Below are 115,343 nucleotides of genomic sequence, written 5' to 3'. Positions count from 1 at the left end.
CCGAAGCTGTGTCGCCACCGGCCACACTAAACGCCAGCGGGAAATTACTGGCAGCAAAAACGGCAACCGGGCCAAGCGGCAGTTGTGTCAGCTCAAGTTGCGGTCTTGGTGGCTGGCGCTCCGGCAAGGCTTTATCCAGTACCACCAAACCTTCAGGCTGGTTTTCCAGCGCCTGGGCAAACATCAACAGCTGATTACAGGTCCGGGTCAGCTCGCCTTGTAAACGCAGCTCTGTCAGCGCTGTTTCTTGTCTGGCAATAGCAATAATGTCGCTGGCGGCAATACGTAGCTCCTGCGCCATTTGCCTGAGCAAGGCTGCACGCTCAAGCGCTGTTTTTTCGCGGTAGCTTAAAAATGCCTGATGCGCCGCTTCACAGGCGTTATCAAGTTCCGTTGCCTGACATTCGGCAAAAAGCCAGGGCAAAGGCTCAAAAGTGACGGCATTGATGGCGCTAAAACTATTGAGTTTTTCGGCTTGCCATTGCCCCTGAATATAATGACGGCCGCTGATGTTCAGTGGCTGTTTTGCTGTGGCAGCACCCTGGGAGGTCGCAGGGGCTTTAGCAGTAAAAAGAGTCTGAGTCATGGTTAAATCACCTGAAAACCGTAAGCATAAGGGTCGTTGTCGTCCACAGTGATTTGGTTGGCGCCAAATACCTGTGCCCAGCCCTGAATGCCTGGAATAATGGCGGCTTTGCCGGCCACTTCAGTCACAGCTTCAATGGTGCCAACAAACTGACTGCCAATAAAACTCTCGTGCACAAAGGTATCGCCTGGCTTTAACAAACCTTTGGCAAAAAGCTGGGCCATGCGCGCTGAGGTACCGGTGCCACAGGGCGATCTGTCTATGGCTTTATCGCCATAAAACACCGCGTTGGCGGCGCTGGAGTCAGGGTGTTTGGGTGTACCTGTCCAGAGTAAATGGGATAAGCCCCGTACTTTGTCATCGAGCGGATGCACACAATCAATGACCTTTCTTGCGGCCTCGCGTACCACCGGACTCCAGCGCAAAAGCTCGGCGGCACTGTGATGTTCAATGCCTTTAAATTTGCCCTGGGGTTCAATAATGCCGTAGAAGTTGCCGCCATAAGCCACATCCATCGTCATTTCACCCAGTTCCGGCACTTCAAAAGACACCTTTTCAGCGTATAAAAACGACGGAATATTGGTAATTTTTACCGCTGTGACTTTGTCCCCCTGCTGCTGGTAACTGACTTTAAGCTGACCGGCCGGCACATCAATGATGAGCTGCCCCGGCGTTTTGGCTTTGACCAGACCTGCTTCAAGCGCTGCTGTGACTGTGCCGATAGTGCCGTGGCCACACATCGGCAGACAGCCGGAGGTTTCAATAAACAAAATAGAAAAATCGGCATTGGCGGAGCAGGGCGGATACAAAAATGAACCTGACATCATGTCGTGACCGCGGGGTTCAAACATTAACGCCTTTCGGATCCAGTCATATCTTTCGATAAAATCCAGCCGTTTTTCACCCATGGTATTGCCGTGAAGTTGCGGATGACCAGAGGTAACCAGCCGCACCGGATTGCCGCAGGTGTGGGCGTCGATGCAAAAAAAAGTTCCTTGTTTCATGCACTGCTCCTTTGTTATTACAGAGTAAATTTACGAAGGTCAGGGCGGGTGGCCATCGCTTGTTCAAACAGGCTGATAACACGCTGACGTTCTGCTCCACTGAGCGCTAAACGTGGCGCCCGTACAGTTTCAGCACCACGGCCGGCAAGCTGTTCAGCTAATTTAATACATTGCACCAAAGTTGGGATGGTGTCTAAGCGCAGCAGGGGCAGGAACCAGCGCCAGATCTCCAGCGCTTCGGCGTAACGACCCTGCGCAGCCAGTTTATAAATAGCCACTGACTCTTGCGGGAACACGTTGGTAAGGCCCGAGATCCAACCGGTGGCTCCCAGCATCAGGCTTTCCAGCGCAATATCGTCCACACCGCTGAATACGGTAAAACGGTTGCCAAATCTGTTGTAAAGCTCACTGATACGGCGGGTATCTTCAGTGGATTCTTTTACCGCAACTATGTTTGGTTGCTCTGAGAGAACTTCCATACTGTCGAGTGAAATATCCACACTGTAAGAAATTGGGTTGTTGTACACCATCACAGGTAAAGCGGTATTTTTGGCAACCTGCAATAAATGATGAATAGCTTCGTGTGGTGCTGAGCGGTACACCATGCCTGGCAATACCATTAAGCCGTCGATACCAATGGCTTCAGCGTCTTTGGCATATTGTGCGGCCAGCGCTGTGGTGGTTTCGGCCACACCCGAAATCAAAGGCACCCGGCCGTTCACAGCTTCTTTTGCAGCAGCGAGCACCTGGCGTTTTTCAGCGGCAGACATAGAGCAGTTTTCACCGACAGTGCCACAAACGATGATGCCGTTGACACCTTCGTTGATCAGGCGGTCCAGCATTTGTTGGCTAGCGCTTAAGTTCAGTGACTCATCTTTATTAAATTGGGTACTGACAGCCGGATATACACCTTTCCAGTTAACTTGCATTTTTTTACTCCTGAGAATTCGAATGGGCATTGTGCTCTTGGCAACAGAATGGCATGCTAAGCGAAATGAAGATTGTATACAATATGCAAAGAGGTTTTTTTATGCAGGCGGTAAATCTGAGTGCCGATCCATTTGAAACAAACAAGGCGGTGGCCGCGCGTGCTATCAGCAGTCAACGACAGATGGTGGTGATAGGTGCCGGTGTCATTGGTCTGGTCACCGCATGTTGTTTGCAGCAACAAGGTCATCAGGTGTTATTACTGGACGGTAACGGTGTGGGTCAGGGCTGCTCTTTTGGCAACGCCGGTCATTTGGCAACAGAACAAGTTTTTCCGCTGGCCGATCCGGCTTTATTGCCAAAATTACCCGGGTTTTTGCTGGATCCTTTGGGGCCGCTGGCAATACGCCCTCGTTATTTTTTTAAAGCCTTGCCGTTTTTTTTACGTTTTATCAATCAGATGAGAGCAAAAAAGCGCAGTGCCAATATGCAGGCGCTCAAACAGCTGTTGCAAAGTGCAATACCGGCCTGGCAGCAACTGCTTGCTGATGCCGGTTGTGCTCATCTGATCAAAACTGATGGCAGTTTGCTGGTGTTTGAGCAAACTGAGCTGGCGCAGGTAGAGCAGGTGGCGCAAAGTTATGCCGGGCAAGGGGTTGCCGTTGAAGTTCTGAATAGTGCTCAGTTGCAAAACCGTTTCCCGGGCCTTGCTGACAGCATCCGTTATGCCATCTGGTTTAAGGACGTTGGGCAAACCATTTCACCAAATCTTTTGAATCAAGCGTTGTTTCAATGGTTTATCAGTATGGGCGGTCAATTTTTGCAGCAGAAGGTGGCAAAAATCAGCAGCCGCTCTGGTCTGGCAGTGCATCTTGAGCCGAATCAAATATCTGCAGCTGTGCAGCAATCAGAGGCCGCGCCGCAGATCATTGCCACTGAGCAACTGGTGGTGTGCGCCGGTGTGCACAGTAAAAGCCTGTTGGCTCAGCTGGGCTATAAACTGCCGATTGAAGCCGAGCGGGGTTACCATCTGATGACATCCCCTGTGGTGCAACCACAGCTGCCGGTTGCTTCTTTTGAACGCAAAATGATTATGACTCCGATGCTGGAAGGCTTACGCCTGGCAGGCACAGTTGAGTTTGCCGGTACGGAGCTTGCTGACAACTGGCAGCGTGCTGAGCGGCTCAGGCTTCATGGTGAGGCGTTATGGCCGGCTTTATTTAGCGAACAACACATAAAAAATGCCAGAAGCGGCAAAGCTGTGGCGACAGCTACTGGTGCTGATACTTCTTCCGATGGAATCAAAGCACGGCCTGCCAACTGTTGGTCCGGGATGAGGCCTACGTTGCCGGATTCTCTGCCGGTGATCAGTGGTTGTGATATTCCGGGTTTATGGTTTCATCTGGGACATCAGCATCTGGGCTTAACTATGGCGGCAAGCTCCACCCTGTTGTTGTTAAAACTGATGGCAAAAGAACCGGGTTCTGTGCAGTTGGCGGCGCCTTTTAGTTTAAAACGCTTTAATTAATCAATGAGATTGTGACCTGCAACAGCGCTGGCAACGCAGCGCGATTTATGGTCTGCTCCCTGCGTGGCGTTATTTTCCGTTAACTGTCAGTAGTTTTAACAACTGTAACCGTAGCTCATGTATTTACGTCCAGGCATAACCGCAAGGTTCAGACGCCAGCTGAGCGCTGATAAGCGTTGGCACAGATCAGGCCAGTTTTTATGCAAACAGGCACTGAATTTGCTTAACATCTGCTGCAGCTTCAGAAGCAACAACAAAAGGCAAATCGTTGATTCTGAATAACTAAAAGAATGCCAGCAAGTGTCGTTAAGCTCAGCTGGCCGGATCAGTGTCAGACTGTGCAGAGAGCCCTGACCATGCAGATGCGAGCAATATTTTTTCTGGTTGTGATGTTATTTAGTGGGGCTGGTGCCTGGCGGCTGTCCAGCATGGCTGACTTTCAGTTATTCGGCGCTTTGGTGCACCGAGTGGACACAGAAGTGCCGCTGATTGCCCTGACCTTTGACGATGGCCCTGTACCGGGCAAAACCGAACAAATTTTGCAAATTCTGGCCACGGAGAATGTGCCTGCGACATTTTTCCTGACAGGCAAAGAGCTGGAGCTACATCCGGAATTATTGCCAAAAATTCTAAACGCCGGCCATCAGGTGGGCAATCACAGTTATAGCCATCAGCGGATGGTGTTTAAAACACCGGGTTATATCGCCAGGGAAATCGAACAAACCGACGCTTTGCTGAAACAGGGTGGTGCGCCTGAACCTTATTTTTTCCGTCCGCCTTATGGCAAAAAGCTGGTGTTGTTGCCCTGGTATTTGTCGGAGCAAAAACGCCTGACTGTGACCTGGGATTTAGCTCCGGAGAATTATCCGCAGCTCACCAAAGATCCGGCCAAACTCAGTGCTTTTACTGTGCAGCAGGCCAAAGCCGGCTCTATTATTTTGCTGCATGTGATGTACGACAGCCGCAGCAATACCATGACAGCCGTGCCTGAAATTATCCGCGGCCTCAAAGCACGCGGTTTTCGTTTTGTTACAGTGCAGGAATTATTGCGCCACCGGCCAGTCGGTTATTAAGGCGCTGGTTTTCCCATGCTGCTAATCCAGGGTGCCTTCTGCCAATAAAATATCCGGCTGTTGCAGCAGGCTCAGCTGCATCACCTGTTTTAACGCCTTGACCACCAATTCTGTTGTCATACTGGCTGGGCCGCCAAGCCTGGCCGCCTGCGCCGGTAAATACGGAATGTGAATAAAACCGGCTCTGACTTTCGGGCTTGTGGCCACCGTATGCATCAGGCCATAAAACACATGGTTACACACAAAGGTGCCGGCGCTATAGGAAATTTCTGCCGGAATACCTTGTTGTCGCAGGTCTTGCACTATGGCTTTGAGCGGCAGGCTGGAAAAGTAGGCGGTCGGCGCACCGGCAATCACCGGCTCGCCCAGCGGCTGATTGCCGGCATTGTCGGCAATACGTGCATCCTGATAATTAATGGCTACTTTTTCCAGGCTGATGGCAGTGCGGCCACCGGCCTGACCCACAGCAATCACTAATACCGGGTTAAACTGTTGCAGCGCCTGCTGCAGCTTCTCAAGGCTTTGGCCAAAAATACAAGGCAGCTCAATGGCTTGTACCTCTGTTTCGTCGTCAGCTTGCCAGCCCTGTAATTGTTGCACCGCCTGCCAGGACGGATTGATCTGTTCACCGCCAAAAGGGGCAAAACCCGTTAATAAAATAGTTTTTTTCATCTGCATTCCTATTGATTGGGGCTGTTGTTATTGCCGGGAAGAAGGCGGTTTTGCGCCTTTTACTAAAACGCCAGCAGATACAGCAGCACTATATTGGCAGCCAATAACAAGAGTGCGGTTGGCAACTGCATTTTAATCACCAGATGGGGATCTTTAAGCTCCAGCAGCGCCGCTGGCACAATATTAAAATTAGCCGCCATCGGCGTCATCAGGGTGCCACAATAACCGCTGAACATGCCAATAGCGGCCATCACGGCTGGATTAGCGCCTTGTTGCATCACCAAAAGCGGAATACCAATACCTGCGGTGATCACCGGAAAGGCAGCAAAAGCATTGCCCATAATGACGGTAAAAAGTGCCATGCCAAGACAATAAGCAGCAACGGCAACCCAGCGTTCATTCACTGCCAGATATGTTTCACTCAATGCTGCTACTGCAGTGCCTACACCGGCTTCATTAAATAACAACCCTAAAGTGGCCAACAGCTGCGGCAATAACACGGCCCAGCCCATGGCTTCCATCAATCTTTTCGCTTCGATACCGGCCTGCTGCGGTTTTTCCCGGGTTAACACACAGACTACAGGCAGGCTGACAAGGCACGCCAAACCAAGACTCACCAGCGTCAGGTTTTTTGGGTCCAAAAGCGCCCAGTCGGCGCCTTTGATTTCACCCAGCACCAGCACCCCAAATACGGTCAGCAGGGGAATGAGCAGCGGTGGCAGAAACACCCGGTTCCCCAGCCTTTGCACAGATTGCTCGAGTCGCTTTGGTGATAAGGCGTTGTGAGCACTGGCTTTAAGTGCGCCAGAGCCTGCCAGCAGCGCCATCAGTACTACCATTATTCCAACAAGCATATGGGGTAAATAATCGCCAATTAAAAACACCAGCGCATAACAACCCCAAAAAGCGGCGGCGGCAAAACGATTGGGCAAAGTGCGGTCAAATGCACTTAACAGTGCTATCCACAACAGCAACAAACCAAGCAACAGATATAAAAAACTCAGTGAAATCATCAGTTCACTCCGGTGCTGGAGTTGGTGTTGATCACGGCATCGTCCTTTGCTGTGTTGCCGGCAGCATCGGCCTGCAGTTTTTTGAGCTGACGGTCAAACTGGTGCAGCCGAAGAGCATGAATGGCAAAAGCACAAAGGGCAGTGGGAATGCCCCAAAGTGCAATATGCAGAGGGTCGGTTTCAATGCCGGATCCCCGCAAAAAAGTGTGCATCAGCACTATGGCGCCAAAAGCGACAAAAATATCTTCACCAAAAAACAGGCCAATATTGTCGGTGGCTGCTGCCATAGCCCGTACTTTTTGCCGCATCAGATCCGGTATGTTCTGCCAGCGCTGCTCAGCTATAGCTTCGCTCATAGGCGCCACTAAAGGCCGCACCATTTGGGGATGGCCGCCGAGACTGGTCAGCCCAAGCGCAGCAGTGCCTTCACGCACCGCAAGATATAAAGTTAAAAACTTCGCCACAGAGGACGTTTGACGTCTGGCAATAAAAGCCTGTGCCTGTTGTTTCAGGCCATGGCGCTCGGCCAGGCCAATAATGGCCAGCGGTAATAATAAAATCAGCGGCAAGGTGCGGGTTTTTAAAAAGCCTTCACCAAGTTCTGACAAGATTTGTGACAGCGGCATCAGCGCCGCAAGGCCGGTGCCAATGCCGGCCACCAGCACCACCAGCACCGGATTAAACCTGAGCACAAAACCCAGGATCACCAAAGCTACACCACAAAGTGGCCAGTAGTTCACCGCTACCGTTTGCGTGACTTCAGTCAGCATGCTGAGCTCCACCCGCCTGAGCGCCAGAGGCTAAAGGGCCAGAGTCGGCAGCGCCTGCTGCGGCACAGATACGGATACCTGCCGCAACAAGCGCCTGATTGAGCCTTTTGGCAAGTGCCACAGCGTCTTTGCTGTCACCATGCAAACACAGGCTTTGTGCTTTAAGTAACAGCGGCCCTTCAGAAAGCTGAAGTGGCAGTTGCTGGCAGATACACAGGCTTTGCGCTACAGCAGCGTCCGGCGTAAGCAAAGCGCCGGCTTCAGTGCGCGGCACTAAGGAGCCATCAACGCGGTAACCACGGTCGGCAAAAGCTTCGCTCACCACATGAATGTCATAGTCCGGGGCCAGCTTTGCCAGCATTGAATCCGGCAAAGTCACCAGCAAAAGGTCAGGACAAAGCTGCTGCATCAGCGCAAGCAAAACTCTGGCTGTGGCTTCATCTTTGGCGGCATGGTTATACAAGGCTCCATGGGGTTTAACATGGCGGACCACAGCATGCTCTTGTAAACATAAAGCAAAAAAATATTGCAGCTGCGCACTCAGGCTGTCGCTGAGTTGCTGTGCTGATAAATCCATCAACCTTCGGCCAAAGTTGGTTTTATCCGGATAAGAAGGGTGAGCGCCAATGGCTACACCCGCATTTTTACAATGCCTGATAGCGGCGCGGATTTGCGTTTCAGTGCCGGCATGAGCGCCGCAACTGATATTGGCCGAAGAAATCCAGGGAATGATGGCCGCATCGTCAAAACCTTCACCAATATCGGCGTTTAAATCAATCTGCATACAAAATACCGGCAACAGCGGGGAGCTCCCACCTTAGCAGCTTGGCTTTTTTTATGTAAATAGGTGTCTGTTGCTTTAGCGATGTGATGCGTTAAAAGCACAGCGCCGCTTTGTTATTGTGTACTGAAGGTTCTTTGGCAGTCTGTGCATCGGTTTACAATATCTGCACAATATCAGTTATTTACCTGATGAAATCTGCGCTCAGTCACTTTAAACTGGCGGTTTTAGCTTGAGTGAGTTTGGGCTGTGCTGGTTGTAACGGCTGCATATTCTCTATTTCACTTCATTCGCAATCTCACTTCATTTGCGATGTCACATTGAGGTTTATATGGCAATCACTGCTGAACACCCGTTGCAAATCCGCCCGGCGACAGTGGCCGATCTGACAAAACTGGCGGCGCTTGAGGCCGAACTTTTTGCCGATGTGGTGTACCCGGCGTTTTTTTTCCGCCAGGCGCACGATTTATGGCCGGATTTATTGCGTCTTGCCTGTCGTGGTCATGAACTCCTTGGTTATATTCTGGCGGCACCGGCGCAGCAAGGACCCGGCGAAGTTGGCATCTTGTCGCTGGCGGTGGCAGAAGCTGCCCAGGGGCAGGGCATTGGCGGAATGTTATTGGCTGACTTGCTGCAAGTGCTTCCTGCCGATGGCAAAAAACTCTGGCTCACTGTGGCACCTGACAACAAAGCCGCGCATGCGCTTTATCAGAAATTTGGTTTTCACAGTGTCAAAACCGAAGCCGATTATTATGGCAAAGGTGAAGACCGTATGGTGCTGGTGAAGCAACATGGCGGCTGAAATTCGCCGTCGTTTTTGCCGTGAAAAAGGCAAAAAATTACGCCCTAAGCCGCGTCGTTATTGACTTTTCATCAAATGCTCGACGACTTCGAAAAGCCTCGCTATAATGCCGCGTCCTATTAAACAATGGATCTGGTTGACTAGTGCTGAGTAAGCGAAACATGCCAGATTTAAGCATGATGGCGTAAACCCCACGCCCGTTTTTGATTTTGAGGTAACAAGATGCAAGTTTCTGTTGAAACCACCCAGGGTTTAGAGCGCCGTGTCAATATCACGGTTCCAGCCGCGGCAATCAGCACTGAAGTAGAAAAAGAACTCCGCCAAATCGCTAAACACCGCCGTATTGATGGTTTCCGTCCAGGCAAAGCGCCAGTCGCTATTATCAAAAAAATGTTTGGTCTGTCTGTGCTGCAGGACGTTGCTTCACGTCAGATGCAAAACCATTTTTATCAGGCCATTGTTGCCAACAAACTGAACCCGGCAGGCGTACCAACTTTTGCTCCTGGTCAGCTGGCTGAAGGCAAAGATTTAGAATTCACTGCCACTTTCGAAGTGTATCCGGAAGTGAAGTTAGACGGTTTAAGCAAAATTGAAGTGACCAAGCCAACAGTAGAAATCTCTGCTGATGACATGGCAAAAATGATTGAAACTCTGCGTAAACAACACGCAACCTGGGCTGCCAAAGATGGCGCAGCTGCCAATGGCGACCGCGTAAAAATGGACTTCGTTGGTTCAATCGACGGCGTTGAATTTGAAGGTGGCAAAGCTGAAGGTTTCAGCCTGGATTTAGGTTTAGGCCGTATGATCCCAGGTTTTGAAGATGGCATTATCGGCAAAAAAGCCGGTGAGCAATTCACTATTGACGTGACTTTCCCTGCTGAATACCACGCTGAAGCCTTAAAAGGCAAAGCAGCTCAGTTTGCTATTACACTGCAGTCAGTAGAAGCTCAGGTGTTGCCTGAAGTGAACGAAGAGTTCGTGAAGCTGTTTGGCTTAGCTGAAACTACAGTTGAAGCCCTGCACGCTGAAGTGCGTAAAAACATGGAACGCGAGCTGAACCAGGCCATTAAAGGCAAGGTAAAAGAGCAGGTCATCAAAGGTTTATTAGCTTCTCATGAAGTTGAAGTACCACAAGCCCTGATCGATGCTGAAGTTGACGTATTACGTCGTCAGGCTCTGCAGCGTTTTGGCAACAACGTCAACGCGAAAAACCTGCCAGAGCTGCCAGCCGCTCTGTTTGCAGACCAGGCCCGTGACCGCGTGAAAGTAGGTCTGTTATTAGGTGAAGTGATCAAAACCAACAACCTGCAGGTTGATGACAGCCGCGTTCAGGCATTAATTGCCAATATCGCTTCTGCATACGAAGATCCGGCTGAAGTGGTGCAGTACTACAACAGCAACAAAGAGCTGTTACAGGGCATGCGCAATGTTGCTTTAGAAGAGCAGGCAATTGACTTAGTACTGGCTCAGGCAAAAGTAACTGAACAAGCTGCTAAGTTTGACGAGATCATGAATCCGCAAGCTGCCAACTAACATTGACATTGTTTAGTTAGACGGTTTTAATGGCTCGGGCAGCAGTGTTCGGGCCATTTTATTTTCTGCCGTTTATTTTTTTCCTAGGGAATCCAGCTTATGGTGCTTGAGCGTAATATGAATGATTTAGTCAATGCCTTAGTCCCCATCGTCATCGAACAAACCGCCAAGGGTGAACGTTCTTTTGATATTTATTCACGCTTACTCAAAGAGCGGGTTATTTTTCTGACTGGCCAGGTCGAGGACCATATGGCCAACCTGATAGTGGCGCAGTTGTTGTTTCTGGAATCTGAGAATCCGGAAAAAGACATCTACATCTATATCAACTCACCTGGTGGCTCTGTCACTGCAGGCCTCGCCATTTATGACACCATGCGCTATATCAAATGTGATATCGCAACTGTGTGTGTCGGTCAGGCTGCCAGTATGGGCGCATTTTTGTTATCCGGTGGTACCAAAGGCAAAAGATATTGTCTGCCAAATGCCCGGGTGATGATCCACCAGCCATTGGGTGGTTTCCAGGGCCAGGCGACAGATTTTGAAATTCATGCCCGTGAAATTCTGACCATCAAAGAAAAATTAAACCGTCTGATGGCTGAACACACCGGCAAAACCTACGAAGAAATTATTGCCGGCACTGAACGTGATAATTTCTTAAGTGCCCAACAGGCGCTGGATTATGGTCTGGTTGATAACATCTTAACCAAACGCGAAGCAAAATAATTGATTGGCGCCTTTTGCAGGAAGTGAAAGGCGCATTGTGAAAGAGGTAGTTCCATGTCTGATCACCGCACTGACGGCGACAAAAGCAGCAAGCTGTTGTATTGCTCCTTTTGCGGCAAATCACAACACGAAGTGCGTAAGTTGATCGCAGGTCCACAGGTATATATCTGTGATGAATGCGTTGACCTATGCAACGACATTATCCGTGAAGAAATTAAAGATATTTCGCCCAAGCGTGATGGCAATAAATTACCAACACCGCGCGAGATCCGTGCTCATCTGGATGATTATGTGATTGGTCAGGACCATGCTAAAAAGGTACTGGCTGTTGCTGTATATAACCACTACAAAAGGCTGCGTAACAGCAGTTCTAAGCAGGATGTCGAGCTTGGCAAAAGTAACATTCTGCTGATTGGCCCGACCGGCAGTGGCAAAACCTTATTAGCAGAAACTTTAGCCCGTTTACTGGATGTGCCTTTTACCATGGCCGACGCCACGACGTTAACCGAAGCCGGTTATGTCGGCGAAGACGTGGAAAACATTATTCAGAAACTGCTGCAAAAATGCGATTACGATGTGGAAAAAGCCCAGCGTGGCATTGTGTACATCGATGAAATTGACAAAATTTCCCGTAAGTCAGAAAACCCGTCCATTACCCGTGATGTGTCTGGTGAAGGTGTGCAGCAGGCGCTGCTGAAGCTGATTGAAGGCACAGTGGCCTCGGTGCCGCCGCAAGGTGGCCGTAAACATCCGCAGCAGGAATTTCTGCAGGTGGATACCTCTAAAATTCTGTTTATCTGTGGTGGTGCTTTTGCAGGCCTGGATAAAATTATTGAGCAGCGCAGTGCCAAAGGCTCCAGTATTGGTTTTGGTGCTGAAGTAAAAGCCAAAGAAGGCACCCGTTCACTGACCGAAAGTTTCCGCGATGTCGAGCCGGAGGACCTGGTTAAATTTGGTTTAATTCCGGAATTTATTGGCCGTCTGCCGGTACTGGCTACCTTAACCGAACTGGATTTAGCTGCTTTAATGCAAATTTTAAGTCAGCCAAAAAATGCGCTGGTTAAACAATTTGCCGCTTTATTCCAGATGGAAAATGTCGAGCTGGAATTCCGCGAAGACGCGCTTAAAGCCATAGCGCAAAAAGCGATGGAGCGTAAAACCGGCGCCCGTGGTCTGCGTTCTATTGTTGAAGGTGTGTTGCTCGATACCATGTATGACTTACCTTCTATGCAGGATGTCAGCAAAGTAGTGATTGACGAAACGGTGATCCGCGGTGAGTCGCAGCCTATTCTGATTTACGAAAATCCGGAAAAAGCCGTGGCTGAATCCCACTAAAAAGCAATTTGCTGTGTAAAGTTTAAAAAGGAGCTTCGGCTCCTTTTTTTCTGCCGTTTAACAACGAGCCCAATGCCGTGATGTTGATTTTTGCTGTTGTTGTCAGAACCTGTAGAGCCGGCTTTTTTGGCGCAGCAGTGACCCTATGCTGGCTTTGCTGCGTAAAAAAGCTCAGTAGCTGGGCAGTTGGCTGAAAACACAGATGTTTTCCATGCTTTTTTTAAACTGTGCATTGAAGTCACAATGAGCGCCCCCATATACTTTGTTAATCACGCCTGCAGTAATTAATTCGAGAGAGACTAAATGACAGAAGCAACAGTCGAACGTTTGCACATGCCGGTTTTGGCGTTACGTGACGTTGTCGTCTATCCCCACATGGTGATCCCATTGTTTGTCGGGCGGGCGAAATCTATTAAATGTCTTGATGCCGCCATGGACAATGAAAAACAAATTTTCCTGGTCGCGCAAAAAGACGCAACGCTGGATGACCCGGCCGAAGCTGATTTGTTCCGCGTTGGTACAGTCGCCACTATTTTACAGTTATTAAAGTTGCCGGATGGCACAGTCAAAGTGCTGGTTGAGGGCGGCCGTCGCGCTCGTCTGGTCGATTTTACCGAAACCGACAATCTGTTTATGGCGAATGTGGAAGTGATTCCAACGCCTGAAATGGACAGCCGTGAACAGGAAGTGTTCCTGCGCTCTGCCGTGAATCAGTTTGAAGGTTATATCAAGCTGAATAAAAAAATCCCGCCTGAAGTTTTAACGGCATTATCTGGTATTGACGATGCAGCGCGTCTGGCCGATACCATGGCGGCGCATATGCCGCTCAAAGTTGAAGACAAACAAAAAGTGCTGGAAATCATCGACGTGACCGAGCGTCTTGAATTTCTGATGGCGATGATGGAAAGCGAAATTGACATTCTGCAGGTCGAGCGTCGCATCCGTGGTCGTGTCAAAAAGCAGATGGAAAAAAGCCAGCGTGAGTATTATCTGAACGAGCAGATGAAAGCCATCCAGCGTGAATTGGGAGAGCTTGACGACACGCCGGACGAGTTTGAAGCCATCAGCCGTAAGATTGAAGCGGCGCAGATGCCGGAAGAAGCTAAAAACAAAGCGACAGCAGAACTCAGTAAACTGAAAATGATGTCGCCAATGTCGGCAGAAGCCACAGTGGTGCGCTCTTATATCGATTGGTTAACTCAGGTGCCATGGAAGCAACGCTCCAAAGTGAAAAAGAACCTGGCGCTGGCCGAAGAAATTCTGAACGCCGACCATTACGGCCTGGATAAAGTCAAAGAACGCATTCTGGAATATCTGGCGGTACAACAGCGGGTCAATAAACTCAAAGGGCCAATTTTGTGTCTGGTTGGCCCACCGGGTGTGGGTAAAACCTCACTGGGTCAGTCTGTCGCCAAAGCAACAGGCCGCAAATATGTGCGGATGGCCTTGGGCGGTGTGCGGGATGAAGCGGAAATCCGTGGTCATCGCCGCACCTATATAGGGTCTATGCCAGGTAAAATCATCCAGAAAATGGCAAAGGTTGGTGTTCGCAACCCGCTGTTTTTACTCGATGAAATTGACAAAATGGCATCAGACTTCCGTGGTGACCCTGCGGCAGCCTTATTGGAAGTGCTGGATCCTGAGCAAAACTCAGCTTTTAGCGACCATTACCTGGAAGTCGATTATGACTTATCAGACGTGATGTTTTTTGCCACCAGTAACAGTCTGAATATTCCGGAAGCTTTATTGGATCGGATGGAAGTGATTCGTTTGTCGGGTTACACCGAAGATGAAAAACTGAATATCGCCAAACAGCATTTGATCAATAAACAAATTGAACGCAACGGCCTGAAAAAAGGCGAGCTGACCATTGAAGATAGCGCCATTATCGGCATTATCCGTTATTACACCCGCGAAGCCGGGGTGCGTAGCTTAGAGCGTGAAATTTCGAAGTTATGCCGCAAAGCCGTCAAACAAATTCTGCTTGGTAAGAGTGGTAAAAAAGTGGTGGTCAATCAGGCTAATCTCGAGGAATTCCTCGGTGTGCAGCGGTTTGATTACGGCAAAGCGGAAGATAGCAACCGTATTGGTCAGGTGACAGGCCTGGCCTGGACTTCAGTGGGCGGCGATTTACTGACCATTGAAGCTGCTGCTGTGGTGGGTAAAGGTAAACTGACTCACACTGGTTCGCTCGGTGATGTGATGAAAGAGTCGATTCAGGCCGCCATGACTGTGGTCAGAAGCCGTGCTGAAACTTTACGCATCAACGAAGACTTTTACGAAAAACGCGATATTCACATCCATGTGCCGGAAGGTGCCACGCCAAAAGATGGTCCAAGTGCAGGTATTGCCATGGTCACAGCATTGGTGTCGGCATTAACAGGCAATCCGGTGCGCGCTGATGTGGCCATGACAGGTGAAATTACCTTGCGGGGTGAAGTGTTACCAATAGGTGGCTTAAAAGAGAAATTATTGGCAGCACATCGGGGTGGTATTAAACGCGTTTTAATCCCTCACGATAACGTTCGGGATTTAAAAGATATTCCGGATAACGTCAAAGGTGATATCGAAATTTGTCCGGTGAAGTGGATTGATGAAGTGCTGGAGTTGGCATTACAGGAACCACCAACGGGTATGTCCGTGTTAAATGTGGAAAAAACCAGCGTAAAAGCTAAAAAAAGCCAAAAAAATGTGGTTTAGGGGCTTTTCAAACGCTCAGGCTGTGCTAATTTAGGGGCAGTTTCGTTGCAGCCCTTGTGTGACAAGGGCTGGCGGGACACCAAGAAATTTTCAAGTCCATTGTATTTGTGCTTGCAAGCGTTTCCGATGCTTGATATAACAAAGCCGACATTACAAGAATGTATTTACAATCTGGTTGTAGAAAATAATAACAATTGAAGGGGATGATATTGTGAACAAGTCTCAACTTATCGACAAAATTGCTGCTGGTGCAGACATTTCTAAAGCGGCAGCGGGTCGTTCTCTTGACGCGTTCATCGAAGCCGTTACTGAAGCTTTAAAGGAAGGTGACTCAGTTGCGCTGGTTGGTTTTGGTACTTTTGCAGTGCGTGAGCGTGCAGCCCGTACTGGCCGTAACCCACAAACTGGCGAGACGATCCAAATCGCTTCTGCGAAGATCCCTTCTTTCAAGCCAGGCAAAGCGTTAAAAGACAGCGTTAACTAAAACCTGAATGCTGTACCGGCGCGCTGGTACAGTAGCTAAGCTAAAAGAACAGTAAGGCTTGTGTTACAAGCTGAAATGATAAGTGAGTTAAAACCTTAGCGCGCATATCGACAGTTCCGTTACAGCTTCTATAAAAAAGGCGCATCTGTTAAGATGCGCCTTTTTTTTAAGCCCGTCATTGCCGTTAGAAGAGATGAAGCAAGCATGTTAGAAAAGATCAGAGAAGGTTCAAAAGGGATTGTTGCTCAGGTCATTCTGGGCCTGGTGATCCTGACATTCGCCGTTTCAGGCGTGAGCAGCTATTTTGCGAACAACAGCGATCAGTCTGTTGCTGTGGTGAATGGCGAAGAAATCAGCCGCGAGAAGTTTGAACAAAGTTATCAGAACGAACGTGCCAGAATGCAGCAACAGTTTGGCGATATGTTTTCTTCGCTGGCTGCTGATCCTGAGTACATGAATAATTTCCGTAATTCAGTGTTAGAGCGTTTAATTGACGAAACCCTGATGAAACAGCAGGCAAACGCGCTTGGATTAAAAATCAGCGACGCCCTGTTGAAAAAAACCATCACTGAAATGACCGAGTTTCAGGTGGACGGTGTATTTAACAACGAACGTTACAATGCGTTGTTACGCCAGAACAACCTGACGCCAAACCAGTTTGGTGACATTCTGCGTGAACAATTTTCCCGCAATCAGCTGATGGTGGGTCTGGCAGGTTCTGAGTTTGCTCTGCCGGGCGAGTTAAAAACGCTGATGACGTTACAACAACAGAACCGTGATATTGAATATGTGACTATTAAAGCCAGTGATTTTGCCGCCAAGGTAGAAATCACCGATGAAAAGCTGAACGAGTATTATCAGCTGAATCAGGCCGCCTATGCCACACCAGAACAGGTTTCATTGCAATATGTCGAGCTGAAAAGCAGCGACCTGGCAAAAGCCATTGAAGTGTCTGAAGCCGATGTCACTGCTTATTACGAAGCCAATAAAGACAGATATCAGACTGAAGAGCGTCGTCGCGTTTCTCACATTCTGCTTGAAGCTGCCGAAGAAGATGCTGCAGTAAAGACCAAAGCTGAAACACTGTTAAAAGACATTCAGGCCGGAGCTGATTTTGCTGCAGTTGCCAAAGCCAATTCGGCGGATACTGTGTCAGCTGAAAACGGTGGTGATCTGGATTTTATCAGCAAAGGTGTGATGGAAGCTGAATTTGAAGCGGCCGCTTATGCGCTGGCAAAAGTAGGTGATGTGAGTCCTGTTGTTAAAACTTCTTTTGGCTATCACATTATCAAACTGACCGAAATTGAAGCTGCACAAGTGAAGCCTCTGGCCGAAGTTCAGGCTGCAATTAAAGAAACAGTGCAAAAAGAAAAAGCTGCTGAGAAGTTTGCTGAATTACAACAAAAGCTGGCTGAAGTCAGTTTTGAAGTGGCGGACAATCTGGATGAAGCTGCAACTGCAGTGAATGGCAAGGTACAAGAGCTGCCATTGTTCTCTCGTGAAACGGCCAAAGCGCCTTTTGCTGTGCCGGCATTCCTGGATAAAGTCTTTAACGAAGAATTTATTGCTTCAGGCACCAACAGTGATGTCATTACATTGAGTGATGATCATGTGGTGGTGGCTCGTCTGGTAGAACATCAGAGTGCCAAAACCAAATCTTTTGACGAAGTAAAGGCTGAAGTAGTTAAAGCTGTGACGGCCGCTGAGAGCAGCAAGCAGGCTAAAGCGAAAGCAGAATCGCTGCTGGCACTGTTTAACGAAGGCAAAGATTTACGTGCTCAGTTAACTGCGGATGGCTTAAAACTGGAAGTGTCGGCTGCCACACCACGTTTTGGCGGTGCTTTAGATGCACAAATCCGTACCAAAGCCTTTGAGCTGGCAAAACCTGTTGAAGCCAAGCCGATGTCGGTTGGGGTTGCGGAGTTGAGCTCTGGTGATGTAGCACTGGTATTAGTGACTAAAGTGACCGAAGTTGCCACCACAGCTGAACCAGCCACTGCTGAGCTGCAGCAGTTTGCACAGCAAATGGGTCAGTCGCATTTTGGCGCCGTACAACAGTCGTTAAAAGCACAGGCAGAAATTGTGCGTAAACTGCCCGCTATGACCAGCGAAGACTTATAAGCTGAAAAGCCATAAGAAGATAAAAAAACCGCCTTTTGGCGGTTTTTTTATCTGTGAAACTAAAGAAGCTTTTCCTGCACAGTTAATATTGCAGGCTGTTGATCAGTTTGCGGCTGTAGTCATGTTGCGGGTTGGCAAATACCTCGTTGGTCGGGCCATAATCCAGGCTTAGCCCCTGATGTAACACCAGTGTCTGATCCGCTATATGGCGGACCAGTCTCAGCTGATTGGTCACCAGCAAATAGGCAAGGCCGGTATTTTGCTGCAACTCCAACAATAAATTGACGATCTGTGCCCGCAGTGATGGGTCCAGTGCCGTCAGCGCTTCATCGAGGATCAGAATTTTCGGATCCAGAATCAACGCCCTGGCCAGCGCCACTCTTTGCAGCTGTCCGCCAGAAAACATATGGGGATAATAGTTACCGTGCTCGTTGAGCAGACCCAATAACTTCAGGGTGTCTGCAATTTTCTGCTCACGCTGCTCTTCACTCAGCACAGTGCTGTATCTTAAAACATCATGCAGAATGTCAGATATTTTCTGATTGGGGTTCAGAGAGCGAGCCGCATCCTGAAAAATATAACGAATTTGATGGTTGGTTTTATGAAAATCCCGACAGTTCACCACCTTACCTGCCAGCGCAATTTCACCGCTGTCGGGTTGTTCAATACCCACCAGCAGTTTTGCCAGTGTACTTTTGCCTGAGCCGGTTTCACCGACCACGGCCAGAGTTTCACCAGCTTTGAGCGTAAAACTGATATCGCTCAGTGCCTGAATGGTTTTATGCCGGAACAAGCCCTGGGCTTTTTGGTAACTTTTACTCAGATGACTGACTTTGATCAGATCACTGCTTGTTGGCATTTCACTCATTGGCATGCTCCAGCATCGGAAAATGGCAACTGTAATAATGGTTTTGTAACCGCTCCAGCACTGGTGTTTTCACACACTCTTTACGTGCATTTGGGCAACGTGGCCCAAGCCGGCAACCAATAGGCAAATGTTGCAGTGTTGGAATACTGCCGTGTAAGGCATAAAGTTGTTGTTTAAATCCAAGCTCAGGCTGAAATTCAGGCACACTTTTAATCAGGGCGTGGGTATAAGGGTGCAATGGATGTTTCAGCAGTGTGGCGGTGTCACCGGCCTCTACCAGCTGACCACAATAGAGCACGCTTAGCGTGTCGGTATTGCGCGCTACGGTTTCAAGCTCGTGGCTTATCAGCAAAATTGAGGTGCCTTTGAGCTGATTAAAACTTGCAAGCAACCGGAACAGATTCGCCTGAGTGGTACTTTCCAGTGCTGTTGTAGGCTCATCGGCAATCAGCAATTTGGGGCTTTTGGCAATCGCCATCGCAATCATGATTTTCTGGCATACGCCTTCGGACAGCTGATATGGGTAGCTGTGAAGTACTGACGCATGGTCGCGGATCCCAACTTTATGCAACAAAGCAATGGCCCTTTTATTACGGGCATAACCACGTTGCCACCAGGACACGCCTTCCAGCTGATGATCAGGAATGGCTTCGGCCAGCTGCTCACCAATAGGGGAGGTTGGATCCATACTGCGGCTTGGTTCCTGATAAATCATCGCAATATCACGGCTGATAATTCGGCGTTGTTCGTCGTAAGATAAACGGAGTAAATCCTGACCACACCAGTGAAAACGATCGGCCGATATTTTCCAGCGTTGATGCAACACGCCCATAATGGCTTTGGCTATCAGGCTCTTACCTGAACCAGACTCGCCAACTAAACCACGGATCTCGCCTTCGCGCAGCGACAGATTCACCCGGTCAACAGCACGTACCAAACCATCCGGAGTTTCGAGCTCCAGCGTTAAATTGCGGATATCCAATAATTGCATCAGTTTTCCCGCCGTTTTTTCATTGCAACCCGCAGGCCGTCCCCAACCAGATTTACCGCCAGCACAGTGACAAATATCAATAAACCGGGCAGGGCAACTGTCCAGGGCGCCAGATAAATAGAGTCGAGGGAATCGGCGATCATTGCCCCCCATTCGGCTGTCGGTGATTGAGCGCCAATGCCAAGAAAGCCAAGCGCCGCTATATCCAGCACTGCGGTGGACAGCGCCATAGTACCCATCAGCACCAGTTGCTCCCAGGTGTTTGGTAAGATCACGGAAAACAGCAGTTGCCGTTGATTGGCACCATCCAGCCGGTAAGCCGTAACATAATCCTGTTTCAGCTGCTGTGCTATGGCGTTGCGCACACCATGAATAAATTGTGGCAGCAGTGCCAGCATAATGGCCCAGATAGTGTTGAGTAACCCAGGCCCCAGCACTGCAACGATAACGATGGCAAGCAATAACGAAGGAATCGTCAGTGCTAAATCTAATAAGTGGTTAAAAATACTCGATTTAACCCCTTTGCTCATACCGGAAAGGGCGCCAAGTACCAGCCCGACCAACAAAGAGCCAAGCACTGCCAGAATAGCCAGACCAAAAGTGTAACTGGCCCCCAGCATCAGTCTCGACATCAGGTCACGGCCCAGGTCGTCTGTGCCCAATGGATAAGACACCAAACCCGAGTCTTGCCAGGAAGGTGGTACCAACAACAGTTGGGAATTCTGCAGATAGGGATCATGAGGCGTTAAAAAGGGCGTCAGCACCGCAAGGGATAACAGGATAATCAGTAACACCAGCCCAAAAAATGCAAAATGCTGCGGCGCAAAATGCTTCCATAATAACTTCAGCGGACCTTTGTTGTGCTCCTCGTAATAGAGCCGGAGTTTTTTCATCTCAGAACTTCCTGGCCAGAGGGTTAAACAGGGTGTGCATAATTTCGGTCAGCATATTGACCAGGATCACCAAAGAAGACACCAGCAACACTCCCCCCTGAATGGCCGGGAAGTTACGTTGATAAATACTGTCGATAAGCCAGCGGCCAATACCAGGCCAGGAGAAAATCACTTCGGTGATCATCGCCAGGGTGATCAGTGTACTAAATTGCAGGCCCACCTGGCGGGTGACCGGTAGCAGCGCGTTGCGAAGACCATGGGTATACAGTACCTGCAGCCTGGTTAAGCCTTTGGCCCGCGCAGTTTTGATATAGTTTTGCTCCAGCACATCCAGCATCGAATCACGGGTAAAACGGATCATCACTGTGGTTGGATAAGTGGCCAGCACCACGGACGGCAGTAACATATGACGGATGGCATCAATGAAGGCTTGCTGCCGGTAACTCTGCTCAGACAATAAAATATCAGGCAACATAAAACCCGTCACAGTCGGAATTTCATACAACACGCCAAGCCGGCCAGAAGTCGGCAACCAGCCAAGGCTGAGTGAAAACACCATAATCAACAGCAAAGCCCACCAGAAAATAGGCACAGAAAAACCAATCAAGGCTAAAGAGGAAATCAGTTTATCCAGCCATTTGTCTTTGCGAACTGCAGCGACAATGCCAAGCGGGATACCCACCAGCAACGACAAAAACAGCGCATAAGCAGCCAGTTCAAGTGTTGCCGGCATCACCAACAACATTTCGGTTAACACGTTTTGCTGGCTGGAAAAAGATAAAGCCCAGTCTCCCTGCAGCAGACGTTGCACAAATAACAGGTACTGCTGCAGATAATTCTGATCAAGCCCGAGCTGACGCGTCAGCATCACTTCATCCGCCGGACTGATATTGCGAAGGCCGGTGAAATTCGACAGTACATCACCCGGGAACAAATAACTGAGGCTAAAGGCAAAAACGGTCAGTGCCACAAACACAAAAGCAAGTAAAAACAATCGCCTGAACAGGTAATGTAGAATCATCAGTGTTTCCCTGCCATTGCAAAATTGACGCCGCCATAAGGGTTAATGGCAACGCCGCTGATATTGCTGCTGCGCACCTGAAACCTTTTAGAATGAGCAATTGGCATCAGTGGCATCTGCTGCGCCTGATATTGTTGTGCCTGCAGATAAAAAGACCGGCGTTCATTCAAATCTGCAGTATTGACCGCTTGTTGCAACAGCGCATCAAAATGTTCATCACACCAGTTGGCCCTGTTGCTACCCGACACTGCCGCAGCACAGCTTAATAATGGCCGTAAGAAGTTATCCGGGTCGGCATTGTCTGCTGACCAGCCAATCAGCACTGAATCGTGCTCAGCTTGCGTGAGTTTGCGCCTGAAAGTGTTCCACTCATAAGAAACAATCCTGGCTTTTACGCCAATCCGGGCCAGATCGGCCTGCATCAGTTCAGCCATTTTTAATGCATTAGGGTTATACAACCTTTGGACCGGCATGGCCCAGATATCCAGACTAAAACCTTTGGCAAAGCCTGCTTCTGCAAGCAATGCTCTGGCTTTTTGTGGGTCGTAACTCTGGGTTAGTTGTGGTTTTTGGTAAGCCCATGAATTAGGTGGTAATAACGAATCAGCCTGTTCGGCCTGACCAAAATAAACCGCCTGCAGAATATTCTGTTTATTCACAGCCAGTGCCAGTGCCTGGCGCACTTTTACATTATTCAGCGGCGGTTTTTGCGTGTTAAATGCCCAGTAACCGACGTTCATGCTGGTTTGTACATCGACCACAAAATCCTGCCGTTTAGATAGTAACTGCAGCTCAGCCAGACGCGGAATTGGCGCCACATCACACTCGTGTGTTAATAATTTGGCCACTCTTTTGGTACTGTCCGGCACTATATCAATCACCAGTTGTTGCAGATTGGAGCCCTGACGCCAGTGCTGTGGATGGCGGTAATAACGGATCAATACATCTTTCTGATAATGCCGGAACAAAAATGGCCCTGTGCCAACAGGGAGATGATCAAGGTCTGGCAGTTTATTTTCTGCCTGAAGTTTAGCGCCGTATTCAGCTGACAACACAGCGGCAAAATCAGTTGCCAGTGTTGATAAAAATGAACTATCCGGTTTATTCAGGCGAAACTCAACTTCGTATGCAGAAATCGCTTTGACTTCGGCCACCAATTGACGCCATTCCATACTGTCAAAATAAGGATATTCAGTGGCCGTCTGGTGAAATGGATGCTCTGGCAACAAAATGCGGTTAAAGGTAAAAACAACATCCTCAGCGTTCAGTGGACGGCTGGGCTTAAAATAATCGGTGTGATGGAAGGCCACGTTTTCCCTAAGCTGAAACCTATAACTCAGGCCATCGCTGCTGATCTGCCAGCTGCTGGCCAAAGCCGGCAGCAGTTCACCGGTTTGGGCGTTAATATCCAACAATCTGTCATACAGATGCTGGCTAATGGCATCAATAGTGGTGCCCGAGGTGACCAGTTGCGGGTTAAAACTTTCCGGTGAGCCCTCAACACAATACACCAGACCCGTACCGCCCGGATTATTACGATCAGGCTGACAAGCATGGGTCAGCAGGGCCGTCAGGCAGACAAAAGTCAGGCGCTGATAAATGTTCATTGTTGGCTGTCTAACAGTTTGTATTTTTTCATATAACCACGCAGCTGATGATAAGTCAGGTTCAGTGCTTCTGCCGTTTTTTTCTGATTGTACTGACAAGCAGCCAGCGCCTGTTTAATGAGCGTCACTTCAAACTGTTCCGACAGCTGTTTAAAGTCCTGGCTTTGTGAAAAATCAATCATATTTTGCGCTGGTACCTGTTCGCGGTTAGGCGGCGGCGCATTATCCATGGATGCCGGCGTTTTGGCTACTGCCACAGTTTCGCTGGCAGTGCTGACTCTGTCATTGGTTCTGACTCTGCTAAGAGGTCTGAACGGCGATTCGAAAGGGTCAAATAAAATCTGATGTACAGGTACATAAGGGTTGTTGCTGCGATAGACACTGCGTTCTACCACGTTTTTTAACTCACGCACATTACCTGGCCAGTCGTAATCGAGCAGCATACGTTTGGCTTTTTCGGTAAAACCGCTGAAAAGCTCAAAATTAAGTTCCCGCGCCATGTTAATAGCAAAATGTTCAGCTAGAAGCAGTATGTCTTCGCGCCGTTCGCGCATCGGTGGCAGGGTGATCACGTCAAAGGCAAGCCGGTCCAGTAAGTCGGCGCGAAACTCGCCACGTTCAGCCATGCCGGGTAAGTCTTCGTTGGTGGCACAAATCAGCCGTACATCGACCTTAATAGGCCTGCTGCCGCCAACCCGCTCAAATTCACCATATTCAATCACCCGCAGCAGTTTTTCCTGCACCAGACCAGGTGTGTTGGCCAGCTCATCCAAAAACAGCGTGCCAAAGTTGGCTCTTTCGAACCGACCCTCATGCCTTTTACTGGCGCCGGTAAAAGCACCGGCCTCATGACCAAATAACTCACTTTCCAATAAGTTTTCATTCAGAGAAGCACAGTTTAGTGTCAGATAAGATTGATCCCAGCGCTGGGATAAATAGTGTAAACGGGCTGCTATCAGCTCTTTACCTGTGCCGCGCTCGCCAATGATTAACACCGGTTTATTCAGTGGTGCTATTTGTGAAACCTGATCCAACACGTTTAGAAAACTGTTGGCTTGCCCAATAAGGTTGTCCTGTTGAAGTGACCTGGCCATATCCCTGCTACTAATTGGTTAAATTTGCTAATTAGTAGTCTATTTCAAAATGCACTTTTTCAGAAGAACTATTGAAAAATAATTAAAACATAATAAAAACAACAAGATAAAAGTTTTTTGCAAGTTGGCAAGAAACCTGAATAAGTAAAAGCGTAAAACACCGACAATTAATGAGGTAACTATCATGGGTATTTTCTCTCGCTTCTCAGACATCGTGAATTCAAACATCAACGCTTTATTAGATAAAGCGGAAGATCCGGAAAAAATGGTGCGCTTAATTATTCAGGAAATGGAAGACACGCTGGTTGAAGTGCGTTCAACCTCAGCCAAAACTATTGCTGAGAAAAAAGAACTGCAACGTGTGGTGAACCGCCTGGAAGAAGAAGTCGCCGACTGGCAGGCAAAAGCTGAACTGGCTTTGTCAAAAAATCGTGATGATTTAGCCCGCTCTGCGCTGATTGAAAAACAAAAAGCAGCAGACCAGGCAACAGCAGTTACAGCAGACATCGCAAATCTGGATGCACATGTCAGCAAATTACAGGACGAAGTGGCACAGCTGCAGGAAAAACTGGCGGATGCCAAAGCCCGGCAGAAATCGATGCTGATGCGTCAAAAAACAGTAGCTTCAAGATTAGAAGTTAAAAAATCGTTAGACAGCAACCGCTTAAACGATGCAATGTATAAGTTCGAGCGTTATGAGCAAAAAATTGACACGCTGGAAGCTCAGGTCGAATCTTACGACTTAGGTAAAAAAACCTTGCGTGATGAATTTGCCGAGCTGGCCGCTCAGGACAAAATTGACTCAGAACTGGCTGCATTAAAAGCAAAACTGAATAACGATAACAACGCCTGATTATCAGGCGTTTGGGAGTCCCAACATGGAAATTAACGAGTTTATTGGTATACCACTGATCCTGTTCATGATCTTTGTGGCGCCAATCTGGGTCATCATGCATTACCGCAGCAAAAACAAAATGTCTGAAGGTTTGTCAGACAGTGAGTTGGCGCAGCTTAATGACCTGTCTGGCAAAGCGGAAAAAATGGCCGACCGCATTAAAACGCTGGAAGCCATTCTGGATGCAGAGTCGCCAAACTGGAGACGTGAGCATGAGCACAGTTAAAAAAGAATTGTTGCGGGATGACCGCAACGGCAAAATCGCCGGCGTCTGCGCCGGTATAGCCGACTACTTCGGCTGGGAGCTGTGGTTAGTGCGGGTGGTGGCTCTGGCGTCTGTGCTCTTAGGGTTTGGCAGTTTTCTACCAGTGTTATATTTTGTCGGCTGGATAGTGCTAGAGAAAAAATCGGTGGCGGAGGCCCGTAAAGGCACACCTCCAGTGCCAAAAGTGGACAGACCGGTTGAAGTAAAAACCCGGATTTGGCAACGGGGTGAAGCGCCAAAACAAGCGCTGAACCATCTGCAGCAGCAGTTTGAACATATTGAGCAAAGGCTGCGTGCCATGGAGCGTTATGTAACATCCAGCAAATACCAGTTAAACCGCGAGTTTAACCGGCTCTGACAGCCACCTTCGGGTGGCTTCCATCTGGCAGTATTTGGAGGGCAGATGCAAATCTGGCAAGAGTTCCAGCAGCAAAGTCAACAATTTACTAAACGTGTATTTAATCGTCATCTCAGACTTGGTGTAACGGGTTTATCTGGTGCCGGCAAAACGGCTTTTATTACCAGCCTGGTGAATCAGCTGACCGCACCTGTCGCCTCGGTACAACTGCCTTTTTTCTCACCATTTAGCCAGCAACGTTATCTTGGCGGTCGCATTGATAGTTTGCAAAATATGCAAACTCCCCGTTTTCCTTATGAAAGTAATCTGCAGCAGCTGCAACAAGGCCAGTGGCCCGCTTCGACCAGCAGCTGGAGCCAGTTGTCGCTGAACTTACGCTATAGGCCGGCCAGCGGTCTGGCCGCTCAACTGACCGACTATCGTACGTTGCAATTAGATGTGGTGGATTATCCGGGCGAATGGTTGCTCGATTTGCCCATGCTGTCGCAGGATTATCAGAGCTGGTGTCAGTTCAGCTGGCAACTGTTTGAAAAACCACACAGAGCTGCACTTGGTGCTGAGTTTGCCGCCTATTTAGCACAGATTGATCTCAACGATGACTCTGAACAGCAGTTACAGCAACTGACAAATAAATACAGTGAGTTATTGCAGAAATTCCGAAGCGGGTGCCATGCCTGCCTGCTGCAGCCCGGTCGTTTGTTATTGCCTGCTGAGCTTGCAGGTACGCCGCTGTTGCAGTTATTTCCGTTATTACCGTCGCAGTTGCAGCAGCCGTCAAAATTATTAAACCGCTTGCAGCAACATTATGTCAGTTATCAAAAACTGGTGATCACGCCATTTTATCAACAATATTTTGCCGGTATTGATCATCAGGTGGTACTGGTGGATTGTTTGTCGGCGTTAAACGCCGGTTATGATGTATTGCAGGAGCTGCAGCAGGCTTTAATGCTGATTTTGCAAAGTTTTCAGTATGGCCCGACCGGTTGGTGGCGCAGATTGTTTAAACCGCGCATCAGTAAAGTGTTATTTGCGGCTAGTAAGGCCGATCAACTGACGCCGGAGCAACATAAAAATCTCACCTTATTGCTGCAACAGTTGTTGCAGCAACCGTTGCAGGATAGTCGTTATCAATATTGCCAGTCCGAAGCCATGGCGCTGTCGGCCGTGGTGTGCAGTGAATTTGGTCAGGTTCAGACGCCTGAGGGGGCGCAGCCTTGTTTGCGGGGCATTGCCGCCGCAACTGGCGAGGTTGTTACTTTATTCCCCGGTGAAGTGCCCTGGTCTATGCCGTCACCTTTGTTATTTCAGCATCATCAATTTGCTTTTCCGGTATTTTTGCCAAGGCCGATGCCACAACAGGTGCTGCCCCATTTAAGGCTGGATCAGGCGCTGGAGTTTCTGATTGGAGAACATATGACATGACGGACTTAAAAAAAGCCGTGGTATTTGATGAAGCTACATTTAGCGCGCTGCAAGCTAAAACCCAGGAGCAGCAGGCTCTGGCACCGGCACAACAGTTTGACCAGGTCGATTTTGCCACTGAAACCGCAGCGCCGGACAACAGCGAGGCACGGAAAACCTCGAGACAACAGTTGTTTTGGTGGGGCGGCGCCCTTGTCAGTGTCAGCGTGCTGGCGTTATGGCAGTGGGCCTCTTTTGTGGTCGACAGCTGGCAAGCCGGATTATTGCAAGGTGGTTTGGTGTCGGCGCTGACCTTTTTCAGCACTGCACTGCTGGCTCGCTTTGGTTATCAGCAGTGGCGACTTGGCCGCACTTTGCAGCAACGGCAGCAATGGCGTGAGGCAACAGAGCGGCTGGAGCAGTCGCTGCAGTTTGGTGAAGCCATGCCTATGTGTCAGCAAATTCAACACAGTATGCAGCAACAGGAACTTGTTGACCCTTTGTGGCAACAGTTTAAGCAACAGCACAAAGCCGAGTTTAGCGACGCCGAAGTACTGAAGTTGTTTGACAATACAGTGCTGACGCCTTTAGACAAAAGGGTAGAGCAACAAATCCGTCAGGCTGCGATGCAAACCGGTGTTGCGGTGGCGCTCAGTCCCTTTGCGCTTGCCGATATGCTGTTGGTGTTGTGGCGTGGCAGTTTAATGCTCAGAGAAATTTCGTTGTTGTATGGAGCCCCTATGGGCAAGCTGCGCAGTCTGCGCATGATTAAAAAATGTATCAAAACTTTGTTTTTTACCGGCGCCAGTGAGATGGCCATTGATGTTGGCAGCGATTTACTCGGTGCAGAACTGACCGGAAAGTTATCGGCGCGGCTGGGTCAGGGTGTTCTGGCAGCTATCCTGGTGGCGCGGCTTGGTCGTTTTGCCCAGCAAGAGCTCAGACCTTTACCGACTAAAACAGCAGAGCCGATGTTGCTGCGCCAAATTGCCAGCGATTTATTGAAAAAGCTTAAACCAGGGACAACTGCAAACTAATTTTTACATCAGCGCATTTTTTGCCATTGGATTTGCTGTAAATGCAGACAGACAGATGTCCGCATGCCTTGTGCTCTATATAACTAATTTGCTTTGATTAAAAATAAATCATCTAAGGCAGTATTTTTTGTTATGAGCAGTCAACAGCAGTTTAAGCACGCAGAAACCCAATGTATCCATGCCGGTAAAGTGAAAGACGCCCAATATGGTGCACTGGCCACCCCTTTATACCAAACCTCCACTTTTGTGTTCGACAGCGCTGAGCAGGGCGCTGCGCGTTTTGCCGGTGAAGCGCCGGGGTTTATCTACACCCGCCTTGGCAACCCAACCACCCGTGAGCTGGAGCTGAAAGTTGCAGCCCTTGAAGGCATGCAGGACGCAGCAGCAACTGCAACCGGCATGGGCGCGGTTGCCGCTGCCACTATGGCATTTTTACAGCAGGGCGATCACCTGATTGCCAGTAAAGCCATTTATGGTTGCAGTTTTGCCCTTTTTAATCATCAGTTTGCCCGTTATGGCATTGAAGTCAGTTTTGTCGATATGACCGACCATGCAGCTGTGGAAGCAGCGCTTAAGCCAAACACCAAAATGTTATTCGCTGAAACGCCAATCAACCCAAATCTGGTGGTGCTGGATCTGGAGTTTTTAGGCAGTTTCTGTAAAAAACACGGCATTTTATCGGTGATTGATAACACCTTTCTGACACCTTTATTGCAGCAACCTGCGCGTTTTGGCATTGATATTGTGCTGCACAGTGCCACTAAATATCTGAACGGTCATGGTGACTTGGTCGCCGGTATTATTGTGTCTGATGCAGAAAAAATTCAGACCATTAAACTCACTACGCTCAAGGATATGGGGGCAACTATCAGCCCGCATGATGCCTGGTTAATTATCCGCGGTTTAAAAACCTTGTCAGTACGAATGGAGCGCCACTGCGCCAATGCACAGCGTGTGGCGGAATATCTGGCCAGACACCCGGCGATTGACACCGTGTATTACCCGGGCTTGCCGGAGCATCCCGGGCATCGTTTTATCGGTAAACAAATGAAAGCAGCCGGTGGCGTTCTTGCCTTTGAACTGAACGGCAGTCTCGATGATGGCCGTTATTTTATCAATCAATGCAAGCTGCTGAGCCTGGCGGTCAGTCTGGGGGATGCTGAGTCCCTCATTCAACATCCGGCGTCGATGACGCACAGTCCTTACACTGCAGAAGAACGTCAGGCGGCGGGCATCAGCGATGGGCTTATTCGCATTTCGGTGGGCCTGGAACATGTTGAAGACATTATTGCCGACCTGGAACAGGCCTTGGTAAAGATGCAGCAACAGCAAAAATAATCTTTATTAATCAATGGTATATATTTTTGATTTGAGATTGCTGTAAAAAAATAATTACAAAGCTGCAGTGCCGATTTCATCACCAACGATTAACAGCCGGATCCCAATCATCTAGGATCCGGCCATCAAAGCCCGCCATCAGAGTCTCGGGCGAAGCAGAATCAACAGGTCGTAACATGAGCAAATATGTGTCAAAACAATCGGACGCCAATGGTTTTATCGCTTGGTCGGACGAAGAAAATGAAATCTGGAGTGCGCTGATCAACCGTCAGTTGTCCTGCATTAAAGGAAAGGCTTGCGATGAATATATGGCGGGTCTGGAAAAATTAAATTTACCCACAGACCGCATCCCGCAACTGGAAGAAGTGAGCAAGGTATTGCGCGCCACCACTGGCTGGGAATGCGCTGAGGTGCCGGCACTCATCAGCTTCGACCGCTTTTTTGAATTGCTGGCCAACAAAAAATTTCCGGTAGCAACTTTTATCCGCAGCAAGGAAGAATTTGATTATTTGCAGGAGCCGGATATTTTCCACGAAATTTTTGGCCATTGTGCCATGTTAACCCATCCGGATTTTGCTGAATTTACCCATATCTATGGCAAGTTAGGCCTGGCAGCGAGCAAAGAAGACAGGGTCTATCTGGCACGTCTGTACTGGTTCACCATTGAGTTTGGTTTATTACAAACCGACGATGGCCTGCGTATTTATGGCGGTGGTATTTTATCCTCTCCTGGCGAAACCCAATATGCCATGCATTCTGATGTACCAGAGCGTAAAACACTGGATGTCATTGATGTGCTCAGAACGCCATACCGCATCGATATCATGCAACCTATTTATTTTAAAATTAATAAGATCCGCGACTTATTCGACATAGCTCAGTTGGATCTGATGGCGCTGGTGCAACAGGCAAGAGCTCTTGGTATGCATGCGCCTAAATTTGAACCCAAACAGAAAAAAGCCAGCTAAGCGCCGGTAATAGCAAGATCAACAAGGACAACAGAGAACTACCATGACTGAATTAGCTGTAATGAAATGTGAAGCCTGCCGCGCTGATGCGCCAAAAGTGTCTGACGCCGAATTGCCGGAACTGATGCGTCAGTTACCGGACTGGGTGCCGGTCGTGCGTGATGGCATTTTGCAACTGGAGCGCAGCTACAAGTTTAAAAACTTTAAACAGGCCTGGGCATTTCACAATAAAGTGGCGCAAATGGCAGAAGAGGAAGGCCATCACCCGGCATTACTGCTGGAATGGGGTAAACTGACAGTCACCTGGTGGTCGCATTCGATTAAAGGCCTGCACAAGAACGACTTTATCTGCGCCGCTAAAACCGACCAGCTATTGGCTGACTAAAGCCTTTTCACTGATAACTAAAGCTGCTACGGCAGCTTTTTTTATTGTCTAAAGGAAATTGTTCACAATAGTTTACAAAAATACTGGTCTGCCTTGCGTAGGATGCCGTATCATGAAGTAACCCCATCAGCAAAAGGTGTGAGAGGCAATGCGTTTAGAAATCCACTGCCAGGACCGGCTTGGCATAGCGCAGGAAGTCCTGAATATTCTGGTGCATTATCAGATCGATTTACGCGGCATCGAAGTTGACCCTGTTCTCGGGCGGATGTATGTCGCTTTCCCAACCGTTGATTTTGAAAAGTTTCAGGAGCTTATGGCAAAAATTCGCCGTATCCCCGGCGTTGACGATGTAAAAACCACCGCATTTTTACCTTCTGAGCGTGAACACAACGAATTATCTACTTTGCTCAAAACCCTGCCCGACGGCGTGATTGCCATCGACACCAAAGCCAATGTCACCATTATTAACGAAGCCGCGCTACAAGCGTTGTCAGTGAATGAAGCCGACGTAGCCGGGCAGTCGCTGATGAATATGGTCAAAGGCTTTAACTTTTTACGCTGGCTGGAAAGTGACGATGTGCTGGCGCAAACCCGCCGGTTGGAGCTGCACGGTAAAAGATTTATTGCCGATATTCTACCGGTGATGGTGCCGGATGAATCTGGCCATGAAATTCTGGCAGGCGCGGTGATCAACTTAAAATCTGAAAGCCGGCTTGGCGAGCAGATGGTGGTGTTTAAAAAAGGAGATCAGGAAAGTTTTAACAACCTGCAAGCCACCAGCAATGTGATGCGCCGGGTAGTGCGCGAAGCGAAAAAAATGGCCCAGCTTGATGCCCCTATTCTGATTGTTGGTGAAACAGGTACTGGTAAAGAACTGTTGGCCAGAGCCTGCCATGCCGCCAGCAGCAGAGCGGGCAAGCCTTTTCTGGCAGTGAACTGCGCGGCCATGCCCGACAATGTCGCCGAGTCTGAGCTTTTTGGTTATGGCCCGAATGCCTTCCCTGGCACTGTTGAAGGCAAAAAAGGCATTTTTGAACAGGCCAATAAAGGCACAGTGTTTTTAGATGAAGTAGGGGAAATGTCGCGCGAGCTGCAAACCAAGTTATTAAGGTTTTTGCAGGACGGCAGCTTCCGCCGTATTGCCGATGAAAATGAAGTGCGTGTGGACGTACGGGTCATTTGCACCACGCAAAAAGATTTACCTGGTATGGTGCAGGAAGGAACCTTCCGCGAAGACTTGTATTACCGGCTCAATGTGTTAACCCTGGCGTTACCACCGCTTCGGGAGCGCAAACAGGATATTCTGCCGCTTGCTGAATCTTTTATCAGTCGTTTTTCCGCAAGGCTGGGTCGTAAAGCTCCACGGTTAACGGACGATTGTGCGCAGTTTATTCAGCAATATCCGTGGCCTGGTAACGTGCGGCAACTGGAAAATGCGCTGTATCGTGCCGTAACTCTGCTCGAAGGGTATGAGCTGGATAAAGAACAATTGCAGCTGCCAAGCTACACCAATGACTTTGGTTATCTGGAAAAAGATTTTGATGGCACTCTGGACGAAGCGGTGAAACGTTTTGAAGCCAATTTGCTGCGTAAACTATTCCCGGCTTATCCAAGTTCACGGCAATTGGCGAAAAAGCTCGGGCTCAGCCACACTGCTGTGGCCAATAAACTGCGTGAGTACGGTATTAATCGCAAGAGCGTAAAAATATAATTACGCTTTGTGCGTTAATCTATACTCTGATGACGCTGGGATCCCATGATTCCGGCGTTTTTTTTACTGATTTCGGGAAAGTCAGCATTTCGTATAGCAAAGCGTACAAAACGGCTGTTTTAGCCACTTTTGCCCATCTGCAGCCGGCCCCTTCCATTTTTAGCGGATAGCTTCAAGATATAAGGATAAAACAAGACCTTATCTTTGGAGTATGCTGATGTTTGACCCTATTAACCCTTTAGGAACCGATGGTTTTGAGTTTGTTGAATACACTGCTGCAGACGCAGAAGGCATCAACAAGTTAAAACAACTATTTGCCTCACTCGGTTTTACTGAAGTTGCCCAGCATCGTTCGAAACAAGCCTGGTTGTACAAACAGGGTGATATCAATTTTATTATCAATGCGGAGCCAAATTCTCAGGCAGAAGCCTTTGCCCGTGAGCATGGCCCAAGCGTTTGTGCTATGGCATTTCGGGTCAAAGACGCTGCAGCAGCACTGAAACATGCGGTTGCCAATGGTGCCAAAGAATACAAAAACCAGATTGGACCGATGGAGCTGAATATTCCGGCTGTTTATGGCATTGGTTCAAGCCTGTTGTATTTTGTCGACCGTTATGGTCAAAGCTCGGTGTATGACATCGACTTTAAATTTTACGACAACTGGCAGACCGAAATGTCGGCACACGGTGTGGGCCTGGAAGTGCTGGACCACTTAACCCACAACGTGCGTCGTGGCAATATGAATCTGTGGGCTGGTTTTTATGAAAAGATCGGTAACTTCCGCGAAATCCGTTATTTTGATATCGAAGGTAAGCTGACCGGTTTAGTATCACGCGCCATGACTGCGCCTTGTGGCAAAATCCGTATTCCAATTAACGAATCTTCAGACGATAAATCTCAGATCGAAGAATTTATCCGTGAATACAAAGGTGAAGGCATTCAGCACATTGCCTTAACCACTGAAGATATTTACAAAACAGTACGTACTTTACGTGAGCGTGGCATGGACTTTATGCCAACACCTGACACTTATTACAACAAGGTGAACAGTCGTGTTGTAGGTCATGGTGAAGATGTGGACATGCTGCGTGAGCTGCGTATTCTGATTGACGGCGCGCCGGAAAAAGATGGTATTTTGCTGCAGATTTTCACCAAAACTGTGATTGGTCCGGTGTTCTTCGAAATTATCCAGCGTAAAGGCAACGAAGGTTTTGGTGAAGGTAACTTCAAAGCCTTGTTTGAATCTATTGAAGAAGACCAAATCCGTCGTGGAGTACTGGCAGATGCGTAAGTGGGCGTCCTTTCCGATTAAAGAAGGCAATGTGTCGCGTCAGGCGCATGCCGACTTCCCTGAGCAGGCGATTTATGAGCGTGAAACCGGTCGCAGTGGCTTTTTTGGCCCGGCGTCGCATTTGCATCATACCCATGCGCCAACCGGCTGGAGTGACTGGCAGGGCCCGTTGCGGCCACGACTGTTCAACTTTAACCAGATTGGCGAAGATCAGAGCAATTCCCCGTGGTTAGTGCCTGATTTGCTGCACAATGCGCATTGCAAAATGCGCACCTGGCGCATCGACGCGCCGATGGATTATTTGGTGCGTAATGCCGATGGTGACGACCTTCTATTTATTCACGAAGGCAGTGCCGAGTTTTATTGTGACTATGGCCATTTAACTTTGCGTGATGGTGACTATGTGGTGATCCCAAGGTCGACCATGTGGCGCCTGGTGCCAAACGAACCTTTGTTTGTGCTGATGATTGAAGCGACCAATGATTCATACCAGCTGCCGGAAAAAGGCCTGGTGGGCAATCATGCAATTTTTGACGCCGCTATGCTGGACACGCCAAAAATTGACGACGCTTTTAAAGCCCAGTACAGCGAAGTGGAAACCAAAGTTCAGATCAAACGTCACAACAAAATTTCCACAGTAACTTTCCCCTTTAACCCATTGGATGCGATTGGCTGGCATGGCGATTTATCGGTGATGCGCATTAACTGGCGGGATATCCGGCCATTAATGAGCCACAGATACCATTTGCCGCCATCGGCTCATACCACTTTTGTGGCGCAGCGTTTTGTAGTTTGTACCTTTGTGCCAAGACCGATTGAAAGTGACCCTGGTGCGTTAAAAGTGCCGTTTTATCATAACAATGACGATTATGATGAAGTGCTGTTTTATCATGCCGGTGACTTCTTCAGCCGCGACAATATCGAACGCGGTATGGTGACTTTTCACCCGGCCGGTTTTACCCATGGCCCACATCCAAAAGCCTTCCAGGCCGGCCTTGAGTACCGGAAAAAGTTTACCGACGAAGTGGCAGTTATGCTTGACACGCGCGACGCGCTGGAAGTGGGGCCTGCGGCTGAAGCGACGGAAAATCCGGATTATGTGAACAGCTGGAAAGTAAAACCTGCAACCTGATGCACTATGCAGCCTGAACAATACAATTCAGGCTGCAACACAATAGAATTGATAGGAAATGTAAGTTATGAAATTAGCCAGTCTGAAAAATGGCAGTCGTGATGGTCAGTTGGTGGTGGTCAGCCGCGATTTAACAAAAGCGGTGGCGGTGCCGCATCTTGCTGCCACTATGCAATATGCGCTCGACCACTGGTCAAGCCTAGCACCTGCTCTGGCCGAAGTTTATCAGGGCCTGAACCAGGGCTCAGTACAAAACGAGTTTGCTTTTGATGAGGCTGCTTGTGAGTCGCCATTACCCCGTGCTTATCAGTGGGCTGATGGCAGTGCTTATGTCAACCATGTTGAGCTGGTGCGCCGCGCCCGTAACTCTGAAATGCCACCAAGTTTTTGGACAGATCCTCTGATGTATCAGGGCGGTTCAGACGACTTTATTGGTCCACGTGATCAGATTGAAGTGGTATCTGAAGACTATGGCATTGATTTTGAAGGTGAAGTTGCAGTGATCACCGGTGATGTACCTATGGCATGCACACCGGAGCAGGCTGCCAGTCAAATTCGTCTGGTGATGCTGGTCAACGATGTGTCTTTACGTGGCCTTATTCCAAATGAACTGGCCAAAGGTTTTGGTTTTTTCCAGTCTAAACCTGCGTCGGCCTTTAGCCCTGTGGCGGTAACACCGGACGAGCTGGGTCAGCACTGGCACGACGCCAAACTGCATTTACCTCTGGTGTCGCATTTGAACGGCAAACTTTTTGGTAAACCCAATGCCGGTGTGGATATGACCTTTAACTTTGGTCAGTTGGTTGCTCATGCTGCCAAAACCCGTAACCTCGGCGCAGGCGCTATTATTGGTTCTGGTACAGTGTCAAACAAGCAGGGCACTGACTATGGCACTTCGATTGACGAAGGTGGGGTAGGCTACAGCTGTATTGCCGAAGTGCGGATGATTGAAACCATTCGTGATGGTAAACCTGCCACAGCTTTTATGAAATTTGGTGACCGCATCCGCATTGAAGTGCTGGATGAGCAGGGACAGAGTGTTTTTGGTGCTATTGATCAGCAAGTGGTGGCTTATCAGCCAGGTCGCTGAAACGCAAAGATCAATAAGGCAGACAAAAAGCTACTCTGATGGGTAGCTTTTTGTTATGTGCGGTTTTTATTGCAGGAGCATGTTATGGAATTTTACAGTTACTGGCGTTCATCGGCGGCCTACCGGGTGCGTATTGCCCTGGCACTGAAAGGGTTGCAGCCCGATACCCGTTATGTGCATTTGTTAAGAGAAGGCGGCGAGCAGCGTAGTGCCGATTATCAGGCATTGAACCCGGCGCAGCTGGTGCCTGTGCTGGTGGATGGTGATTTAAAACTGAATCAGTCGCTGGCGATTCTGGAATATTTAGAAGCATTACACCCAACACCAGCTTTATTGCCAAAAGATTTAAAGTTGGAGATGCAGGTGAGGGCCGTGGCGCTCGATATCGCCTGTGACATTCATCCTCTGAATAATCTGAGGGTGTTGCAGTATTTGACCGGGCCACTTGGCCTCAGTGAACAACAGAAACTGCACTGGATCCAGCATTGGTTGCAGCAAGGTTTACAAGCGTTGGAGTTGCGTATCCAGAAAACTGCAGGCAGCTGTTGTTTTGGTGATGAAGTCACCTGGGCGGATATTTGCCTGGTACCACAAATTTATAATGCGGTGCGTTTTAGTCTGGATTTGTCTGCTTATCCAACCTTAAAGCGGATTTATCAGCACTGCACCTCGTTGCCGGCTTTTATCATAGCTTCACCTGAGCAACAACCTGACGCGCAGTAAAAGTCAAATTGGCAGCGGCCGATGACAGCTGATGGCCGCTGCATTTGCGCAAAATCCCTAGTGGTAAAACAGGCTGGCATCAGGCCCGGACTCTGTGTTACAACATCAGCAAAGTTGTCGTTGCAGCGAAGACTCTTCCTCCGCATTGTCAGTTCAAGTTGGCTACAATAACAAGAGTCCCGCCTTTGCCGGAGTTTCGCAGTGAATCAAGAACCCACTCAGGCTTTTGTAGCCATTTTGGTTGTGCCGGATCCGCTGGCGCAGGCTTCCCTCAGACATTTGCTGCAACAGTCGCTACCTGAATGGGTTTGTCATTATGTTGCCGACGCTAAAATTGCCAGGCAATTACTGAAAACAGAAACCGTCACTTTATTACTGACCCAATGGCTGCAGCCGGAAGACAGTGGCGATTTGCTGCTGGATTTTTGTTGTCGCCACAGTCCGGCAACAGTACGGGTGCTGTTGTCGGATAAAAACACCGATCCTTTATTGTTGGCGACCAACCATGCCGCGCAAATTTTGCTGTCGTCGCCGGTCAGTGATCAGCAATTTATCCAGCTGTTTTTGCGGGTGCAGCAGCTGTACAGTGGCAATTTTACGGCGCATAGCCGTTATCAGCTTGGCCAGATTTATTCGCTGCCGGTGCAGCAGAATCATTATCAGACCCTGCTCCAGTTGTTAGATGATGCGAATAGCAGCACGCACGCACTGGCTACGGCTATTGCCCGCGAAGCGCCATTGGCAGCGAAGCTGGTGCAAATTGCCAACTCCGCTTATCTGGGATTTAGCCGCCAGACTGTTGATTTAGCCGAAGTGGTGGTGCGTTTAGGTCGCTCCCTCATTAAAGCCGTGGCTTTTGCCGTGCAGTTGCATAGTCAGTATGAAGGCAAGATCCGGCCGGATTTACATCAGCAGTTATTGCATGAATCTTTTGAACTGGCCGGCATGGCAAGTCAACTGGCCAAAACCCAGCAGGGAGGGGCGTCTCTTGCTGACAAAGCGTTTTTAGCCGGCTTATTACAGGTGCTGGGGCCTTTGGTGTTATTGTCGGCCATGCCACTGCAGCTGCAACGTTTAACCGAAGAAGATATGTTTCAGGAGGGGATCCCTGATCATTGCCTGATCAGTGCTTATTTGTTGTTATTGTGGGGATTTGATCAGGATATTTGTGACGCCGTGATGTACCGGCTGAGCTTGAATGAAGTGGCGGAGCCGGGTTTATTACAAACCATTTTGCATCTGAGTTCTTATGTGCTGATGTTTCGCCGTCAGCAACAGGATGAGAGTTTACCAACCCCCTGCTGGCATGCATTGGCGCAGTTTAAACTGACGGACACCTTTTGTCGTTTACAACAGCAGGTGACGGAGCCTGAATTATGAAAGTTGTATTACCCAAAAAATGGCTGAATGCCACGTTGTTTTATGTTGGATGTGTGGGGCTTTTGTTTCAACTTGCCGCCGCCCTGACCATCTGGTGGCATAGTTACGATCATCCAGGCATGCCTTGGTATATCTGGCTGGCGCCTGTGATGCTGATATGCTGGGGGGTATTGCCGGCTTTACAGTTACAAAATGAACATCCCGGTCAAAAAGGCGAAGTCAGACTAAAAGTTTAGTTTTGCGACTTTGTCGGCCTGCCAGGTTTTCAGATATTTTTTACGTTATGTGATAATCGAAGGCTGGTGTTTAAACATAGTGATAAAGCTCTGCTTTAACATCCACTCATTGTTATCAAATTCAGTTTCCGAACTTTTTCCGCCGGGCAAACTTAGCCCGGCAAAAGCAACCGGCTTGGTTGAAGTCAGACACCTGTAACTTTCAGTTTTTGCCCCGGTTGTAAGGTGCTGTGCGCTTGCAGCGCATTCCAGCGTATTAAATCTGCGACTTTCACTTTGTGTTTTCTGGCAATTTTATCCAGCGAATCACCGCTTTTCACTGTATAGCGGGCAGTGCCTTCATTTGAGCCTTTGTTCTTGCTGTTTTTGCCCTGGCTGGTTTTTGCTGTTGCCGGGATCAGAATTTTTTGGCCGGGTTTTAATGCGGCGCTTTTGGTCAACTTATTCAGTCTGGCCAGCTCCATTAAATCCACTTTAAACTCCCGGCTTAAATCCCACAGATTATCCCCGGTTTTTACCTGATATGAGCGCGGCTGCGACGGTTTTTTGCTACCGGCCTTTTCAGTGCGCTGATTGCCTGAGGCTGCAAAAGAACCTGATGAAAATGCAGCGCCGGGCAAAGCCAGTTTTTGGCCTATTTTCAGTTGGTCTGAGCTGAGTTGATTAGCTTTTCGAAGTGCAGCAACAGTGACCTGATAACGTTTGGCAATGCTGCCCAGACTGTCACCTGATTTTACAGTGTAACTGTCTGTTGTTACTGAAGGTTTTTGTAGTTTAAGTTGTTCGCTCTGGCGGTTAAAGGAGTCAACTTTATCCAGCGGTAACACCAGTGAATAAGGACCGCCAGGCGCAGTGGTGCTTTTTCTAAAAGCCGGATTGAGTTTCCGAAGTTCAGTTAATGATAACCCCGCCAGGCTTGCAGCTTGTGCCATATCTACAGGGCCTTTGATGCTGGCAAAGCCTATGCTGGGTTTGTTGGCGATATAACCCCAACGTACGCCATAATGTTCAGGTTTTTGTACCAGATCAATCAGCGCCAGCCATTTGGGCATATAAACGGTGGATTTTCTAGGCAGGTTCAAAGACCAGAAATCAATAGGCCGGCCCGCTTGCTGATTTCGCCGGATGGCTCTTTCGATAGTGCCTTCGCCTGAATTGTATCCCGCGACAGCATTGAGCCAGTCCTGACCTAAAAGTTGATACAGATATTGCAGGTAATCAAGGGTGGCTGCTGTAGATGCAATCGGATCTTTGCGCCCGTCATACCATTCGTTGCGTTTGAGGCCAAAGTTTCGTGCCGTTTGTGGCACCATCTGCCATAAACCGGCTGGCGCACCAGCCTGAGCCAGCGGATTAAATGAGCTTTCCACTATCGGCAATAATGCCAGTTCAACCGGCATCTTGCGTTTTTCCAACTCAAGCACAATATGATACAAAAAGGGTTCGGCTCTTCTGGATACTTCGTCCAGCAGCTTTTGATGTTTTTTGTAAAATGCTCTTTGTGCGCGGATGTCGGCATTGTCCGGCACTGAAATACTGACTTGATGGCCAATACGTTGCCAGACGGAGTCAAACTGAGAAAGTTGATTCTGTGGCGCGCTGGCAGATTGATGGTTTTGAGTCGCAGGCCCGGGTTGCGTTGTGTTATCGGGTGTGACTGTTTCTGATTGCGATGTGTCTTGCATTGGCTGTTGTGATGAGTCAGATACCGGACGTGCGGTACAACTGACCAGTGCCAGTACAACAAAGGTCAATACAAGTTTTTTGAACACAAGCATCCGTTATCTACCATTTTTAATACAATTTAACTGTGGTGCCAGCCACCGCAAATACCGCCTTGTTCCCTGCAACAATGCTGCGGCAAAAAGAGCGGTATGTTACCTGCTCCTGAGGTGAATGCAAGTTTGGCTTAATACCTGTCTTTCCATAACCTTAAAAAACGAAACAAGTCGCTGCCGTTCTGTTGCTGCCAGCGCTGTTGTAATGCCGGCATTTCACAACGTAAATAAGGATTCATTTGCCGCTCTTTATCCAGACTGGATGGCAGTGTTGGCAGATTGACAGCACGCTTTGCTTCACACCAAACCCGGTATTCGACTATGGCGTTGTTATCTGGTTCCACTTCATGTGCAAATTGCAGATTGGCCAGGGTATATTCGTGGGTGCAGTAAATTTGGGTGTTGCTTGGCAGTGTGTTTATTTTTTGCAGCGACTGGTACATTTGCTGATGTGTACCTTCAAATAGACGGCCACAACCGCCACTAAACAGGGTATCACCACAAAATAGCACCGGCTCTTGCTCAGGGAGCTGACAAAAATAAGCAACATGTCCCAGCGTATGGCCGGGCACGGCCAACACGTTAAAAGTTAACTGAAGTTCTTTCATCGCAAACTGCATCGCATCACTGACAATATGGCAGTTTTTTAACTGGTGTTTGGTTTTGTCGCGCTCGCCTGCACTGATATACACTGCTAATTCTGGCCAATGCTGTTGCAAAGCCGGAATGCCGTCTACATGGTCCCAGTGATGATGAGTGACCAGAATGGCGACAGGCTCCAGCTGATGAGCAGTTAAAAAAGCATGGACGACTTCGGCGTCACCCGGGTCAACCAACACAGCTTTGTGCTGATGATGCAGACACCAGATATAGTTATCTTTAAATGCAGCTATGGCGGTGATATGGTACATCTGATTGATCTCTTTAGATTATTTTGTAATTCACCTGTTTTAGTATAAGGGCGCCAGCACAATGAAACCTGCATTAAGCCGACACATTCCTGCCACAGTACCACTGCGCTGGACTGATTTTGCCAGCGGCCAGGCGCTGTCGCAGCAGCTCGAAGCGCAGTTTAACTTATGGTGGCCACGGATCTTTGGTTACCACTTGCTGAAAGTTGGTGATTTGAGCAGTGCCCTTGATACCAGCGCCTGCAGCATTAAGCACCAGATCAGGCTGGCAACTCAAGCTGAACTTGCCACTGTAATGGCCGACCCTGATGATCTGCCTTTTATCGAACATGCAGTGGATGCAGTGTTGCTGGCGCATTGTCTGGAATATACACAGGACCCACACCATGTGATCCGTGAAGCCCACCGCGTGTTGATGCCAGACGGTTATTTGTTGTTAAGCGGTGTTAATCCGGTGAGTCTGTGTGGGCTGTTAAAACTCTGGCCAGGCTTACAACATCGTTTACCCTGGACGGGGCGGTTTTTTAGCATGGCAAGGGTGAAAGACTGGCTGCATTTGCTTGGATTTGAAGTTTTGTACGAACAGCGGCTGTTTTGCAGCAGCATGTTGTCGGAGAAAAACAGTTTGCCTGCCTTTAAACTGTGGGCAGAGCAGCATTTGCATTATTTCGGCGCCGCTTATGTGCTGGTTGCCCGCAAAAGAACCTTGCCGCTGACACCGATTAAACCTAAATGGCAGCTCACCAATAGCTTTAACCCAGCGGTAAAAGGCATCAGCGCCAGGCAGCAGAGTTAACTTTGTCGGTCAATCACCTATGCTGAAGTGGGGCAGGCTGTACTGAAGTGATTAGAACGGACGCGTGGACAGCTTTGTTGCCTGCACTTGGAGTGAAAAGAGCCCGTGTAGCGTAAAGAGCCGGCGTAGAATAGAAAACGCAGCAAATTAGTTGAACTTTAACGCCGGCTGCTCAGGTATTTATCCAGCGCATTACCAAATTTTTGTTTGTCTTTATTGTCCAAAGCCGCCGGGCCACCACTTAGCAGGCCGCTGCCGCGCAGCTCTTCCTGAAAGTTACGCAGTGTCAGACGCTCGCCAATATTGTTTTTATCCAGTAAATCACCCCTTGGTGTGATCACCAAAGCGCCTTTGGCAATTGCAGCAGCGGCCAGCGGAATATCCTGAGTGATCAACAAGTCCCCCTGCATAATGTCGGCGGCGATTTTATTGTCAGCGACATCAAAACCAGAGGGCACATGTACAGCTTTAATCAGCGGACTTTTTGGCAGTGGAATAGGGTGGTTTGACACAAAAATCAGGGATGTTGCGGTTCGTTCGCCGGCGCGACATAACATGTCACGGCATACCTTGGGGCAGGCGTCAGCATCAATCCATATGGGCATGAAAAGGCTCCTGCATTTGTAATTCTTTTACACAATGAACTAAAGGCCCTATGGCTGTTGTTTTTAAATACCAGGGATTGGCATTGAGCAAGGTTTTGGCTTGCTGATTGCTTAATTGCATAAAACGTAAGTCCGGATGACTGCTGCCAGGTTGCGGTTTTTCAACAAAACCCAATTGCTGATAACAATGTGCAGCGAGGTGGTTGTGTTTAAACACAAACAACGAAAAATCAAGTTTGGGGTTTTGTTGTAATGCTCTTGCCATTAACGAAAGCAACAACACATAACTCAGTTGTTTGCCACGATATTGTGGCAACACCAACAAACGCGCCAGATGATGTTTGCCAAAACGGTCACAAATCTGACCAAAGCCAATCGCAGTGCCGTGCAGACTGAGCTGATAACTTTCAGTATCGGGTTTGTGTAACTGATGCAAAAACTGCAGTTTATTCACCGGGTAAACAAAACCCTCGCCACCCCACTGACTAAGCGCTGCAGCACTGTCAAAACAGCGGCTCAGCGCCAGGCAATCGTCAATATTGGCGCTTTGCAGCTGATAATCCGACATGCTTAGAGTCCTCCCCCGGCCCGGAATTGATAAATAACAGCACTGAGCGTGATAAAAAACAGCAGAGTGGTCAGGTACCAGCTCCAGCGATAAAAGGGCTGCTGATAAAAGTTTTTGTCAGACCAAATCCAACTCAGCATTACCCAGGAAATAACGGCTGACAGCGCAAAGACCCACTGAAAGTTGTTATTTATAATGCTGAGCAACGTTGACACAGCACCGGCCAGCGCCAACAACAGCCAGGACAACACAGTGATCTTCTTTTTATGGTGATTCAGAGGTGTATCTCCGCGCTGACTCAAAGCTTTTGTTTACCACATTAAATCATCAGGGATCTTAAAGTCGGCATAAGGGTCGTCTTCCGGCAGCTGTTCATCCTGCTGGTTGAGCACCAACACAGCCTCGGGCAAGCGCTGTTGTACTTTTTCTGCGATCTGGATCGGAATCAGGTGGTACTGTTCGCCGACTTTAGCGATGGCAATCAAACCTTTGACCAGTTGTTGTTGTACTTTTTCACTGACGTAAATACGTTTTACCAGAGTGCCGTCTGTAAAGTTAAAGGCAATCTCACCTTTGTGCGGCAAACTGTTTAACTCAACAATTTGTTTCACCTGAGCGGCCAGTGCTTTTTTGGCTAAGGCTTCAGTTTTTTGCCGGTTCAGCTCCTGATCTTTGGCAATCTGAGCCTGCCTGCTTTGTTCGGCAAGAATAGCTGCTTCATTCACCACTACACCGTTTTTGCCGGCCTGAACCCGCTCTTTGTGTTTTTCTTTTTTAATCGCATTGAGTTTTTTTGCATTACCAAGGCCAGCCTTGAGCAGCTGCTCCTGCAGAGATTTACTCATTTTGGTTTCCCTAAAAATCCGGTTTGGCTTTATTGTTTCATGTTCTTTCCAAGTTGCAAAGTGGCTCAGTGCTGGCACAAATGCTGACGATGTGTTGGCTTTTCGGTTATGCTATGCAGGTTTTTTCTTAATAAAGAGAGTCTGCTTTGCCATTTCGCGATTTAAAACTTGACCCCAGGATCATCCGCTCCATCGACCATCTGGGTTTTACTCAGCCAACGCCTATTCAACAGGAAGCAGTGCCTGCGGTGATGGTCGGTAAAGATTTGATTGTTTCGTCAAAAACCGGGTCAGGTAAAACGCTGGCATATTTGCTGCCGATGATGCAGCGCCTGTTAAAAAGCCGGCCTTTGTCACAAAAAGATGCCAGAGCCTTGATCCTGGCGCCAACCCGCGAACTTGCTTCACAAATTTATGCGCAGTTGCGTTTATTTGTTGCCAATACCAGACTCAGCAGCGCCTTTATTGTCGGTGGTGAAAACTTTAACGATCAGGAAAAACTGTTAAAACGCCAGCCCGATATTATTGTGGCAACACCTGGGCGGCTTGCAGATCATCTGGAGCATAAAAGCTTTTTTATTCAGGGGCTTGAAATGTTGATCCTGGATGAAGCCGATCGGATGCTCGACTTGGGCTTTATGCCACAGTTAACCGCTATTCATAAAGCCGCCAATCACAGGTTGCGCCAGACATTGATGTTTTCGGCCACACTTGATCACGCAGATGTAAACGAACTGGCTTTATCTTTATTAAAAGACCCTTATCGTGTGGCGATAGGTGCTGGCTACGACCCACATAAAGACATTCAGCAGCAGTGTTATTTTGCAGATAACTTAACGCATAAAGAAGCGTTGCTGAAGCACTTCCTGGCCACAGAACAAATCAAACAACTGATCATATTTACCGCCACCCGGGAAGATACTGACAGGTTGGCCTTATTGGTACAGCAAGCCGGTTTTGCTGCTGTTGGTTTGAACGGTAAATTAACTCAGGCACAGCGTAACAGCGTGATGCAGGCATTTGCCAGCAACAAATATCAAATTTTGGTGACCACAGATGTCGCATCCCGTGGTCTGGATTTGCTGCAGGTGTCGCATGTGATCAACTTTGACATGCCTAAACACCCGGAAGAATATGTGCATCGCATTGGCCGTACCGGACGGGCAGGGCAACAAGGCAAGGCTTTTTCTTTGGTCGGGCCAAAAGACTGGGATAGTTTTGTCCGTATCGAACAGTTTTTACGCCGGCCACTAGAGATGGCGGTGGTTGAAGCCTTGCCCGCAAAATTCGATGGCGCCAAAGCTAAACAAGCAAAGGTGATAACTAAAAAAGTTACGCCAACGCAAGCAAAACCGAAAAAAGTGAAGACAAATACAGCTACAGCCACCGATACAATGACAGTTAAAAAGTCGCCGAAGTTTTTCCAGGGTGGAGATGATGGCTCTGCGCCGATAAAGAAAAAACAAAAATAATCAAAGGTGCTTGTTTTTTATTCATTAAATGGTGCTACACTCGAGAAGTTATCAGCTCAAAAAACAGACGAGCATGATAGCAACATATTGTTTGTTAAGCCTGTCTTACAAACAATGGGTGCGGTCAGAACGCAGGGAATTTATTTTCTGCTCGAACAGCAATACCTATTGACCCAATTATGAGGTTCACTGATAATGGGGTTGTAATATGTACTAGCTCGAACGTGGCCGGTAATATTTAAGTCGCCAGTTGTATGGCAAATCTAGTTAAAGTAAGAGAATGTTATGTCACAATTAATTTCCGGTACCGTTAAGTGGTTCAACGAAGATAAAGGTTTTGGTTTCATCGAGCGTGAAGGCGGCAAAGACGTTTTCGTTCACTTCCGCGCTATCAACGGTACTGGTCGTCGTACTCTGGTAGAAGGTCAGAAAGTGACTTTCGAAGTAACTGAAGGCCAGAAAGGTCCTCAGGCTGAGAACGTAACTGTAGTTGCTTAATAGCAATATATAGTCAAAGTTTCTGTAAAGAGCCGGCTCAAGTAGCCGGCTTTTTGTTGCCTGTAATTTACTTAAAATTCAGTCGCTTTTAATTTGTGTAAAATGTGGACTGCCACGGTAAAAATGAATAGTTGTGTGAAGCGTGTCTTTTGGATGATGAGTTTTTTAACGTTAAAGAATAGTGCGGACAAGCAACGGGAATGAAATAAACTATTCCCAGCGTAAATCTAGTTGGGCTTGTTGTGACGGTGATTTCAGACCGACATGGATCCCAACTAATCTGACTGCCTTGCCTTCCCCTCGTTGCCAGGCTTCTGACAGCAGTTGTTCCAGCAGAGGTAAATCAAGTTGATGATGTTGCCTTTCGATGGTGGTCTGGCGAAAATCCTGAAACTTCAGTTTGATGCCAATTTTCTGGATATGATTCTTTGCATCACAACGTAAGACTCTTTTGTGTAGTTTTTCATACAGCCTGTGCAGCCATTGCTGGCCTTGCAGCACTTGCTGCAGATCCTGGCTAAAAGTTTGTTCTACCGCGATTGATTTGCGTTCGCGCTCGGTTTGAACTTCGCGCAAATCATTGCCCTTACTGCGCTCAATCAACACCTCGGCAAAACTGCCAAACTCTTTGATGAGTATGGGTAAACTCACTTGCTGAATATCACGACATAAGTGAAGCCCTAACTTAGCCAGCCTTTCTGCGGTTTTTTGCCCAACACCAGGAATTTTGCGCAGCGGCAGATGTTCAACAAAAGTAGCGACTTTGTCAGGCGGCAGCACAAACAGGCCATCGGGTTTATTTTCATCACTGGCAATTTTGGCCAGAAACTTGTTTGGTGCTACACCGGCTGAGGCAGTTAAACCGGTTTCATAAAAAATAGTACGCCTGATATCTTCAGCAATCAGCGTTGCTGAGCCGGAAAATAATGGGCTGTCAGATACATCCAGATAAGCCTCATCAAGCGACAGCGGCTCCACTTTATCAGTATAACGATGGAAAATTGCCTGCAGCTGCGTGCTGACCGCCTTATATTTTTCCATATTGCCCGGCACAAGCTTAAGTTGTGGGCAAAGTTTGAACGCCTGGCCTGTTGGCATAGCGGACCTGACACCAAAAGCTCGGGCAGGGTAGTTACAGGTGCTGATCACACCACGCTCGGTGCGGCTACCGCCTATTGCCAGCGGAATATCACGCCATGCCGGGTTATCGCGCATTTCAACAGCGGCAAAAAAACAGTCCATGTCGATATGAATGATTTTACGCATTCTGATCCACAACTTTTAAATATCTGTGTTTATATACAGTTATTTTGTGCTGATTTATAAAACTGTCAAGTCAAAAAGATAAGCCGATGAAAGTTAGCCGTTTTCAGCCAGGAGATCTGACCTGATGCTGTAAGGTATTAGTTAATCTAATGCAAATTGGATGGATGGACGGCCACTTTATCAGTGCAAGCCAGCGTAATTCGATGTATGATGGCGCCCAGTTTTTTAGCTCGTTGATCCACAACTTAAAAAGCCTTTGTGCCGCCGCAGGAGTAAGCATGTTAAAGCGTGATATGACCATTGCCGGTTTTGATCCGGAATTAGCCAAAGCCATTTCCGACGAAACGCAACGTCAGGAACAGCATATTGAACTGATCGCCTCTGAAAACTATTGCAGCCCACGGGTGCTGGAAGCGCAGGGTTCGCAACTGACCAACAAATATGCCGAAGGTTACCCGCACAAACGTTATTACGGCGGTTGTGAGTTTGTTGATATTGCCGAAGATTTAGCTATTGCCCGCGCCAAAGAGTTATTTGGTGCTGATTATGCCAACGTGCAGCCGCATTCAGGTTCTCAAGCCAACTCGGCGGTATTCCTTGCTTTATTAAATGCCGGCGACACTATTTTAGGTATGAGCCTGGCCCATGGCGGTCACTTAACACACGGCGCATCGGTCAGTGCTTCAGGTAAATTGTACAAAGCTGTGCAATATGGCCTGCACCCTGAAACTGGTGTGATTGATTATGATCAGGCAGAAGCTTTGGCCCTTGAGCACAAGCCAAAACTTATCATTGCTGGTTTTTCTGCTTATTCAGGCATTGTAGACTGGCAGCGTTTCCGTGATATCGCTGATAAAGTCGGTGCTTATCTGATGGTGGATATGGCGCACGTTGCGGGTTTAGTGGCTGCGGGTTTATATCCAAACCCAATTTCAGTGGCCGACGTTGTTACCACTACCACTCACAAAACGCTGGCAGGCCCGCGCGGTGGTTTAATTCTGGCGCGTAAAAACGAAGAGATTGAGAAAAAACTCAATTCAGCCGTATTCCCAGGTGGTCAGGGCGGCCCGCTGATGCATGTGATCGCCGCCAAAGCTGTGGCTTTTAAAGAAGCACTGCAACCGGAATTTAAACTGTATCAGCAGCAAGTCCTGAAAAACGCCGTGGCTATGTGCGACGAGTTTAAAGCCCGTGGTTACAAAATTGTGTCTGGTGGTACGCAGAACCACCTGTTCCTGCTGGATTTAATTGACAAAAACATCACAGGTAAAGATGCTGACGCGGCCCTGGGCCGTGCTCATATCACTGTGAATAAAAACTCAGTGCCGAATGACCCACGCTCACCCTTTGTGACTTCTGGTTTACGTATCGGTACGCCGGCCATTACCCGTCGTGGTTTTGGTGAAATCGAAAGCCGTTTGGTCGCCAACTACATCTGTGATGTACTGGACAATATGGGTGATGAAGGCGTAGTTGAACGTGTGAAAGGTCAGGTGACTGAACTTTGTGCCCGTTTCCCGGTTTACGGCTGATTTGGCAAGCCGAAGTTAAAAAGTGATAATATGGCCGCAATTGCGGCCATATTTTTAAGGAATGCCCTGTGTTTTGTCCATTCTGCCGTGCAGACGACACCAAAGTGATTGATTCCCGCCTGGTTGCTGATGGCCATCAGGTGAGAAGACGTCGGGAATGTGGCGCCTGTCATGAACGTTTTACCACTTTTGAAACCGCTGAGCTGGTGATGCCCCGCATTATCAAAAGAGATGGCTCACGCGAACCATACAACGAAGATAAATTGCGCAGTGGCCTGCAACGTTCTCTGGAAAAACGCCCGGTACCGACCGAACAGGTTGAGCTTTTGATCAGCAAAATTGAGTCACAACTGCGCGCCACAGGCGAGCGGGAAGTACAGAGTGAACTGATTGGTCAGCTGATCATGGATGGGCTGGTAAAACTGGACAAAGTGGCTTATGTGCGCTTTGCCTCTGTGTATCGCTCCTTTAAGGATATCCGCGAGTTTGGTGAAGAAATTGCCAGACTGGGGGATGATTAACGGATGTTTACTGCAGCTGATGAACAGTTTATGCAAAGGGCGCTTGAGCTTGCAGCGCTTGGTCGTTACACCACATCCCCTAATCCAAATGTAGGGGCAGTGGTGGTGAAAGAAGGGCAGGTGGTTGGCGAAGGTTATCATCGTCAGGCCGGTGGCCCGCATGCCGAAGTATTTGCGCTGCGCGAAGCAGGCGAAAAAGCCAGAGGCGCCACTTGTTATGTCACGCTGGAACCCTGCAGCCATTATGGCCGCACCCCGCCTTGTGCTTTAGCGCTGATAGACGCCGGAGTCAGCCGGGTGGTGGTGGCTATGACTGATCCAAATCCCCAGGTTGCCGGACGTGGTATTGCTCTGTTACAACAGGCAGGCATTGAGGTTCAGACCGGTTTATTCGAAGCTCAAGCCCGTGTGCTCAACCCTGGTTTTTTGCACAAAATGCAATATCAGCGCCCTTATGTGCAGCTCAAACTGGCAGCCAGTATTGATGGCCGCACTGCACTGAAAAATGGTGCCAGCAAATGGCTGACAGGCGCCGGGGCCCGCACCGACGTGCAGCATTTACGGGCACAAAGCTGCGCTATTTTATCAACTGCCGAAACCGTACTTTGTGATGATGCGCTGCTGAATGTGCGTGCCGACACTATCACACCTCTGGAAAGCGGCAGCCTGCGCCAGCCGCTTCGGATTATTCTTGATCAGAAATGCCGTTTAACAGGCCTTGAACCCTTGTTTTTGCAGGGCGGCAACATCATCTTGTTGCATCAGCAGCATCACCACTGGCCAGAGTTACAGTTGCCAGCCGGGGCGAAGGTACAGCGCCATGGCATTATTCTGGGCACTGACGGCCGCCTTGACCTGACAGCAGTGATGGCCTTTATTGCCATTTTGCCGGTCAATCTGTTGTGGGTTGAGGCCGGGGCACAATTAGCCAGCAGTTTGTGGCAACAGCAACTGGTCGATGAGCTGGTGCTTTATCAGGCGCCCCTGTTACTTGGCCCGGATGCGCGGCCTATGTTGCAGTTTGCTGAACTGACAGAAATGTCACAGGCGCCAAGGCTTAATTGGTTTGATATTCAACAGTTTGGCGACGATCTTCGTTTACGCGCCAAAGTGAAAGGACAATAACAATGTTTACCGGAATTATTGAAGCTACCGGCACTTTGCTGCAAATAACGCCCAGGGGCGGGGATGTCTGCGTGAAAATTCAGAGCCAGACGCTGGATTTTTCCGATGTGAAACTGGGCGACAGTATTGCCAGCAATGGTGTTTGCCTGACAGTCACGGCCTTTGGTGCCGATTGGTTCAGTGCTGATGTATCCACTGAAACACTGAAGCGGACTTTGTTTGGCCGCTACAAAACCGGTCAGCGGCTAAATCTGGAAAAAGCACTGTTGCCAACCACCCGTCTCGGTGGTCATCTGGTCAGCGGTCATGTCGACGGTAACAGCAGCGTCAGCCGCATTGAAAAATCTGGTCGTGCCTGGCAAATTTTTATAAAAACGCCGCCAGAGCTTGCCCGTTATATTGCTGAAAAAGGTTCTATCACTGTCGATGGCGTGAGTTTGACGGTCAATGAGCTGTTGGCTGATGAATTTCGTTTAACCATAGTACCGCATACAGCACAACAAACCACTTTAGAACTGCTCGAAGCGGGCAGCAAAGTACATCTGGAAGTAGATTTGCTGGCCCGTTATCTGGAACGATTAATCACCGGCGCTGCAGCACCGGCCAAATCCGGCGTGAGTCTGGAATTGTTACAACAACGCGGCTTCCTCTGAGCCTACAATCTGAGCCAACAACAGGGTGAAAACCCTCTTAGGTGAGTTATGCAATTAAATACGCCTGCTGAAATTATTGAAGATATTCGTAACGGTAAAATGGTCATTCTGATGGATGACGAAGACCGTGAAAACGAAGGTGATTTAGTGATGGCGGCCGATTATGTCACCCCGGACGCTATCAACTTTATGGCCACTTATGGCCGTGGCCTGATTTGTCTGACCTTAACCCGCGACCGTTGTAAGCAGCTGAACCTGAGTCTTATGGTGGACAAAAACAAATCACAGTTTGCCACCGCTTTTACGTTGTCGATTGAAGCAGCGGAAGGCGTGACCACAGGTATTTCGGCGGCTGACCGTGCCCGTACGGTAAAAGCGGCAGTCGCGCGTGACGCCAAAGCCAGCGACATTGTGCAGCCTGGTCATATTTTCCCTTTGATGGCGCAGGATGGCGGTGTACTGGTGCGCGCCGGTCACACTGAAGCAGGCTGCGATTTAGCCAGACTGGCGGGGTTAGAGCCGGCCTCAGTCATTGTCGAAATCCTCAATGACGACGGCACCATGGCACGCCGGCCAGACCTTGAAAAATTTGCCGCCAAACACGGCATTAAAATTGGCACCATCGCCGATTTAATTGAATACCGGAACCTCAACGAAACCACCATTGAAAAAGTTGCCAGCTGTAAATTACCGACAGCCTGTGGTGAATTTGATTTGGTGACCTTTCGTGACACCATCGACAATCAAATCCACTTTGCACTGGTCAAAGGCGAGATCAACCCAGAAAAACCTACCTTAGTTCGGGTGCATTTACACAATACTTTCAGTGACTTATTGCTGGCAGACCGCGCAGCCAACCGCAGTTTTTCACTACACAGTGCAATGAAACGTATTAATGCCGAAGGTGGTGTACTGGTACTTTTGGGCAAACACGAGAGCACCGAAGAGCTGATGGCAACAGTGCAGGCGTTTGAAGCCGAAGACAAAGGTGAAAAACCTGTTAGTGCGCCCTGGAAAGGCACGTCACGTAATGTCGGTGTCGGTTCACAAATTCTGGCTAGTTTGGGCGTGCGGAAAATGCGTTTATTAAGTCAGCCAAAACGTTACCATGCACTGTCTGGTTTTGGCCTGGATGTGGTGGATTACGTTTCGGAATAACAGCGATTTGTGCTGTAGATAAAAAGAAACACTAGTCGGATGAGGCCGTTGTTGTGTTATCATATGCGGCCTTTTTTACCATCCGTATGAAATGATGTTGGCTATCAACGGCCATGCCCTTGTTTTACAGCAAGGTTTAACAATAACGAGGATTACCCATGCAAGTGATTGAAGCTGGTTTAGCTGCCAAAGGTAAAAAGTTTGCCATTGTGGTGGCACGTTTTAATAGCTTTATCGTGGAGAGTCTGCTGGAAGGCGCAGTTGATACCTTAAAACGGGTGGGCGATGTTGCCGATAGCGATATTACCGTGGTGCGGATCCCAGGCGCTTTTGAGCTGCCACTGGCCGTACAAAAAGTTGCGCAAAGCGGCAAATATGATGCCGTAATTGCGTTAGGTGCAGTGATCCGTGGCGGCACGCCGCATTTTGAATATGTCGCCGGTGAATGTGTTAAAGGCATTGCCCAGGTGTCAATGCAACACAACCTGCCGGTTGCTTTTGGTGTACTGACAGTTGAAAGCATTGAGCAGGCGATTGAACGTGCTGGCACCAAAATGGGCAACAAAGGTGGCGAAGCTGCCATGTCTGCCCTCGAAATGGTTAATGTGTTAGCACAAATCTAGGATTTTTTGATGAAACCAAACGCACGTCGCCAGTCCCGTTCGCTGGCAGTCCAGGGGGTTTACAGCTGGCAGGTCAGCAAAAACCCTATTGGCGATATTGAACAGCAATTACTGCTGGAACAGAACACTAAACATCTGGATGTAGGTTATTTTCAGGATATTCTGCGTGGTGTGGCTGTGAACTATGCCGTGCTTGATGAAGCGGTTAAACCTTTTATCGACCGTCCTTTTGAAGAAATTGATCTGGTAGAAAAAGCTATTTTGCGTGTTTCGGCTTATGAACTGAAGTTCCGCCTTGATGTGCCTTACAAGGTTGTCATCAATGAGGCGATTGAGCTCGCCAAAGCCTTCGCCGCCGACGACAGTCACAAGTTCGTCAACGGCATCCTCGATAAAGCAGTGAAACTACTGCGGCCAAATTGATGGAGAGCCGGCGAAAGTCGGCTTTTTTATGGGCGAATTTGAACTCATTTCCGAATGTTTTAGTCAGGCTGGCCGTAGCAGAGCCGACGTTGTCATTGGTGTTGGTGACGACGGCGCTGTAGTGCAAATCCGCGAAGGTTTTGATCTGGTGGTAACCACCGACACTATGGTGCAAGGCGTGCATTTTTTCCCTGACGTAGACCCGCGCGCGCTTGGTCATAAGCTGGTGGCGGTGAATGTCAGCGATTTGGCGGCCATGGGCGCCGAGCCTTGCTGGTTGTCGCTGGCGATTAGTTTGCCGCAAGTCGATAACGTCTGGCTGCAGGCTTTTGCCGAAGGTTTAAGTGAAACCGCCGATTATTACAATTGTCAGCTGATTGGCGGTGATACCACCCGTGGCCCGCTTACCCTGACGGTGATTGCCAAGGGGTTGGTTCCCAAAGGCAAAGCCTTAACACGTGCCGGCGCTAAAGTAGGCGATTACATTTATGTCACCGGCACTCTGGGTGATGCTGCTTTGGGGCTAAAGCTGGTGCAGAATCAGGTGGAAGTCAGCAAAAAACACCGTGCCCATATTCTGCAGCGTTTTCATTATCCAACAGCCAGGGTGGCCTTGGGTCAGGCGCTTCGCACCATTGCCAGTAGTGCTATGGATATTTCTGACGGTTTATGTGGTGATTTGCCGCATATTCTGAAAAGGTCCAAAGTGGGGGCGACAGTGGACGTGAATAAGATCCCAATGTCACAGGCACTGAAAGACAGTTGTGACTGGCAACAAGCGCTTCAGTGTGCCTTATCCGGTGGTGAAGACTACGAACTGTTGTTTACCGTGCCGGAAGACAAAAGAGGATCACTGGAAGTGTTGTTATCGCCTTATGGCGTGCCTGTGACCTGCATTGGCCGTATTACCGGTGTGGCCGGTAAACTGGAACTTCGCCAGGGTGATCAGCCTTTTGCCTATCAGCATCAGGGATACCAGCACTTTTAATGAAAGCACATCCGTTTTTGCTGCATAAATGGCAACATTGGCTGGCACTGGGTTTTGGCAGTGGTCTTGCGCCCAAAGCGCCGGGCACCTTTGGCACTCTGGCTGCCTTGCCGCTGGTGTGGCTGCTGGCGCTGATATCGCCGCTCTGGGCTGGTGTTGCTATTGTTGCCGCTGCGCTGCTCGGTGTGTATCTGTGTGAAGTGGTCAGCCGCGATATTGGCGCTGAAGATCACGGTGCCATTGTGTTTGACGAAATTGTTGGTTTCGCCATCACGCTCTGGGCTGTGCCTTTTAACCTGCAGAATGTGCTGCTGGCTTTTGTGTTATTCCGCCTGTTGGATATCCTCAAACCCTGGCCAATCCGTTGGTTTGACCGCAATTTACACGGCGGTTTAGGTGTGATGATGGATGATATTGTCGCCGGAGTGCTGGCCTGTCTGCTGCTTCATAGTGTATGGTTACCGCTTCAATTGTAAAAACCGGTTAACCTGCTGCAGGTCGTTATGAATTCTGCCTCTTTGTTTTTGTTATTACTGCTTTTTTTCTCCGCAAATCTCAAGGCGCAACAGCCGCAGTCTATCTACGATTACGATATTAAACAGTGGACTGCCGCTGATGGCTTATCCAATAACTCAGTGCGTGCTGTCACTCAGGATCAGCAGGGTTATTTATGGATAGGCACCTTAACCGGCCTGAACCGTTTTGACGGCAATAGTTTTGATGTTTTTACCTCGCAGGCCAACCGCCACCTGGTCAGTAATACCATTACCCGCTTATTAACCGACAGCAACGGTTATATCTGGGTTGGAACCCGCTCAGGATTATCCGGTGTCAACAGCGCCACGCTAAAGTTTGACCGTTATCCGATCCTGGGCGAAGTAACCGCCATTGTAGAAGTTGCCCCGGATGAAATCTGGGTGGCCGCAGACAATCTGTTTCGTGTGAAAGAAGGCAAAATCAGCCGGGTAGAGCAGGTTAAAGAGCAGGTCAATCAGCTGGAAGTGACGCCAACCGATGTCTGGATCAGCAGCAGTAAATTTTTATATAAAATCTCCAGGGCAGGGCAGCTGGATAAACTGACGCTGCCGTCGGACTTAGCCCAACATCCGGTGTATGACCTGTTATGGGAGCATAACAGCCTGCATTTGGCCAGCGAGCAGGGTTATTACCACGTGGCAGCCGATAAGCAGTTTCATCGTTGTCCTTTGCCACAGCGCGATTCCAAAGCGGTGTACAAGTTGTTTCATGATAAACAGCAGGGCGATTGGGTGTCAGGCTACAGCGAGTTGTTTCACCGCCATCAGGGGCAGGACTGGCAGGTGATCAGCCGTGACGAGCTTGGCAGTTCCACTTTGTTTACCGACATTTATCAGGACCGGCAGCAAAACGTCTGGCTTGGCAGTTTTGGCGACGGTATTTACCGTGCATCCAGAGGTAAAATTAACCGTATTGTCGGTAAGAACCAGCCGGATGAAGTGGTGCGCAGTGTGGCTGCAACCGCCGATGGCCGTTTGCTGCTCGCGTTACAACAGGGCCTGGGTTTGCTTGATGCAAGTCAGCAGTTTTCCACCATTGCGCTGAATAACAATATCAGTCTTGGCACAGTGCAGGATATGCAGCAGGACGGCGACAGCTGGCTGCTGGCCAGCGACAGCGGCGTGTACCGGTTGAACGTGCAAAGTGGCGAGCTGAAGCAGCTGGATCCTCAGTTACAAGGGGTGAAGGCAAGGGTAGTCAAACCCAGATTAGCCGGTGGATTCTGGCTTGGCACCAGTGCCGGTATTTATCAGTATCAGGATGGTGAGCTGAAAGTTTTTGCTGCCAATAACGAGCTTGAATCTACCGTTATTACCTATATTGCCGACCAGGGCGATAAACTTTTGATAGGCACCACCAGAGGTGGTTTTCAGTATCAGGGCGGTAAATTGTTGCGCATAGGCCTTGGCAGCCCGCTGTACAACGCTTATGTCAGCAGTTTGTTGTGGCGCAAGGACGGAACCTTGCTCGCCTCGACCATCGACGACGGTTTGTTTATCCGCCAGTTTGACGGAAAATGGTTGCAGTTTGATACCGCCAATGGTCTGCCCTTTGAACCTATTGTCAGTTTGTATGACGATATCCAGTCAGGTTATGTCTGGGCCAGTACCCTCAAAGGTATTTTCCGTTTTCATCCGGCCGATCTGGTACGTAACGATCAGAGCAAATCGTTATTTGAACAGGTGTTAACACCTTACGATCGCCAGCTTGGCACTGCACCTGGCCGTTGTTGTAACGGCACGGGTCATAGCAAAGTGGCGATGCTGGATCAGCAGCTGTATTACCCAACCTTAAAAGGCCTGGTGTCGGTGCCATTGAACTTTAAAGGTGGCCCAAGCAGCACCAGCAGACCAATGCTGCAGCAGGTCGTGTCGCAGCAGCGCAGTTACGAAGTGCAGCCTGCGCAGAGCCGGCAGGTGATGGCCACCGACGAGCGCAATTTAACGTTACGTTACACCGCCGTTGATTTTTTAACACCTACAGCGCTGGAGTTCCGTTATCAGCTCAAAGGTTTTGATGCCGGCTGGCACTATGTCGGCAGCAGACGTGAAGCGATTTATACCAACCTGCCGCCCGGCACTTATCAATTCCAGCTGCAAAGCCGGCAAAGCACCCAAAGCTGGGAGCTGGCGCAAAATACCGAACTTGAGCTGGTGATCCCTAAACGTTTTGACGAAACCATTATTTATCGTGGACTTTGGCTGCTGTTGGCTTTGATCATTCTGTATGGGTTGTTCTGGCTTGGCAGGCGCAATAACCAGCTTAGGGAAGCGTCCTTAACCAAACTGGTTAAGCAACGCACCCAGGAGCTGGAAAACAGCAATACCAAGCTCAACGAGCTCAATGAGCAGTTGTCGCAGTTGACCCATAAAGATCCGTTAACCGGTCTTCGTAACCGCCGTTTTATGTTTGAACAGTTGCCCAAGGACATTGAGCATTATCAGCGCAACCGCGAATCTATGCTGGCGCAAAACAAGTGTATTGCACTTATTCATCTGGATTTGGATAACTTTAAGCATATCAATGACAAATATGGCAACAGTGCCGGCGACAGCGTATTACAGCAAATCAGTGGTTTGCTTATTCGTGAAACCCGGGGATCGGATTATGTGGTGCGTTACGCCGGTGAAGAATTTATGCTGGTGCTCAGAGACGTACCGCAGGATTTAGTCAAAGAGTTTGCACTGCGTTTAAACGAGCTGGTGGCGCTGGAGTCGTTTTTACTGCCGGATGGCAGAGCAGTGCGGCTGAATTGTTCTATAGGTTATGCGCTGTATCCACTTGATTTGTTAGGTGGTCAGCTGATTGGCTGGGAAGTTTCATTACAGCTGGCTGAGCTGGCGCTGTTCCATGTTAAACATGCCGGACGTAATGGCGTTGCCACTATTTTGTTTGATCAGCAAGTGGATGCTTTTGAGTTTGAAGACAGTAACCATATTGAAGCTCAGGTCGAAAAATTCCTGGCCGGCAGTGTGGCTTGGTTTGATTTAACTTTATGTAAAGTAGGTAAAGCCAATCCTTAAATGAGCAAAGCGCCTGCCTGGTGTTGCCGGGCAGTTCTGATAACGCAGCGGATAGGCCTGGGCAAAGCTGCGTTCAGGCGTTCACTACATATTTAGGGTTATTGATAAGCAACCAGAGAAACAAACCACCTCTTCTGAAAGTGGTTTTAACGGAACAATAAAAAAGCCCGGTGTTTAACCGGGCTTTTTACTGATAAATTTTGCCTTGTGTTTTGTTATTACAGCTTTGTTTTACAGCGCTTTTAAGCAGACTGTGGTGTTACAAACTGCTGAATACGCGAAAGAATGCCGGCGCTGTCAAGGCCAAGCTCTGCATACAACTCTTCCTGCGAGCCGTGACGGATAAACTGATCCGGTAACCCCAGATTCAGCAGTGCATAAGGTAAACGCAGTGCAGCCACAGCTTCATTGACTGCAGAGCCGGCACCACCGGCAATGGCGTTGTCTTCCAGCGTCACCAGTGTCTGGTGGTGAGTGGCCAGTTGTTGCAGCAGTGGTAAATCCAAAGGTTTAACAAAACGCATATCCACCAGAGTGGCATCCAAAGTTTCGGCGGCGGCTATGGCCTGATGCAGCAGCGGACCAAAAGCAAGAATGGCGATGTTTTTGCCCTGACGCACAGTGCGGCTCTGGCCGACAGGCAGTAAAGTCATGTTGTTTTGCGCTTCGGTGCCGTTGGCGTAACCGCGCGGATAACGTACTGCAGCCGGGCCTTTGTGCATGTAGCCGGTGTACAGCATCTGACGACATTCATTTTCATCAGAAGGCGCCATAATCAGCATATTCGGAATAGCCCGCATATAACTTAAGTCAAAAGCACCCTGGTGAGTCGCACCGTCGGCACCGACAATACCGGCGCGGTCAATGGCAAAGAGCACATCAAGATTTTGCAGTGCGACATCATGAATAAGCTGATCATAACCGCGCTGTAAAAAGCTGGAATAAATAGCAACCACAGGTTTTAAACCGTCAATCGCCATACCTGCGGCTAAAGTCACTGCATGTTGTTCGGCAATGGCTACGTCAAAATATCTGTCAGGATAAGTTTTTGAAAAACGTACTAAATCTGAACCTTCGCGCATGGCTGGTGTAATAGCCTGCAGCTTGGGATCCAGCGCTGCCATATCACACACCCAGTTGCCAAAAATATTGGAAAAATTCGGTTTGCCGGCTTTTTTTGCCGGGGTGCCCTGGCTATTTGGGTCAAACTTGCTCACGGCGTGATAACCAATAGGGTCTTGCTCGGCCGGCGCATATCCTTTGCCTTTTTTCGTCACTACATGCAAAAGTTGCGGGCCTTTGAGCTGGCGCATATTGCGGATAGTATCGACTAAGGTCACGACATCATGGCCATCAATAGGGCCTATGTAGTTAAAACCTAACTCTTCAAAAAAAGTACCAGGGGTCACCATGCCTTTAAAATGTTCTTCAGCCCGGCTTGCCAGCTCATGCAAAGGAGTGCCGCTTAAAATCTTTTTACCGCCTTCACGCAGGCTGGTATAAAAATTACCCGATAAAATGCGGGCAAAATAACGGTTTAACGCACCGACGTTTTCGGAAATCGACATTTCGTTGTCGTTTAAAATCACCAGCATGTCGGGTTTCACTTCGCCGGCATGATTCAGCGCTTCAAAAGCCATACCGGCCGTAATGGCGCCATCTCCAATCACCGCAACCACTTTGCGGTTTTTCTGCTCGGCTTTGGCGGCAATCGCCATCCCCAAAGCGGCGCTGATTGAGGTGCTGGAGTGACCCACAGTTAAAGTGTCGTATTCACTCTCTTCACGACATGGGAATGGGTGTAAACCGTTTAACTGCCGGATGGTCGGCATACGGTCGCGCCGGCCGGTCAGAATTTTGTGCGGATAAGCCTGATGACCCACATCCCAAATCAGCCGGTCAAAAGGCGTGTTATAGACATAATGCAGGGCAACTGTCAGCTCAATAGTGCCAAGGCCGGAAGCAAAATGGCCACTACTTTGACTGACCGATTTTAATAAATAGTCACGCAGCTCATGGCTGAGTTTGGCAAGCTGCTCTTGTGGCAACTGGCGCAGCTCTGAGGGCAGATTGGCTTTGGCTAACAGTGGGTAATCAAGAATATCGGGCGCCATAAACAAAAACCTTGGTCAAAAGCTGCGTGCAATTACGTAATGGGCAAATGCGCTGAGTTGTTGGGTGTCATAAGGTAACACAGAAAGCGCGTCTTTGGCTTGTGCAAAGAGTTGTTGTGCCTTGGCTTTGGCCACGTCCAGCCCCAGCAAGGCCGGATAGGTGGCTTTGTTGGCCTGCAGATCTGAACCCTGAGGTTTACCAAGGGTCGCAGTGTCACCTTCAATGTCGAGAATATCGTCCTGCACCTGAAATGCCAGGCCCAGAGCTCTGGCATATTTCACCAGTGCGGCCAGTTCAGCTTCATCTCGTTTGGGGCTGCATAACCAGGCCATCTGAACTGCAGATTCAATCAGAGCACCGGTTTTCAGCTGATGCATGGCTTCAAGCGCCTCAACCGTCATTGGCTTGTTGGTGTGGGCGAGGTCTATCGCCTGACCGCCACACATACCGTTATAACCTGAGTGCATGGCCAGTTGCTGTACCAGCTGTAGCCGCTCGCTAAAATCAACCTGCTGATAAGGATGTGCAGCCAATACTTCAAAAGCAATGGCTTGCAACGCATCCCCGGCCAGAATGGCGGTGGCTTCGTTAAAAGCCTTATGGCAGGTTGGGCGGCCGCGACGTAAGTCGTCGTTGTCCATCGCCGGCAAGTCGTCGTGGATCAGCGAATAAGTATGCAGACACTCCAGCGCCATCGCCGGTGCATCCAAATCATCCAGCAAAGCGCCCAGCATCTGGCCGCAACTGTACACCAGGAAAGGCCGTACTCTTTTACCGCCCGACAACAGACTGTATTGCATTGCCTGCAATAACTCAGCGTCAGTATTGATTCTGGATTGCAGCAGCGCTGTCATTTTTTGCTCCACCCTTTGCTGGTAGAGCGGTAACAGGGTTAACGCCACGTTATTCTCCTGCGGCCGGTGTAAAAGCAACCAGCTGTTCGCTGTTATTTTGTTGCAGCAGAATTTGCACTTTTTGTTCCGCAGTTTGCAGCTGTTGTTGGCTGGCACGGGCGAGGGCAACGCCCCGTTCGAATTGTTGCAGCGCATCATCAAGCGACAGATCACCTTGTTCCAGCTGTTGCACAATAGTCTCCAGCTCGGCGATCATCTGCTCAAATTGCTGCGGATTTGCTTGCTTTTTACTCATAATCCGGCCTTTTTAAAAGTGTGCGCAAAGTTACCTCAGAGCTTGGCTATGGTCAATCAGAATGGCGGTGGCGGCAACTAAATTTGGCGCACAACTCAAATATTTTTAAGCATTTACTGCTATTGGTCGATAACTCACTATAAGCTAAGATAAAACTGATATTTGGTTTGTACTTTTCGGGAGATTCGATGTGGATTTAGCAACCGTCATAGGTTTAGTTGCCACTATAGGCATGATGGTCTGGGCTATGTACCTGGCTGCTGCCGGCAATCTGGTGATGTTTTATGATTTTGTCTCCATCGTGATCGTTTTTGGTGGCACCATCACTGTTGTCATCATGAAATTTACCTTTGGTCAGCTCGGCGGCTCATTTAAAGCCGCTGGAAAAGCTTTTATGTTTAAAAGCGAAGCGCCGGAAGAGCTGATTGAAAAAGCTGTGCAGTTGGCGGACTCCGCCCGAAAAGGGGGGTTTTTAGCGTTAGAAGAGGCTGAAATTCCCAACCCTTTTATGCAAAAGGGCATCAATATGCTGGTAGACGGCCACGATGCTGATGTCGTGCGTGGTACTCTGGAAAAAGATATTGATCTCACCTATAACCGCCATGCCCTGTATATCTCTATTTTTAAAAATATGGGGGATCTGGGGCCGGCGATGGGCATGATCGGTACTCTGGTGGGGTTGGTGGCAATGCTGGCCAATATGTCGGACCCTAAAGCTATAGGCCCAGCCATGGCCGTTGCTTTATTAACAACCTTATATGGCGCAATTTTGGCTAACTGTCTCTGTATTCCGCTGGCTGATAAAATGGCCATCCGTAACGAAGAAGAAAAAATTAATAATCAGCTGATTCTGGACGCCATTATGGGCATTCAGGACGGTCAGAACCCGAAAGTGATTGAAGGGGTACTGCGCAATTATTTAATGGCGGCAAAACGCGAAGCCAAAGCTGAAGCAGAGTAGGAGCGGATATGGCTGAATGTCCAAAATGTCCACCGCCGGGATTGCCCGCTTATATGGGTACCTTTGCTGACTTAATGTCTTTGTTAATGTGCTTTTTTGTGTTGTTGCTGTCTTTTTCCGAGATGGACGTACAAAAGTTCAAACAGCTGGCGGGTTCCATGGCTTTTGCTTTTGGTGTGCAAAATAAAATTGAAGTCAAAGACATTCCCAAAGGCACCAGTGTTATTGCGATGGAATTCAGACCAGGCCGGCCTGATCCAACTCCGATAGACACCCTACAACAACAAACCGTGGATATGACCCAACAAACGCTGGAGTTTGAAGCGGGTGAAGAAGACTCTGCCGGTGGCAGGCAGGAGCAAAGAGAAGACAAAACCGGTGGTTTAAGCGACAGTCCGGATGAACAAAGCCAGGCGCAACCGGAAACCGAAACTGCGATGATGCAGGAACAGGTGAACGAAATGGTGAAAAAAATTGCTGAGCAGATGGAGCAGCAAATTCAGGACGGCGCTGTAGAGCTGGAGTCCCTCGGTCAGCAAATTATTATCCGTATTCGTGAAAACGGCTCATTCCCGTCCGGCTCCACTTTTTTGCAGCCGCGCTTTAAACCCATAGTTCAGCAAATTGGCGTGATTTTAAAAGATATTCCGGGCGAGATTACTGTTTCAGGTCATACCGACAATGATCAGGTGTCGGACGAGTTAAACAGCAATAACTGGGAATTGTCGGCAAAACGCGCAGTATCGGTCGCCACTGAGTTGCTAGCGGGCACTGGCCTCGAAAAAGACCGTATTGTGGTGGTGGGCCATGCCGATACCAGGCCGCTGGTACCGAACGACACCGAAGCCAACCGCAAGCGTAACCGCAGGGTAGAAATTTCCATTATGCAGGGTAAAGCCAAAGAGTCGGCGCCTATTCAGCTGCAACCCCAGACACCACCAGTCAGCCAACCGGTTCAGTCACAACCAAACTGATCCGGCAGATCTCACACCTATGTGGTGATGCTTGTCTAAGGTGCAGCCAAAGCGCAGCACCTTAGACAAATCTCTGCCGTTTTTAAGCAATGGCGTTATAATGCGCGCCAGTTTTTTGCCGGCAGCCCAGTTATGATTGAATTTATTGTTAAGTTACACCCCGAAATCTCCATTAAAAGTAAGTCGGTGCGTAAGCGCCAGACCATGCTGCTGGAACAAAATCTGAAAACCATTCTGCTGCAACTGGACCCGTCCATTGTGGTGCGTAATCTGTATGACCATTTAACAGTGATGTCGCCACAGGGCGATGAAGCATTGGCGCAAAAAATGGCCGAGCAGCTGCAATGTATTCCAGGCATTGTGCAGTTTGCCCGGATGCAATCATCGGAATTTAGCTCATTACACGATATTTTTGAGCAGGTGCTGGCGGTGTACCGTGACCAGCTGCATGGCAAAACCTTTTGTGTGCGGGTGCGCCGGCAGGGCAATCATGACTTTTCTTCCATTGAAGCCGAACGTTATATCGGCGGTGGGCTTAATCAGCATATTCCAACAGCGCAGGTGAAGTTAAAGCAGCCGGACGTGACAGTGCTGGTGGAAATACGCAAAGAAAAACTCATTATTGTGCGCCGGGCTTATCAGGGCATGGGCGGTTTCCCGCTGCCATCGCAGGGCGATGTGTTGTCGCTGATTTCCGGTGGTTTTGATTCGGCAGTGGCCAGTTATCTGATGATCCGTAAAGGCCTTCGCACCCATTATTTGTTTTTTAACTTAGGCGGCGCCGCCCACGAAACCGGGGTGCGGCAAATGGCTTTTTATCTGTGGCAAAAATACAGCCTGTCGCACAAGGTGAAGTTTGTTTCTGTTGATTTTGCCCCTGTGGTCACTGAAATTCTGGAAAAAATCGACAACGGTCTGATGGGCGTTGTGCTTAAACGCATGATGATGCGCGCTGCCACCACAGTAGCGGACAGTCTGAATATTAAAGCTGTAGTGACAGGTGAAAGTATTGGCCAGGTGGCAAGCCAAACCATTGTTAATTTAAACGTCATTGACCGGGTTACCGAGATGCTGATCTTGCGCCCGCTGGTGTATCAGGACAAACAGGAGATTATTGATATTGCCCGTGCTATTGGTGTGGAAGACCTTGCCAAGACCATGCCGGAATATTGTGGTGTGATTTCCAAAAGTCCGACCATTAATGCGGTGCTGGCCGATGTAAACGCGGCAGAAGCGCGGTTTGATTTTAGTATTCTGGAAAAAGTCAGTGAGGACGCCAAAGTGCTGGATATCCGCACTGTGGAATATCAGGCCGGCCAGCAGGTTGCCACCATCGACACTGAAGCTGTGTTACCTGAAGGCGCTGTGGTGCTTGATGTGCGTGCACCGGATGAAGCCGAGCGAAACCCGCTGCAACTGGACAGTCATCAGGTGATAGAGCTGCCGTTTTATAAAATTGCCTCGGGTTTTGCTGAGCTTGCTAAAGACAAACAATATTATCTGTATTGTGACCGTGGTGTGATGAGCCGTTTGCAGGCACTGCTGCTCAAAGAGCAGGGGTACCAGAACGTGGCAGTGTACAAAAAAGACAAATAGCAGTCTTTGTTGATAACAGCCTATAACTGCCAGGGCGCGAGCTTAGCCTCCAGCGCCTGATACAGCGCCTGATGGGTCGGTATGCTGAGCTGATGCGCCGCCGCTTGTTGTAATAAATAGCCGGTAATAGCGCCAAGTTCAGTGCGCCGGCCAGCGGTCACATCCTGTAGCATGGAAGAAAAATTCTGCGCTGTATTGCTCTGTACTTGCTGCACCAGCTGATAAAGCGTGTCTTCGCTAAACTGCTGACCACAGGCTGCTGCCACCTGTACAAACTCAGCCAATAAAGCCTTGATCTGCGCCTGATACTGCGCCTGGTTTAATTCACCGTTCTGGCATTGATGTAACGCAGTGAGCGGATTAATCACACTATTGACCGCGAGCTTCTGCCATAAATAGGGCTGAATGTCGTCCACCAGCGTCAGCGGCGACAATGCCTGGGTAAGCTCAGCGGCGATGGGCGTCTCAGAGCAACGGGCGGCGTCATTACAGGGCGCCAATACAGTGCTGCCCAGGCCACTGTGGATTACATGCAGGGCATGAGGTTTATAAGCGCCATGGCTGGTGCTGGCGAACCACAAGCCCTGACCGGGCTTGAGTAAAGCAGCAACAGGCTCCAGCGTGCCCATGCCATTGTGACAGAGCACCAGCTGCGCCTTGTCAGCTAAATGCGGCAATAAAGTTTGTACCACATGCACCACATCATAAGCTTTCACCGGCACCAGCACTTTGCTAAAGGGGCCTTGTACGGCATTTTGCAGCTGCATGGCAAAGTCGCGGCCACCGGCGCTAAATCGATAACTCAGTGGCTGTGGTGTTTTTTGCCATAACCACAGGCTCTGGTTACTGAGTAACCATCTGCTGGCCGCCAATAAACCAATAGCGCCTTTACCCACCACCAGCCAGGGCGCCGACATCAGCGGGTCCCTTCTGCTGGCAACTGTTGAAAACGGCGCCAGAAAGGCAGTTGCCACAGCAGCAGCGCTAAAGCCAAACCACAAAGGTCGGCCAGAAAATCCCACCAATCGCCAAACCTTGTGGTGAAAAAGTGCTGTGCCAGTTCAATAGCGCCGCCATAAATGCCAAGTAACACCAAACCCGGTAGTACAAGGCGATAAAAACTAAGTTGCCAAAGTAACATCAACAGCAGGAATATCAGACCATGCATCAGTTTGTCATTGGGCATCCAGCTTGAGGGCAGGCCGCTGACGTCTTTTAAAAATCCGTAACTGCACACAACCAGTGCAAGCAAAAACAACAGACGAAAAAACCAGGGACGGCCAGGCAACATAAAAAATCCCGTAGAAGAAAAACGCCAAGGCTCGGATTATACGACCATTTTCGCTATAATCCAGCGCACCATTACCAGAGCCCATTGCAACAGGCGATGAGCACTCGCCAGGGCGTGCATCTGATGGTGCCGCTTTTGGGCCTGATCTGATTGAATTTTAAGGAGAGCCTCAATGCCTTCATTTGATATTGTTTCTAAAGTTGATTTGCAGGAAGTATTAAACGCGGTCGATAACGCCAACCGCGAGCTGGACACCCGTTTTGATTTTCGTGGTATTAACGCCAAATTTGAATTAAAAGACAAACAAGTCAGCATGAGCGCCGAAGCTGAGTTTCAGCTGCAGCAGATGAAAGAAATTTTTCTGGCCAAGGCAGTCAAACGTAATCTTGATGTGCGCTCTTTTAAAGAAGAGGATGTGGTGCATTCCGGCAAAACCTACAGCCAGTTATTGTCGTTAAAACAAGGCATTGATCAGGATATGGCGCGTAAAATTGTCAAACTGATCAAAGAAAGCAAATCCAAGGTACAAGCCGCTATTCAGGGGGATGAAGTGCGGGTGTCTGGTAAAAAACGTGATGATTTGCAGGAAGCCATAGCGCTTATTCGTCAGGCGGAATTAGGCCAGCCATTCCAGTATCAGAACTTCCGCGATTAAAAAATGTTCTTCACTGCAGATGGCGGCAGTTTGCTTTAGAAATAGCCATCTGGATTTCTATTGACAAACGAGCAGCGGCCGCTACACTGTGGCCGCGTTTTTCAGGTGCTGTTGAAGCTTGGCTTGCAACAGTGAAACGGGAATCTGGTGAAACACCAGAGCTGCCCCCGCAACGGTAACATCATCAGCAATTTTGCTGTTTGTCTTTCACTGCCACTGTCTTCGGATGGGAAGGTATAAGACGAACTGGGTGAGTGTTGGCATCAGCCACACCAGCCCGGATGCTGCAGCCCGGAGACCGGCCTGAAAATTCATTCACCCAACAACACGCGGTGGGCGTGTCATCTGGAGTTTTCATGTTGAAGTTATCTGTACTGACCCTGGCTGTGGTCAGCTCTTTTGCCGTTGCTGCAGAAGCTAATCCTGTTCAAAACAAGCCTGCTCAAAACGAGCCGGTTCAAACCCAAACAGTTCAAGCCAAATCCGTTCAAAGCAAAACCGTTCAAACCAAGGCTGCAGAGGCTGAGCTTGAACATATCAGCATTTATGCCAATCGCCATGCCAAAGCTGTGGCTGAAACCTTAAGCAGCGTCACTGTGATCAACAGGGATGAAATTATCCGCCGTCAGGTACGTGATTTACCGGCTTTATTGCAGCAAGTGGCCGGTGTCAGCGTGGCGCGTGACGGTGGCCGTGGCCAAAACAGCAGTGTGTTTATCCGTGGTGGCAGTAGTGGTCACACTCTGGTGCTGCTGGACGGCGTGCGTATTGGCTCTGCCACTTTGGGTTACCAGTCGCTGGCCATGGTGCCTGTGGCACTCATTGAAAAAATCGAAATTATCCGTGGCCCTAAAGCCGCCTGGTATGGCTCTGATGCTTTAGGTGGTGTCATTGCCATTACCAGCCGTCGGGGCGACAAAACCGAATTTAACGCTACTTTAGGCAGCAATAAGCTGGCGGAAGTGGGTTTGTCCGGCAGTCAGAAAAACGGTGACCTGACGTTGTTTGGCAGTCTTGGCACTGCGATGGGCGATGGTTTTTCCGCCAAAATAGGCGGAGATCCGGATGATGATGGTTTTGAACAAAGTTACCTTAATGCCGGAGCTGAACTGCAAAGCCGTCTGGGCTTGTGGCGCTGGCAGTCGCAGCTCAACGACGGTTATTACGAGTTCGACAGTGACTACGGTGGTGATAAAGCCGACACGCAGCAAGACTCGCATCAACTCGACTGGAGTTTGCAGCAGGGCGCGTTGTCACATCAATTAAAACTGGCGCATAGTGTCGACAGCGATGTGAGTTATGGCCCGCAAAGCCCGGAATCTTTGTTTAAAACCAAAAGAGATGAAGCGGCTTATCAGCTCAGTTACGCTTTATTCACGGACTGGACTTTCTTAACAGGTGCCAGCTGGTATCAGGAACAGGTGCTGAAAAACGCGCCGAATTATTCGTCCGATAGCCGTAATAACCAGAGTGTGTTTGCCGGTTTTGCCTTTGATAACAATCAATATTTGTTTGATGGTGCAGTGCGTCACGACAACTTTACCAGCTACGGCAATAAAAACACCTATCAGTTCAGCGCTGGTTATCATCTGAGCAACGATTTAATCGCCCGTTTTAGTCAGGGCACGGCATTTAAAGTGCCGACCTTTAACGACTTATACTGGCCAAAATACGGTAATCCGCTGTTAAAACCGGAAGAGTCGTTATCCCGTGAGTTGGGGCTGAATTATCAGCTCCGGGCACTTCAGTTGGATTTGGTGCTGTTTGACCGCGACTTAACCAATCTGATTCAGCGGGGTCAGCAAAATACCAATGTGCTGCTGGCCAGTATTCAGGGCGCGGAACTCAGTGCCGCTTTTGCAATCGACGATGTTGATCAGCGGTTAAGTTACGGATATCTGGACGGAAAAGATGAAAAAACCGGCCTGAAGCTGGTAAAACGTCCGGCGCACAAAGTCAGCTGGCTTGGCAGCAAAACTTACCAGGACTGGACTTTTAGCACCGAAGCTTTATATCAGAGCCGCTCATTCTCCGGCAAAGACTGGCAGGGCAAGCTGCAACCTGAGCTTGGCAGTTACCTGATTTGGAGTGCCGGTGTGGCTTATCAGTGGCAGCCTGGCATTACCCTTCGCGCCAAAGTTGACAACCTGTTTGATAAAACTTACCAGACGAATCTGGGTTATCGTCAGGCCGGGCTGGAGTTTGTGTTAGGGGTTCAAGTGCTGGCGTTTTAACGTTTTCTTCTGTTAAACACCACTTTATCTGCGCATAAAGCCGGCACCACAAGGTGCCGGCTTTTTTGTCTGCAGCAACAACACAGCTTTCGCGGGTTCTGATCGCTGCTTAGGTTTTTAACAACGTAGTATATTGCTGGCGGAATTTCGCCAGTTTAGGCAATACCAAAAACTGGCAATAGGGTTGCTGTGGATTGGCCAGCGCATAACCCTGATGGTAAGTTTCTGCCGGATAAAAAGTTGCAAGCTTCTCCAGTGTCGTGACTATAGGTTGTTGATAAACACCTTGTTGTTCAAGCCTGTTAATGGCTGCTTTGGCCATTTCAAGCTGAATGTCATCGGCATAAAAAATCGCCGAGCGGTACTGAGTGCCAACATCATTGCCCTGACGATTCAGGCTGGTGGGGTCGTGCAGGAAAAAAAACACCTCGAATATTGTCTGCAGCGAAATCACATCAGCATCAAATTCCAGCTGTACCACTTCAGCATGACCGGTGTCGCCGCTGCAAATATCCCGATAACTGGGGCTGACGCTATGGCCGCCCATATAACCACTGGTGGCTTGCTGCACGCCTTTAAGCATGTTAAAAGCCGCTTCAACACACCAGAAACAACCGGCGGCGAGGGTGATGGTTTGTGTTGTCATGTTTTTTCCTGCGCTGAAAGATTTGATCTGCAGTTTTTATTTTGCCGTAGTCTAATCAGATTATCTGCTATCACCAACAGCCGTGTTTGCCCTGGCCAGTGCTTTGGCAAGTCAGATGTAGTGCAAGCCGATGCCGATACAATCAAAGACACAGGAGTGATACGCAGTCACTTTAAATACAGTTCAGAACAGAACCACAGGCATAAGCCTTAAATTGCCAACCAGGAGCAAGGCGTGAAAATTGCGATTATCGGAGCCGGTGTCAGCGCGGCAGCCGCTTGTAAAGCGCTGACAGCACAAGGTGCTTCAGTCACAGTGTTTGAAAAAGCGCGGGGTCCGGGCGGGCGCATCAGCAGCAAAAGGGCTTTGGCCGGCAGTTTTGACTTTGGCGCTCAGTATTTTACCGCCCGCAGCGAGGCATTTTTGGCACAGGTGCAACAATGGCAGGCGCAAGGTTTAGTGCAGCGCTGGGATTTTGTGCCTTATCAATACCAGCAGGGCCGGTTAAGCCCTTCACCCGATGATGAAATCCGTTATATCGGCACTTCCACCATGCATCAGATGTTGTCGGGGGAGTTTGAAGGCGCCACACTTTACACCGGCTGCAAAATAAACGAGTTGAGTTATATCTGCAGCAATGTCAGTAGCCAAAGTTCAGGTCAGTGGCAGCTGTGCTCTGAACAAGGTGAATGTTTTGGTGGTTTTGATGCGCTGTTGCTGACCTGTCCGCCGGAGCAAGCCTTCCAGCTGCTGGAAGGGGCACCTTTGTCACTGCAAATTCCGAAGCGTGCTTTGTTGCCCTGCTGGGCGGTATTACTTGAGTTGGCCAATCCCACCCATCAGCAGGCACAAGGTATTTTTGTGCAGGATGGCAATACGCGCTGGATTGCCCAACAATCAGCTAAACCAGGGCGGCAAAGTGCCAGATTACAGCAGGAGACAGTACAGGCGCCTGCGCCTGAGCAGTGGCTGGTGCATTTATCCGAAGATTGCAGTGCCCGGGAGCTTGAGACCATGCCGGAGCAAATCAGTGCGCTGGCCGCTGCTGAACTAAGCCGGGTGCTGGGGACACAAGTGCAGGTAGCGGCTGCGCTTTGTCATCGCTGGTTGTATGCCAGTTACAACAGCGATATTCCACCCTGCGGTGTGTTATTTGACAAAAAAATGCAGTTGGCGCTTTGTGGTGACTGGACCCTGGGCGGTCGGGTGGAAAACGCCTGGTTATCCGGTGTAGAGGCTGCATCCAAACTGCTTGGCAGGGCGCACAACACCTGAACCAACAGGTTCAACACAGAGAATAGAAGTTAACACAACACCGCCTACAGCAGCCCCTTAGCAAGAAAATCAGCAGGCAGGAATAACAACAGATGCAACAAAGACGTTTATTAGTGCTTGGTGCCAATAGCAGCATAGGGCAGGGCTTGCTGAGTTATGCAAAGCAGCAGGGCGCTTTAGTTGCCGGCGTCAGCCGCTCGCCAGCTCCCGAAGCTGTGATGGTGGATGACTGGTTAGTGCTCGAGCTTCAGCAGGGCGAGGCTGCAGTCAGGTTAAATACTGTTTTTGCCGATTTTTGCCGGCAGTTTCAGCCCACAGACATTTTTATTTGCCATGGTGTTTTACAGCAAGGCAGGTTAAAAGCGGAAAAAACCATCCGCCAGCTCGATGAACAAGACGCCATGCACAGCTGGTGGGTGAATTATCTGCTGCCGGCTTTGCACCTGCAGGCCTTGTTTGGTTATTTGCAGCAGCATCCCTGCAGGGTGTTGGTGCTCAGTGCCAAAGTTGGCAGTATCAGCGATAACAGCTTAGGCGGTTGGTACAGCTATCGCAGTGCCAAGGCGGCGCTGAATATGCTCATTAAAACCCTGTCGATTGAACTTGTCAGGCTTAAAGTGCCAGCTCTTGTGGCCGCGCTGCATCCTGGCACCACAGAGTCTTTGTTGTCAGCGCCTTTTTTACGCAATATTCCTCCATCCCAGCTGCAAAGTCCGGCGCAAACTGCAGCACGTTTATGGCAGGTAGCAACAGAGCTAACACCACAGCAGCATGGCAAGTTGCTGCACTGGGATGGTTCAATCTTGCCTTTTTAGCCGGACAGGCAGTGCTGAATGAACCGCAGTATTTACGCTGTGGCTGCAGGTCGAACTAAAGCTTGCTGCAAAGCGGTGGAGTCTCTATGCTGGTTTTTTCGCATAAAAGCAGGAGCAAAAAACATGGGGATCCTCAGTGGTTTATTAGGCAATGCAGCCGAAATTGATGTGGCCGATGTGGAACAGGAGTTAACCAGTATTCTCGCTGACGGCGAAAAACTGGAGCAGGTTTTTAAAATCATCCGCGACCTGATAGTTTTTACCAACAAGCGACTGATTTTTATTGATAAACAAGGGCTGACCGGCTCAAAAAAAGAATATATGTCGGTGCCTTACCGCTCAGTGGTGCGTTTTGCCGCTGAAACCAAAGGCCATTTTGATCTGGAGTCGGATTTAAAAATCTGGTTAAGCAGCACAGAGCAGCCGATCAGCAAAACTTTTAATAAAGACGGCAATATTATGGCGGTGCAAAAAGCGCTGGCCAGTTACGTTTGCCGCTAAATCTGTGCTTTGCCGGCTTGCCAATTTGTTGCTGGTTATAAGGCAGCAAAGCGCAGTGGCAGATAGCAGCGTTTAGCTCAGATGCTGAAGCAAACCAATAAAAATGCCGCAATCAAGCGGCATTTTTATTCGCAGTTGCAGCTGTGCTTCTTCAATTCGTCTGATTGTTACTAACAGGCTCAGGCGTTGCCGGTGTACTGTTATCTTTGGACTTTTCCAGTGTCAGCTCTTTAAAGCTGGTTAAACCCTGTTGGATCAGCGAATAAGTGCTGTCGATATCCTCTTTTACTTTGCCCTGCAACTGACCCATGCCATCAAGCACTTCTCTGGCTTCGGCAAAACCCTGATCAATACCACCACCAATTTTTTCCATAAATTGGCTCAGGGCATCTTCTTCAGTTAAGTCTTTGTTCTGTTCGCGGAACTGTTGATAAAAGTTGGTGGCAAAAGCCACAATCCGATCGGCCGTTGCCTGTGGCGAGGTGTCCTGATCCTGGGCATACGGATTATTGCCAACACCAGGTTTATCTTTGTTACGGGCTTCGGTGGCTCTGTCGGCCGCCTGCTCCGGCAGTGCTGGTTTTTCACCATCGTTTTTCAGGTTTTTACTGACGGCGTTCAGCACAGTGCGATACAACAAACCCAGAGATTTGTTGTCGGATTTTAAGCTGATATCAAGCTGACTTTGCAAAATGGTCTGGTTCAGCTCTTGCCGGTTGGCGCGCGACATTTCTGCGCCTGTCGCCGGCCGGCTCAGTTCTGCCTGTGTCGATTCTTTGGTTTTATCCGCTTTGTCATTTTTAATAACGTCATTACCACTGGCGTTGCTTGCAATATTGGGTTGGATCTTCATGTCGGGCCGCCTTGTTGGGTTTAGTTACACTATAGCCAGCTTATCGGCCGCTCTTTGGTAAAACTTGAGCATAAAATTGCCGGCTTTTTTCAATTAATTGGCAAAGCTCACGCACACCGCCGAGGGTTCTTAAACTGGCTCTGTGTAATAAATCGCTGTTAGGCCTGGCAAATTGTTGATATTCAACTGCTTTTAGTGAAGAAAATGCCTGCCAGTTAAATAAAGTGCGGGGTTCGTTGTTGGAAACCGGCTGAATAATTAACCAGGGATTGGCCTTTAATACCTGCTCGGCACTGACCTGCGGGTATGGATTTGGGCCAGCAGGCAGCACATTGTGCGCGCCACAAATGGCCAGATGTTGGGCCGGCCAGGCGGAAGGGCCAATACTTGACAGTGGGTTGTCCCAGATTTCGTAAAATACCGAAAGCGGACGCTGCTGACTGTATTTTGCTGTTAATGCCTGAAGTTCAGCACGAAATTCTGCGGCAAGTTGTGCCGCCTGTTGCTGACGGCCGGTTAATTCGCCAAGCCTGAGTAAATGCAGCGCTATATCATCCAGTGTTTTGCTTTCAAAACTTTCAAGCTTTAACCCCAGCTGTTGTAACCGCTCAATATCGGCCGCTGGTGTGCCACTTTGCCAATACAACACCAGATCAGGTTGCAGGCTGATAATTTTCTCCAGCGATAAACCGGCATAATTGCCAACTCTTGGCAAAGCGCGCGCGGCTTCGGGGTAGTCGGCATGTTCGCTGGCAGCAATAATTTGCTTACCGGCACCCAGGCTATACAACAGCTCCACCAGATCCGGTGCCAGTACTATCAGCCGTAACTGCGAAGCGGGTTTTGTTGTTACAGAGGGGGCTGTTGTGGAATTGGCGGCTATTGTTGTATTGGCTGTTGTTGGGTTTGCAATCAACAGCAGCGTTAGTATGAATGCCCGCAATAGTACGGGCAGTCTGAACAGGTGGGCTGCAACAGTGCTTGTCATCGACCTCACCAATCAACGCCTTGTTGCACTCTGATGCCGGCATCAAAAGCATGTTTGACCGACTGTACTTCACTAACGGTATCGGCCAGTTCAATCAGGCTGCGATGACATCCGCGGCCAGTGATCACCACATGCTGACCTTGCGGTCTTGTGGTCAGGGCGTCAAGCACCTCTTCTAACGCAATATAGTCGTAGGTCAGCATATAAGTCAGCTCATCGAGCAGCACCAGATGAATGGCCGGGTCTTGCAGATATTGTTTGGCCTGTTGCCATACTGCCTGAGCTGCTGCCATATCCAGCGCGCGGTTTTGTGTTTCCCAGGTAAAACCAGTTGCCATCACGGCAAAAGCAACACCATGTTGTTGTAACAAATCACGTTCGCCGCAGGCCCAGCTGCCTTTAATAAACTGGGCGACGGCAGCGCGCATACCATGGCCAACGGTTCGGCACACCATGCCAAAACCAGCTGTGGATTTACCTTTGCCATTGCCGGTGATCACCAGCAGCAAACCTTTGTCCCGGGTGGCTGCGGCGATTCGCTCATCGACTTTTTCTTTGAGTTTTTGCTGGCGCTGCTGATGGCGCTGCGCTTTTTGTTCAGCATCGTGATCGCTGTCTGCGGCAGATGACGGTTGCAGCGGATTGTTGTGGTCAGTTCCGGTCATGATTGGACTCTTAACCGCGTCTGCGGCTTAATAACAATAAAAAAAACAGGCTGCCGCAGGCAGAGGTAATGACCCCAAGTGGCAATTCCTGACTGGGCATCAGAGTACGGGCGCCGGCGTCCACCCAGATCAGAAAAATTCCGCCACAAAGGCAGCTGCCAACAAAAAGGCTCAGTGCCTGCGAGCCCAGCAGCATCCGCACCAGATGGGGCACCATCAGTCCGACAAAACCAATACCACCACAATAAGCAACAATACTGGCGGTCAGGGCTGCTGTCAGCAGTAAAAATAACAACCGCAGGGGTTGCACCGGTACGCCCAGACTTAATGCCGTTTGATCCGACCATAACATGGCGTCGAGCTGGCGGCGGAATAATACAGCGAGCAGCAGGCACAACAACAGACAGGGCAAAATAAACCACAGCGGCTGATAACTGGCCCGCGACAAACTGCCCATCAGCCAGAACATCACTCTGTTGGCGGCAAAAGGGTCGTGCTGATACAGCAGTAGCGCAGTGGCAGCGCTGAATAAAAAACTCACAGCCACACCGGCCAGAATAAAATGATCAAGCTGCTGCCAGCGTGCCAGCAGTGCCAATACCAGTACCAGCGCAATGGCCAGCAGGGCGCCGACAAAAGCTGCCAGTGGCAGCGCTATCAGTAACGCTGGAAAATACAGGCTGGCGACGGTAGCCCCCAGGCCAGCGCCGGCAATCACACCAAACAAATAAGGATCGGCCAGTGGGTTACGGCTTAAATGTTGTAATAAAGCGCCACTTAACGCCAGGCCAGCGCCAGCGACAAAACCCAGCAATAAACGCGGCAGACGCAGCTGCCATATTAGCTGCCATTGCATTGGATCTGTGCACTCGCCGGTAAAACACCACCAAAGTTCCTGCCACTGCAAACTGACGCTGCCGGTATTTAAACAAAACAAAAAACTGCCCAGAGCGAGCAAAAATAACAATAACCAGCGCTGCGGCAATGCAAAGCTCTTCATACACAATCTCCGGGCGCAAAAGTCAGGCGTGGTTTACCGTCAAATGGGTTTTCATCCACCAGGCAAGGCCGGCCGAATACGGTGCTGATCAAAGGTGCAGTCAGCACCTGTTGTGGTGTGCCAAGCGCCATCACTTTGCCCTGATGTAATAGCAGCAGACGATCGCAATAACTTGCTGCCAGGTTTAAATCATGAAAACTGGCAATCAGGCTCAGGGGCAGTGATGCTATCAGTTGCAACAACTGATGCTGATATTGGATATCCAGATGATTGGTTGGCTCGTCCAGCAAAATCAGTGTGGCGCCCTGCATCAATACCCGGCCAAGCTGGGCACGCTGTAATTCGCCGCCGGACAGGCTGCTAAGGAGTTGATGCTGTTTGTGACTCAGACCAACCTGCACCAGACATTGCTTGAGCAGGTTCAGATCGGCCTGGCTATTGGCTTGCCAGAGTTTTTTATGTGGCAGCAGGCCAAGTAACATCAGCTCTGCCACCGTCATGGCCTGAGCTTGTTCGTTTTCCTGCGACAATAACGCCAGCTGTCTGGCTTTTTCTGTTCTGCTATATTGGGTTAAGGGTTTACCCTGCAGCAGCACTGAGCCTGATGATGGTTGGCATAAACCTGCCAGTAGTTTTAGTAAAGTGGATTTACCTGCGCCATTGGGGCCAATTACGCCCAACCGCTCACCAGCGCGGAGTTCAAAACTCAGCGGCGCTAAAGTCCAGTCACCTTGCCAGCAAAAACTCAGTAGCTGACAACCCAGCACAGTTTCAGTGGGCATAAGCAGTCCGCAGGCAAAAAACGCTGTGAGGCAGTTCAGGTGCAAAGTCGGCGAAGCTTGTCATGGCTGGTTTTTTCAGTAGGCTGAAGATGGCTGGCAGTCTAACAAAAAATCATTATCAAGGCACGGACAGCACAATGAAATTCATATCACAACAAGACCTTGCCGTTCTATTCCGGCGGTATCATACCACCTAAAGTCGATGAACTGCCGGAACAAAGCTCTGGTGTTAGCCCTGGCCGATTTGTTGCTGAAAACTCACCGGTAATTTAGGTTGTGGTCGCTCTTTGGCTGTAATGATGTTCAGCCGATGCATCCGCCACAAGATAAGCAGCAGCAAGAGCAGCATATATTGTTGATGTAACTGCAGTTGCTGCATCGCTTCCAGCCTTGTTTGCCGGCCATCAGTCAGGTCTTGTTGCAGCTGGAGCTGAAGCTCCTGTTGCAACTGATACAGCTGGTTGATGTTCGTACTTGATAGAGAAAACCACAAAGCCGGAGCTACTGAAAATTGCTGGTTCAATGCCTGTTCACGCACTTGTGTCAATTGCAGATAGTGCTGTTGTTGCTGCCATTGTTGCCACTGTTGTAATACAGCCGCAGGACTGCGCTCCTCAAAAGCGCTTTGATGATCCCGAAGTTCGTTCATCACAAACACATAGTTCTGATACCTGGCCGCACTCATTTCCTGCTCTGCCATGGCCATATGCAACATGGCGCGTTCCAGACCAGAACGTTCAATCACTTCCATCAGTTGGCTGATAGCGCTGCTGTGTTGCTGCCAGGGCATATCTCCGTCCTGTTGTAGCTGCTGAACATACTGCAGCAGTGGTTTGATTATTGCGCTGTACGCCTTAATGATGGCGGCCCCATCGGCCGGAGTGGATTCCAAACCGTTATAAAGCACCTGTTGGCGCAGTGCTGTTAGCGGATTTTGCGCTAAGACTCTAATAAGTACCGATTGTGCAGGTGCTGTCTGTTGTTCTAATGCCACTCTCAGATCACGCCAGGCAGCATCGGTTAACAGATATTGGATTTGTAGTGCAGGTTTATAGGGAAGCGATGGTGTTACCTGGCCGGCGCTCAGGCCACGTTCGGTTTGCAGGTTGCGGATAAGCGTCTGTACAGGTTCAACCCAGGGAAGCAACGCTGTGGTTTGTTGTAGCTTAAGTTCCTGATGTTTGTATTGTTGCCACCAGCTCAGTGTCAGCAGCAGATATACACAACACCATAATAACGCCAGCCAATAAAGCCAATGCACCCGGTTTAGCGGTATAAAAGCCATCCCTGTTGTCCTGAAAATGTTCTCCTGTAAAAAAGCATAGTTTGTGCCTGAAATATATCCAGTCTTTGGTTGGTGTCCGTATTTTTTACGGTGTAATGCCGGGAATAAACACTGCCTGAAAAAATAAAAAACGGCAGGGGAAACCTGCCGTTTTTGGGTCAAATCAAACTCAGCACTTTATGACGACTGTTGAGTGTCTGAAGCCTGCTGCAGTGCTTGCAGCTCGTTGCTGATACTCTCAGGCGAGCGGGTATTGCGCGCCAGTGCCACATAAGCTACAGGCACCACGTACAAGGTCAGTAAAGTGGCAAAACCAACACCGGCACAAATGACCATACCAATCACCATCCGGCTTTCAGAGCCTGGACCCGAGGTAATAATGAGAGGAATACTACTCATCACTGTGGTGAAGGCGGTCATGGTAATAGGGCGGAAACGTTGCACTGACGCCTGCTCAATCGCCTGCATAAATTCAACGCCCGAATCACGCAGCTGATTGGCAAATTCAACAATTAAAATGCCATTTTTCGCCACCAGTCCGATAATCATCACCAGACCAATCTGGCTGTAAATGTTCAGTGTCATACCGGCCAGATACAAACCGCCCAAAGCACCGGCCAGGCCAAGTGGCACTGTCAGCATAATCACCAGCGGGTGAATAAAACTTTCGAATTGTGCCGCCAGCACCAGATAGGTAATGATGAGCGCCAACGCAAAAATCAAAATGGTCGATTCGCCGCTGTCTTTAAACATCAGCGATTCACCTTTGTATTCAATACCCACATTGCCATCAATTTCACTGCGTACTGTTTCTTCCAGGAAGGTCAGGGCTTCACCCAGACTGTAACCCGGAGCCAGGTTAGCCGAGATAGTGATGGCGCGCATTCTGTTGTACCTGTTCAGCGTCGATGAAGTAGCTTCTTCTGTGAGCGTCACCAGGTTGTCCAGTGGAATAAGCTCGTTCGAGCCGCTTGAACGCACGTAGACATTGGAAATATTGCCGGGTTTACTAAAGTCATCATCAGCGCCTTCCAGAATCACGTCGTATTCTTTACCCCGGTCAAGGAAAGTGGTAACACGACGTCCACCCAACATAGCTTCCAGCGCGCGGCCGACGACGCCGACAGAAATACCTAAATCGGCAGCCCTTTCACTGTTAATTTCCACCAGCACCTGTGGCACTGTTTCTTTGTAGTCGTGATCCAGCATCAGTAAATTCGGGTTTTGCTGGGCTTTTTTCAGCACTATGTCACGCCATTTCGCCAGTTCATCGTAGGTATTGCCCTGCATCACAAACTGCACCGGACGGCCACCGCCACCACGGCCACCGCTTAAACCGCTGCGTTGGTTAATAAAAGCGCGCACATCGGGCAAGGCGTTTAGTTTGCCGGCAATTTCCGGCAGCAGCTCGGCGGTGCGGCGCTGGCCGTTATGCCAGTTTTCGCTGCCGACTATGGCCATACCCCCAGTGTTGCCAAAACCAGGCACCCGGATCAGCAGGCGGTTTAATTCACCTTTTTCATAGTAGGGCAGCAGAATGTCTTCAATCAGCTTCATGTTTTTGCTGTTGCTTTGATAACTGGCCCCTTCCACCGGACTCATCATCACAAAAAAGGTGCCTCTGTCTTCAGCGGGCGCCAGCTCTTGTGGGATCAGTTTGATTAAATAAGCACTGGCAACAAAACACAGTGCCAGTAACAGCAGGGTGGGCCATTTTTGCACTGTGACCTGTTGCAGCTGACGGCGATAGCCATGTTCTATTTTGTTAAACACTTTATGGATCAATGCGCTAAAAGCACTTTCTCTTTTGTCGTGTTTTAGCATTTTGCTGCAGAGCATCGGTGTCAGGGTTAAAGCTGCAACTGCAGAAAAAGCAACGGCTGCGGCAACGGCCAGGGCAAATTCAGTAAAGAGTTTACCGAGGTCCCCCTGCATAAACACCAGCGGCACAAAAACTGAAATCAGTACCAGAGTGGTGGCGACCACCGCAAAACCTACCTCACGAGCACCTTTGTAGGACGCCAACAGCGGGTGTTCACCTTGCTCGATACGCCGGTAAATGTTCTCAAGCACCACGATGGAGTCATCCACCACCAGGCCAATTGCCAGTACCATCGCCAATAAAGTCAGCAGGTTAATGGAAAAATCCAGCGCGTAAAGCACAGTAAAAGCGCTGATCAGCGCCACAGGCACTGTGACGGCAGGAATAAAAGTGGCGCGCAGGTTGCCAAGGAAAGAAAAAATCACCACCACCACCAGCACCAATGCGATGCCAAGGGTGTTATAAACCTCACGGATAGATTCGGCGATAAAAACCGACGAGTCGTAACCCGGCTCTATAGTCGTTCCTGGCGGCAGTGTGGCTTTGATCCGCTCGGCTTCTGCCCGGGCGGCCTTTACTACATCCAGCGTATTAGCTTTGGATTGTTTGATAATGCCGATACCCAGTACGTTTTTGCCGTCGCTTCGAAATTCGCTTTCTTCGTTTTCTGAAGCCAGCACCACTTCGGCCACTTCACCTAAGCGCACCAGATAGTTATTGTCGCCTTTTTTCACCACCAGGCGGTTAAAGTCCTGCTGGGTTTTATAAGTTCGCACCACCCGCACAATAAAGTCGCGGTCCTGAGATTTAATATTACCGGCCGGCAGTTCAACGTTTTCATTACGCAGTACGTTTTCGATGTCTTGTACTGTGACACCGCGGGACGCCATGGCATCTTTATCGAGCCACATCCGCATGGCGTATTTACGTTCACCACCAATTTGCAACCGGGCTACACCGTCGACCACGGAAAAACGCTCAGTAATAAAACGGTCAGCGTAGTCGGTGAGTTCCAGGTTGGTCATGTTTTCACTGCTCAGTAAAAACCAGGCAATGGTGTCATCGTCGCTGTTGGCCTTAAATACTTCCGGTGGCCTGGCCTGATCCGGCAGATTGTCCATCACCCTGGAAATACGTTCGCGCACATCGTTCGCTGCGGCGTCGATATCGCGGTTGATATTAAACTCAATAGTGACGTTAGAGCGGCCAACCCTGCTGTTGGAACTGATGTTTTTAATACCCTCAACGCCGCTGATCATGTCTTCAATCGGCTGGGTGATTTTAGATTCAACAATTTCAGCTGAGGCACCAGGGTAGTCGGTGCTGATGGTGACCACGGGGGAATCGATGTCCGGGAATTCGCGAAGTGGCAGCATGCTAAAACAAACTACCCCAAAGATAATCAGCACCAGATTAACCACAGTGGCGAATACCGGCCTTTTTACGGAGACGTCAGATAGCCACATGATTATTGCTCCATGCGGCTGATAGTGACACCAGGACGCAGTTTTTGTGTACCTTCAGTGACAATTTCATCACCTTCAGCCAATCCTGATAACACTTCTACACTGCCTGGAATACGTTCGCCCAGCTCAACTTCGCGCTGTGAAACTTTGTTTTCTGCATCTACCACAAACACATAATGTTTGTTTTGCAGCGGTACTATGGCTTTTTCCGGAATTTGTAATACCTGGCTTTGTGCCAGTTCTACCTGCACATTCAGCAGCATGCCAGGGCGCAGTTTCAGCGCCTGGTTGGCTACCACACCATGTACTTTGATAGAGCGGGTTACCGGGTCGAGTCTTGGATCTAGCGCTTTAATTTCTCCGCTGAACACTTCGTTGCCATAAGCCACGTTGGTGATACGAAGGGCAAGGCCAGGCGTTAAATTGGCCAGATAACGCTCTGCCACATTAAATTCAACGCGGATAGTAGAAATGTCATCCAGCGTGGTCAGCACAGTGCCTGCACTGATAAAGGCCCCTTCGCTGACCTGACGTAAACCAATTAACCCATCAAAAGGCGCACGGATCACCATTTCACTTAATCTGGCCTGCACTGCATCCAGTTGCGCCTGAGTGGCATTCACTTTGGCCTGTTGTTCATCCAGCAGTGAAATGGCGCTGGCCTGGGTTTGAGTTAAGTTTTTTAAGCGGGCAAGCTGGCGCTTTTGCTCGGCTAATAATGCCGCCAGTTCATTGACTCTGGCTTTTTCTTCAGTGTCGTTAAGCTGGGCGATAATTTCGCCTTTTTTCACCTGTGTTCCTTCGCGAATTTGCAGCAGGGTCAGGTAATCGCTGGTTGCGCTGACAATTTTTGCCGAGTCGTACGCAAGAGCAGTACCCAGCGCTTTGACTTCTCTGCTGATGGGGGCCATCACCACTTTTGCGGTGCGGACATTATTATCCTGAGAGCCGCCTGCTCTTTTGGTTGGGGCATGATCCTGGGCGGAAATTACTAAATAACCAAGAAAGCCGCAGAGCGCTGCTAACAATATCCAAATCAGGCGGTTTTGAGTTTTTGGCACTTTGACTCCGTTGTATATCAGTAAAATTTAATCTGGGGTATTGTATGGAAATACATTCGCCCTGGATGTTGAAGTTATCGCAGCTGCGCAGGCGTTGGTCGTATAGATGGAGTGAATAATGGCAGATAAACCTTGTGAACGATGCCGGATGATTCGTTTTTATCTGGTGTGGACTATTCTGATGACAATCTTCACCTGGTATTACCTTGAGCTCTAGGAAAACAAATGCGGTATTTATTTCGGGATCAAAGTGCCAGGGGCGGGATTCCCTTATTGTTATCTTCCGCTCTGGTACTGTTGTTGTTGATGTTATTGCTGGCGCTGGCGCCTGAACTGACTTCGTCTAACGGCTGGGTGCTGTTATTTTTGCTGTTGTCTGCCGGTATTTTTTTGGGGTATGCCAAAAGCACTGAACCTTTTTATGCAGTAGAACTTTGTGCGCAGGGGGTGAGATACCATCACCGCAGAGGGAGCTGGTTATTGCCATGGCAGGCGTTTTTATATGCCAGAGTTGCCGAGCTGACAGGCCGGGGCGAAGTTGCTTATGTTGGCTTTAAAGTCACTGATTATGATAGTTTTTTGCAGCAGTTACCTCCTCGTCTTGCCGTTAAATTGTTGATGGAGCAACGCCATCTGCTGCTGGCTGCGCTGGCTTCAGATTGTCCGGACGGAACCTGCGCCAGCAGCATGCTGGCACATCACACGGAGTTCAGTACCGGCAAAGCACGTTATTATGGGGTGCAGGCAATGTTTGCCGGTCGCATGCAACATCTGGCGATGTTGTTGGGTGCCGAACTTTTTATTCCGACCACAGTGTTACCGGTAGAAGCTCATGAGTTTTGCCGCACAGTTAATCAAAGCCGATTGATCTATCTGAAAAAAACAGCAACCTAGACACATTTTTCCTGCTGTATCATAATGCCAGCATTAAGCAGGCACAAAATGGTGAATCATCCTATGAGTAATTATGAAAGACCCTTTCTGGTTAGCGGCCGCAATACGATCATCCACAAACAGAAAAAGCTGGACCTGATACTGATCAACGACGACCATGATCCTGTTGTGATTGTATCGCGCACAGGTGTAAAACTTTTTACCGAAGAAGTGCCATCCAGCCGCGCTGAAGCCAAAGAAAGATATATGGATTTGGTGGATATCGGTAGTTCTGATGTATTTGGGGAAAACAAAACATTGTTGTTTGTGCAGGCGCTGAATAACAAAGAATACAAAATTGACTACAGCAAAGCCGGCACTGATTTATTTATCCGGGTTCATCAGGAAAATTACATCTGATATAACCTCCGTCATGCCCTGTTGTGGTACAGGGCTTGCCTTTATGCTGAAAATTTGTTTCAGTAGCCATTAAACAAAGTTATAGATGTGATCTGGCTGTGAACTCTATCCGCATGCAATTTAGCCGAAATGACGACGCCATCCTGGTGGAGATCGCTGTTTCATTGTTGCCTTTATCCGGTGCTCAGGTGCTGGAGGCATTAAATGCTGCGGGTTACAGCCGCTGTTTTGTGCTGACCGAACAAATAAATCAGCTGATGGCTGATTATCAGGCTGTTCAGTCTGATATTAAACTGCAAAAACGCCCCGACGGTTCCCGTATACAGCGCAAAATAGCGCTACGCAAAAATGCCGAACTCAAACTCGAAATTTCAGCTGATGCCATGACGGCAACGGCCTCCGTCACTGCCGCATGGGGGGGAAACCCCGTGTCTGCCAATGATTTAGTCAAAGCGGCGCAGGATTATGGTATTCATTTTGGTTTTCAAAAAGAGCAGATAGTCCAGTTAGTGACCGCCGCCAGCAGAGCCGAACCCGGCACTGTCACCAGTCAGGTGATTGCCATTGGCCGGCTGATGGAGCCAGGCTTAAACGCCCGTTTTGAGCCTTTGGTTGAAGGCATGGCTGCACGCAGTAATAAGCCTGTGGTACTGAGCCAGAGCCGGGTCGATTTACGCGACTTTGGTGTGATCCCTGCTGTGGTCGCTGGTCAGCCTGTGGTGCGGCGTTTACCCCCCACCAAAGGAGTGGACGGCATCAACGTACGTGGTGAAATTACGCTGGCACCTCCTGGTCAGCCACTGGAATGGAAACCGGGTGAGGGCGCAGAAGTCAGCCCATCTGATCCGGACTTATTATTGGCCTGCCGCGATGGCATGCCACGGGTGCTGGAAGCTGGTGCAGCGGTTGACGAAGTTTACTCCGTTAAAAAAGTTGATTTATCCACCGGCCATATACAGTTTAAAGGGGCGGTGATCGTTAACGGTGACGTGACCGAAAGTATGAAAGTCATTGCCGGTGGTAATGTATTTATCAAAGGCACTATGGAAGGTGCGCTGATCGAGGCCGGTGGTGATGTGTCTATCGGTGGCTCTGTGATTGGTCACCAGCTCAGTAGTGAAGACAGTGACGAAGAGCTGTTCAGTACCGTAGTGAAAGCCAAAGGCGATATCCGTTGTACCTTAGCGCAATACGCCGAGATTAATGCCGAAGGTGATTTTCACGCCAGTAAACAAATTAACCATTGCAAAGTGTCCGCCAGGATGGTGGTGGCTGGCCCGGAAGATAAACTGACCGGCAAAGTGGTGGGTGGCAGTTTTTATCTGGATTTGGGCATCAAAGCCGGTGTGTTAGGGTCGCCTTCGGAAAGTTCGCTGAAGCTGGATCTGAATCGCCGTATCGACCCAGTGGTTGAAAAACAGCAGGCACTGCGCCAAAACGTGGCGGCCATCAAACTTGAGATGGAACAAATTAAACAAGGCATCGATGAGCTGAAAAAGCTGGAAAAATCTGATGCCACCAATGAGCATATCAATGCTTTTATTGAAGAATTTGAAGCGCAAAAAGCAGTGGCTGTTGCTTTAATTGAAGATATTAAACGGCTGGAGCAACAAAAACTGACCCTGATGGGGGAAGCTGCAATACTGGTGAAACAACAGTTATATGCCGGTGTTGAGGTGCTGCTTGGTACAGAGCGTTTATCCACCAAAAGAGAGCATGGGCCGAGTTTAATTAAGATTGTTGATGCAGCGCTGAAGCTGGACCCACTGTTGTAACTCCGTCAGTGAACTGAAAGACCAATGCAGCGTCTGCTGCGACGTCAGCCGGTGCTTCTGCTCCGGCTTTTTGTTATGCTGCAAAACAGTTGTTTTAATTCGTCGCTGCCGGGGTAGCAATTGCAATTTGTCTGCTGCTTTATTCTGCTTTTTTTGTCCGCTGTTGCTTCTGCCAGTGAATGTCAGATGGCATTTCGCCATGGCATTCTGATTTCACCGGATCAAATCCGCGTGCTGACCGACGACAGAACCCAGTTTCAGATCAATCAGGACCAACAGTTATTTATTCAGGGTCAGTGGATCACCTTGTCACCTGAAAACACAGCTTTGCTTGCGCAATACAGCCAGGGCATGCGTAAGTTTGTGCCTCAGGTGGTGGCCATCGCCGTTGATAGCGTTGAGCTTGGTTTATCGGCGATTGAAGGCATGTTGATTGGTGTTGGCAACGAAACTCAACAGGAAGAGTGGCAGGCGCTGGTGCGCGAAACCACCTATCAGCTGATGTCGCGTTTTGTGCGAAGTGGTGAACATTTTTATCTGGCGCCACAAAGCCTGAATGAGATGGATGCATTTTTACATGGTGAACTCAAAGATAACCTGACGGCGCTGGCAAAAAATACCGTGGGTGCTGTCTGGGGGGCATTGCGCGATGCACTAAGGCAAACCGATGACAACTTTGAGCGCAGTGAAAGTCAGGACTGGCAAAGTGTAGAGCAGCTGATCAGCAAAATTAATCTGGGTCTGGACGCCAAAGCCGAAGAGCTGGAAGAAAAATCTGTATTGTTTTGTCAGCGTCTGCGTGAACTGGATGAGATTGAAACTGAGCTGCAGCAGCAGGTACCCAAGTTAAAAGATTATGATGTAGTGATAGCCAAATAACATCACAAGCCAAGCATGGCATCAGTACAATCGCTGTCTAATGCCACAAGGTGAAAGCAGGTCGTTATACTAAACCAAACTCACCACCTAAAACTGCCGGCATGGCGCTGTCTACTTCGTCACTGATAGCGTCAATGGTTTTTTCCGCTTCATCCAGCGCACTGACTTCAGCAATATGAAATAAAGCTTCACCTTCGTTGATCAGCGGCAAGTTATTGCGGCCAATAATAATGCCGCTAAAAGTCGCGGTTACCGCCACTTCAAAGTCGGAGTAGGGTGAATAAATATGCGCCAGTACATCGCCGGTTTCTACTTTTTGCCCAAGGCCAAAATAATAACGGGCTATGCCGTCGTGCTCTGCCCGCACCCAGCTACTTTTTTTCGAGAATAACGATTGGGTTTTTTCCTGTTTGCGCATTGTCCTTAACATGCCAAGGCTATGCATCACATTAACAATACCCCGCACACCAATTTTGATCGACTGTTCATCAAAACGCAGCGCTTCACCTGCTTCATACAAAATAATCGGAATGCCCATGTTATTGGCGGTGCCGCGCATGGTCCCGTCACGGCTGGCGGCTTTAATAATAATGGGGGCGTTAAAACTTTCCGCCATTTTTAACGACACTTTGTCGCGGGAAGTGGCGCGTACCTGCGGCAGGTTAGAACGATGAATAGCCCCAGTGTGTAAATCAATGACATGGGTGCATTTTTTTAAAATGCGATCAGTAAATTGCCAGGCCATCCGGCTACCCAGAGAACCCTTTTCGCTGCCTGGGAAACTACGGTTTAAGTCGCGTCTGTCGGGTAAATAACGTGACTGCTGCACAAACCCATAAGTATTGACGATGGGAACTACCACCAAAGTACCGCGTAAGCTGTTAATTTTTGGAAGTTTTAACAAGCGACGACAAATTTCTACGCCATTAATTTCATCACCATGCAAAGCGGCGGTAATCAGCAGTACAGGCCCTGGTTTTTTACCATGAATAACATGGGCGCCGATATTAAGCTCAGTGTGGGTGTACAGTTTACCAAAAGGGATATCCACCACAGCTCTGCTACCTGGGGCAATGATGCTGTCGCCAAACTCAAAAGGTTCAGCCAGTGGCAGTGAACTTGCCCGGGTCAGATCGGATTCAGTCATCAGCTTTTATCCATCATTTTTTGTTGTGCCCGCAGTACCTGTTGCTCCAGATACTCAATCATCGCATCGGCCACATCTATTTCACTGGCCGCTTCAATGCCTTCAAGGCCGGGTGAGCTGTTCACTTCCATCACCACAGGGCCATTATTGGAGCGCAGAATATCCACACCTGCAACGTTCAGTCCCATACAACGGGCCGCCTTGATGGCAGTTTGCCGCTCGGCTTTACTGAGTTTGACTTTGGTAGCAGTGCCGCCTCTGTGTAAATTGGAGCGGAATTCCCCTTCTTTGGCCTGACGTTTCATCGCAGCTACCACTTTATTGCCAATGACAAAACAGCGGATATCCGCGCCTTTCGCCTCGCGGATATATTCCTGCACCAGAATATTGGCGTTCAGCCCCATAAAAGCTTCAATCACGCTTTCAGCGGCGGTGCGGGTTTCGGCCAGCACCACACCTATTCCCTGGGTGCCTTCAAGCAGTTTAATTACCAACGGCGCACCACCAACCATTTCAATTAAATCCGGAATATCACCGGGTTTATCGGCAAAGCCTGTGATAGGCAGGCCAATACCATCCCGCGCCAATAACTGCAAAGAATTCAGTTTATCGCGGGCGCGGCCAATGGCGGCGGCATTATTCAGGCAATACACGTCCATCATTTCAAACTGGCGCAAGACTGCACTGCCGTAAAAAGTAATAGAAGCACCAATGCGTGGTATGACGGCGTCATAACCGGTTAAAGCTTCGCCGCGGTAGTGAATGGACAAGGCATTGTGGTTGATATTCATGTAACACAAAATGGGATCTATCACGTCCACCTGATGGCCGCGTGCGACTGCGGCCTCCACCAGCCTTTTGCTGGAATAGAGCTCAGCGTTGCGTGATAACAAAGCGATCTTCATGCAGACTCCAAAGCAGAACTGGCTTGCCGCCTTCTTGCTGATATTGTAGTGAGGCTTGGGTCAAATAACAGCAAAGTGATTGGTTTTCTGAAGTTTTTTTCTGTTTGTGTTTTAAGGCAGTAGCAGCAGGCTACCCAAGCCTAAAAACACAAAAAAGCCAATCACATCTGTGACAGTGGTCAAAATGACAGAGCCGGACAGCGCCGGGTCAATTTTGGCTTTTTCCAGCCAGACCGGGATCAGCACACCGGACGCGGCAGCCACCAGAATATTAATAATAATGGCCATACCAATGACAGCGCCGATGATCATATCGCCAAACCAGAAGTAGGTGACAACGGCAATCACCGCAGCCCACAGCAAGCCATTGAGCAGGCCAACGCCAAGCTCTTTGCGCAATAAAGTCCAGTAGGTTTGTGGGGTAAGCTGGCCTAAAGCCAGACCGCGGATGATCAGGGTTAAGGTCTGACTGCCGGCAATACCACCCATACTGGCAACGATAGGCATCAGTACCGCAAGCGCCACCACCTGTTGCAAGGTGGCTTCAAACAAGCCTATGGTCCAGGCCGCTAAAAAGGCAGTCAATAAATTAATGCCAAGCCAGACAGCACGACGTTTGGCGCTACTAAGCACAGGTGAGAATAAGTCTTCAGTTTCGTCTAAACCTGCTGTATGCATAAACTGGCTTTCCAGGCTACGGCGCACGTTTTCCAGCGCTTCACCAATGGAGATTCGGCCAAGCAGTTTGCCTTCATCATCAATCACCGCAAGGGCGGTATAACCTGAGCGTGCCACTATGTCCGAGCCCTGATCCAAATCCATCACACCTTCCACCACAGGGGCATCTTTGTCGATAAATTCAACCAAAGGCAAATGGCTGGGCTGGCCCAGAATATTGGTGGCAAGCAACAAACCGACATAACGGCCGGTACGGTCAACCACCATCAGGGCATCGTGATATTCAGCGTCTTCATTGAGTTTTTTAAACAGCCGGATGGCATCACGCACTTTGGCGTTATTGCGGATGGTTAAAACGTCGTGGTCGGCATAACGGCCACACTGCTCGTCGGTATAAGCAAGGGCGGTGGCCAGCCAGAGTTTTTCGCTGGCATCCAGTTTAGAGCAGGCTTCCTGATACACAGCAGCCGGCAGCTCGTCCAGCATCTCAATCAGGTCGTCAACATCCAGCCGCTCAACCAGCGCTGACAGTTCAGCGTCATCCAGTTGTTTAAAGATGTTCTCACGCGCGTCGTCGCGCATGTAGGTCAGCGCATGGATTTGTTCGTCGGCATGCAGGCTTTGCCAGGTGCTGATCCGCTGCTCCAGCGGCATAGCTTCGAGCGCAACAGCAATTTCTTCCGGTTCCAGCGCACTGAGTTTCAGGCCAAGCTGTTCAACTTCCTGCTCGTCGAAGCTATCGCGGACGATTTCTTTGATATCCAGCAGTTGATTTTCAGCCATGCCCACCCCGTGCAACCCGCATTTTGGCGAACGCCAAACCGGTGATAAAAAGAGGCGCGATAATACCGCAGCCAGCCTGTTGTTTTATAGTCAATTCAACGACATTTTTGCGATTTTTTTTGGAAAATATACCGAAGGCCAACAGCAGCCAGAACGCTTTACCACCAGCGTTTAATTTTAAAACCCAGCATCATGGCAAGCGCCAGTACCGCCATGCCAGCCAGAGTCCAGTAATAACCCGTTTCTATATGCAGCTCTGGCATATTATCGAAGTTCATGCCATAAACCCCAACAATAAAAGTGAGCGGAATAAAGACCGCCGATACCATGGTCAGCAGTTTCATTCTTTCGTTAATCTGGTGGTTGGAGGTGGACATATAACCGCTGACCAAATCACCAAGCTGGTCATAATACATCTGGGTCATACTGTGTAATCGTTCAAATTTTTCATAAAAATCACGTAGTTCCACTTGCTGGAACTGGGTTTTTAATAAATGTTCGCGCTCCTGCAGCAATAAGTCGGCAAACATTTCTTTTTGATAAGCCAGGTTGCGGTCCAGTTTCCGAAATACTGATCGATAACGCATAATTTGCGACATTTTATGGTCGTCACCATGATGCAGCATGGCATCTTCAAACTCGCTGAGTTCATCTTCAAAGTTGATCAGTTTTTCCAGGTAACTGGCCGACACCGCATGGATATAATGTTTGATCCAGTCGGTAATAGGCATCATAGGTTTGTTGACGTCAAATGATGGCAGCGCATAGGGGTAATCCTGCTCCGGCAGCTGACACTTATACAGCAGCACCTGGTTGGAAAATAACAGGCTGAGCTGGGCGTGCCCCGGATAATCACGAAAATCTTTACCGGCGTACGCGCGCAGAATCATTAAGGTAAAACCATCAAAACTTTCCAATTTGGGTGGGTGACGTTCACGCAGATAGTCTTCAGCAATTTCCGGATGAATGCCAAAATCTTTTAACAGTTGCTGTTGTTCAAGATAACTGGCGTTGGATAAGTTCACCCAAAGCTTTTGGTCACCATGCAAAGGTAAATTCAGCAAACTGCGATCGCCATTGCGCCATTGCTGGCTCTCCGGCTCATAGAGATGAAGAGTAATCATCTGAATTTCCAATAGGTTGTTTAGCCGGAGCATACGCAATAGCGTGCTTTTGATGCAAGTTTATTCCAATGCCAGACGGCGGTTTGCTTTTAATCCGAACGGCTTTTATGTATTTTCCCCGGGGCGTTTAACGGGCATGACACCGTGGCTTGCTCTGTTTCTGCCAATAAAAAAACGCCGCATAAAGCGGCGTTTTGTACAAGACAAACCAAATCAGCGTTATGCCTGTTTGGCCTTGATATAGTCGTCAACCAGCATTTCCAGCACATCCAGTGGTACAGCACCGTTTTTCAGCACGACGTCATGGAATTCACGGATATCAAACTTGTCACCCAGCGCTGTTTTAGCTTTTTCGCGCAGCTCAACAATTTTGATCATGCCAATTTTGTAGGCTGTGGCCTGAGATGGCATCACGATATAACGTTCAATGGCGTTGACCTGTTCAGAAGCAGCATTTGGGGTGTTTTTCGCAAGGTAAGCAATAGCTTCTTCGCGGGTCCATTTTTTCGCATGAATACCGGTGTCAACTACCAGACGGCAGGCGCGCCACAGTTCCATCGCTAAACGGCCAAAGTCAGAGTAGGGGTCCTGATACATGCCAATTTCTTTTGGCAATAACTCAGTGTACAAACCCCAGCCTTCGATATAAGCGGTGTAACCACCAAAACGGCGGAACTTAGGTACGTTTTCCAGCTCCTGTGAAATGGCAATTTGCATATGGTGACCCGGAATACCTTCATGGTAAGCCAAAGCTTCCAGTTCGTATTTTGGCATGCCTTTCATGCGGTACAGGTTGGCGTAATAAATACCAGGGCGCGAGCCGTCCATTGATGGCTGTTCATAAAAAGCTTTACCTGCCGATTGTTCGCGGAAAGGTTCAACTGCTTTGACCACCATATCGGCTTTGGGCTTGACCAGGAACAGCTCATCCAGCTTGCCTTTCATCACGTCGATAACTCGGGTGGCTTCAGCTAAATAAGCCGCTTTACCTTCGGCGTTATCAGGATAATAAAACTGCGCGTCTTCACGCATAAAGGCAAAAAACGCCTGCAAATCACCTTTAAAACCAACCTTTTGCATAATTGCGTTCATTTCGGCATGAATGCGGGCCACTTCTGACAGCCCAAGCTCGTGGATTTGGTCTGCAGTCATATTGGTGGTGGTGGTGCGTTTGAGCGCGTTGTTATAAAACTCCGCACCATCTTTAAAACGCCAGACGCCATCGTCTGTGCCTGCTTTAGTCTCAAGTGTGGTTAAGTGGTTGATCAAATGCTCATAAGCAGGTTTAACACTGCTCACCAACGCCACTTCAGCTTCTTTAATCAGCATTTGTTTGGCGGCTTCGTCAATGGTCAGTTTATTGACTTTACCGCGGAAATCTTCCAGTAAAGTGCTGTCTGCACCTTCGCTAAAAGGCGCGCCTGTGATCACGTTTTTACTGGCGTTGATGGCATGCGGAAATACAAATTTTGGCGGAATAATGCCAAGTTCAGCTCTTTTGTCCAGCTGCACTGTGACCTGCTGAAACAAAGGTAAAATGCCGTTTAAGCGCGCGATATAAGCTTTGGCATCCGATTCATTGTCAATGCTATGTTGGTTGATCAACAGTGAAGGTACCATCGAGTGGTAACCGTACATCTGGTTGATCGGATAGTTGTATAACCGCCATTTGTCGTCGGCAATTTCATCTTCCAGCTGTTGTTTAAACAGCTGATAACTTAACTTACTTTGCGCATCCAGTGCTTCAAAGTTAAAGCTTTTTAACTGCTCAAGCTGAGCTTTTATCAAAGCCAGTTCTTTGTCGGCCTGCTCGTCAGTGAAGGCATCCCATTTGTCATAGTCTTGTTTGATGCCAAGGCCGGTCAGACTGGTTGGGCTTAACAGCACCTGCGCCATAAATGCTTCTTCAAAAAAAGCATTCAGTTTTTCACTTTCGCTTTGTACTGGCGCAGTGCTTTGTGGTGCCGCCGCAGTTGCTGGCGTTGGTGTGTTTTTTTGTTCTGCCGGTGAACAGGCTCCCAGTAGTGCCAGGGTGACCGCCAGTGCCAGTGTTGATTTGCTTAGTTGCATCTTGAATTCTTCTTTTTAATCAATTGTTTGTTGTTAAAAGTGGATGATGTTTGTCTGGCGCTATGGCAAGCACAAACAGCATTTATAAAAATAATTCCAGCAAATCATTCAGATAACGAACGCCCTTGTCCGTGATCTGCGCGCTCTGGTGTTGCAGGCTAACTAATCCTAATTGTTCGGCCCGTGCAAGGGGGGCGGTAATTGTTGCGACAGAAAGCCCGGTATATGCGGTAAATTCTTGCAAAGGGCAGGGCTCCAGTAATCTGAACCTGTTCATAAAAAACTCAAAGGGCAAATCTTCGGCGCTCACCACTGTGCTGCTGTCAAGATAGGCCTTGGTTAAGTCCATATAACCTTTGGGATGTTTCACTTTGACGGTACGGATAATATGCCCTTGCTGTGGCAGGGTAATTTTGCCGTGCGCACCACAACCAATACCCAGGTAATCGCCAAAACGCCAGTAGTTCAGATTATGCCGGCACTGATAACCGGTTTTGGCATAAGCCGAAGTTTCGTATTGCTGATAACCGGCTGCAGTTAACAGCGCATGGCCCTGCTCCTGAATGTCCCATAAAATATCGTCCTGTGGCAGCACAGGGGGTTTGGAGGCAAAAGCGGTGTTGGGCTCAATGGTCAGCTGATACCAGGAAAGATGCGGTGGGTTCAGCTCAATCGCCTGTTGTAAATCGTACAAGGCATCCTGAATACTTTGCTCGGGCAAACCGTGCATTAAATCCAGATTAAAACTTTGTAAGCTGTTGTGCGCCATCAAATCACTGGCAAGGCGGGCGGCGTTTTTGGCTTCATCCCCCTGGTGAATACGGCCAAGGCGGCTGAGTTTTTCGTTTTGAAAACTCTGCACCCCAATGGAAAAACGGCTGACACCGGCTTTGACATAACCGGCAAAACGCTCAGCTTCCACAGTGCCCGGATTGGCTTCCATGGTGATTTCAATATCGCTGGCAAAACTGATGCGTTGCCGTACCCCCTGCAAAATGGCCTCAATGCCTTCTGCACTAAATACGCTTGGCGTGCCACCGCCGATAAAAATGCTTTGCAGTTCACGACCTTGCACATAAGCAAGATCTGCATCCAAATCAGCCAGCAGATGGCTGATATATTCCTGCTCAGGTATGCCTTGTTTGACGGCGTGTGAGTTAAAGTCGCAATAAGGGCATTTCTGAATACACCAGGGAATATGGATATACAACGACAGCGGCGGTAACCCCAGCGCTGAAGCCGACTGCTGCAACGGGGCAGTGGATTGCGGCTGCATTTGGCTCATTGGCCGCTCCGTTGTTGCCACTGCTGTTGTAATAACGCCAGGGCTTTGCCTCTGTGACTGAGCTGTTGTTTGTGCGCTTTTTCAAGCTGGGCTGCGGTTTTGCCAATTTCAGGCAACCAGAACACCGGATCATAACCAAAGCCATGGCTGCCCTTTGGCTCCAAGGCAATTTCACCGTGCCAGATGCCGTGACTTACCAGCGGTGTTGGATCGCCAGCGTGGCGCAAATACACCAGCACACAATGAAACTGCGCCTGACGCGATTTTGCCGGCACTGCAGCAAGTTTTTCCAGCAGCAGTTTGATGTTGTCTGCATCTGTAGCTGCGGCGCCTGCAAAACGGGCGGAATAAATACCGGGGGCGCCACCAAGTGCGTCTACCGCCAGGCCTGAATCGTCGGCAATGGCCGGTAAACCTGTGATAGCGGCAGCATGACGGGCTTTTAAAATGGCATTTTCAATAAAAGTTAAACCTGTTTCTTCAGCATCAGTCACGCCAAGAGAGCTTTGGGTCACTACTTCACAGCCCCAGGGCGCGAGCATGTGACTAAGCTCCGCTACTTTGCCGGCATTGCCGGTTGCCAGCACAATTTTTTGATTCATCAGTTTTTTTAAGTCCAAAGCATAAGCCGGCATTGCTGCCGGCTGATGGTATATTGCTGTTTGTCGTTTATTGGTCAGGCAGGAGCCCGAAGCAATTATTCGACGTAAAAGGTATGTTCAAATTTCAGCTGCTGGTTTTGATTGCCCTGACGGATATCAATGACAAAGCTCATGCGCTCTTCGTTGCGATAGGGAAGCTGTGCCAGATAATAAATAGCTTCGCCTTCAACCACCTGGGTAAAATTCAGCGTTTTCTGCTGACCTAACAGATTTTTTGCGCTGCCGGACAGTGTCACTTGCTGCGCTTTCTGATCGCTGCTGTTTAACACCGAAATATTCACCAGACCATTAAACTTACTGCGTTCAATCTTGTAATTGCTGGCAATAGCAGGTTCAATCAAGGTGGATGGCATGGCAATGTAATGGACATCCCAGGGGCCCAGTTGTTTTTTTTGCTCGGCCTGCGCCGGGCTCGCTACAGCGGCAAACAGCAACAGCGCGGGCAGCATAGCAGTGAACAGTTTCATGTTTAATGCTCCTTTAAAGCAATGGAAACAAGTTCAGGCGGCAGTTGAAAAGGCGCTTTAACAAGTACCTGTTTATGCCGGCTGAGCTCACCTTTAAGCAATTCAATCTGGCTTTTACTGACACCAAAAAGTTTAGCCAACAACTTCAGTACATGAGCATTGGCTTTGCCATCAACAGGCGGTGCTGTGATGGCCAGTTTTATCTCGTCGCCGTGTAAACCGATGATTTGATCGCGACTGGCTTTTGGCTGCACATAAAGCTGTATCAGCAAATCGTCGCCGCGATAACTCAGTGCTGTCACAACAAACCTTTAAGCAGGCTTTGCACCAGAATTTCCAGAAATTGCAGCGCGACCAAAAGCACCAGCACCGACAAATCCAGACCACCAACAGGCGGGATCACCCGGCGGATTGGGTTTAACAAAGGCTCGGTCAGTTGGTGCAGTAAATGCTCCATTGGATTACGGCCCTGACTGAACCAGCTTAAAATGGCGCGGATCACCACCACCCAGAATAATAAACTGAAAGCTTCTTTAATGAGCACTGCAATGGCACCAAACAAAGTGGTGCCGGCACTGACACCGCCGGATAACAACAGCTGCATCGTCAGCACTTTGGCGGTGGCGACCAAAAGTGCCAGTACCAGCGACGAGGTGTCCAGTTTGCCGATACTCGGGATGATTCTACGCATTGGGATCAACAACGGATTGGTGGCTTTGACCACAAATTGACTAAGCGGATTGTAGAAATCTGCCCTGGCACTTTGCAGCCATAACCGCAGCAATACGACCATTAAATACAGATTAAATAAGGTGCTGATTAAAAAGAAAAACGCTTCATTCATGCGATATTCCTGTGCAAAGGCCGGTAGCCAACTTTATGTGGTTGCCGGCACCGGTTTTCAATTGGTGACTGATAAATCTGACAAAATTCAAATCTTTTACGCTTTGATACTTCTGTTACAGGGTTTTGGCCATTTCTTCCGCTCTGGCAATGGCTGCTTTCATCGCTTTTGCGACTAAAGCTTCCAGCTGGCCCTCACGGAAAGTTTCAATCGCCTGATGGGTAGTGCCACCTTTGCTGGTGACCTGCTCTCTTAGCTGTGCAAAACTCAGTTCAGATTGTGCGGCCAGTGTAGCCGCGCCCAAAGCAGTTTGCGCCACCATAGCGCGGGCTTCGGCGGGGGCAAAACCAAGTTGTTGTGCTGTTTGTTCTATCGCCTGCATAAAATAGAAAAAATAAGCAGGTGCACTGCCGGTCACGGCAATAATGTCGTTAATTTGGCTTTCCTGCTGCAGCCAGCAGGTGAGACCACAACCGCTAAATAATTGATCAACAAAAGACTTTTCATAATTTGATAAACGGTGCGGAAATAAACCTGTCACGCCTAAACCCACTTGAGCCGGCGTATTGGGCATAGCACGCACCAGTCGTACTTCGTCACCGAGCCAGCGCTGGTAATGGGCGACGGGTAAACCTGCGGCTACTGTGACAAATAATTTTTCGTGAATTTCCGGTGCTCCGGCCAATAACGCCTGACATACCTCAGCCATGATTTGTGGTTTGACACAAAGCACAATGACATCGGCCAGTTTAACGGCTTTGATATTGTCGGTGGTCACTTCAATGCCAAAATCAGTGGCCAGTGCGGCTAACTTTGGCATGGTTGGATTGGTTGCGATGATATTTGCTGCTGGATAACCTTGTTTAACCAGGGCTGCAATGACAGCGCGCGCCATATTGCCGGCGCCAATAAATGCGATGGTATTTTCATTCATAAAGATGCGTTTCCCGCGCGCCAAAAATGGCTGTGCCTAATCTTATCATAGTTGCCCCGTAGATAAGGGCTTGTTGCCAGTCGTCTGACATGCCCATTGACAACTCTGTTGCCTGTGGCAATTCCTGTTGCAGTGTTTTGGACAGCTGTGCCATAGCGGCAAAGGCCGCGCTGTTATCGTGCGCTATGGCCGGTGCCGGAATGGCCATCAAACCACAAAGTTTAAGCTGCGGCAAAGCGGTGATTTGCCGGGCCAGGGCAAGCACATCCTGTGGCATTACACCGGCTTTGCTGGCTTCGCCGCTGATATTCACCTGAATCAGCACTTTCAGGGGGGCCATGTCCAAAGGGCGCTGCGCTGATAAACGCTCAGCAATTTTCAGCCGGTCTACACTATGCACCCAGTGGGCAAAACGGGCGATGTCGCGGGTTTTGTTTGACTGAATAGGGCCAATAAAATGCCATTCTATATCAGTCAGATGGGCAAGTTCAGTGGCTTTTTGCGCCAGCTCCTGCACATAGTTTTCGCCAAAAGCTTTTTGCCCGGCCTGGTAAGCGGCCAGCAGCATGTCAGCCGGTTTGGTTTTACTAACGGCGATTAATTGTGCAGTTGGGGTTGTAGAGGAGTTTTTCTGCCGAATTTCTGCCATCTGGCGGTAGGCTGAATTCAGTCGTTCTGCTATGTTGTTATCCATTAAAGCCTGACTTATTGTGGTTTTTTCATTCATTTCTGGCAAACAGGAGTACATTTTGTCATGGATATCACCGAATTATTAGCCTTTAGCGTACAACACAAAGCTTCGGATTTACACTTGTCAGCCGGTGTGCCGCCGCTGATCAGGGTGGATGGTGACGTACGCCGTCTGAACATTCCGCCACTGACGCATAAAGATGTCCACGCGCTGGTGTACGACATTATGACCGATAAGCAGCGTAAAGAATACGAAGAACGGTTAGAGTCAGACTTTTCCTTTGAAGTACCGGGCCTTGCACGTTTTCGTGTCAACGCTTTTGTGCAAAACCGTGGTGCAGCGGCGGTGTTTCGTACCATCCCCAGTGAAGTGTTAAGCCTGGATGATTTAGGTACTCCTGAAGTGTTCCGAACTATTGCCGAGAACCCACGTGGTTTAGTGCTGGTGACAGGGCCGACCGGTTCGGGTAAATCCACTACACTGGCGGCCATGGTGGATTACATCAATACCACCAGACACGACCATATTCTGACTATTGAAGATCCAATTGAATTTGTGCATCACAACAAACTGTCGCTGGTGAACCAGCGGGAAGTGCACCGTGACACTTTAAGTTTTTCCAACGCACTGCGCTCAGCCCTGCGGGAAGACCCTGATGTGATTCTGGTTGGTGAATTGCGGGATTTGGAAACCATTCGCCTGGCGATGACAGCGGCAGAAACCGGCCACTTAGTGTTTGGTACCCTGCACACCACCTCAGCGCCTAAAACCATTGACCGTATTATCGACGTATTCCCGGGTGAAGAAAAAGCTATGGTGCGTTCTATGTTGTCGGAATCGCTCAGAGCTGTTATTTCACAAACCCTGCTGAAAAAAGTGGGGGGGGGCCGGGTTGCAGCTCACGAAATTATGGTGGGTTTACCTGCGATTCGTAACCTAATCCGTGAAGACAAAATTGCCCAGATGTATTCGGTGATCCAAACCGGTGCCGCGCACGGCATGCAGACCATGGATCAGTGTTTACTTAATCTGGTGAACCGTGGCCTTATTACCAAGCAGGACGCTCTGGCTAAAGCGCAGGATAAAAACGCCTTTGGTGCTATGGGCCGGATTTAGGAGCTGTCATGATGGATCTGGTTAAACTGTTGCAAAAAATGGTCGATGCCAAGGCATCTGATATGTTTGTGACCGCTGGCATGCCGGTGGCGGCGAAAATTAACGGCGAATTGCTGCCGATTGATGATACGCCTTTAACACCGGAAGATTCGCTGCAGATTGTGCTGGCGGCGATGAACGAAAAACAAAAAAACGAGTACCTGACGCACAAAGAATGTAACTTTGCGGTGGCCAATGAAGCGGGGCGCTTCCGGGTGTCCGCATTCTTCCAGCGTGATCAGGCCGGTATGGTGGTGCGTCGTATTGTCACCACTATTCCCAATGCCGATGATTTGGGTTTACCGCCGATTTTAAAAGAAATCATTATGTCCAAAAGGGGCCTGGTGCTTTTTGTCGGTGGTACAGGCACTGGTAAATCAACCTCTTTGGCGGCGCTGATTGGTTATCGGAATAAAAATGCCCGGGGTCATATTCTGACCATCGAAGATCCGATTGAATTTGTGCACGATCACCAAAAAAGCCTGATCACCCAACGTGAAGTGGGTATTGATACTGAGTCCTTTGATGCAGCGCTGAAAAGCTCGTTACGTCAGGCACCAGATGTCATTCTGATAGGTGAGATCCGCAGTCAGGACACCATGGAATATGCGTTGTCTTTTGCTGAAACCGGCCACTTGTGTATTGCCACCTTGCACGCCAACAACGCCAACCAGGCCATTGACCGCATCATGCACTTAGTGCCAAAAGAAAAACACGGCAAGCTGTTGTTTGATTTGTCGTTAAACCTGCGCGCTATAGTGGCGCAGCAACTGATCCCAACACCGGACGGCAGCCGCCGTATTGCCGCTATTGAAGTGCTGTTAAATTCGCCGTTAGTCGCTGATTTAATTAAAAAAGGTGAAATTGACGAAATTAAAGCGGTGATGAGCAAATCGCGTGAGCTTGGCATGCAAACCTTTGACCAGGCGCTGTATGACTTGTATCAGCGTAATCAAATCAGCTACGCCGATGCACTGCACCATGCCGATTCGCCGAATGACTTACGTCTGATGATTAAACTGCGCAACAACGAAACCTCGGGTGCTGGTTTTCTCAGTAATGTCACTGTCGATGGTTTAACCAAACCTGACGACCACTAAAAATTTCCGGCATAAAAAAGGCAGCTTCGGCTGCCTTTTTACTGTGATCTGTTGGTTCTTTGTAACCACCAGACTCAAAACCGCACTGAGCAAACCATCATTTCGCAAAACATCATTTTGCAAATCAGCATTCTGCTGAACAGCGCTTACACACCTTCTGGTTTTTCAGTACCAATAAACTGAAATCTGGCAACTTCCTCGCCCTGGATACTGACATTTTCGCTAAACATCGCAAGAGGTCTTACCCAAAGATCATAATTACCATACAAAGCGCGATACACCGCATAAGGCTGCTGCTCTTCGCTGTGGGTGGCAATAGCGGTCAGCTGATACAGCTGACCTTTGTAATGGCGGTAATATCCCAAAGGCACAGTGCCGTCACCGTGATCCAGCGTTGGGGCAAAACCATCGTCAGGCAGGATGATTGTCAAAGAAACTCTCCAGTATCAATTTGGCTGACCAGCAATCTACCGCATCTTTGCTGAGTTTTTTAAAACCACCCTGAGCAAATAAATCAGCACGGGCGTCTACTGTGGTTAAACGTTCATCCTGAGTCAGCACTTTTACACCAAAACGGCCGTGCAGTCTGTTGCAGAACTTATGCACTCTGGCGGTAAAAGGTTGTTCAGTGCCGTCCATATTCAGTGGTAAACCCACCACCACAAAAGCAGGTTGCCATTCGGCCAGCAGTTTTTCGATTTGTGTCCAGTCCGGTATACCGTCCTGTGCCTTCAGCGCTTTAAGAGTGCTTGCACTGCCGGTCAGGCGCTGACCAACTGCCACGCCGATACTCTTTAAACCATAGTCAAAAGCTAAAATATTGCCGCTATCACTCATCAGGCGTGTCCTGCATCAGCACTTAATTGCCAGGCCTGGATCCCCAGTTTCTGGGTGGCTCCCTGCCATTTTTCGGCATGGCATAAGTCGAAAATAATTTGATTGTCGGCCGGCACCACCAGCCAGGAATTATCGGCCAGTTCCTGCTCCAGCTGGCCTGCGCTCCATCCGGCATAGCCCAGCGCCAGAATAAACTTTTCCGGTGCGTTGTCTGAGGTGAGCTGCTCCAGAATGTCTTTGGAGGTGGTGACCATCAGCTCATCGGTCAGTTGCAGACTGCTGGCAAAACCGGCTTTGGGCGTGTGCAGCACAAAACCTCTGTCATGCTGCACCGGACCGCCGGCGCACACCTGGGCATCGGCCGCTTTGCTGTTGGCATCAAACTGAATATCCAGTTGCTTTAATAGCTCAGCCACTTTCAGTGGCATCGGATGATTCACCACAATGCCCATGGCGCCTTCAGCATTATGCTCGCAGATGTACGTGACACTGCGGCCAAACATCGGGTCGTCCAGCGAAGGCATGGCGATCAGCAGATGGTTTTGCAAACTTTGCAGAGTCTCAGTCATCGGTTACTCCAGTCAGGCTTTTTTAGCAGCCAGGATTTGTTCAATCTGGTCAAACAGCATTCCGGTAATGCTGACAGGGAAGGCAGCTTCAATTTCCCGGATACAGGTTGGACTGGTGACATTAATTTCGGTCAGTTTGTCGCCGATAATGTCCAGTCCGACAAAAATCAAGCCTTTGGCTTTTAAGGTGGGTCCTACAGCACGGGCAATAGCCCAATCACTTTCCGATAAAGGCCTTGCTTCACCACGGCCGCCAGCAGCTAAATTACCGCGGGTTTCACCACTGGCCGGAATACGTGCCAGGCAGTAGGGTACAGGCTCACCGTTAACCACCAACACCCTCTTATCACCGTCTTTAATGCCCGGAATAAAACGTTGGGCCATGGCATAACGGCTGCCGTGTTCGGTCAGGGTTTCAATAATGACACTGACGTTGGCATCGTCTGGTTTTAACCGGAAAATAGAAGCGCCGCCCATGCCATCCAGTGGTTTTAAAATCACATCCTGCTCTTGCTGGTAAAAGGCTTTAAGCCTTGCTGCGTCGCGGCTTACCAGGGTTTTTGGCGTATGCTCGGCAAACCAGCTGGTATAGAGTTTTTCGTTGGCATCACGCAGGCTCTGCGGTTTGTTGACAATTAAAGTGCCTTCGTCTTCCGCTCGCTCCAGAATATAAGTAGCGTAGATATATTCGGTGTCAAAAGGTGGATCTTTTCGCATCAGAATGACGTCAAGCTCTGACAGCGCAATATCCTGCTGACCAAAAAACTGATACCAGCTGTGCGGGTTTTGCTCCACGCTCAGGAGTTTTGTGCTGGCTCTGGCCTGGCCGTCCAGCAGATACAAGTCGGCCATTTCCATATAGTGCAGTTGATAACCACGGGCCTGCGCTTGCAACAACATGGCAAAACTGGAGTCTTTTTTAATATTAATGGCCGAAATCGGGTCCATTACAATGCCGAGTTTTAACAAAATCTGTTCCTTCTGAAAAAGGTTGTCAGGCTAAATCACCCATCTGCAGCTGCAAGGCGCTGATGGCGGTTAATGCTGCCGTTTCGGTGCGAAGCACCCTTGGGCCGAGCTGCACTGCAACAAAACCGGCTTTGCTGGTCTGTGCCACTTCATGGTCACTAAAACCACCTTCAGGGCCTATCACCAGCCGCACTGCCGTCACAGGTGTTAAGGTCTTAATGGTGTCTTTGGCCCAGGGATCCAAGGTCAACTTCAATTCATTTGTTGGCTGCGCCAGCCATTTGTCCAGAGAAAGTGCCGGATGCACTGTTGGCACTACACTGCGGCCACTTTGTTCACAGGCGCTGATCGCAATTTTTTGCCACTGGTCAGTACGTTTTTGCAGCCGCTCGGCATCCAGTTTAACGCCACATCGTTCGGTAAAAAGCGGCGTAATTTCGGTGACACCAAGCTCCACTGCTTTTTGAATGGCAAAATCCATCCGGTCGCCCCGTGAAATGCCCTGACCTAAATGAATACGCAGCGGCGACTCCACCGGATTTGACTGGCTGGAGATGACTTTCACCCGCACTTGTTTTTTGCCGCTTTCAATGATTTGCGCCTGGTAATTCAAACCATCGCCATTAAACAATTGCAGTTCGGCGCCAGCTTGCATCCGAAGCACCCGGCCAACATGGTTGGCGGCGTCTTCGGCAAGTTCAGTTTCAGTTCCCGGCTTGAGCGTGCCAGGCTGGTAAATTCTTGGGATGCGCATACAGGCTCCGGCAAAATAAAAGTGCTATGGTAGCAGGCAGGCGCTCTGAAGGGTATAACATAAGTCCGGGAAAATGCGCCAGTGAGGCCGATCATGAAAGTTGTGTTGGAAGTGCGTGATCTGAAAAAACATTATGCCGAGGTGAAGGCAGTCGACGGCATCAGTTTCAGCGTGCAACAAGGTTGTTGTTTTGGTTTGCTGGGGCCGAATGGCGCAGGCAAAACCACCACCATTGAGATGCTCGAAGGGCTGGTCAGTGCCGACAGCGGCGATATTTTTTATCATGGCTATAAAGCCGGCAAAGAGCACTTTAGTCAGTTGGGGGTCCAGTTTCAGCAAACGGCGCTGCAGGACTTTTTAACAGTCAAAGAAACACTGGAGCTTTTTGCCGCATTTTACGACCAGCCGGCTGATCTGCAGCAGTTGATTCAGTTATGTGATTTAACCGAATTATTGCACAGGGATCACCGTAAATTGTCCGGTGGTCAACGTCAGCGGCTGCTGCTGGCGCTAGCGCTGGTGAACAACCCGCAAATCATCTTCCTGGACGAACCAACCACCGGGCTTGACCCCCATGCCAGACGCAATTTCTGGCAGTTGATTAGGCAAATTAAGCAGCAGGGCCGCACCATTATTCTGACCACCCATTACATGGATGAAGCCGAGCAGCTTTGTGATGAAATTCTCATCATGGATAAAGGCCGCATTATTGCGCTTGATACACCACAAGCTTTGTTAAATCAGCATTTTAGCGGAGCGCTGATAAGATTGCCGGACCGCGGGCAACAGCCTGATTTACCCACTGACGCCAGCCTGAGCCGCAGTGGTGGTTATTTGCAAATCAGTAGCCCTGACATTGAAAAAACGCTGACTATGCTGCTGTCACAAGGCATTTCACTGGAAGGACTGTTGATTAAATCAGCCAATCTGGATGATTTGTTTTTAAAGCTGACCGGCCATAGTCTGTCGGCCTGAAACATCAGTGTACAGCCCAGAGCAAAAAGCAAAAAAGCTTGATGCTGATGTTGAACTAGGACGTGCTGCTTAGGTGATTGGCCTATAGAGTTGCAGTGTCATTGTCGGGCAAGCCGTTTTTTAAGTGGAGTTTTATCATGCATTTGCGACGTTTTTTTGCTGTCCTCAAAGCCCGTAATCTGGAGTTCTGGCGCGACAAATCAGCACTTGCCTGGAATTTAATATTCCCTGTGCTGCTGGTGGTGGGTTTTGCTGTGATGTTTGGCAACAGCAATAAAGCCGAGTTTAAGCTTGGGGTGTTGCAACAGGCGGCCACTATTGATATGCAGAGCCAGCCATTTTTGCAAACCCGCTATCTAGAGTTTGTGCCTTATGCCGATTTAGGGCAGGCGCTGAAAAAACTGCAGCATCATCAGCTGGATTTACTGGTGGATTTTTCCGGCAAAAGGTATTGGCTCAATGACAATTCTGCCAAAGGTTATCTGGCGGAAAAGCTGCTGCTGCAACAACTGCCGGATGCCAGCAAAGAGACGGTCAGTGGCCGCCAGATCCGTTATGTTGACTGGGCGCTGCCCGGTATTCTTGGTATGAATATGATGTTCAGTTGCTTATTTGGGGTGGGGTACGTGCTAGTGCGTTACCGGAAAAACTCCGTATTAAAACGTTTGCAGGCAACACCGCTGACGGCACTGGAGTTTGTCAGCGCCCAGGTGCTGTCGCGTCTGTTGATAGTGCTGCTGATCGCCACGCTGATTTATGTCGGTTGTGATCTGATGTTTGATTTTGTGATGCTGGGGAGTTATACCGATTTATTGGTGGTGACAGTACTGGGTGCCATGGCGATGATTTCGTTGGGTTTATTGATTGCCAGTCGTTCCCGCTCAGAAGAGCTGACCGGTGGCTTGCTGAATATGGCCAGCTGGCCGATGATGATTTTATCCGGTGTCTGGTTTAGCCTGGAAGGGGCACCCAAGGTGTTGCAGTGGCTGGCAGATTTGTTGCCATTGACTCATTTAGTGGCGGCAGCCCGTGCCATTATGACGGATGGCGCGACTTTAGCAGATTTACATTACCCGCTTAGCGTATTGAGTGTTATGGCAGTGCTGTTTTTGTCGTTATCGGCTTGGTTATTCCGCTGGCAGGGTGATCAGCGCTAACAGCCATCCGCTTTTTTCAGCACAAAATAAAACAGGCGCTTAAAGCGCCTGTTTTTTGCAGAACAAATTTAGCCGTTATTAGCCGGGAAGTTGTAACTAGAACCTATGCCAAGAGGCAAGTCGAGCGCCCAGAAACCGAGCAGGAAGGCAGTCCAAAGCACCATCAACGTCACTGAGAACGGGAGCATTAAGGCTATCAGGGTACCGATACCAGTCGACTTCACATATTTCTGACAAAACACCACTATCAGCGGGAAATAGGGCATCAGTGGTGTAATTATATTGGTTGACGAATCGCCCACCCGGTAAGCGGCCTGGGTCAGATCCGGTGAAACCCCCAGTTGCATCAGCATTGGCACCATGACAGCACCAATCAGCGCCCATTTGGCCGAGGCTGAGCCCACCAGTAAGTTCACCATTGCAGTTAACAACACTATGCCCATCAAGGTAACACCCATCGGCAGCGCCATTTCTTTTAACGCATTGGCACCTTTAATAGCAAACAGGGCGCCGAGGTTCGACTGGCCAAAAGCATAAATAAACTGGGCGCAGAAAAACGCCATCACAATGTAATAACCCATGCCACTCATGGCTTTACTCATGCCCTGAATCACATCACGGTGATTTTTTACAGTGCCTGCGACATAACCATAGACCACACCTGGCACTAAAAAGAACACCAGAATAAGCGCCACTATAGATTGCATTAATGGGGCAGTGCTGTGGGTTAAAGTACCGTCTGTGCCGCGCCAGGCTGAGCCTTCCATTGAAGCAGATACAATCAGTGCTGCTGCTGTCAGCAACATGGCCAGCATGGCAAAACGTAAACCTTTGCGCTCTTGTGCTGTTAAATCTTCCATCGTTGGCAGGCTGGCTGGGTCGCCGTCTACTACAGTCGCCTTAAGGCGCGGTTCAATCACTTTGTCGGTTAAAAACCAGCCGATCAAAATAATTAAAAATGCAGAAGCAGTGGTAAAAAAGTAGTTATTCAGTGGGTTGATCACCAGGCTGGCAGCAGCAGGATCAGCAGATAAACGCGCTGAAGCCTGGGTTAGGCCTGCAAGCAGCGGATCCAGGCTGCTTGGCACAAATAAAGATGCGGAAAAACCACCGGACACACCGGCAAAAGCGGCAGCGATGCCTGCCAGCGGGTGACGGCCGGCCGCATAAAAAATCACAGCGCCAAGCGGGATCACCAGCACGTAACCTGCATCAACAGCGACATGGCTTAAAATACCCACAGCAACCAATACAGGTGTCAGCAGCATTTTAGGGGTGAAAGATAAAATAGAACGTAAGCCGGCATTAATAAAACCGGTATATTCCGCCACCCCTAAACCCAGCATAGCCACCAGCACCACACCCAAAGGTGGGAAACTGACAAAGGTGCTGACCATTTTTGCCATAAAACCGGTAAAAGCAGTGCCATCCAGCAAGTTGATGATCTGAATGGGCTGACCTGTTCTTGGGTCAATTTCGCTAAAGCTGACGCCGGATAAAGCCCAGGAGATCACCCAGACTGCCAGCATAAACAAGGCAAAAAGTACGGCTGGATCAGGCAGTTTGTTGCCGACACGTTCAATGGTATTGAGGCTACGGTCTAGCCAGCTATTGCGGGAGGGCTCGGTAGCCGGTGAAGTTGGTGCAGACATATTTTTTCCTTATAAGTGGTGCTGCAGAAGTCAGTGCTTGTTATTTTTCCGGCGTCAGTTATAAAAATATCTGGGGCTGAACGCAACAAAAAACTGTCATTTGTAAATGGCTTGTGGCGCATCGTTGGCTTGATGCGGCTGGGTGACGTCTGAGTTGCTCATCGCGCTTTATCGGGGAAATACTTCGGTTGACTAGGCAATAAACAGTGTCAGGCGAATAAACCAGCTTAATAAAAAGGAGAGCCTGAGCTCTCCTTTTTTATCAAAGCAACAAAGTGCGGTTGATTACAGACCAGCGTCCGCGCGCAGCGCTTGCGCTTTATCTGTTTGTTCCCACGGGAACTCGTTACGGCCAAAGTGACCATAAGCAGCAGTCGCACGGTAAATTGGGCGCTCCAGTTGCAGCATTTCAATCAGGCCATAAGGACGCAGGTCAAAATGACGACGGATCAGCGCAATTAACTGATGCTCTTCAAGCTTACTGGTGCCAAAAGTCTCCAGACTGATAGAAGTAGGTTCAGCGACACCAATGGCGTAAGAAACCTGAATCTCACAGCGTTCGGCAAGGCCTGCAGCCACAATGTTTTTTGCCACATAACGGGCAGCGTAAGCGGCTGAACGGTCTACTTTTGATGGATCTTTACCAGAGAAAGCTCCACCACCGTGACGAGCCATACCACCGTAGCTGTCAACGATGATTTTACGGCCTGTTAAACCACAGTCGCCCATAGGACCGCCGATGACAAAACGACCTGTCGGGTTAATAAAAAACTTGGTGTTTTTGCTTAACCATTCAGCTGGCAGTACAGGCTTAATGATGTGCTCCATCACAGCTTCACGTAAATCCGGCGTAGAGATAGTGTCGCAGTGCTGCGTTGACAGAACCACTGCATCAATACCAACAGGCTTGCCGTTTTCATAAATAAAAGACAGCTGAGATTTAGCATCAGGACGTAACCATGGCAGGGTGCCATCTTTACGCACTTTGGCCTGCTGCTGCACTAAACGGTGAGAATAGGTAATAGGTGCTGGCATTAAAACGTCAGTTTCATTGCTGGCATAACCAAACATTAAACCCTGGTCACCGGCGCCCTGATCACGAGGGTCTTTTTTATCAACACCCTGGTTAATATCAGGCGATTGTTTACCAATAGCGCTTAACACAGCGCATGAATTGGCATCAAAGCCCATGTCAGAATGCACATAACCGATGTCACGGATTGTGCTGCGGGTTAATTCTTCAATATCTACCCAGGCCGAAGTTGTGATTTCACCGCCAACCAGCACCATACCGGTCTTAACGAAAGTTTCGCAGGCGACACGGGCTTTTGGATCTTGCTCCAGAATGGCGTCCAGTACCGCGTCAGAAATCTGGTCAGCGATTTTATCCGGATGTCCTTCAGAAACAGATTCAGAGGTAAAAATGTGTTGTGCCATGTAACGTGTTCCACAAGTTGGTTGTTAATGCGCCAGGCGCTGGAATTTTGGGCTGCGTATTCTAGAGAAAGTAAAATGCCATTGCCAGCATTTTCTGCCGCCCGGACGTCTTTCATGCTGTCACTATACGCGTTATTGCAAAACCGGATCAAAAGTATTGCGAATAAACTGCTGTTTGAAGATTAAAATTTGCCAACAGCCAGTGGCTCTGGGAAAATACCGCCGAACTAATGCCACCATGTAAAAAAGCAGCGCAGCACAATTATTTGCCGTCAGAGCAACACTGCGTGAAGAACACCATATCCGGATAATGATCTGACAATAGTAGCAGGAGTGACAATGCCATCTCGTAAACAACTCGCCAACGCCATCCGTGCCCTGAGCATGGACGCAGTACAAAAAGCCAAATCGGGTCACCCTGGTGCACCTATGGGCATGGCGGATATCGCCGAAGTATTGTGGCGGGATTATTTAAACCACAATCCACAGGATCCGGGCTGGCCTAATCGTGACCGATTTATCCTCTCTAATGGCCACGGTTCAATGCTGTTGTATTCTCTGCTGCATTTATCAGGGTACGATTTATCTATTGACGACTTAAAACAGTTCCGTCAGTTACATTCCAAAACCCCGGGTCACCCTGAGTATGGTTATGCGCCAGGCGTAGAAACCACTACAGGGCCTTTAGGTCAGGGTATTACCAATGCCGTGGGTATGGCGATTGCTGAAAAAGCACTGGCAGCACAATTTAACCGCCCTGGTCATGCCATTGTGAATCATTACACTTACACCTTTTTAGGTGACGGCTGTTTAATGGAAGGCGTGTCCCATGAGGCCTGTTCTTTGGCCGGTACTCTGGGTCTTGGCAAACTGGTTGCGTTCTGGGATGACAACGGCATTTCGATTGACGGCCATGTGGAAGGCTGGTTTACCGATGACACGCCGGCCCGGTTTGAAGCTTATGGCTGGCATGTGGTGCGTAACGTTGATGGTCATGATTCAGAAGCAATTCGTGCTGCGATTGATGAAGCCCGTGCTGTCACTGACAAACCAACCTTAATCTGCTGTAAAACCATTATTGGTTATGGTTCACCGAATAAATCCGGTAGCCACGACTGCCATGGCGCTCCATTGGGTGATGCCGAAATTGCCGCCTCCCGTGAGTTTTTACAGTGGGAACATGCGCCATTCGACATTCCGGCCGACATCTATGAAGGCTGGAGCGCCAAAGCCAAAGGTGCTGCCACACAACAAAGCTGGCAACAACAATTTGCCGCTTATGCAGCCGCGTATCCTGAGCTGGCCGCAGAGTTATCCCGCCGTTTAGCCGGTGAATTACCAGCGGACTGGCGCGAAAAATCAGACGCTTATATTGCGCAGCTGCAGGCTACCCCAGCAGTGATTGCCAGCCGTAAAGCATCACAGAATGCGTTAAACGCTTTTGGTCCTTTATTGCCGGAAATGCTGGGTGGTTCTGCTGATTTAGCAGGTTCTAACCTGACACTCTGGTCAGGCAGCAAAGGTGTCAGCAATGAAGACGCCAGTGGTAACTACCTGTATTACGGTGTGCGTGAATTTGGTATGTCCGCCATTATGAATGGTATTGCACTGCACGGTGGTTTTATCCCTTACGGCGCTACTTTCCTGATGTTTATGGAATACGCCCGTAATGCAGTGCGCATGGCCGCTTTAATGAAACAACGGGTGATTTTTGTGTACACCCACGATTCAATTGGTTTGGGTGAAGATGGCCCGACCCACCAGCCGGTTGAGCAATTGGCTTCACTTCGTGTTACACCAAACCTGATGAACTGGCGTCCGTGTGACCAGGTGGAATCCGCGGTGGCATGGCAAGCAGCTATAGAGCGCACCGAAGGCCCAACCACGTTAATTTTCACCCGGCAGAATCTGGTGCAGCAGCCGCGAACATCAGAGCAGCTGGCGAATATCCGCCGTGGTGGTTATGTGTTGGTCGATTGTGCCGGCACGCCTGAGCTGATTATTATCGCCACAGGTTCAGAAGTGGAGCTGGCAGTACAAGCAGCATCACAGTTATCTGCCAAAGGTAAAAAAGTGCGTGTGGTGTCGATGCCGTCAACTGATGTGTTTGAAGCTCAGGATGCCGCTTACCGCGAAGCCGTACTGCCATCTGCAGTGACCAAAAGAGTTGCTGTTGAAGCCGGTATTGTCGACAGCTGGTACAAGTACGTTGGTCTGAACGGTAAAATTATTGGCATGACAGGTTTTGGTGAGTCTGCGCCAGCCGAGCAGCTGTTTGAGTATTTTGGCATTACCACTGCCAAAGTACTGGCTGCAGCCGAAGAGTTATTGGGTTAATCCCAACCAATAAAAGGGGCTTTTTGCCCCTTTGCTTTAACTGAATTTCGGAACAGCATGACAATTCGAGTTGCAATCAACGGTTTTGGCCGTATTGGCCGCAATATATTGCGGGCCATTTATGAAAATAAGCTGGAGCAACAGATCCGGGTGGTCGCCATTAATGAACTGGCAGACGCACGCGGTATGGCGCATTTGCTCAAATTTGATAGCTCCCATGGTCGTTTTCACTTCCCGGTCGAACTGCAAAACCAGAGTTTACTGGTTGCCGGCGAGCCGATAGCTTTATTCCACAAGGAAAACCCGGCTGATTTGCCCTGGGCCAAGCTTAATATTGATGTTGTGCTTGAATGTACCGGTGTTTTTTCCAGTCGTGCCGACGCTATGCTGCATTTAACAGCTGGTGCTAAAAAAGTGTTGTTTTCACATCCGGCAGGGCAGGATATCGATGCCACTGTCATATTCGGGGTGAATCATCAGCAGCTGACGCCAACCATGCGGGTGGTTTCGGCTGGTTCCTGCACCACCAATTGCATAGTGCCGGTGCTGAGCGTGCTTGATGATGCCTTTGGCGTTGAAAGTGGCACTATCACCACTATTCATGCTTCGATGCACGATCAGCAAGTTATAGACGCTTATCACCCGGATTTACGTCGCACCAGAGCCGCCAGTCAGTCGATTATCCCGGTGGATACCAAACTTGCCCGGGGGATTGAACGCATCATGCCGCATCTGGCTGGTCGTTTTGAAGCCATAGCGGTACGGGTGCCAACCCTGAATGTCACGGCAATGGATTTAAGCGTCACATTGCATCAGGACGTCACTGTTGCCGCTGTAAACGCCGCTTTGCAAAAAGCCAAACAGCAGCTATTACCGCAAATTCTTGACTACACCGAAGAGCCTTTGGTGTCGGTCGATTTTAATCACGATCCTCATTCCTGCATTGTGGATGGCTCGCAGACCAGAGTCAGTCATAAAAGACTGGTCAAGTGTCTGGTGTGGTGTGACAACGAGTGGGGTTTCGCCAATCGGATGATCGACACCGCCATCGCCATGATGCAATCAGAATCTACCCATTTTTCACAAGGAGTTTGTCATGTCAGTAATTAAGATGGCCGACCTGGATTTAGCCGGTAAACGCGTGCTGATCCGGGAAGATCTGAATGTGCCGGTGAAAAACGGCAAAGTAACCTCTGATGCACGCCTGCGTGCAGCTTTACCAACCATCGAGCTGGCACTGGCCAAAGGTGCTAAGGTGATGGTGTGTTCTCACCTGGGGCGACCTGAAGAAGGTGTGTACGACGCTGAGTTTTCCATGCAGCCGGTAGTTGATTATCTAAAATCCGCCTTAAAAGCGCCTGTGCGTTTAGCTGCTGACTACCTGAACGGTATTGAACTGGCTGATGGCGAAGTGGTGGTGTTTGAAAACGTGCGTTTTAACAAAGGCGAAGGCAAAAACGACGAAGCACTGTCGCGTAAGCTGGCGGCTTTGTGTGATGTTTTTGTGATGGATGCATTTGGTACAGCGCACCGTGCTCAGGCCACCACTCATGGTGTAGCGCGTTTTGCGCCTATTGCATGTGCCGGCCCGTTACTGGCAGCTGAACTTGACGCTTTGGCTGCAGCGCTGAAAAATCCAAAACGACCATTAGTCGCTATTGTTGGCGGTTCTAAAGTTTCGACTAAACTGACTGTGCTTGAGTCGTTATCAACTGTGGTTGACCAACTGGTGGTTGGTGGTGGCATTGCCAATACTTTTATTGCTGCAACAGGCGCTAACGTAGGTAAGTCCTTGTGCGAAAATGATTTAATTCCGGAAGCTCAACGCCTGATGGCGGCGGCTAAGGCCAATGGCGGTAATATTCCTGTGCCAACAGATGTGGTGACAGGCAAAGCCTTTAGTGAAGATGCCGTGGCTGTGTTAAAACCAGTCAGCGCTGTGGCCGCTGATGACATGATTTTTGATATAGGCCCGGACAGTACAGCTGCACTGGTTGATATTCTGAAAACGGCTGGCACTATCGTCTGGAATGGCCCTGTGGGTGTATTTGAATTTGACCAGTTTGCTGCCGGCACTAAAGCAATAGCCGAAGCTATTGCACAAAGTAATGCTTTTTCAATTGCCGGTGGTGGTGACACTCTGGCGGCCATTGATAAATATGGTGTTGCAGATCAAATTTCGTATATTTCAACCGGTGGCGGTGCTTTCCTCGAGTTTTTAGAAGGCAAGGTGTTGCCTGCTGTTGAAATCCTTGAGCAACGCGCAAAAACTGTGTAAAAACTTTGATAATACAATTGGCAGCTCAAACATTATGACCAGAAATAGCTGGCACTTTTCAAAGACAAAGACCTTTGGGCTGCTGCATCACCTGTTACCCTACAGTAAAGAGAGACAACTATGGCTTTAATATCGTTACGTCAGATGCTGGATCATGCGGCAGAATTTGGTTACGCAGTACCAGCCTTTAACGTCAACAACCTCGAACAGATGCGTGCCATTATGATGGCAGCCGATGCCACCGACAGTCCGGTGATTGTGCAGGCTTCTGCCGGTGCCCGCAAATATGCCGGAGCACCATTTTTACGCCATCTGATTTTGGCTGCAATTGAAGAGTTTCCGCATATTCCTGTGGTGATGCACCAGGATCACGGTACTTCGCCGGCCATCTGTTTACAGGCCATTCAACTTGGTTTTTCATCTGTGATGATGGACGGCTCGCTGGGCACTGACGGTAAAACACCCACAGATTATGCATATAACGTTGATGTAACCCGTCGTGTGGTTGAAATGGCGCACGCTGGTGGTGTGTCAGTGGAAGGGGAGTTAGGTTGCCTTGGCAGTCTGGAAACAGGTGCTGCCGGTGAAGAAGACGGTATTGGTGCCGATTGTGTGTTAAGCCACGACCAGATGCTGACCGATCCGGAAGAAGCTGCGCAGTTTGTTAAAGCAACAGGTGTCGATGCTTTAGCCATTGCCTGTGGCACTTCACACGGTGCATACAAATTCAGCCGTCCACCGACAGGTGATATTCTGGCCATTGACCGGATTAAAGAAATTCACGCCCGCATTCCGGACACCCACCTGGTAATGCATGGCTCTAGCTCGGTGCCACAGGAGTGGCTGGCAGTTATTAACGAGTTTGGTGGCAAAATTCCGGAAACTTATGGTGTTCCGGTGGAACAAATTCAGGAAGGGATCAAACATGGCGTCCGTAAAATCAACATCGATACTGATTTACGTTTAGCTTCTACCGGTGCAATCCGCCGTTTTATGGCGCAGCATCCGGCCGAGTTTGATCCGCGCAAGTATTTGCAGGCTTCTGTCGTCGCAATGACAGAAATTTGTAAAGATCGCTACCAGGCCTTTGGGGCAGCTGGGCAGGCGTCAAAAATCAAAGCCATTTCTTTAGAGAAAATGGTGAAGTTATATGAGTCGGGGAAACTAACGCCGAACATTAAATAAGCGGAAAAATGAATGACTGTTTAAAATTTAATACGCAAATATTTAAACAGTAATTCAGGGTAAAAATGCAAGCGGAATTTGTTGCAAAACATTTGCGAACGGGGTTGCCGTTATATTGACAACCCTAGGTTTTGCTGCAATGATGCGGGCGGTTTACCCTCTAACCAGGTCATGTTTTATTACAAAACAGACCTTCACTATACAGGTTACGTTAATCAGCAATTATTGGTTGGGAACTATGTCTAACAATAACATCCGTAAAAGTCTGATCGCATCAGCATTCGTTGGTGCCTTCACTCTCGTAAGTGGAGTTGCGTCAGCAACTACTTTGGCTGAGCTGCAAAAAGCACACGCACAAACCGCAAATGCTTCTGCTCAGTCACAAGAAAAAATCAACAATATTTATGATCAGTCGCAGGAACTGCTGGCTGATTACCGTGCTCTGGTTGAACAAACCGAGAACCTGAAAGTTTACAACGACCACGTTGCTAAACTGGTTGCTGATCAAAATGAGACGCTGGCTTCTTTAGACAAGCAAATTGGTACTATTGAAGGTACCAAACAAGGTATCGTGCCATTAATGTACAAAATGGTGGATACACTGGAAGCTTTCATCAAAGCCGATATGCCGATTGACCAGACAAATCGCTTAGCTCGCGTGCAGCGCCTGCGTGATTACATGGGCAACTCAGCGATGAACACGTCAGAAATGTACCGACTGGTTCTGGAAGCTTACCAAATCGAAAAAGACCTGGGTACTTCACTGGTTACTTACACTGACAAACTGACAGTTGATGGCAATGAATTAACTGTGAACTACGTATACGTAGGTCGTGTAGCGCTTTTAGCTCAATCTCTGGACGAAAAACAAGCCTGGATGTTCAACAAAGCATCAGGTCAGTGGGAAGCTCTGGGTCAGGAATACCTGGAATCTACCAAGTTTGCGATTCGTGTAGCTGGCAAACAAGCTGCCCCAGAATTGTTAAAACTTCCAGTGTTAGCAGCGGAGTAAGAATAAATGAAGAAAGTGTTTAAAGGTTTAGTAATTGCAGCTGCGATGACTATGTCTGCTGGCGTGTGTTTAACTGCTGCTGCAGATACTGCGAAATTAGATCAGCTGTTAGAGCAGGTTAAAAAAGATCGTTTGTCTGAAGGTAAAATTGACCAGGCTCGCGAACAAGAGTTTTTGTCTGACCGTGCTGACAAACA

General features: G+C 49.1%; 109 protein-coding genes, 2 pseudogenes and 1 riboswitch (2 of these 112 cut by a window edge). Of the genes and pseudogenes, 59 read left to right on the top strand and 52 right to left on the bottom strand.

Annotated features, from left to right (window positions below):
- The 3 genes in view from N3Z11_RS06130 to N3Z11_RS06120 are tightly spaced (at most 17 nt apart) and all read right to left on the bottom strand, a layout consistent with a single transcriptional unit that may run on beyond the window.
- On the bottom strand, positions 1-586 hold the beginning of the coding sequence (locus tag N3Z11_RS06130) for an aldehyde dehydrogenase (NADP(+)) (protein ID WP_260656274.1). Its footprint begins 977 nt before the window's first position; only the first 586 of its 1,563 coding nucleotides appear in the window; its start codon is at positions 584-586; the stop codon falls past the left edge of the window.
- Positions 587-588: 2 nt separating this feature from the next.
- On the bottom strand, positions 589-1,590 hold the full coding sequence (locus N3Z11_RS06125; protein WP_260656273.1) for a 4-hydroxyproline epimerase: 1,002 nt from the start codon (positions 1,588-1,590) through the stop codon (positions 589-591).
- 17 nt (positions 1,591-1,607) lie between these two features.
- Entirely contained in the window at positions 1,608-2,519 is a 912-nt protein-coding gene (locus N3Z11_RS06120; RefSeq protein WP_260656272.1) for a dihydrodipicolinate synthase family protein, read from the bottom strand.
- Positions 2,520-2,620: 101 nt separating this feature from the next.
- On the opposite strand from N3Z11_RS06120, the gene N3Z11_RS06115 reads away from it, so the two are divergent.
- Complete coding sequence (locus tag N3Z11_RS06115) at positions 2,621-4,045, top strand: NAD(P)/FAD-dependent oxidoreductase (RefSeq protein WP_260656271.1); 1,425 nt, start codon at positions 2,621-2,623, stop codon at positions 4,043-4,045.
- Positions 4,046-4,407: 362 nt separating this feature from the next.
- Complete coding sequence (locus N3Z11_RS06110; RefSeq protein ID WP_260656270.1) at positions 4,408-5,118, top strand: polysaccharide deacetylase family protein; 711 nt, start codon at positions 4,408-4,410, stop codon at positions 5,116-5,118.
- A gap of 21 nt (positions 5,119-5,139) precedes the next feature.
- Here N3Z11_RS06110 and pcp read toward each other — a convergent pair whose 3' ends face one another.
- From pcp to pxpA, 4 genes are all read right to left on the bottom strand, one after another.
- On the bottom strand, positions 5,140-5,790 hold the full coding sequence (gene pcp / locus N3Z11_RS06105; RefSeq protein WP_260656269.1) for a pyroglutamyl-peptidase I: 651 nt from the start codon (positions 5,788-5,790) through the stop codon (positions 5,140-5,142).
- Between the two features lie 62 nt (positions 5,791-5,852).
- Complete coding sequence (locus tag N3Z11_RS06100; protein WP_260656268.1) at positions 5,853-6,803, bottom strand: DUF979 domain-containing protein; 951 nt, start codon at positions 6,801-6,803, stop codon at positions 5,853-5,855.
- Positions 6,803-7,573, bottom strand: a complete 771-nt coding sequence (locus tag N3Z11_RS06095) for a DUF969 domain-containing protein (protein WP_260656267.1) — start codon at positions 7,571-7,573, stop codon at positions 6,803-6,805. Before N3Z11_RS06095 ends, N3Z11_RS06100 begins: the two co-directional genes overlap by 1 nt.
- Positions 7,563-8,357: a 5-oxoprolinase subunit PxpA gene (gene pxpA / locus N3Z11_RS06090; RefSeq protein ID WP_260656266.1), complete on the bottom strand. Its 795-nt coding sequence runs from the start codon at positions 8,355-8,357 to the stop codon at positions 7,563-7,565. The genes N3Z11_RS06095 and pxpA overlap by 11 nt, the downstream gene beginning before the upstream one ends.
- Positions 8,358-8,685: 328 nt before the next feature.
- On the opposite strand from pxpA, the gene N3Z11_RS06085 reads away from it, so the two are divergent.
- The 7 genes and pseudogenes from N3Z11_RS06085 to N3Z11_RS06055 all read left to right on the top strand — a co-directional run bounded on the left by N3Z11_RS06085 (position 8,686) and on the right by N3Z11_RS06055 (position 18,052).
- Positions 8,686-9,156 carry a GNAT family N-acetyltransferase gene (locus tag N3Z11_RS06085; protein ID WP_260656265.1) on the top strand — a complete coding sequence of 157 codons (471 nt, stop codon included), beginning with the start codon at positions 8,686-8,688 and terminating at the stop codon, positions 9,154-9,156.
- A gap of 222 nt (positions 9,157-9,378) precedes the next feature.
- Positions 9,379-10,689 carry a trigger factor gene (gene tig, locus N3Z11_RS06080; protein WP_260656264.1) on the top strand — a complete coding sequence of 437 codons (1,311 nt, stop codon included), beginning with the start codon at positions 9,379-9,381 and terminating at the stop codon, positions 10,687-10,689.
- A 117-nt stretch (positions 10,690-10,806) separates the two neighbouring features.
- Complete coding sequence (gene clpP, locus N3Z11_RS06075) at positions 10,807-11,412, top strand: ATP-dependent Clp endopeptidase proteolytic subunit ClpP (RefSeq protein ID WP_260656263.1); 606 nt, start codon at positions 10,807-10,809, stop codon at positions 11,410-11,412.
- 54 nt (positions 11,413-11,466) lie between these two features.
- Positions 11,467-12,747: an ATP-dependent protease ATP-binding subunit ClpX gene (gene clpX / locus N3Z11_RS06070; protein WP_260656262.1), complete on the top strand. Its 1,281-nt coding sequence runs from the start codon at positions 11,467-11,469 to the stop codon at positions 12,745-12,747.
- 303 nt (positions 12,748-13,050) lie between these two features.
- Positions 13,051-15,376, top strand: a pseudogene (lon, locus tag N3Z11_RS06065) (endopeptidase La); the annotation flags it as partial.
- A gap of 282 nt (positions 15,377-15,658) precedes the next feature.
- Entirely contained in the window at positions 15,659-15,931 is a 273-nt protein-coding gene (gene hupB, locus N3Z11_RS06060) for a nucleoid-associated protein HU-beta (RefSeq protein WP_031565609.1), read from the top strand.
- A 204-nt stretch (positions 15,932-16,135) separates the two neighbouring features.
- On the top strand, positions 16,136-18,052 hold the full coding sequence (locus N3Z11_RS06055) for a SurA N-terminal domain-containing protein (RefSeq protein WP_260656260.1): 1,917 nt from the start codon (positions 16,136-16,138) through the stop codon (positions 18,050-18,052).
- An 82-nt stretch (positions 18,053-18,134) separates the two neighbouring features.
- Here the strand turns inward: N3Z11_RS06055 and N3Z11_RS06050 are convergent, their stop codons facing one another.
- From N3Z11_RS06050 to pspF, 6 genes are read right to left on the bottom strand one after another with little or no spacing between them, the layout of a single operon-like run.
- Positions 18,135-18,920 (bottom strand): ATP-binding cassette domain-containing protein, encoded by a 786-nt coding sequence (locus N3Z11_RS06050; RefSeq protein WP_260656259.1) that lies wholly within the window; start codon positions 18,918-18,920, stop codon positions 18,135-18,137.
- Positions 18,913-19,911: an oligopeptide/dipeptide ABC transporter ATP-binding protein gene (locus N3Z11_RS06045; protein WP_260656258.1), complete on the bottom strand. Its 999-nt coding sequence runs from the start codon at positions 19,909-19,911 to the stop codon at positions 18,913-18,915. Before N3Z11_RS06045 ends, N3Z11_RS06050 begins: the two co-directional genes overlap by 8 nt.
- Complete coding sequence (locus N3Z11_RS06040; protein WP_260656257.1) at positions 19,911-20,804, bottom strand: ABC transporter permease subunit; 894 nt, start codon at positions 20,802-20,804, stop codon at positions 19,911-19,913. The genes N3Z11_RS06045 and N3Z11_RS06040 overlap by 1 nt, the downstream gene beginning before the upstream one ends.
- A gap of 1 nt (position 20,805) precedes the next feature.
- Positions 20,806-21,825: an ABC transporter permease gene (locus tag N3Z11_RS06035; RefSeq protein WP_260656256.1), complete on the bottom strand. Its 1,020-nt coding sequence runs from the start codon at positions 21,823-21,825 to the stop codon at positions 20,806-20,808.
- On the bottom strand, positions 21,825-23,432 hold the full coding sequence (locus N3Z11_RS06030) for an ABC transporter substrate-binding protein (RefSeq protein ID WP_260656255.1): 1,608 nt from the start codon (positions 23,430-23,432) through the stop codon (positions 21,825-21,827). The genes N3Z11_RS06035 and N3Z11_RS06030 overlap by 1 nt, the downstream gene beginning before the upstream one ends.
- Positions 23,429-24,526: a phage shock protein operon transcriptional activator gene (gene pspF / locus N3Z11_RS06025; protein ID WP_260656254.1), complete on the bottom strand. Its 1,098-nt coding sequence runs from the start codon at positions 24,524-24,526 to the stop codon at positions 23,429-23,431. Before pspF ends, N3Z11_RS06030 begins: the two co-directional genes overlap by 4 nt.
- A gap of 184 nt (positions 24,527-24,710) precedes the next feature.
- Between pspF and pspA the strand changes: the two genes are divergently transcribed.
- The 15 genes from pspA to N3Z11_RS05950 all read left to right on the top strand — a co-directional run bounded on the left by pspA (position 24,711) and on the right by N3Z11_RS05950 (position 38,736).
- Entirely contained in the window at positions 24,711-25,379 is a 669-nt protein-coding gene (gene pspA / locus N3Z11_RS06020; protein WP_260656253.1) for a phage shock protein PspA, read from the top strand.
- Between the two features lie 25 nt (positions 25,380-25,404).
- The gene (gene pspB, locus N3Z11_RS06015) at positions 25,405-25,647 is read left to right on the top strand and encodes an envelope stress response membrane protein PspB (RefSeq protein ID WP_260656252.1); all 243 of its coding nucleotides are present in this window, start codon (positions 25,405-25,407) and stop codon (positions 25,645-25,647) included.
- Entirely contained in the window at positions 25,634-26,044 is a 411-nt protein-coding gene (gene pspC / locus N3Z11_RS06010) for an envelope stress response membrane protein PspC (protein ID WP_260656251.1), read from the top strand. The genes pspB and pspC overlap by 14 nt, the downstream gene beginning before the upstream one ends.
- 45 nt (positions 26,045-26,089) lie before the next feature.
- Positions 26,090-27,466 (top strand): YcjX family protein, encoded by a 1,377-nt coding sequence (locus tag N3Z11_RS06005; protein WP_260656250.1) that lies wholly within the window; start codon positions 26,090-26,092, stop codon positions 27,464-27,466.
- Positions 27,463-28,482: a YcjF family protein gene (locus N3Z11_RS06000; RefSeq protein ID WP_260656249.1), complete on the top strand. Its 1,020-nt coding sequence runs from the start codon at positions 27,463-27,465 to the stop codon at positions 28,480-28,482. Before N3Z11_RS06005 ends, N3Z11_RS06000 begins: the two co-directional genes overlap by 4 nt.
- A gap of 132 nt (positions 28,483-28,614) precedes the next feature.
- Positions 28,615-29,820, top strand: a complete 1,206-nt coding sequence (gene megL / locus N3Z11_RS05995) for a methionine gamma-lyase (RefSeq protein WP_260656248.1) — start codon at positions 28,615-28,617, stop codon at positions 29,818-29,820.
- Between the two features lie 188 nt (positions 29,821-30,008).
- The gene (gene phhA, locus N3Z11_RS05990; protein ID WP_260656247.1) at positions 30,009-30,788 is read left to right on the top strand and encodes a phenylalanine 4-monooxygenase; all 780 of its coding nucleotides are present in this window, start codon (positions 30,009-30,011) and stop codon (positions 30,786-30,788) included.
- A gap of 43 nt (positions 30,789-30,831) precedes the next feature.
- On the top strand, positions 30,832-31,173 hold the full coding sequence (locus tag N3Z11_RS05985; protein ID WP_260656246.1) for a 4a-hydroxytetrahydrobiopterin dehydratase: 342 nt from the start codon (positions 30,832-30,834) through the stop codon (positions 31,171-31,173).
- Positions 31,174-31,321: 148 nt separating this feature from the next.
- On the top strand, positions 31,322-32,884 hold the full coding sequence (gene tyrR, locus N3Z11_RS05980) for a transcriptional regulator TyrR (protein ID WP_260656245.1): 1,563 nt from the start codon (positions 31,322-31,324) through the stop codon (positions 32,882-32,884).
- Between the two features lie 217 nt (positions 32,885-33,101).
- Positions 33,102-34,175, top strand: a complete 1,074-nt coding sequence (gene hppD / locus N3Z11_RS05975) for a 4-hydroxyphenylpyruvate dioxygenase (RefSeq protein WP_260656244.1) — start codon at positions 33,102-33,104, stop codon at positions 34,173-34,175.
- Positions 34,168-35,307 (top strand): homogentisate 1,2-dioxygenase, encoded by a 1,140-nt coding sequence (locus N3Z11_RS05970; RefSeq protein ID WP_260656243.1) that lies wholly within the window; start codon positions 34,168-34,170, stop codon positions 35,305-35,307. Before hppD ends, N3Z11_RS05970 begins: the two co-directional genes overlap by 8 nt.
- Positions 35,308-35,374: 67 nt before the next feature.
- A complete protein-coding gene (locus tag N3Z11_RS05965; RefSeq protein WP_260656242.1) occupies positions 35,375-36,397 on the top strand; it encodes a fumarylacetoacetate hydrolase family protein in 1,023 nt (340 codons plus the stop codon).
- Between the two features lie 84 nt (positions 36,398-36,481).
- Positions 36,482-37,120 (top strand): maleylacetoacetate isomerase, encoded by a 639-nt coding sequence (gene maiA, locus N3Z11_RS05960; protein WP_260656241.1) that lies wholly within the window; start codon positions 36,482-36,484, stop codon positions 37,118-37,120.
- Positions 37,121-37,321: 201 nt separating this feature from the next.
- On the top strand, positions 37,322-38,500 hold the full coding sequence (locus N3Z11_RS05955) for an HDOD domain-containing protein (protein WP_260656240.1): 1,179 nt from the start codon (positions 37,322-37,324) through the stop codon (positions 38,498-38,500).
- Complete coding sequence (locus N3Z11_RS05950; protein ID WP_260656239.1) at positions 38,497-38,736, top strand: hypothetical protein; 240 nt, start codon at positions 38,497-38,499, stop codon at positions 38,734-38,736. Before N3Z11_RS05955 ends, N3Z11_RS05950 begins: the two co-directional genes overlap by 4 nt.
- A gap of 185 nt (positions 38,737-38,921) precedes the next feature.
- Here the strand turns inward: N3Z11_RS05950 and N3Z11_RS05945 are convergent, their stop codons facing one another.
- Both N3Z11_RS05945 and gloB read right to left on the bottom strand, forming a co-directional pair.
- On the bottom strand, positions 38,922-40,508 hold the full coding sequence (locus N3Z11_RS05945; protein ID WP_260656238.1) for a LysM peptidoglycan-binding domain-containing protein: 1,587 nt from the start codon (positions 40,506-40,508) through the stop codon (positions 38,922-38,924).
- 137 nt (positions 40,509-40,645) lie between these two features.
- A complete protein-coding gene (gene gloB / locus N3Z11_RS05940) occupies positions 40,646-41,425 on the bottom strand; it encodes a hydroxyacylglutathione hydrolase (protein ID WP_260656237.1) in 780 nt (259 codons plus the stop codon).
- Positions 41,426-41,486: 61 nt separating this feature from the next.
- Between gloB and N3Z11_RS05935 the strand changes: the two genes are divergently transcribed.
- A complete protein-coding gene (locus N3Z11_RS05935) occupies positions 41,487-42,221 on the top strand; it encodes a class I SAM-dependent methyltransferase (RefSeq protein ID WP_260656236.1) in 735 nt (244 codons plus the stop codon).
- Between the two features lie 158 nt (positions 42,222-42,379).
- Here the strand turns inward: N3Z11_RS05935 and N3Z11_RS05930 are convergent, their stop codons facing one another.
- The 3 genes from N3Z11_RS05930 to N3Z11_RS05920 form a co-directional block, all read right to left on the bottom strand.
- Positions 42,380-42,826: a YaiI/YqxD family protein gene (locus tag N3Z11_RS05930; RefSeq protein WP_260656235.1), complete on the bottom strand. Its 447-nt coding sequence runs from the start codon at positions 42,824-42,826 to the stop codon at positions 42,380-42,382.
- Positions 42,810-43,394, bottom strand: a complete 585-nt coding sequence (locus N3Z11_RS05925) for a GNAT family N-acetyltransferase (protein ID WP_260656234.1) — start codon at positions 43,392-43,394, stop codon at positions 42,810-42,812. The genes N3Z11_RS05930 and N3Z11_RS05925 overlap by 17 nt, the downstream gene beginning before the upstream one ends.
- Positions 43,395-43,705: 311 nt before the next feature.
- Positions 43,706-44,239 (bottom strand): DUF2058 domain-containing protein, encoded by a 534-nt coding sequence (locus N3Z11_RS05920; protein ID WP_260656233.1) that lies wholly within the window; start codon positions 44,237-44,239, stop codon positions 43,706-43,708.
- Between the two features lie 146 nt (positions 44,240-44,385).
- Here N3Z11_RS05920 and N3Z11_RS05915 point away from each other — a divergent pair, with 146 nt between their 5' ends.
- Entirely contained in the window at positions 44,386-45,711 is a 1,326-nt protein-coding gene (locus N3Z11_RS05915; RefSeq protein WP_260656232.1) for a DEAD/DEAH box helicase, read from the top strand.
- Between the two features lie 285 nt (positions 45,712-45,996).
- Positions 45,997-46,209, top strand: coding sequence for a cold-shock protein (locus tag N3Z11_RS05910; protein ID WP_031565533.1), 213 nt, complete (start codon positions 45,997-45,999; stop codon positions 46,207-46,209).
- A 210-nt stretch (positions 46,210-46,419) separates the two neighbouring features.
- Here the strand turns inward: N3Z11_RS05910 and dinB are convergent, their stop codons facing one another.
- Entirely contained in the window at positions 46,420-47,475 is a 1,056-nt protein-coding gene (dinB, locus tag N3Z11_RS05905; RefSeq protein WP_260656231.1) for a DNA polymerase IV, read from the bottom strand.
- Between the two features lie 278 nt (positions 47,476-47,753).
- Here dinB and glyA point away from each other — a divergent pair, with 278 nt between their 5' ends.
- The 10 genes from glyA (at position 47,754) to N3Z11_RS05855 (ending at position 58,058) form a co-directional block, all read left to right on the top strand.
- On the top strand, positions 47,754-49,007 hold the full coding sequence (gene glyA, locus N3Z11_RS05900; RefSeq protein ID WP_260656402.1) for a serine hydroxymethyltransferase: 1,254 nt from the start codon (positions 47,754-47,756) through the stop codon (positions 49,005-49,007).
- Between the two features lie 68 nt (positions 49,008-49,075).
- Positions 49,076-49,528, top strand: a complete 453-nt coding sequence (gene nrdR, locus N3Z11_RS05895; RefSeq protein ID WP_260656230.1) for a transcriptional regulator NrdR — start codon at positions 49,076-49,078, stop codon at positions 49,526-49,528.
- A gap of 3 nt (positions 49,529-49,531) precedes the next feature.
- Positions 49,532-50,653: a bifunctional diaminohydroxyphosphoribosylaminopyrimidine deaminase/5-amino-6-(5-phosphoribosylamino)uracil reductase RibD gene (gene ribD / locus N3Z11_RS05890; protein WP_260656229.1), complete on the top strand. Its 1,122-nt coding sequence runs from the start codon at positions 49,532-49,534 to the stop codon at positions 50,651-50,653.
- Positions 50,654-50,655: 2 nt separating this feature from the next.
- Positions 50,656-51,306 (top strand): riboflavin synthase, encoded by a 651-nt coding sequence (locus N3Z11_RS05885; RefSeq protein ID WP_260656228.1) that lies wholly within the window; start codon positions 50,656-50,658, stop codon positions 51,304-51,306.
- A 48-nt stretch (positions 51,307-51,354) separates the two neighbouring features.
- Positions 51,355-52,464, top strand: a complete 1,110-nt coding sequence (ribBA, locus tag N3Z11_RS05880) for a bifunctional 3,4-dihydroxy-2-butanone-4-phosphate synthase/GTP cyclohydrolase II (RefSeq protein WP_260656227.1) — start codon at positions 51,355-51,357, stop codon at positions 52,462-52,464.
- Positions 52,465-52,622: 158 nt separating this feature from the next.
- Positions 52,623-53,087 (top strand): 6,7-dimethyl-8-ribityllumazine synthase, encoded by a 465-nt coding sequence (gene ribE / locus N3Z11_RS05875; protein ID WP_260656226.1) that lies wholly within the window; start codon positions 52,623-52,625, stop codon positions 53,085-53,087.
- A 9-nt stretch (positions 53,088-53,096) separates the two neighbouring features.
- A complete protein-coding gene (gene nusB / locus N3Z11_RS05870; RefSeq protein WP_260656225.1) occupies positions 53,097-53,510 on the top strand; it encodes a transcription antitermination factor NusB in 414 nt (137 codons plus the stop codon).
- Between the two features lie 28 nt (positions 53,511-53,538).
- A complete protein-coding gene (gene thiL, locus N3Z11_RS05865) occupies positions 53,539-54,498 on the top strand; it encodes a thiamine-phosphate kinase (RefSeq protein ID WP_260656224.1) in 960 nt (319 codons plus the stop codon).
- Positions 54,498-54,974, top strand: a complete 477-nt coding sequence (locus N3Z11_RS05860; protein ID WP_260656223.1) for a phosphatidylglycerophosphatase A — start codon at positions 54,498-54,500, stop codon at positions 54,972-54,974. Before thiL ends, N3Z11_RS05860 begins: the two co-directional genes overlap by 1 nt.
- 27 nt (positions 54,975-55,001) lie before the next feature.
- Positions 55,002-58,058: a ligand-binding sensor domain-containing diguanylate cyclase gene (locus tag N3Z11_RS05855; protein WP_260656222.1), complete on the top strand. Its 3,057-nt coding sequence runs from the start codon at positions 55,002-55,004 to the stop codon at positions 58,056-58,058.
- Between the two features lie 242 nt (positions 58,059-58,300).
- On the opposite strand, the gene dxs is transcribed toward N3Z11_RS05855, so the two are convergent.
- Genes dxs through xseB form a run of 3 tightly spaced genes read right to left on the bottom strand, consistent with a single transcriptional unit; the run spans position 58,301 to position 61,322 of the window.
- Positions 58,301-60,172 (bottom strand): 1-deoxy-D-xylulose-5-phosphate synthase, encoded by a 1,872-nt coding sequence (dxs, locus tag N3Z11_RS05850; protein ID WP_260656221.1) that lies wholly within the window; start codon positions 60,170-60,172, stop codon positions 58,301-58,303.
- Between the two features lie 15 nt (positions 60,173-60,187).
- On the bottom strand, positions 60,188-61,075 hold the full coding sequence (gene ispA, locus N3Z11_RS05845) for a (2E,6E)-farnesyl diphosphate synthase (RefSeq protein WP_260656220.1): 888 nt from the start codon (positions 61,073-61,075) through the stop codon (positions 60,188-60,190).
- Between the two features lies 1 nt (position 61,076).
- Entirely contained in the window at positions 61,077-61,322 is a 246-nt protein-coding gene (gene xseB / locus N3Z11_RS05840) for an exodeoxyribonuclease VII small subunit (protein WP_260656219.1), read from the bottom strand.
- Between the two features lie 190 nt (positions 61,323-61,512).
- On the opposite strand from xseB, the gene pomA reads away from it, so the two are divergent.
- From pomA to thiI, 3 genes are all read left to right on the top strand, one after another.
- A complete protein-coding gene (pomA, locus tag N3Z11_RS05835; RefSeq protein WP_260656218.1) occupies positions 61,513-62,283 on the top strand; it encodes a flagellar motor protein PomA in 771 nt (256 codons plus the stop codon).
- Between the two features lie 8 nt (positions 62,284-62,291).
- Entirely contained in the window at positions 62,292-63,257 is a 966-nt protein-coding gene (locus tag N3Z11_RS05830; RefSeq protein WP_260656217.1) for a flagellar motor protein MotB, read from the top strand.
- Between the two features lie 132 nt (positions 63,258-63,389).
- Positions 63,390-64,853 (top strand): tRNA uracil 4-sulfurtransferase ThiI, encoded by a 1,464-nt coding sequence (gene thiI / locus N3Z11_RS05825; RefSeq protein ID WP_260656216.1) that lies wholly within the window; start codon positions 63,390-63,392, stop codon positions 64,851-64,853.
- A gap of 20 nt (positions 64,854-64,873) precedes the next feature.
- Here thiI and N3Z11_RS05820 read toward each other — a convergent pair whose 3' ends face one another.
- Both N3Z11_RS05820 and N3Z11_RS05815 read right to left on the bottom strand, forming a co-directional pair.
- Positions 64,874-65,770, bottom strand: coding sequence for a ketopantoate reductase family protein (locus N3Z11_RS05820; protein ID WP_260656215.1), 897 nt, complete (start codon positions 65,768-65,770; stop codon positions 64,874-64,876).
- On the bottom strand, positions 65,770-66,144 hold the full coding sequence (locus N3Z11_RS05815; RefSeq protein ID WP_260656214.1) for a VanZ family protein: 375 nt from the start codon (positions 66,142-66,144) through the stop codon (positions 65,770-65,772). Before N3Z11_RS05815 ends, N3Z11_RS05820 begins: the two co-directional genes overlap by 1 nt.
- A 172-nt stretch (positions 66,145-66,316) precedes the next feature.
- Here N3Z11_RS05815 and N3Z11_RS05810 point away from each other — a divergent pair, with 172 nt between their 5' ends.
- Both N3Z11_RS05810 and N3Z11_RS05805 read left to right on the top strand, forming a co-directional pair.
- Positions 66,317-66,799 (top strand): YajQ family cyclic di-GMP-binding protein, encoded by a 483-nt coding sequence (locus N3Z11_RS05810; RefSeq protein WP_260656213.1) that lies wholly within the window; start codon positions 66,317-66,319, stop codon positions 66,797-66,799.
- Positions 66,800-66,885: 86 nt separating this feature from the next.
- A riboswitch (cobalamin riboswitch) is annotated at positions 66,886-67,121 on the top strand.
- A gap of 34 nt (positions 67,122-67,155) precedes the next feature.
- Positions 67,156-69,033 carry a TonB-dependent receptor domain-containing protein gene (locus tag N3Z11_RS05805; RefSeq protein WP_260656212.1) on the top strand — a complete coding sequence of 626 codons (1,878 nt, stop codon included), beginning with the start codon at positions 67,156-67,158 and terminating at the stop codon, positions 69,031-69,033.
- A gap of 109 nt (positions 69,034-69,142) precedes the next feature.
- Here N3Z11_RS05805 and msrA read toward each other — a convergent pair whose 3' ends face one another.
- Positions 69,143-69,679 (bottom strand): peptide-methionine (S)-S-oxide reductase MsrA, encoded by a 537-nt coding sequence (msrA, locus tag N3Z11_RS05800; protein ID WP_260656211.1) that lies wholly within the window; start codon positions 69,677-69,679, stop codon positions 69,143-69,145.
- 234 nt (positions 69,680-69,913) lie between these two features.
- Here msrA and N3Z11_RS05795 point away from each other — a divergent pair, with 234 nt between their 5' ends.
- The 3 genes from N3Z11_RS05795 (at position 69,914) to N3Z11_RS05785 (ending at position 72,270) form a co-directional block, all read left to right on the top strand.
- Positions 69,914-70,954: an NAD(P)/FAD-dependent oxidoreductase gene (locus N3Z11_RS05795; RefSeq protein WP_260656210.1), complete on the top strand. Its 1,041-nt coding sequence runs from the start codon at positions 69,914-69,916 to the stop codon at positions 70,952-70,954.
- A gap of 92 nt (positions 70,955-71,046) precedes the next feature.
- The gene (locus N3Z11_RS05790; protein ID WP_260656209.1) at positions 71,047-71,769 is read left to right on the top strand and encodes an SDR family NAD(P)-dependent oxidoreductase; all 723 of its coding nucleotides are present in this window, start codon (positions 71,047-71,049) and stop codon (positions 71,767-71,769) included.
- Between the two features lie 123 nt (positions 71,770-71,892).
- Positions 71,893-72,270, top strand: a complete 378-nt coding sequence (locus N3Z11_RS05785; protein ID WP_260656208.1) for a PH domain-containing protein — start codon at positions 71,893-71,895, stop codon at positions 72,268-72,270.
- 151 nt (positions 72,271-72,421) lie between these two features.
- On the opposite strand, the gene N3Z11_RS05780 is transcribed toward N3Z11_RS05785, so the two are convergent.
- The 8 genes and pseudogenes from N3Z11_RS05780 to N3Z11_RS05745 all read right to left on the bottom strand — a co-directional run bounded on the left by N3Z11_RS05780 (position 72,422) and on the right by N3Z11_RS05745 (position 82,192).
- Positions 72,422-73,123, bottom strand: a complete 702-nt coding sequence (locus N3Z11_RS05780; protein ID WP_260656207.1) for a DUF5610 domain-containing protein — start codon at positions 73,121-73,123, stop codon at positions 72,422-72,424.
- Between the two features lie 40 nt (positions 73,124-73,163).
- Positions 73,164-74,111 (bottom strand): cobalamin-binding protein, encoded by a 948-nt coding sequence (locus tag N3Z11_RS05775; RefSeq protein ID WP_260656206.1) that lies wholly within the window; start codon positions 74,109-74,111, stop codon positions 73,164-73,166.
- A 5-nt stretch (positions 74,112-74,116) separates the two neighbouring features.
- The gene (gene cobO, locus N3Z11_RS05770; protein WP_260656205.1) at positions 74,117-74,776 is read right to left on the bottom strand and encodes a cob(I)yrinic acid a,c-diamide adenosyltransferase; all 660 of its coding nucleotides are present in this window, start codon (positions 74,774-74,776) and stop codon (positions 74,117-74,119) included.
- Positions 74,777-74,786: 10 nt separating this feature from the next.
- A complete protein-coding gene (locus N3Z11_RS05765) occupies positions 74,787-75,776 on the bottom strand; it encodes a FecCD family ABC transporter permease (protein WP_260656204.1) in 990 nt (329 codons plus the stop codon).
- A pseudogene (locus N3Z11_RS05760) lies at positions 75,773-76,495 on the bottom strand (ABC transporter ATP-binding protein); the annotation flags it as partial. The gene N3Z11_RS05765 and the pseudogene N3Z11_RS05760, both read right to left, overlap by 4 nt.
- Before the next feature lie 292 nt (positions 76,496-76,787).
- Complete coding sequence (locus N3Z11_RS05755; protein WP_260656202.1) at positions 76,788-77,843, bottom strand: nitrate- and nitrite sensing domain-containing protein; 1,056 nt, start codon at positions 77,841-77,843, stop codon at positions 76,788-76,790.
- Between the two features lie 177 nt (positions 77,844-78,020).
- The gene (locus tag N3Z11_RS05750) at positions 78,021-81,131 is read right to left on the bottom strand and encodes an efflux RND transporter permease subunit (protein WP_260656201.1); all 3,111 of its coding nucleotides are present in this window, start codon (positions 81,129-81,131) and stop codon (positions 78,021-78,023) included.
- Positions 81,132-81,133: 2 nt separating this feature from the next.
- Positions 81,134-82,192 carry an efflux RND transporter periplasmic adaptor subunit gene (locus N3Z11_RS05745; RefSeq protein ID WP_260656200.1) on the bottom strand — a complete coding sequence of 353 codons (1,059 nt, stop codon included), beginning with the start codon at positions 82,190-82,192 and terminating at the stop codon, positions 81,134-81,136.
- A gap of 225 nt (positions 82,193-82,417) precedes the next feature.
- Between N3Z11_RS05745 and N3Z11_RS05740 the strand changes: the two genes are divergently transcribed.
- The 4 genes from N3Z11_RS05740 (at position 82,418) to N3Z11_RS05725 (ending at position 86,139) form a co-directional block, all read left to right on the top strand.
- Complete coding sequence (locus N3Z11_RS05740; protein WP_260656199.1) at positions 82,418-83,086, top strand: DUF2982 domain-containing protein; 669 nt, start codon at positions 82,418-82,420, stop codon at positions 83,084-83,086.
- A 63-nt stretch (positions 83,087-83,149) separates the two neighbouring features.
- A complete protein-coding gene (locus tag N3Z11_RS05735) occupies positions 83,150-83,485 on the top strand; it encodes a hypothetical protein (protein ID WP_260656198.1) in 336 nt (111 codons plus the stop codon).
- A gap of 98 nt (positions 83,486-83,583) precedes the next feature.
- Positions 83,584-85,260, top strand: coding sequence for a DUF342 domain-containing protein (locus N3Z11_RS05730; protein ID WP_260656197.1), 1,677 nt, complete (start codon positions 83,584-83,586; stop codon positions 85,258-85,260).
- Positions 85,261-85,446: 186 nt separating this feature from the next.
- Entirely contained in the window at positions 85,447-86,139 is a 693-nt protein-coding gene (locus tag N3Z11_RS05725; protein WP_260656196.1) for a YggN family protein, read from the top strand.
- A gap of 64 nt (positions 86,140-86,203) precedes the next feature.
- Here the strand turns inward: N3Z11_RS05725 and N3Z11_RS05720 are convergent, their stop codons facing one another.
- The 12 genes from N3Z11_RS05720 to N3Z11_RS05665 form a co-directional block, all read right to left on the bottom strand.
- The gene (locus tag N3Z11_RS05720; protein ID WP_260656195.1) at positions 86,204-87,286 is read right to left on the bottom strand and encodes a succinylglutamate desuccinylase/aspartoacylase family protein; all 1,083 of its coding nucleotides are present in this window, start codon (positions 87,284-87,286) and stop codon (positions 86,204-86,206) included.
- Positions 87,286-88,191, bottom strand: coding sequence for a 30S ribosomal protein S6--L-glutamate ligase (gene rimK / locus N3Z11_RS05715; protein WP_260656194.1), 906 nt, complete (start codon positions 88,189-88,191; stop codon positions 87,286-87,288). The genes N3Z11_RS05720 and rimK overlap by 1 nt, the downstream gene beginning before the upstream one ends.
- Before the next feature lie 111 nt (positions 88,192-88,302).
- Positions 88,303-89,652, bottom strand: a complete 1,350-nt coding sequence (gene mgtE, locus N3Z11_RS05710) for a magnesium transporter (RefSeq protein WP_260656193.1) — start codon at positions 89,650-89,652, stop codon at positions 88,303-88,305.
- A 158-nt stretch (positions 89,653-89,810) separates the two neighbouring features.
- Positions 89,811-90,776, bottom strand: coding sequence for a magnesium transporter CorA family protein (locus N3Z11_RS05705; RefSeq protein WP_260656192.1), 966 nt, complete (start codon positions 90,774-90,776; stop codon positions 89,811-89,813).
- 219 nt (positions 90,777-90,995) lie between these two features.
- Complete coding sequence (locus tag N3Z11_RS05700; RefSeq protein ID WP_260656191.1) at positions 90,996-92,846, bottom strand: DUF885 domain-containing protein; 1,851 nt, start codon at positions 92,844-92,846, stop codon at positions 90,996-90,998.
- Between the two features lie 82 nt (positions 92,847-92,928).
- Complete coding sequence (gene hemW / locus N3Z11_RS05695; RefSeq protein WP_260656190.1) at positions 92,929-94,131, bottom strand: radical SAM family heme chaperone HemW; 1,203 nt, start codon at positions 94,129-94,131, stop codon at positions 92,929-92,931.
- Positions 94,128-94,736: an RdgB/HAM1 family non-canonical purine NTP pyrophosphatase gene (gene rdgB / locus N3Z11_RS05690; RefSeq protein ID WP_260656401.1), complete on the bottom strand. Its 609-nt coding sequence runs from the start codon at positions 94,734-94,736 to the stop codon at positions 94,128-94,130. The genes hemW and rdgB overlap by 4 nt, the downstream gene beginning before the upstream one ends.
- A 92-nt stretch (positions 94,737-94,828) precedes the next feature.
- Positions 94,829-95,260 carry a DUF4426 domain-containing protein gene (locus N3Z11_RS05685; protein WP_260656189.1) on the bottom strand — a complete coding sequence of 144 codons (432 nt, stop codon included), beginning with the start codon at positions 95,258-95,260 and terminating at the stop codon, positions 94,829-94,831.
- Between the two features lie 2 nt (positions 95,261-95,262).
- Positions 95,263-95,562: a DUF167 family protein YggU gene (gene yggU, locus N3Z11_RS05680; RefSeq protein WP_260656188.1), complete on the bottom strand. Its 300-nt coding sequence runs from the start codon at positions 95,560-95,562 to the stop codon at positions 95,263-95,265.
- The gene (locus N3Z11_RS05675; protein ID WP_260656187.1) at positions 95,559-96,104 is read right to left on the bottom strand and encodes a YggT family protein; all 546 of its coding nucleotides are present in this window, start codon (positions 96,102-96,104) and stop codon (positions 95,559-95,561) included. Before N3Z11_RS05675 ends, yggU begins: the two co-directional genes overlap by 4 nt.
- Before the next feature lie 115 nt (positions 96,105-96,219).
- Positions 96,220-97,038 (bottom strand): pyrroline-5-carboxylate reductase, encoded by an 819-nt coding sequence (proC, locus tag N3Z11_RS05670; protein WP_260656186.1) that lies wholly within the window; start codon positions 97,036-97,038, stop codon positions 96,220-96,222.
- Positions 97,031-97,765: a YggS family pyridoxal phosphate-dependent enzyme gene (locus N3Z11_RS05665; protein WP_260656185.1), complete on the bottom strand. Its 735-nt coding sequence runs from the start codon at positions 97,763-97,765 to the stop codon at positions 97,031-97,033. Before N3Z11_RS05665 ends, proC begins: the two co-directional genes overlap by 8 nt.
- A 27-nt stretch (positions 97,766-97,792) precedes the next feature.
- Here N3Z11_RS05665 and N3Z11_RS05660 point away from each other — a divergent pair, with 27 nt between their 5' ends.
- Positions 97,793-98,845, top strand: coding sequence for a type IV pilus twitching motility protein PilT (locus tag N3Z11_RS05660; RefSeq protein WP_260656184.1), 1,053 nt, complete (start codon positions 97,793-97,795; stop codon positions 98,843-98,845).
- Between the two features lie 11 nt (positions 98,846-98,856).
- On the top strand, positions 98,857-99,984 hold the full coding sequence (locus tag N3Z11_RS05655) for a PilT/PilU family type 4a pilus ATPase (protein WP_260656400.1): 1,128 nt from the start codon (positions 98,857-98,859) through the stop codon (positions 99,982-99,984).
- Between the two features lie 146 nt (positions 99,985-100,130).
- Here N3Z11_RS05655 and N3Z11_RS05650 read toward each other — a convergent pair whose 3' ends face one another.
- From N3Z11_RS05650 to rsmE, 5 genes are read right to left on the bottom strand one after another with little or no spacing between them, the layout of a single operon-like run.
- Positions 100,131-100,415, bottom strand: coding sequence for a DUF1653 domain-containing protein (locus tag N3Z11_RS05650; protein ID WP_260656183.1), 285 nt, complete (start codon positions 100,413-100,415; stop codon positions 100,131-100,133).
- Positions 100,396-100,821 (bottom strand): Holliday junction resolvase RuvX, encoded by a 426-nt coding sequence (ruvX, locus tag N3Z11_RS05645; protein WP_260656182.1) that lies wholly within the window; start codon positions 100,819-100,821, stop codon positions 100,396-100,398. The genes N3Z11_RS05650 and ruvX overlap by 20 nt, the downstream gene beginning before the upstream one ends.
- On the bottom strand, positions 100,821-101,390 hold the full coding sequence (locus N3Z11_RS05640; RefSeq protein ID WP_260656181.1) for a YqgE/AlgH family protein: 570 nt from the start codon (positions 101,388-101,390) through the stop codon (positions 100,821-100,823). Before N3Z11_RS05640 ends, ruvX begins: the two co-directional genes overlap by 1 nt.
- A 12-nt stretch (positions 101,391-101,402) precedes the next feature.
- On the bottom strand, positions 101,403-102,362 hold the full coding sequence (gshB, locus tag N3Z11_RS05635; protein ID WP_260656399.1) for a glutathione synthase: 960 nt from the start codon (positions 102,360-102,362) through the stop codon (positions 101,403-101,405).
- A 22-nt stretch (positions 102,363-102,384) separates the two neighbouring features.
- Positions 102,385-103,113: a 16S rRNA (uracil(1498)-N(3))-methyltransferase gene (gene rsmE, locus N3Z11_RS05630; protein WP_260656180.1), complete on the bottom strand. Its 729-nt coding sequence runs from the start codon at positions 103,111-103,113 to the stop codon at positions 102,385-102,387.
- 93 nt (positions 103,114-103,206) lie between these two features.
- Here rsmE and N3Z11_RS05625 point away from each other — a divergent pair, with 93 nt between their 5' ends.
- Both N3Z11_RS05625 and N3Z11_RS05620 read left to right on the top strand, forming a co-directional pair.
- On the top strand, positions 103,207-104,088 hold the full coding sequence (locus tag N3Z11_RS05625; RefSeq protein ID WP_260656179.1) for an ABC transporter ATP-binding protein: 882 nt from the start codon (positions 103,207-103,209) through the stop codon (positions 104,086-104,088).
- Positions 104,089-104,225: 137 nt separating this feature from the next.
- Complete coding sequence (locus N3Z11_RS05620; protein ID WP_260656178.1) at positions 104,226-105,245, top strand: ABC transporter permease; 1,020 nt, start codon at positions 104,226-104,228, stop codon at positions 105,243-105,245.
- Between the two features lie 68 nt (positions 105,246-105,313).
- Here N3Z11_RS05620 and N3Z11_RS05615 read toward each other — a convergent pair whose 3' ends face one another.
- Both N3Z11_RS05615 and metK read right to left on the bottom strand, forming a co-directional pair.
- Complete coding sequence (locus N3Z11_RS05615) at positions 105,314-106,897, bottom strand: AbgT family transporter (protein WP_260656177.1); 1,584 nt, start codon at positions 106,895-106,897, stop codon at positions 105,314-105,316.
- 285 nt (positions 106,898-107,182) lie between these two features.
- Positions 107,183-108,334, bottom strand: coding sequence for a methionine adenosyltransferase (gene metK / locus N3Z11_RS05610; protein ID WP_260656176.1), 1,152 nt, complete (start codon positions 108,332-108,334; stop codon positions 107,183-107,185).
- Between the two features lie 339 nt (positions 108,335-108,673).
- On the opposite strand from metK, the gene tkt reads away from it, so the two are divergent.
- The 6 genes from tkt to N3Z11_RS05580 all read left to right on the top strand — a co-directional run.
- On the top strand, positions 108,674-110,671 hold the full coding sequence (gene tkt / locus N3Z11_RS05605; RefSeq protein ID WP_260656175.1) for a transketolase: 1,998 nt from the start codon (positions 108,674-108,676) through the stop codon (positions 110,669-110,671).
- 57 nt (positions 110,672-110,728) lie between these two features.
- Positions 110,729-111,781 (top strand): erythrose-4-phosphate dehydrogenase, encoded by a 1,053-nt coding sequence (epd, locus tag N3Z11_RS05600; RefSeq protein ID WP_260656174.1) that lies wholly within the window; start codon positions 110,729-110,731, stop codon positions 111,779-111,781.
- Complete coding sequence (locus tag N3Z11_RS05595) at positions 111,768-112,949, top strand: phosphoglycerate kinase (protein ID WP_260656173.1); 1,182 nt, start codon at positions 111,768-111,770, stop codon at positions 112,947-112,949. Before epd ends, N3Z11_RS05595 begins: the two co-directional genes overlap by 14 nt.
- Positions 112,950-113,069: 120 nt before the next feature.
- Entirely contained in the window at positions 113,070-114,134 is a 1,065-nt protein-coding gene (gene fba / locus N3Z11_RS05590) for a class II fructose-bisphosphate aldolase (RefSeq protein WP_260656172.1), read from the top strand.
- A gap of 238 nt (positions 114,135-114,372) precedes the next feature.
- Positions 114,373-115,146, top strand: a complete 774-nt coding sequence (locus N3Z11_RS05585) for a DUF3450 domain-containing protein (protein WP_260656171.1) — start codon at positions 114,373-114,375, stop codon at positions 115,144-115,146.
- A 6-nt stretch (positions 115,147-115,152) separates the two neighbouring features.
- On the top strand, positions 115,153-115,343 hold the 5' end (the start) of the coding sequence (locus tag N3Z11_RS05580) for a MotA/TolQ/ExbB proton channel family protein (RefSeq protein WP_260656170.1). It continues 1,174 nt past the right edge of the window; 191 of the gene's 1,365 nt are visible here — the first part of the coding sequence; the start codon lies at positions 115,153-115,155; its stop codon lies beyond the right edge, outside the window.

The sequence above is a fragment of the Rheinheimera sp. 4Y26 genome (genome assembly GCF_025245835.1).
In the GTDB taxonomy this organism is placed as follows: domain Bacteria; phylum Pseudomonadota; class Gammaproteobacteria; order Enterobacterales; family Alteromonadaceae; genus Pararheinheimera.
The sequence above is the reverse complement of the archived record's forward strand: the minus strand, read 5'-3'. Positions and strand labels throughout refer to the sequence as shown.

Coding starts and splice junctions, on each gene's coding strand:
- N3Z11_RS06125 (WP_260656273.1), bottom strand. CDS start 1,590: ATGAAACAAGGAACTTTTTTTTGCATCGACGCCCACACCTGCGGCAAT.
- N3Z11_RS06120 (WP_260656272.1), bottom strand. CDS start 2,519: ATGCAAGTTAACTGGAAAGGTGTATATCCGGCTGTCAGTACCCAATTT.
- N3Z11_RS06115 (WP_260656271.1), top strand. CDS start 2,621: ATGCAGGCGGTAAATCTGAGTGCCGATCCATTTGAAACAAACAAGGCG.
- N3Z11_RS06110 (WP_260656270.1), top strand. CDS start 4,408: ATGCGAGCAATATTTTTTCTGGTTGTGATGTTATTTAGTGGGGCTGGT.
- pcp (WP_260656269.1), bottom strand. CDS start 5,790: ATGAAAAAAACTATTTTATTAACGGGTTTTGCCCCTTTTGGCGGTGAA.
- N3Z11_RS06100 (WP_260656268.1), bottom strand. CDS start 6,803: ATGATTTCACTGAGTTTTTTATATCTGTTGCTTGGTTTGTTGCTGTTG.
- N3Z11_RS06095 (WP_260656267.1), bottom strand. CDS start 7,573: ATGCTGACTGAAGTCACGCAAACGGTAGCGGTGAACTACTGGCCACTT.
- pxpA (WP_260656266.1), bottom strand. CDS start 8,357: ATGCAGATTGATTTAAACGCCGATATTGGTGAAGGTTTTGACGATGCG.
- N3Z11_RS06085 (WP_260656265.1), top strand. CDS start 8,686: ATGGCAATCACTGCTGAACACCCGTTGCAAATCCGCCCGGCGACAGTG.
- tig (WP_260656264.1), top strand. CDS start 9,379: ATGCAAGTTTCTGTTGAAACCACCCAGGGTTTAGAGCGCCGTGTCAAT.
- clpP (WP_260656263.1), top strand. CDS start 10,807: ATGAATGATTTAGTCAATGCCTTAGTCCCCATCGTCATCGAACAAACC.
- clpX (WP_260656262.1), top strand. CDS start 11,467: ATGTCTGATCACCGCACTGACGGCGACAAAAGCAGCAAGCTGTTGTAT.
- N3Z11_RS06055 (WP_260656260.1), top strand. CDS start 16,136: ATGTTAGAAAAGATCAGAGAAGGTTCAAAAGGGATTGTTGCTCAGGTC.
- N3Z11_RS06050 (WP_260656259.1), bottom strand. CDS start 18,920: ATGAGTGAAATGCCAACAAGCAGTGATCTGATCAAAGTCAGTCATCTG.
- N3Z11_RS06045 (WP_260656258.1), bottom strand. CDS start 19,911: ATGCAATTATTGGATATCCGCAATTTAACGCTGGAGCTCGAAACTCCG.
- N3Z11_RS06040 (WP_260656257.1), bottom strand. CDS start 20,804: ATGAAAAAACTCCGGCTCTATTACGAGGAGCACAACAAAGGTCCGCTG.
- N3Z11_RS06035 (WP_260656256.1), bottom strand. CDS start 21,825: ATGATTCTACATTACCTGTTCAGGCGATTGTTTTTACTTGCTTTTGTG.
- N3Z11_RS06030 (WP_260656255.1), bottom strand. CDS start 23,432: ATGAACATTTATCAGCGCCTGACTTTTGTCTGCCTGACGGCCCTGCTG.
- pspF (WP_260656254.1), bottom strand. CDS start 24,526: ATGGCCAGGTCACTTCAACAGGACAACCTTATTGGGCAAGCCAACAGT.
- pspA (WP_260656253.1), top strand. CDS start 24,711: ATGGGTATTTTCTCTCGCTTCTCAGACATCGTGAATTCAAACATCAAC.
- pspB (WP_260656252.1), top strand. CDS start 25,405: ATGGAAATTAACGAGTTTATTGGTATACCACTGATCCTGTTCATGATC.
- pspC (WP_260656251.1), top strand. CDS start 25,634: ATGAGCACAGTTAAAAAAGAATTGTTGCGGGATGACCGCAACGGCAAA.
- N3Z11_RS06005 (WP_260656250.1), top strand. CDS start 26,090: ATGCAAATCTGGCAAGAGTTCCAGCAGCAAAGTCAACAATTTACTAAA.
- N3Z11_RS06000 (WP_260656249.1), top strand. CDS start 27,463: ATGACGGACTTAAAAAAAGCCGTGGTATTTGATGAAGCTACATTTAGC.
- megL (WP_260656248.1), top strand. CDS start 28,615: ATGAGCAGTCAACAGCAGTTTAAGCACGCAGAAACCCAATGTATCCAT.
- N3Z11_RS05985 (WP_260656246.1), top strand. CDS start 30,832: ATGACTGAATTAGCTGTAATGAAATGTGAAGCCTGCCGCGCTGATGCG.
- tyrR (WP_260656245.1), top strand. CDS start 31,322: ATGCGTTTAGAAATCCACTGCCAGGACCGGCTTGGCATAGCGCAGGAA.
- hppD (WP_260656244.1), top strand. CDS start 33,102: ATGTTTGACCCTATTAACCCTTTAGGAACCGATGGTTTTGAGTTTGTT.
- N3Z11_RS05970 (WP_260656243.1), top strand. CDS start 34,168: ATGCGTAAGTGGGCGTCCTTTCCGATTAAAGAAGGCAATGTGTCGCGT.
- N3Z11_RS05965 (WP_260656242.1), top strand. CDS start 35,375: ATGAAATTAGCCAGTCTGAAAAATGGCAGTCGTGATGGTCAGTTGGTG.
- maiA (WP_260656241.1), top strand. CDS start 36,482: ATGGAATTTTACAGTTACTGGCGTTCATCGGCGGCCTACCGGGTGCGT.
- N3Z11_RS05950 (WP_260656239.1), top strand. CDS start 38,497: ATGAAAGTTGTATTACCCAAAAAATGGCTGAATGCCACGTTGTTTTAT.
- gloB (WP_260656237.1), bottom strand. CDS start 41,425: ATGTACCATATCACCGCCATAGCTGCATTTAAAGATAACTATATCTGG.
- N3Z11_RS05935 (WP_260656236.1), top strand. CDS start 41,487: ATGAAACCTGCATTAAGCCGACACATTCCTGCCACAGTACCACTGCGC.
- N3Z11_RS05930 (WP_260656235.1), bottom strand. CDS start 42,826: ATGCCCATATGGATTGATGCTGACGCCTGCCCCAAGGTATGCCGTGAC.
- N3Z11_RS05925 (WP_260656234.1), bottom strand. CDS start 43,394: ATGTCGGATTATCAGCTGCAAAGCGCCAATATTGACGATTGCCTGGCG.
- N3Z11_RS05920 (WP_260656233.1), bottom strand. CDS start 44,239: ATGAGTAAATCTCTGCAGGAGCAGCTGCTCAAGGCTGGCCTTGGTAAT.
- N3Z11_RS05910 (WP_031565533.1), top strand. CDS start 45,997: ATGTCACAATTAATTTCCGGTACCGTTAAGTGGTTCAACGAAGATAAA.
- dinB (WP_260656231.1), bottom strand. CDS start 47,475: ATGCGTAAAATCATTCATATCGACATGGACTGTTTTTTTGCCGCTGTT.
- glyA (WP_260656402.1), top strand. CDS start 47,754: ATGTTAAAGCGTGATATGACCATTGCCGGTTTTGATCCGGAATTAGCC.
- ribD (WP_260656229.1), top strand. CDS start 49,532: ATGTTTACTGCAGCTGATGAACAGTTTATGCAAAGGGCGCTTGAGCTT.
- N3Z11_RS05885 (WP_260656228.1), top strand. CDS start 50,656: ATGTTTACCGGAATTATTGAAGCTACCGGCACTTTGCTGCAAATAACG.
- ribBA (WP_260656227.1), top strand. CDS start 51,355: ATGCAATTAAATACGCCTGCTGAAATTATTGAAGATATTCGTAACGGT.
- ribE (WP_260656226.1), top strand. CDS start 52,623: ATGCAAGTGATTGAAGCTGGTTTAGCTGCCAAAGGTAAAAAGTTTGCC.
- nusB (WP_260656225.1), top strand. CDS start 53,097: ATGAAACCAAACGCACGTCGCCAGTCCCGTTCGCTGGCAGTCCAGGGG.
- thiL (WP_260656224.1), top strand. CDS start 53,539: ATGGGCGAATTTGAACTCATTTCCGAATGTTTTAGTCAGGCTGGCCGT.
- N3Z11_RS05860 (WP_260656223.1), top strand. CDS start 54,498: ATGAAAGCACATCCGTTTTTGCTGCATAAATGGCAACATTGGCTGGCA.
- N3Z11_RS05855 (WP_260656222.1), top strand. CDS start 55,002: ATGAATTCTGCCTCTTTGTTTTTGTTATTACTGCTTTTTTTCTCCGCA.
- dxs (WP_260656221.1), bottom strand. CDS start 60,172: ATGGCGCCCGATATTCTTGATTACCCACTGTTAGCCAAAGCCAATCTG.
- xseB (WP_260656219.1), bottom strand. CDS start 61,322: ATGAGTAAAAAGCAAGCAAATCCGCAGCAATTTGAGCAGATGATCGCC.
- N3Z11_RS05830 (WP_260656217.1), top strand. CDS start 62,292: ATGGCTGAATGTCCAAAATGTCCACCGCCGGGATTGCCCGCTTATATG.
- thiI (WP_260656216.1), top strand. CDS start 63,390: ATGATTGAATTTATTGTTAAGTTACACCCCGAAATCTCCATTAAAAGT.
- N3Z11_RS05820 (WP_260656215.1), bottom strand. CDS start 65,770: ATGTCGGCGCCCTGGCTGGTGGTGGGTAAAGGCGCTATTGGTTTATTG.
- N3Z11_RS05815 (WP_260656214.1), bottom strand. CDS start 66,144: ATGTTGCCTGGCCGTCCCTGGTTTTTTCGTCTGTTGTTTTTGCTTGCA.
- N3Z11_RS05810 (WP_260656213.1), top strand. CDS start 66,317: ATGCCTTCATTTGATATTGTTTCTAAAGTTGATTTGCAGGAAGTATTA.
- N3Z11_RS05805 (WP_260656212.1), top strand. CDS start 67,156: ATGTTGAAGTTATCTGTACTGACCCTGGCTGTGGTCAGCTCTTTTGCC.
- msrA (WP_260656211.1), bottom strand. CDS start 69,679: ATGACAACACAAACCATCACCCTCGCCGCCGGTTGTTTCTGGTGTGTT.
- N3Z11_RS05790 (WP_260656209.1), top strand. CDS start 71,047: ATGCAACAAAGACGTTTATTAGTGCTTGGTGCCAATAGCAGCATAGGG.
- N3Z11_RS05785 (WP_260656208.1), top strand. CDS start 71,893: ATGGGGATCCTCAGTGGTTTATTAGGCAATGCAGCCGAAATTGATGTG.
- N3Z11_RS05780 (WP_260656207.1), bottom strand. CDS start 73,123: ATGAAGATCCAACCCAATATTGCAAGCAACGCCAGTGGTAATGACGTT.
- N3Z11_RS05775 (WP_260656206.1), bottom strand. CDS start 74,111: ATGACAAGCACTGTTGCAGCCCACCTGTTCAGACTGCCCGTACTATTG.
- cobO (WP_260656205.1), bottom strand. CDS start 74,776: ATGACCGGAACTGACCACAACAATCCGCTGCAACCGTCATCTGCCGCA.
- N3Z11_RS05765 (WP_260656204.1), bottom strand. CDS start 75,776: ATGAAGAGCTTTGCATTGCCGCAGCGCTGGTTATTGTTATTTTTGCTC.
- N3Z11_RS05755 (WP_260656202.1), bottom strand. CDS start 77,843: ATGGCTTTTATACCGCTAAACCGGGTGCATTGGCTTTATTGGCTGGCG.
- N3Z11_RS05750 (WP_260656201.1), bottom strand. CDS start 81,131: ATGTGGCTATCTGACGTCTCCGTAAAAAGGCCGGTATTCGCCACTGTG.
- N3Z11_RS05740 (WP_260656199.1), top strand. CDS start 82,418: ATGCGGTATTTATTTCGGGATCAAAGTGCCAGGGGCGGGATTCCCTTA.
- N3Z11_RS05735 (WP_260656198.1), top strand. CDS start 83,150: ATGAGTAATTATGAAAGACCCTTTCTGGTTAGCGGCCGCAATACGATC.
- N3Z11_RS05725 (WP_260656196.1), top strand. CDS start 85,447: ATGGCATTTCGCCATGGCATTCTGATTTCACCGGATCAAATCCGCGTG.
- N3Z11_RS05720 (WP_260656195.1), bottom strand. CDS start 87,286: ATGACTGAATCCGATCTGACCCGGGCAAGTTCACTGCCACTGGCTGAA.
- rimK (WP_260656194.1), bottom strand. CDS start 88,191: ATGAAGATCGCTTTGTTATCACGCAACGCTGAGCTCTATTCCAGCAAA.
- mgtE (WP_260656193.1), bottom strand. CDS start 89,652: ATGGCTGAAAATCAACTGCTGGATATCAAAGAAATCGTCCGCGATAGC.
- N3Z11_RS05705 (WP_260656192.1), bottom strand. CDS start 90,776: ATGATTACTCTTCATCTCTATGAGCCGGAGAGCCAGCAATGGCGCAAT.
- N3Z11_RS05700 (WP_260656191.1), bottom strand. CDS start 92,846: ATGCAACTAAGCAAATCAACACTGGCACTGGCGGTCACCCTGGCACTA.
- hemW (WP_260656190.1), bottom strand. CDS start 94,131: ATGAGCCAAATGCAGCCGCAATCCACTGCCCCGTTGCAGCAGTCGGCT.
- N3Z11_RS05685 (WP_260656189.1), bottom strand. CDS start 95,260: ATGAAACTGTTCACTGCTATGCTGCCCGCGCTGTTGCTGTTTGCCGCT.
- N3Z11_RS05675 (WP_260656187.1), bottom strand. CDS start 96,104: ATGAATGAAGCGTTTTTCTTTTTAATCAGCACCTTATTTAATCTGTAT.
- proC (WP_260656186.1), bottom strand. CDS start 97,038: ATGAATGAAAATACCATCGCATTTATTGGCGCCGGCAATATGGCGCGC.
- N3Z11_RS05665 (WP_260656185.1), bottom strand. CDS start 97,765: ATGAATGAAAAAACCACAATAAGTCAGGCTTTAATGGATAACAACATA.
- N3Z11_RS05660 (WP_260656184.1), top strand. CDS start 97,793: ATGGATATCACCGAATTATTAGCCTTTAGCGTACAACACAAAGCTTCG.
- N3Z11_RS05655 (WP_260656400.1), top strand. CDS start 98,857: ATGGATCTGGTTAAACTGTTGCAAAAAATGGTCGATGCCAAGGCATCT.
- ruvX (WP_260656182.1), bottom strand. CDS start 100,821: ATGAGTGATAGCGGCAATATTTTAGCTTTTGACTATGGTTTAAAGAGT.
- N3Z11_RS05640 (WP_260656181.1), bottom strand. CDS start 101,390: ATGACTGAGACTCTGCAAAGTTTGCAAAACCATCTGCTGATCGCCATG.
- rsmE (WP_260656180.1), bottom strand. CDS start 103,113: ATGCGCATCCCAAGAATTTACCAGCCTGGCACGCTCAAGCCGGGAACT.
- N3Z11_RS05625 (WP_260656179.1), top strand. CDS start 103,207: ATGAAAGTTGTGTTGGAAGTGCGTGATCTGAAAAAACATTATGCCGAG.
- N3Z11_RS05620 (WP_260656178.1), top strand. CDS start 104,226: ATGCATTTGCGACGTTTTTTTGCTGTCCTCAAAGCCCGTAATCTGGAG.
- N3Z11_RS05615 (WP_260656177.1), bottom strand. CDS start 106,897: ATGTCTGCACCAACTTCACCGGCTACCGAGCCCTCCCGCAATAGCTGG.
- metK (WP_260656176.1), bottom strand. CDS start 108,334: ATGGCACAACACATTTTTACCTCTGAATCTGTTTCTGAAGGACATCCG.
- tkt (WP_260656175.1), top strand. CDS start 108,674: ATGCCATCTCGTAAACAACTCGCCAACGCCATCCGTGCCCTGAGCATG.
- epd (WP_260656174.1), top strand. CDS start 110,729: ATGACAATTCGAGTTGCAATCAACGGTTTTGGCCGTATTGGCCGCAAT.
- N3Z11_RS05595 (WP_260656173.1), top strand. CDS start 111,768: ATGTCAGTAATTAAGATGGCCGACCTGGATTTAGCCGGTAAACGCGTG.
- fba (WP_260656172.1), top strand. CDS start 113,070: ATGGCTTTAATATCGTTACGTCAGATGCTGGATCATGCGGCAGAATTT.
- N3Z11_RS05585 (WP_260656171.1), top strand. CDS start 114,373: ATGTCTAACAATAACATCCGTAAAAGTCTGATCGCATCAGCATTCGTT.